Annotated in this window: 109 protein-coding genes, 2 tRNA genes, 6 pseudogenes and 1 riboswitch (1 of these 118 running past the window's edge); of the genes and pseudogenes, 105 read left to right on the forward strand and 12 right to left on the reverse strand. The window is 51.9% G+C overall.

Annotation, left to right across the window (positions count from 1 at the left end; all coding sequences use genetic code 11):
• Positions 1 to 102: 102 nt before the first annotated feature.
• From H8711_RS05065 to mobQ (H8711_RS05115), 11 genes and pseudogenes are all read left to right on the forward strand, one after another.
• Positions 103 to 525 (forward strand): annotated as a pseudogene (locus H8711_RS05065) (phage antirepressor KilAC domain-containing protein); the annotation flags it as partial.
• A gap of 23 nt (positions 526 to 548) precedes the next feature.
• A complete protein-coding gene (locus tag H8711_RS05070; protein WP_008723307.1) occupies positions 549 to 860 on the forward strand; it encodes a DUF5720 family protein in 312 nt (103 codons plus the stop codon).
• A gap of 100 nt (positions 861 to 960) precedes the next feature.
• On the forward strand, positions 961 to 1,461 hold the full coding sequence (locus H8711_RS05075; RefSeq protein WP_117515807.1) for a PcfB family protein: 501 nt from the start codon (positions 961 to 963) through the stop codon (positions 1,459 to 1,461).
• A pseudogene (locus H8711_RS14335) lies at positions 1,458 to 2,258 on the forward strand (recombinase family protein); the annotation flags it as partial. The gene H8711_RS05075 and the pseudogene H8711_RS14335, both read left to right, overlap by 4 nt.
• A gap of 18 nt (positions 2,259 to 2,276) precedes the next feature.
• A complete protein-coding gene (locus tag H8711_RS05085) occupies positions 2,277 to 3,665 on the forward strand; it encodes a recombinase family protein (RefSeq protein WP_430413568.1) in 1,389 nt (462 codons plus the stop codon).
• Positions 3,666 to 3,744: 79 nt separating this feature from the next.
• Positions 3,745 to 3,960 carry a transposon-encoded TnpW family protein gene (locus H8711_RS05090; RefSeq protein ID WP_249282461.1) on the forward strand — a complete coding sequence of 72 codons (216 nt, stop codon included), beginning with the start codon at positions 3,745 to 3,747 and terminating at the stop codon, positions 3,958 to 3,960.
• A 135-nt stretch (positions 3,961 to 4,095) separates the two neighbouring features.
• Positions 4,096 to 4,398 (forward strand): hypothetical protein, encoded by a 303-nt coding sequence (locus H8711_RS05095; protein ID WP_249282462.1) that lies wholly within the window; start codon positions 4,096 to 4,098, stop codon positions 4,396 to 4,398.
• Between the two features lie 84 nt (positions 4,399 to 4,482).
• Positions 4,483 to 5,043: an RNA polymerase sigma factor gene (locus H8711_RS05100; protein WP_249282463.1), complete on the forward strand. Its 561-nt coding sequence runs from the start codon at positions 4,483 to 4,485 to the stop codon at positions 5,041 to 5,043.
• Entirely contained in the window at positions 5,040 to 5,888 is an 849-nt protein-coding gene (locus H8711_RS05105) for a hypothetical protein (protein WP_007887193.1), read from the forward strand. The genes H8711_RS05100 and H8711_RS05105 overlap by 4 nt, the downstream gene beginning before the upstream one ends.
• Positions 5,889 to 6,040: 152 nt before the next feature.
• On the forward strand, positions 6,041 to 6,334 hold the full coding sequence (locus H8711_RS05110) for a DUF3847 domain-containing protein (protein ID WP_117492712.1): 294 nt from the start codon (positions 6,041 to 6,043) through the stop codon (positions 6,332 to 6,334).
• Positions 6,335 to 6,567: 233 nt separating this feature from the next.
• Positions 6,568 to 8,082 (forward strand): MobQ family relaxase, encoded by a 1,515-nt coding sequence (mobQ, locus tag H8711_RS05115; protein ID WP_430413566.1) that lies wholly within the window; start codon positions 6,568 to 6,570, stop codon positions 8,080 to 8,082.
• Positions 8,083 to 8,159: 77 nt separating this feature from the next.
• On the opposite strand, the gene H8711_RS05120 is transcribed toward mobQ (H8711_RS05115), so the two are convergent.
• On the reverse strand, positions 8,160 to 8,579 hold the full coding sequence (locus H8711_RS05120) for a nuclear transport factor 2 family protein (protein WP_099571277.1): 420 nt from the start codon (positions 8,577 to 8,579) through the stop codon (positions 8,160 to 8,162).
• A gap of 89 nt (positions 8,580 to 8,668) precedes the next feature.
• On the opposite strand from H8711_RS05120, the gene H8711_RS05125 reads away from it, so the two are divergent.
• The 4 genes and pseudogenes from H8711_RS05125 (at position 8,669) to H8711_RS05140 (ending at position 13,783) form a co-directional block, all read left to right on the forward strand.
• Positions 8,669 to 10,546, forward strand: a complete 1,878-nt coding sequence (locus H8711_RS05125; RefSeq protein ID WP_249282464.1) for an AAA family ATPase — start codon at positions 8,669 to 8,671, stop codon at positions 10,544 to 10,546.
• Between the two features lie 156 nt (positions 10,547 to 10,702).
• Positions 10,703 to 11,431 (forward strand): annotated as a pseudogene (locus H8711_RS05130) (type IV secretory system conjugative DNA transfer family protein); the annotation flags it as partial.
• A 91-nt stretch (positions 11,432 to 11,522) separates the two neighbouring features.
• On the forward strand, positions 11,523 to 13,403 hold the full coding sequence (locus H8711_RS05135) for a DUF4368 domain-containing protein (RefSeq protein WP_003509377.1): 1,881 nt from the start codon (positions 11,523 to 11,525) through the stop codon (positions 13,401 to 13,403).
• 26 nt (positions 13,404 to 13,429) lie between these two features.
• Positions 13,430 to 13,783 carry a TnpV protein gene (locus H8711_RS05140; protein WP_003509375.1) on the forward strand — a complete coding sequence of 118 codons (354 nt, stop codon included), beginning with the start codon at positions 13,430 to 13,432 and terminating at the stop codon, positions 13,781 to 13,783.
• 72 nt (positions 13,784 to 13,855) lie between these two features.
• On the opposite strand, the gene H8711_RS05145 is transcribed toward H8711_RS05140, so the two are convergent.
• Positions 13,856 to 15,580 (reverse strand): ABC transporter ATP-binding protein, encoded by a 1,725-nt coding sequence (locus H8711_RS05145; protein ID WP_003500071.1) that lies wholly within the window; start codon positions 15,578 to 15,580, stop codon positions 13,856 to 13,858.
• Positions 15,573 to 17,342, reverse strand: a complete 1,770-nt coding sequence (locus tag H8711_RS05150; protein ID WP_249282465.1) for an ABC transporter ATP-binding protein — start codon at positions 17,340 to 17,342, stop codon at positions 15,573 to 15,575. The genes H8711_RS05145 and H8711_RS05150 overlap by 8 nt, the downstream gene beginning before the upstream one ends.
• A gap of 126 nt (positions 17,343 to 17,468) precedes the next feature.
• On the opposite strand from H8711_RS05150, the gene H8711_RS05155 reads away from it, so the two are divergent.
• From H8711_RS05155 to mobQ (H8711_RS05200), 10 genes are all read left to right on the forward strand, one after another.
• Entirely contained in the window at positions 17,469 to 18,086 is a 618-nt protein-coding gene (locus tag H8711_RS05155; RefSeq protein ID WP_154467955.1) for a TetR/AcrR family transcriptional regulator, read from the forward strand.
• 136 nt (positions 18,087 to 18,222) lie between these two features.
• On the forward strand, positions 18,223 to 18,810 hold the full coding sequence (locus H8711_RS05160; RefSeq protein ID WP_003500067.1) for an MptD family putative ECF transporter S component: 588 nt from the start codon (positions 18,223 to 18,225) through the stop codon (positions 18,808 to 18,810).
• Positions 18,811 to 18,854: 44 nt separating this feature from the next.
• Positions 18,855 to 19,541 (forward strand): energy-coupling factor transporter transmembrane component T, encoded by a 687-nt coding sequence (locus H8711_RS05165; protein ID WP_249282466.1) that lies wholly within the window; start codon positions 18,855 to 18,857, stop codon positions 19,539 to 19,541.
• 12 nt (positions 19,542 to 19,553) lie between these two features.
• Positions 19,554 to 21,056 (forward strand): ABC transporter ATP-binding protein, encoded by a 1,503-nt coding sequence (locus H8711_RS05170; protein WP_009296686.1) that lies wholly within the window; start codon positions 19,554 to 19,556, stop codon positions 21,054 to 21,056.
• Positions 21,046 to 21,429 carry a metal-dependent transcriptional regulator gene (locus tag H8711_RS05175; protein WP_003509367.1) on the forward strand — a complete coding sequence of 128 codons (384 nt, stop codon included), beginning with the start codon at positions 21,046 to 21,048 and terminating at the stop codon, positions 21,427 to 21,429. Before H8711_RS05170 ends, H8711_RS05175 begins: the two co-directional genes overlap by 11 nt.
• A gap of 476 nt (positions 21,430 to 21,905) precedes the next feature.
• A complete protein-coding gene (locus H8711_RS05180; protein WP_154467954.1) occupies positions 21,906 to 22,319 on the forward strand; it encodes an RNA polymerase sigma factor in 414 nt (137 codons plus the stop codon).
• A gap of 103 nt (positions 22,320 to 22,422) precedes the next feature.
• Positions 22,423 to 22,875, forward strand: coding sequence for an RNA polymerase subunit sigma-24 (locus tag H8711_RS05185; RefSeq protein WP_249282467.1), 453 nt, complete (start codon positions 22,423 to 22,425; stop codon positions 22,873 to 22,875).
• Positions 22,876 to 22,885: 10 nt separating this feature from the next.
• Positions 22,886 to 23,347: an RNA polymerase sigma factor gene (locus H8711_RS05190; RefSeq protein ID WP_009296689.1), complete on the forward strand. Its 462-nt coding sequence runs from the start codon at positions 22,886 to 22,888 to the stop codon at positions 23,345 to 23,347.
• Between the two features lie 28 nt (positions 23,348 to 23,375).
• Entirely contained in the window at positions 23,376 to 23,666 is a 291-nt protein-coding gene (locus H8711_RS05195; protein ID WP_003509359.1) for a DUF3847 domain-containing protein, read from the forward strand.
• Between the two features lie 187 nt (positions 23,667 to 23,853).
• Entirely contained in the window at positions 23,854 to 25,299 is a 1,446-nt protein-coding gene (gene mobQ / locus H8711_RS05200; RefSeq protein WP_003509358.1) for a MobQ family relaxase, read from the forward strand.
• Positions 25,300 to 25,405: 106 nt separating this feature from the next.
• Here mobQ (H8711_RS05200) and H8711_RS05205 read toward each other — a convergent pair whose 3' ends face one another.
• Positions 25,406 to 25,696: a type II toxin-antitoxin system YafQ family toxin gene (locus H8711_RS05205; RefSeq protein WP_003509355.1), complete on the reverse strand. Its 291-nt coding sequence runs from the start codon at positions 25,694 to 25,696 to the stop codon at positions 25,406 to 25,408.
• Positions 25,693 to 25,971, reverse strand: a complete 279-nt coding sequence (locus H8711_RS05210) for a type II toxin-antitoxin system RelB/DinJ family antitoxin (RefSeq protein ID WP_003509354.1) — start codon at positions 25,969 to 25,971, stop codon at positions 25,693 to 25,695. The genes H8711_RS05205 and H8711_RS05210 overlap by 4 nt, the downstream gene beginning before the upstream one ends.
• Positions 25,972 to 26,077: 106 nt before the next feature.
• Here H8711_RS05210 and H8711_RS05215 point away from each other — a divergent pair, with 106 nt between their 5' ends.
• The 34 genes and pseudogenes from H8711_RS05215 (at position 26,078) to H8711_RS05380 (ending at position 55,924) form a co-directional block, all read left to right on the forward strand.
• Positions 26,078 to 26,254 carry a hypothetical protein gene (locus tag H8711_RS05215; protein ID WP_009296691.1) on the forward strand — a complete coding sequence of 59 codons (177 nt, stop codon included), beginning with the start codon at positions 26,078 to 26,080 and terminating at the stop codon, positions 26,252 to 26,254.
• Positions 26,235 to 26,633, forward strand: a complete 399-nt coding sequence (locus tag H8711_RS05220; protein WP_009296692.1) for a cysteine-rich VLP domain-containing protein — start codon at positions 26,235 to 26,237, stop codon at positions 26,631 to 26,633. The genes H8711_RS05215 and H8711_RS05220 overlap by 20 nt, the downstream gene beginning before the upstream one ends.
• 114 nt (positions 26,634 to 26,747) lie before the next feature.
• The gene (locus H8711_RS05225) at positions 26,748 to 27,500 is read left to right on the forward strand and encodes a phage replisome organizer N-terminal domain-containing protein (protein WP_055654269.1); all 753 of its coding nucleotides are present in this window, start codon (positions 26,748 to 26,750) and stop codon (positions 27,498 to 27,500) included.
• Positions 27,497 to 28,360 carry an ATP-binding protein gene (locus H8711_RS05230; RefSeq protein ID WP_003509350.1) on the forward strand — a complete coding sequence of 288 codons (864 nt, stop codon included), beginning with the start codon at positions 27,497 to 27,499 and terminating at the stop codon, positions 28,358 to 28,360. Before H8711_RS05225 ends, H8711_RS05230 begins: the two co-directional genes overlap by 4 nt.
• A 43-nt stretch (positions 28,361 to 28,403) precedes the next feature.
• Positions 28,404 to 28,595, forward strand: a complete 192-nt coding sequence (locus H8711_RS05235; protein ID WP_044911006.1) for a transposon-encoded TnpW family protein — start codon at positions 28,404 to 28,406, stop codon at positions 28,593 to 28,595.
• Between the two features lie 78 nt (positions 28,596 to 28,673).
• Complete coding sequence (locus H8711_RS05240) at positions 28,674 to 29,039, forward strand: hypothetical protein (protein WP_003509348.1); 366 nt, start codon at positions 28,674 to 28,676, stop codon at positions 29,037 to 29,039.
• Positions 29,040 to 29,125: 86 nt separating this feature from the next.
• Positions 29,126 to 29,950 (forward strand): annotated as a pseudogene (locus tag H8711_RS05245) (VirD4-like conjugal transfer protein, CD1115 family); the annotation flags it as partial.
• Between the two features lie 219 nt (positions 29,951 to 30,169).
• A pseudogene (locus H8711_RS05250) lies at positions 30,170 to 30,298 on the forward strand (Maff2 family protein); the annotation flags it as partial.
• An 847-nt stretch (positions 30,299 to 31,145) separates the two neighbouring features.
• Entirely contained in the window at positions 31,146 to 33,065 is a 1,920-nt protein-coding gene (tet(32), locus tag H8711_RS05255; protein ID WP_002602099.1) for a tetracycline resistance ribosomal protection protein Tet(32), read from the forward strand.
• Positions 33,066 to 33,146: 81 nt separating this feature from the next.
• A complete protein-coding gene (locus tag H8711_RS05260; RefSeq protein WP_002602098.1) occupies positions 33,147 to 33,491 on the forward strand; it encodes a helix-turn-helix domain-containing protein in 345 nt (114 codons plus the stop codon).
• A 323-nt stretch (positions 33,492 to 33,814) separates the two neighbouring features.
• Complete coding sequence (locus H8711_RS05265; protein ID WP_002602097.1) at positions 33,815 to 34,582, forward strand: class I SAM-dependent methyltransferase; 768 nt, start codon at positions 33,815 to 33,817, stop codon at positions 34,580 to 34,582.
• A 204-nt stretch (positions 34,583 to 34,786) separates the two neighbouring features.
• Positions 34,787 to 35,233, forward strand: coding sequence for an RNA polymerase sigma factor (locus H8711_RS05270; protein ID WP_002602096.1), 447 nt, complete (start codon positions 34,787 to 34,789; stop codon positions 35,231 to 35,233).
• The gene (locus H8711_RS05275) at positions 35,223 to 35,426 is read left to right on the forward strand and encodes a helix-turn-helix domain-containing protein (protein WP_002602095.1); all 204 of its coding nucleotides are present in this window, start codon (positions 35,223 to 35,225) and stop codon (positions 35,424 to 35,426) included. Before H8711_RS05270 ends, H8711_RS05275 begins: the two co-directional genes overlap by 11 nt.
• 533 nt (positions 35,427 to 35,959) lie before the next feature.
• The gene (locus tag H8711_RS05280; RefSeq protein WP_002602094.1) at positions 35,960 to 36,358 is read left to right on the forward strand and encodes a plasmid mobilization protein; all 399 of its coding nucleotides are present in this window, start codon (positions 35,960 to 35,962) and stop codon (positions 36,356 to 36,358) included.
• The gene (locus tag H8711_RS05285; RefSeq protein WP_002602093.1) at positions 36,330 to 37,952 is read left to right on the forward strand and encodes a relaxase/mobilization nuclease domain-containing protein; all 1,623 of its coding nucleotides are present in this window, start codon (positions 36,330 to 36,332) and stop codon (positions 37,950 to 37,952) included. Before H8711_RS05280 ends, H8711_RS05285 begins: the two co-directional genes overlap by 29 nt.
• 186 nt (positions 37,953 to 38,138) lie before the next feature.
• Positions 38,139 to 38,330, forward strand: a complete 192-nt coding sequence (locus H8711_RS05290; RefSeq protein WP_006058351.1) for a hypothetical protein — start codon at positions 38,139 to 38,141, stop codon at positions 38,328 to 38,330.
• Positions 38,320 to 39,078, forward strand: a complete 759-nt coding sequence (locus H8711_RS05295) for a phage replisome organizer N-terminal domain-containing protein (RefSeq protein WP_002605636.1) — start codon at positions 38,320 to 38,322, stop codon at positions 39,076 to 39,078. Before H8711_RS05290 ends, H8711_RS05295 begins: the two co-directional genes overlap by 11 nt.
• The gene (locus tag H8711_RS05300) at positions 39,075 to 39,932 is read left to right on the forward strand and encodes an ATP-binding protein (protein ID WP_002605635.1); all 858 of its coding nucleotides are present in this window, start codon (positions 39,075 to 39,077) and stop codon (positions 39,930 to 39,932) included. Before H8711_RS05295 ends, H8711_RS05300 begins: the two co-directional genes overlap by 4 nt.
• Positions 39,929 to 40,111 (forward strand): transposon-encoded TnpW family protein, encoded by a 183-nt coding sequence (locus H8711_RS05305; RefSeq protein WP_002605634.1) that lies wholly within the window; start codon positions 39,929 to 39,931, stop codon positions 40,109 to 40,111. The genes H8711_RS05300 and H8711_RS05305 overlap by 4 nt, the downstream gene beginning before the upstream one ends.
• Positions 40,112 to 40,211: 100 nt before the next feature.
• Positions 40,212 to 41,822 carry a recombinase family protein gene (locus tag H8711_RS05310; RefSeq protein WP_002605633.1) on the forward strand — a complete coding sequence of 537 codons (1,611 nt, stop codon included), beginning with the start codon at positions 40,212 to 40,214 and terminating at the stop codon, positions 41,820 to 41,822.
• Between the two features lie 87 nt (positions 41,823 to 41,909).
• A pseudogene (locus H8711_RS14195) lies at positions 41,910 to 42,008 on the forward strand (Maff2 family mobile element protein); the annotation flags it as partial.
• Positions 42,009 to 42,077: 69 nt separating this feature from the next.
• On the forward strand, positions 42,078 to 42,947 hold the full coding sequence (locus H8711_RS05320; RefSeq protein ID WP_024724981.1) for a VirB6/TrbL-like conjugal transfer protein, CD1112 family: 870 nt from the start codon (positions 42,078 to 42,080) through the stop codon (positions 42,945 to 42,947).
• Between the two features lie 13 nt (positions 42,948 to 42,960).
• The gene (locus H8711_RS05325) at positions 42,961 to 43,506 is read left to right on the forward strand and encodes an MT-A70 family methyltransferase (RefSeq protein WP_002589060.1); all 546 of its coding nucleotides are present in this window, start codon (positions 42,961 to 42,963) and stop codon (positions 43,504 to 43,506) included.
• 14 nt (positions 43,507 to 43,520) lie between these two features.
• Positions 43,521 to 43,976, forward strand: coding sequence for a PrgI family protein (locus H8711_RS05330; RefSeq protein ID WP_117515823.1), 456 nt, complete (start codon positions 43,521 to 43,523; stop codon positions 43,974 to 43,976).
• The gene (locus H8711_RS05335; RefSeq protein ID WP_117515824.1) at positions 43,933 to 46,332 is read left to right on the forward strand and encodes a VirB4-like conjugal transfer ATPase, CD1110 family; all 2,400 of its coding nucleotides are present in this window, start codon (positions 43,933 to 43,935) and stop codon (positions 46,330 to 46,332) included. Before H8711_RS05330 ends, H8711_RS05335 begins: the two co-directional genes overlap by 44 nt.
• A gap of 2 nt (positions 46,333 to 46,334) precedes the next feature.
• Positions 46,335 to 46,709 carry a DUF3851 family protein gene (locus H8711_RS05340; protein WP_002569211.1) on the forward strand — a complete coding sequence of 125 codons (375 nt, stop codon included), beginning with the start codon at positions 46,335 to 46,337 and terminating at the stop codon, positions 46,707 to 46,709.
• Positions 46,702 to 48,411 (forward strand): CHAP domain-containing protein, encoded by a 1,710-nt coding sequence (locus H8711_RS05345; RefSeq protein ID WP_117470827.1) that lies wholly within the window; start codon positions 46,702 to 46,704, stop codon positions 48,409 to 48,411. The genes H8711_RS05340 and H8711_RS05345 overlap by 8 nt, the downstream gene beginning before the upstream one ends.
• 29 nt (positions 48,412 to 48,440) lie before the next feature.
• Positions 48,441 to 48,692, forward strand: coding sequence for a DUF4315 family protein (locus H8711_RS05350; RefSeq protein WP_249282468.1), 252 nt, complete (start codon positions 48,441 to 48,443; stop codon positions 48,690 to 48,692).
• The gene (locus H8711_RS05355; RefSeq protein WP_002589132.1) at positions 48,682 to 49,434 is read left to right on the forward strand and encodes a DUF4366 domain-containing protein; all 753 of its coding nucleotides are present in this window, start codon (positions 48,682 to 48,684) and stop codon (positions 49,432 to 49,434) included. Before H8711_RS05350 ends, H8711_RS05355 begins: the two co-directional genes overlap by 11 nt.
• 147 nt (positions 49,435 to 49,581) lie before the next feature.
• Entirely contained in the window at positions 49,582 to 50,280 is a 699-nt protein-coding gene (locus H8711_RS05360; protein ID WP_008723343.1) for a hypothetical protein, read from the forward strand.
• Positions 50,267 to 52,375, forward strand: coding sequence for a type IA DNA topoisomerase (locus tag H8711_RS05365; protein ID WP_249282469.1), 2,109 nt, complete (start codon positions 50,267 to 50,269; stop codon positions 52,373 to 52,375). Before H8711_RS05360 ends, H8711_RS05365 begins: the two co-directional genes overlap by 14 nt.
• On the forward strand, positions 52,372 to 52,650 hold the full coding sequence (locus tag H8711_RS05370; protein ID WP_006059586.1) for a hypothetical protein: 279 nt from the start codon (positions 52,372 to 52,374) through the stop codon (positions 52,648 to 52,650). Before H8711_RS05365 ends, H8711_RS05370 begins: the two co-directional genes overlap by 4 nt.
• Before the next feature lie 6 nt (positions 52,651 to 52,656).
• Entirely contained in the window at positions 52,657 to 55,707 is a 3,051-nt protein-coding gene (locus H8711_RS05375; RefSeq protein ID WP_249282470.1) for an LPD28 domain-containing protein, read from the forward strand.
• Position 55,708: 1 nt separating this feature from the next.
• Positions 55,709 to 55,924, forward strand: a complete 216-nt coding sequence (locus tag H8711_RS05380) for a transposon-transfer assisting family protein (RefSeq protein ID WP_249282471.1) — start codon at positions 55,709 to 55,711, stop codon at positions 55,922 to 55,924.
• A gap of 96 nt (positions 55,925 to 56,020) precedes the next feature.
• Here the strand turns inward: H8711_RS05380 and H8711_RS05385 are convergent, their stop codons facing one another.
• Entirely contained in the window at positions 56,021 to 56,788 is a 768-nt protein-coding gene (locus H8711_RS05385; protein ID WP_249282472.1) for a hypothetical protein, read from the reverse strand.
• Between H8711_RS05385 and H8711_RS05390 the strand changes: the two genes are divergently transcribed.
• The 9 genes from H8711_RS05390 (at position 56,775) to H8711_RS05430 (ending at position 69,760) form a co-directional block, all read left to right on the forward strand.
• Positions 56,775 to 57,131 carry a TnpV protein gene (locus H8711_RS05390; protein ID WP_118583099.1) on the forward strand — a complete coding sequence of 119 codons (357 nt, stop codon included), beginning with the start codon at positions 56,775 to 56,777 and terminating at the stop codon, positions 57,129 to 57,131. The genes H8711_RS05385 and H8711_RS05390 overlap by 14 nt on opposite strands.
• An 830-nt stretch (positions 57,132 to 57,961) precedes the next feature.
• Entirely contained in the window at positions 57,962 to 64,786 is a 6,825-nt protein-coding gene (locus H8711_RS05395; protein ID WP_430413570.1) for an SNF2-related protein, read from the forward strand.
• A gap of 1 nt (position 64,787) precedes the next feature.
• On the forward strand, positions 64,788 to 65,606 hold the full coding sequence (locus tag H8711_RS05400) for a DUF3848 domain-containing protein (RefSeq protein ID WP_002595839.1): 819 nt from the start codon (positions 64,788 to 64,790) through the stop codon (positions 65,604 to 65,606).
• A complete protein-coding gene (locus H8711_RS05405; RefSeq protein ID WP_430413571.1) occupies positions 65,603 to 65,947 on the forward strand; it encodes a plasmid mobilization protein in 345 nt (114 codons plus the stop codon). The genes H8711_RS05400 and H8711_RS05405 overlap by 4 nt, the downstream gene beginning before the upstream one ends.
• A gap of 155 nt (positions 65,948 to 66,102) precedes the next feature.
• On the forward strand, positions 66,103 to 66,402 hold the full coding sequence (locus tag H8711_RS05410; RefSeq protein WP_002588980.1) for a CD1845 family protein: 300 nt from the start codon (positions 66,103 to 66,105) through the stop codon (positions 66,400 to 66,402).
• A 123-nt stretch (positions 66,403 to 66,525) separates the two neighbouring features.
• Positions 66,526 to 67,119 carry a type IV toxin-antitoxin system AbiEi family antitoxin domain-containing protein gene (locus H8711_RS05415; RefSeq protein ID WP_425516120.1) on the forward strand — a complete coding sequence of 198 codons (594 nt, stop codon included), beginning with the start codon at positions 66,526 to 66,528 and terminating at the stop codon, positions 67,117 to 67,119.
• Positions 67,116 to 67,970 carry a nucleotidyl transferase AbiEii/AbiGii toxin family protein gene (locus H8711_RS05420; protein WP_002595844.1) on the forward strand — a complete coding sequence of 285 codons (855 nt, stop codon included), beginning with the start codon at positions 67,116 to 67,118 and terminating at the stop codon, positions 67,968 to 67,970. Before H8711_RS05415 ends, H8711_RS05420 begins: the two co-directional genes overlap by 4 nt.
• Entirely contained in the window at positions 67,967 to 68,293 is a 327-nt protein-coding gene (locus H8711_RS05425) for a hypothetical protein (protein WP_006059593.1), read from the forward strand. The genes H8711_RS05420 and H8711_RS05425 overlap by 4 nt, the downstream gene beginning before the upstream one ends.
• A gap of 54 nt (positions 68,294 to 68,347) precedes the next feature.
• Positions 68,348 to 69,760: a relaxase/mobilization nuclease domain-containing protein gene (locus H8711_RS05430; RefSeq protein WP_249282474.1), complete on the forward strand. Its 1,413-nt coding sequence runs from the start codon at positions 68,348 to 68,350 to the stop codon at positions 69,758 to 69,760.
• A gap of 189 nt (positions 69,761 to 69,949) precedes the next feature.
• On the opposite strand, the gene H8711_RS05435 is transcribed toward H8711_RS05430, so the two are convergent.
• A complete protein-coding gene (locus H8711_RS05435; RefSeq protein WP_430413567.1) occupies positions 69,950 to 70,291 on the reverse strand; it encodes a helix-turn-helix domain-containing protein in 342 nt (113 codons plus the stop codon).
• A gap of 130 nt (positions 70,292 to 70,421) precedes the next feature.
• Between H8711_RS05435 and H8711_RS05440 the strand changes: the two genes are divergently transcribed.
• The 25 genes from H8711_RS05440 to H8711_RS05560 all read left to right on the forward strand — a co-directional run bounded on the left by H8711_RS05440 (position 70,422) and on the right by H8711_RS05560 (position 94,595).
• The gene (locus tag H8711_RS05440; RefSeq protein ID WP_117472352.1) at positions 70,422 to 70,964 is read left to right on the forward strand and encodes an SLOG family protein; all 543 of its coding nucleotides are present in this window, start codon (positions 70,422 to 70,424) and stop codon (positions 70,962 to 70,964) included.
• A 112-nt stretch (positions 70,965 to 71,076) separates the two neighbouring features.
• On the forward strand, positions 71,077 to 71,268 hold the full coding sequence (locus tag H8711_RS05445) for a hypothetical protein (protein WP_117472354.1): 192 nt from the start codon (positions 71,077 to 71,079) through the stop codon (positions 71,266 to 71,268).
• On the forward strand, positions 71,265 to 72,704 hold the full coding sequence (locus H8711_RS05450; RefSeq protein ID WP_242984369.1) for a DUF6138 family protein: 1,440 nt from the start codon (positions 71,265 to 71,267) through the stop codon (positions 72,702 to 72,704). The genes H8711_RS05445 and H8711_RS05450 overlap by 4 nt, the downstream gene beginning before the upstream one ends.
• 18 nt (positions 72,705 to 72,722) lie before the next feature.
• The gene (locus tag H8711_RS05455) at positions 72,723 to 73,814 is read left to right on the forward strand and encodes an ankyrin repeat domain-containing protein (RefSeq protein ID WP_249282475.1); all 1,092 of its coding nucleotides are present in this window, start codon (positions 72,723 to 72,725) and stop codon (positions 73,812 to 73,814) included.
• A 13-nt stretch (positions 73,815 to 73,827) separates the two neighbouring features.
• The gene (locus H8711_RS05460) at positions 73,828 to 74,583 is read left to right on the forward strand and encodes a hypothetical protein (RefSeq protein WP_117472356.1); all 756 of its coding nucleotides are present in this window, start codon (positions 73,828 to 73,830) and stop codon (positions 74,581 to 74,583) included.
• 24 nt (positions 74,584 to 74,607) lie between these two features.
• On the forward strand, positions 74,608 to 75,282 hold the full coding sequence (locus H8711_RS05465) for a hypothetical protein (protein ID WP_242984370.1): 675 nt from the start codon (positions 74,608 to 74,610) through the stop codon (positions 75,280 to 75,282).
• Between the two features lie 23 nt (positions 75,283 to 75,305).
• Positions 75,306 to 77,738: a DUF6892 domain-containing protein gene (locus H8711_RS05470; RefSeq protein ID WP_117472358.1), complete on the forward strand. Its 2,433-nt coding sequence runs from the start codon at positions 75,306 to 75,308 to the stop codon at positions 77,736 to 77,738.
• A gap of 9 nt (positions 77,739 to 77,747) precedes the next feature.
• The gene (locus H8711_RS05475) at positions 77,748 to 78,125 is read left to right on the forward strand and encodes a hypothetical protein (protein ID WP_249282476.1); all 378 of its coding nucleotides are present in this window, start codon (positions 77,748 to 77,750) and stop codon (positions 78,123 to 78,125) included.
• A gap of 46 nt (positions 78,126 to 78,171) precedes the next feature.
• Positions 78,172 to 78,873: a hypothetical protein gene (locus tag H8711_RS05480; RefSeq protein ID WP_117472363.1), complete on the forward strand. Its 702-nt coding sequence runs from the start codon at positions 78,172 to 78,174 to the stop codon at positions 78,871 to 78,873.
• A 14-nt stretch (positions 78,874 to 78,887) separates the two neighbouring features.
• Complete coding sequence (locus H8711_RS05485; RefSeq protein WP_227898881.1) at positions 78,888 to 79,163, forward strand: hypothetical protein; 276 nt, start codon at positions 78,888 to 78,890, stop codon at positions 79,161 to 79,163.
• A gap of 13 nt (positions 79,164 to 79,176) precedes the next feature.
• Positions 79,177 to 80,181 carry a hypothetical protein gene (locus H8711_RS05490; protein ID WP_117472365.1) on the forward strand — a complete coding sequence of 335 codons (1,005 nt, stop codon included), beginning with the start codon at positions 79,177 to 79,179 and terminating at the stop codon, positions 80,179 to 80,181.
• Positions 80,182 to 80,192: 11 nt separating this feature from the next.
• Positions 80,193 to 81,152: an NTF2 fold immunity protein gene (locus tag H8711_RS05495; protein WP_097777485.1), complete on the forward strand. Its 960-nt coding sequence runs from the start codon at positions 80,193 to 80,195 to the stop codon at positions 81,150 to 81,152.
• A gap of 14 nt (positions 81,153 to 81,166) precedes the next feature.
• Positions 81,167 to 81,736: a hypothetical protein gene (locus tag H8711_RS05500; protein ID WP_097777486.1), complete on the forward strand. Its 570-nt coding sequence runs from the start codon at positions 81,167 to 81,169 to the stop codon at positions 81,734 to 81,736.
• Between the two features lie 41 nt (positions 81,737 to 81,777).
• Positions 81,778 to 86,208, forward strand: a complete 4,431-nt coding sequence (locus tag H8711_RS05505; protein ID WP_249282477.1) for a suppressor of fused domain protein — start codon at positions 81,778 to 81,780, stop codon at positions 86,206 to 86,208.
• Between the two features lie 13 nt (positions 86,209 to 86,221).
• Positions 86,222 to 86,929 (forward strand): hypothetical protein, encoded by a 708-nt coding sequence (locus tag H8711_RS05510; protein ID WP_118515342.1) that lies wholly within the window; start codon positions 86,222 to 86,224, stop codon positions 86,927 to 86,929.
• A gap of 2 nt (positions 86,930 to 86,931) precedes the next feature.
• Positions 86,932 to 87,810: a DUF4261 domain-containing protein gene (locus tag H8711_RS05515; RefSeq protein ID WP_249282478.1), complete on the forward strand. Its 879-nt coding sequence runs from the start codon at positions 86,932 to 86,934 to the stop codon at positions 87,808 to 87,810.
• A 169-nt stretch (positions 87,811 to 87,979) separates the two neighbouring features.
• Positions 87,980 to 88,942 carry a helix-turn-helix transcriptional regulator gene (locus H8711_RS05520; RefSeq protein ID WP_006773000.1) on the forward strand — a complete coding sequence of 321 codons (963 nt, stop codon included), beginning with the start codon at positions 87,980 to 87,982 and terminating at the stop codon, positions 88,940 to 88,942.
• 131 nt (positions 88,943 to 89,073) lie between these two features.
• Positions 89,074 to 89,442 (forward strand): helix-turn-helix domain-containing protein, encoded by a 369-nt coding sequence (locus tag H8711_RS05525; protein WP_002569119.1) that lies wholly within the window; start codon positions 89,074 to 89,076, stop codon positions 89,440 to 89,442.
• 68 nt (positions 89,443 to 89,510) lie between these two features.
• Positions 89,511 to 90,068 carry an ImmA/IrrE family metallo-endopeptidase gene (locus H8711_RS05530; RefSeq protein ID WP_006059621.1) on the forward strand — a complete coding sequence of 186 codons (558 nt, stop codon included), beginning with the start codon at positions 89,511 to 89,513 and terminating at the stop codon, positions 90,066 to 90,068.
• 104 nt (positions 90,069 to 90,172) lie between these two features.
• Positions 90,173 to 90,709, forward strand: coding sequence for a hypothetical protein (locus tag H8711_RS05535; RefSeq protein WP_002592913.1), 537 nt, complete (start codon positions 90,173 to 90,175; stop codon positions 90,707 to 90,709).
• A 300-nt stretch (positions 90,710 to 91,009) separates the two neighbouring features.
• Positions 91,010 to 91,558: a sigma-70 family RNA polymerase sigma factor gene (locus H8711_RS05540; RefSeq protein WP_006059623.1), complete on the forward strand. Its 549-nt coding sequence runs from the start codon at positions 91,010 to 91,012 to the stop codon at positions 91,556 to 91,558.
• Positions 91,559 to 92,045: 487 nt separating this feature from the next.
• Complete coding sequence (locus tag H8711_RS05545) at positions 92,046 to 92,426, forward strand: type II toxin-antitoxin system PemK/MazF family toxin (protein ID WP_002569115.1); 381 nt, start codon at positions 92,046 to 92,048, stop codon at positions 92,424 to 92,426.
• A 30-nt stretch (positions 92,427 to 92,456) separates the two neighbouring features.
• Positions 92,457 to 92,684: a helix-turn-helix domain-containing protein gene (locus H8711_RS05550; protein ID WP_002569114.1), complete on the forward strand. Its 228-nt coding sequence runs from the start codon at positions 92,457 to 92,459 to the stop codon at positions 92,682 to 92,684.
• Positions 92,685 to 92,788: 104 nt separating this feature from the next.
• Positions 92,789 to 93,226, forward strand: coding sequence for a helix-turn-helix domain-containing protein (locus H8711_RS05555; protein ID WP_002569113.1), 438 nt, complete (start codon positions 92,789 to 92,791; stop codon positions 93,224 to 93,226).
• Positions 93,204 to 94,595 (forward strand): tyrosine-type recombinase/integrase, encoded by a 1,392-nt coding sequence (locus H8711_RS05560; protein WP_007862346.1) that lies wholly within the window; start codon positions 93,204 to 93,206, stop codon positions 94,593 to 94,595. Before H8711_RS05555 ends, H8711_RS05560 begins: the two co-directional genes overlap by 23 nt.
• 348 nt (positions 94,596 to 94,943) lie before the next feature.
• Here H8711_RS05560 and H8711_RS05565 read toward each other — a convergent pair.
• A tRNA-Arg gene (locus H8711_RS05565) sits at positions 94,944 to 95,020 on the reverse strand.
• Between the two features lie 307 nt (positions 95,021 to 95,327).
• Between H8711_RS05565 and H8711_RS05570 the strand changes: the two genes are divergently transcribed.
• From H8711_RS05570 to lexA, 3 genes are all read left to right on the forward strand, one after another.
• Positions 95,328 to 95,756 (forward strand): bis(5'-nucleosyl)-tetraphosphatase, encoded by a 429-nt coding sequence (locus H8711_RS05570; RefSeq protein ID WP_249282479.1) that lies wholly within the window; start codon positions 95,328 to 95,330, stop codon positions 95,754 to 95,756.
• 76 nt (positions 95,757 to 95,832) lie between these two features.
• Positions 95,833 to 97,209, forward strand: a complete 1,377-nt coding sequence (locus H8711_RS05575) for a TrkH family potassium uptake protein (protein WP_249282480.1) — start codon at positions 95,833 to 95,835, stop codon at positions 97,207 to 97,209.
• Positions 97,210 to 97,571: 362 nt separating this feature from the next.
• Positions 97,572 to 98,153 carry a transcriptional repressor LexA gene (gene lexA / locus H8711_RS05580; protein ID WP_249282481.1) on the forward strand — a complete coding sequence of 194 codons (582 nt, stop codon included), beginning with the start codon at positions 97,572 to 97,574 and terminating at the stop codon, positions 98,151 to 98,153.
• 60 nt (positions 98,154 to 98,213) lie between these two features.
• Here the strand turns inward: lexA and H8711_RS05585 are convergent, their stop codons facing one another.
• On the reverse strand, positions 98,214 to 98,954 hold the full coding sequence (locus tag H8711_RS05585; protein WP_249282482.1) for a hypothetical protein: 741 nt from the start codon (positions 98,952 to 98,954) through the stop codon (positions 98,214 to 98,216).
• A gap of 207 nt (positions 98,955 to 99,161) precedes the next feature.
• On the opposite strand from H8711_RS05585, the gene typA reads away from it, so the two are divergent.
• From typA to H8711_RS05605, 4 genes are all read left to right on the forward strand, one after another.
• Positions 99,162 to 100,982, forward strand: a complete 1,821-nt coding sequence (gene typA, locus H8711_RS05590; RefSeq protein ID WP_249282483.1) for a translational GTPase TypA — start codon at positions 99,162 to 99,164, stop codon at positions 100,980 to 100,982.
• Positions 100,983 to 101,060: 78 nt separating this feature from the next.
• A complete protein-coding gene (locus tag H8711_RS05595; RefSeq protein WP_249282484.1) occupies positions 101,061 to 101,522 on the forward strand; it encodes a hypothetical protein in 462 nt (153 codons plus the stop codon).
• 399 nt (positions 101,523 to 101,921) lie between these two features.
• Complete coding sequence (locus H8711_RS05600; RefSeq protein ID WP_249282485.1) at positions 101,922 to 102,638, forward strand: LytTR family transcriptional regulator DNA-binding domain-containing protein; 717 nt, start codon at positions 101,922 to 101,924, stop codon at positions 102,636 to 102,638.
• A gap of 23 nt (positions 102,639 to 102,661) precedes the next feature.
• A complete protein-coding gene (locus H8711_RS05605) occupies positions 102,662 to 103,534 on the forward strand; it encodes a sensor histidine kinase (RefSeq protein ID WP_249282486.1) in 873 nt (290 codons plus the stop codon).
• Positions 103,535 to 103,602: 68 nt separating this feature from the next.
• On the opposite strand, the gene H8711_RS05610 is transcribed toward H8711_RS05605, so the two are convergent.
• A complete protein-coding gene (locus H8711_RS05610) occupies positions 103,603 to 104,826 on the reverse strand; it encodes a cation:proton antiporter domain-containing protein (protein ID WP_249282487.1) in 1,224 nt (407 codons plus the stop codon).
• 49 nt (positions 104,827 to 104,875) lie between these two features.
• Positions 104,876 to 104,947, reverse strand: a riboswitch (Fluoride riboswitch).
• Between the two features lie 194 nt (positions 104,948 to 105,141).
• A tRNA-Ala gene (locus H8711_RS05615) sits at positions 105,142 to 105,217 on the reverse strand.
• Positions 105,218 to 105,471: 254 nt separating this feature from the next.
• Between H8711_RS05615 and H8711_RS05620 the strand changes: the two genes are divergently transcribed.
• The 5 genes from H8711_RS05620 to H8711_RS05640 all read left to right on the forward strand — a co-directional run bounded on the left by H8711_RS05620 (position 105,472) and on the right by H8711_RS05640 (position 111,424).
• Positions 105,472 to 106,662, forward strand: a complete 1,191-nt coding sequence (locus H8711_RS05620) for a CapA family protein (protein ID WP_249282488.1) — start codon at positions 105,472 to 105,474, stop codon at positions 106,660 to 106,662.
• A 13-nt stretch (positions 106,663 to 106,675) separates the two neighbouring features.
• On the forward strand, positions 106,676 to 108,076 hold the full coding sequence (locus tag H8711_RS05625; RefSeq protein ID WP_249282489.1) for a PIG-L deacetylase family protein: 1,401 nt from the start codon (positions 106,676 to 106,678) through the stop codon (positions 108,074 to 108,076).
• 126 nt (positions 108,077 to 108,202) lie between these two features.
• Positions 108,203 to 109,288, forward strand: coding sequence for a bifunctional glycosyltransferase family 2/GtrA family protein (locus H8711_RS05630; RefSeq protein ID WP_249282490.1), 1,086 nt, complete (start codon positions 108,203 to 108,205; stop codon positions 109,286 to 109,288).
• Positions 109,285 to 110,340 (forward strand): phosphodiester glycosidase family protein, encoded by a 1,056-nt coding sequence (locus H8711_RS05635; RefSeq protein WP_249282491.1) that lies wholly within the window; start codon positions 109,285 to 109,287, stop codon positions 110,338 to 110,340. Before H8711_RS05630 ends, H8711_RS05635 begins: the two co-directional genes overlap by 4 nt.
• A 4-nt stretch (positions 110,341 to 110,344) precedes the next feature.
• On the forward strand, positions 110,345 to 111,424 hold the full coding sequence (locus H8711_RS05640; protein WP_249282492.1) for a hypothetical protein: 1,080 nt from the start codon (positions 110,345 to 110,347) through the stop codon (positions 111,422 to 111,424).
• Between the two features lie 87 nt (positions 111,425 to 111,511).
• Here H8711_RS05640 and H8711_RS05645 read toward each other — a convergent pair whose 3' ends face one another.
• Positions 111,512 to 115,343 carry the 3' portion of a beta-L-arabinofuranosidase domain-containing protein gene (locus tag H8711_RS05645; protein ID WP_249282493.1) on the reverse strand. The gene runs 2,657 nt beyond the window's last position, so only the last 3,832 of its 6,489 coding nucleotides appear in the window; the start codon falls outside the window, past its right edge; the stop codon is at positions 111,512 to 111,514.

The following is a 115,343-nucleotide window of genomic DNA, read 5'->3' on the forward strand; positions in this document are numbered from 1 at the left end:
CTCCTTTCTCCGCCATGATACAAAAATACCGCCCGTAGTCTCGTTTGGGCGGTACTTTGTGTAAGATTGGCAGTCCATTATTAAGTTTTTTATTATGTTCCCTTTGTACACCGTTGCAAGTTGTGGGAGATAGCCACTTCTCCGGAAGCTCTGATAAAGCTCTGCTCCGAGCTGCTTGCTGAGCGGGAAGAAAATGCGTCGCTACGAGAGGAAAATGCCCTGCTGGAGAGTAAGGCAGCCTTTTATGATTTGTTCATCGACCTCAATCACAGTACCAACCTCCGCACCACCGCCAAAGAGTTGCTTGTCCCGGAGCGTCGGTTTGTCCGTTTCCTTCTGGAAAAGCGTTTTGTGTACCGCACCGCATCCGGTAATGTACTGCCCTATGCAAAGCCAGCCAATGAAGGACTGTTTTGTGTCAAAGACTACTGCAATCACGGGCATATCGGCTCCTATACGCTGATAACCCCGCAAGGCAAACTCTACTTTGCTCAGCTGAGAGACATGATTTTGATGGTTGTATGAGAGTGGGAAAGGAAGTGAGTTTTATGCCAGAAGGCAAAACAATCGGTCAGCTGATGGAAGAAATGCGCCAGAAAGCTGGAGCGCAGAACTATCACGGCCATGACTACATGGATCTCCAGCGATTTGCTGAGAACACCCGGCACATGATTATTTTTGATGTGCTGACGCATGACTCCCCGGTGGGCTGGAAAGGTGAACGAACCCGCCTGTTTTTGTCAGATAAGGGCTATGAAAAAGCTCTGGACAGTCAGGCAAAGGGACAGATCAAGATTCTCAGTCATGCAAAGGTCAGAAATGGAGATTTGCTCTATGACCGTTCTGAGCAAATTCGTTGAGGGCGGTTCGATGAAGAAATACCTTCTCCGGCGGCTGGTGGTCCCGCCTTAGAAATAAATGCACCACCCCTGCACATTTTGTGGAAAGGAGGCGATGAAAATGCAGGAAGAAGTGGAAAACAGGACTTTAACGCTGGTTGTCAGCGGAACAAAGTTCACCGGCAGGCTGCTCAAAGCCGCCATCAGCAAGTACCTTGCCCACCGCAAGGAAAAGAAGCTGCAAAAGCAGAGAAGCCGTGACGCGCCTGTGAAGCCCCAGGGCAAGCAGACGGTGAAACAGCTGATTGGTCAAAACCAAGGGGTTTCCAACATCGAGATCACCGACCCCTCCATCAAGGAGTTTGAGAAGATCGCCCGGAAATACGGCGTGGACTATGCGGTGAAGAAGGACCGCAGCAGCTCCCCACCCAAGTACCTGATCTTTTTCAAGGGTCGGGACGCGGATGCCCTGACCGCTGCTTTTACCGAGTACACCGGGAAAAAGGTCAGAAAGGCGGAGAAATCCGAGCGCCCGTCCGTGCTGGCAAAGCTGAGCCAGTTCAAAGAACTGGTAAAACACGTCGTCGTGGACCGGAACAAGCGGAAGGAGCTGGAACGATGAAAAAGCAGCTGAACATCAAAAAGCTCATTTTGCTGAATCTGCCGTATATCCTGATGGGGCTTTTCTCCACCAACTTCGGTGAAGCGTGGCGGATGGCCGTGGGTGCGGACGCTTCGGCAAAAATGCTCTCGTTCTTCTCCACGCTGCCGGTGGCGCTGGCCAGCTGGTGGCCCAGCCTGCACCCGCTGGACCTGCTGGTGGGCCTGTGCTGCTGCGGCGGCCTGCGGCTGGCTGTGTACCTGAAAAGCAAGAACGCCAAGAAGTACAGGCACGGCATGGAATACGGTTCCGCCCGGTGGAGTGCATAATCTTAACTGTAAACAACGACTTTATGGACGCAGGAGGATATGCACATGAGCAATTACAATAAAATCACAGCCCTTTACTCCCGCCTTTCCGTAGGCGACGAGGACAGGGACGGTGGCGAGAGCAACAGCATACAGAACCAAAAAATCTTTTTGGAAAACTACGCCAAAGGGCAGCACCTAACCAATATCCGGCACTACATTGACGACGACGAAAGCGGCAGGTTTTTTGACCGTTCTGCTTACTCCCGCATGATTGAAGATGTGGAAAGCGGAAAAATCGGTGTGTGTATTATGAAAGACCTTACCCGCTGGGGGCGCGACTATCTCCAAGTCGGAAACGCTATGGAGATTTTCAGACGGAACAATGTGCGCTTTATCGCAGTCAACAACGGCATAGACAGCGAAAACCCCGACACATTAGAGTTTGCCCCCTTTATCAATATCATGTCGGAGTGGTACGCAAAGGACATCAGCAAAAAAGTGAAAACGGGCATTAAGACCAAAGGCATGAGTGGAAAACCGATTGCCACCGAAGCCCCTTATGGCTATATCAAAGCCCCGGACAACAAGGATTTTTGGATAATCGACGAGGAAGCCGCCGAGGTTGTACGCCTTATTTTCCGTCTGTTTTTGGATGGGAAAAACCGAAACCAAATCGCCGTATATCTGACGCAGGAGCAAATCCCAACCCCCACTTTCTACATGAAAGACCGAGGACGGGGAACTTGTAAAAATAAGACGCTCAACGAGGATAACCGTTACAAGTGGAACAAAGCCACCTTGACCCATATCCTCACGCGGCAGGAGTATTGCGGCGATGTAGTCAATTTCAAGACTACAAAGCATTTCCGGGATAAGCGAAACCACTATGTAGACAGAAGCCAGTGGCACATCACAGAAAATGTACATGAGCCGATTATTGACCGCACCGACTTTGAAAATGTGCAGCGGATTTTGGAAAACGCACCTGTCAAACGCCCCAACGGGGACGGAGAAATCCACCCTCTGTCCGGCTTGCTTTTCTGTAAAGACTGCGGCGCAAAAATGCACATTCGCATAGATTACAGGAACGGCAGCAAGCGTCATGTTGCCTATTGCAGCGAGTACCACAAGGGAAAAGCCAAAAATCCCAAGTGCAGCTCCCCACACATCATGGACGCGGATCTGCTTATGCAGACCGTCGCAGATGTGCTGAAAAAAATTGCGGAATACTCTATCAGCAACCGGGCAGAGTTTGAAGCCTTAGTGAAAAAGAGCCTTGCCATGCAGCAGACTGACAAGACAAAGAAACAGCAAAAGCGTATCCCGCAAATCACGACGCGCCTTGAACAGATTGACAAGGTACTGAATAAACTTTATGAGGACAACGCGCTGGGAACTATCCCGCAAGACCGCTATGAGCAGATGTCGCAGAAGTATTCAGAAGAATACTACACACTGAAAGCAGAACTTGAACAACTTAGGGAGCAGTTATCCGCTTTTGAGAACGCGGGAGGACGGGCACAGAAGTTTGTAAAGCTGATAGACCGTTACGCTGATTTTACCGACCTTACCCCGACTATCCTCAACGAGTTTATCAGCCGGATTGAAGTGCATGAGCGCGACAAGAAAAGGGCAAAACAGGCTATTCAGCATATCGGGATATACTTTAACCATATCGGCAGATTTGAAAATGAACTGACACAGCTTGCAGAGCCGACAGAGCAGGAAATCCGGCAAATGCGGGAGGAAATCGAAGAAGCAAGAAAGGAAAAGAGCCGCGCCTACCACCGTAACTATTCAAGAGAATACCGGGCGAGAAATCTTGAAAAGCAACGGGAGTATGACCGTATCAAAGCGCGGGAATATCGGGCGAAGAAAAAGGCGCAGGCTGCCGCCGCACTGTCCGCACCATAAAACAGAATAGCAACATCATAGAGGGATTTTCCGAACTACGGGAAGTCCCTTTTTTACGCCCGGAGAAAGGAGTAATCTATTGACAGAAAAGAAAGAAACACCCACCCCGCTGACTAAGCCGGACGGAGTTATCACGACACAGAGGAACGGGCAGACCATTGTTGCGGAGCTGTTTTTCAATCCCAACGGCACAGAAACATTCTCCGACAAGCTGCTGAAAACGATACTTGCTGACAGTTTGCGCTTTTCTGCGTCTGACGGTCAAGAGCCGGAAAAAACAGAAATCTTGCGATAACAGCCGCCCCGACGATACATTTCCCCGTTTGGGCGGTTTTTATCGTCAAAAACGCCGTTTTCCACAAGTCAAGAGCCGAGGAAAACACCCGAAAAATGCCCCTATTGCGTAACAGGGGCGCAGAAAGGAGCTTGCATGAGAACAGGGCTTACCAAACAGGAAAAGACCACTGATATATGGTTTGACGAGAAAGACCCCCTTATCCATATCCGCACCCACAACACCGACCTCAAAAGGCGGCTTGCCGCTTATGCCGAGCAGTACCCCGACGAGTGCTGCAAGACCGACACAGACCCCGACACAGGCTGCATGGAGTTTGATATTGCAAAGGGGCGTTTCTCTTTCCGTCTGACCGCCCCATACAGCGAGGAACGCCGGAGAGCCGCCAGCGAAGCGGCGAAAGCTAACGCAAGCAATCTCACGCGAAGTGTGGTATAATTTTTTTGAAAAAGTTTGAGATTTGATGTAGTATTCGCCGCTAAAACCGTAGTATATAGGTGAAGCCGGAAAGGAGGCGGTGTGATGATAGACGATGAAAAAATCATAGAAATGTTTTTCGAGCGTTCAGAGCAGGGCATACGGGAACTGGACATAAAATACGGAAAAGTTTGCCACAATCTTTCCTACCATATCGTAGGCAGCAGACAAGACGCGGAGGAATGTGTAAACGACGCTTATTTAGGCGCATGGAACGCCATTCCCCCGGCACGACCTAACCCGCTGCTATCTTATCTTGTTAAAATCGTTCGGAACATTTCACTCAAAATCTATTGGAGAAAGGAAGCAGCCAAACGGAGCAGCCATTACACGATTGCTTTGGAAGAAATTGAAGCCTGTATAGCAGCCCCGAATACAGTAGAAGCAGAAATCGAAGCCAAAGAGTTAGCCCGTATCATTGAAGCATTTTTAGACACGCTGACTACCGAAAACCGCGTTATTTTCATGCGCCGCTATTGGTTTTCCGACAGCTATAAGGACATAGCCGAGTTTATGGGGCTTTCAGAAAAAAACATTTCTGTCCGGCTGACCCGTATCCGCGAGAAGATGAAGCAATATTTGATTGAAAGAGAGGTATTCGTATGAATGCAAAGAAGTTTTCCGACGCTATGAGCGAGCTTGACACAAAATATGTCGATGAAGCTCTCAACTACAAGAAGAAAGCCAAAAAGCCCATTTGGGTAAAGTGGGGGGCTATTGCAGCTTGCTTGTGCTTGATGATACCATTGACCGCATTTGCCGTTGATATAATTCAATATAATGCAGCGGTTGATTATCTCAATTCTCTCGGCATTGCTGTTGAAGATTTGAGCGACTATTCTCATAAAGAAATAAAAGAAGCTGCAAAAACGATTGACGCAGGAGAAAGTAACCCGTTGACTGAAGAAATCCTTAGTCTAATACCAGAAAACAAGGAACCGCTCGATACACCGACGCAGGTAACATCTGAGCAAATAAAAGAACTAACACCGACCATGACAAGAGAAGATGTTCTTTCTCTTTTAGGTGACACACAAGATGTTGGCTCAGGCATTTATATATATCTTTACGAAGTAGACCAACAATACCTGCTGCGTATTCCTTTTGCAAGCGATGAAGCACAATTAGGTGTAACAGGAGAAGATTTGCTAAAAGCATTGGTTCCCATTTCTGGAGATATTGCTCCTATGGTCTATGTAAATGATACGCTTTATCAAATCGTTGACTCTCAACCCAACTTCGCAGATGAAAAAAGTTCTTTCAATTTGTTAGGAAAAATCGAAAACACAGTTAGTTCTTCGGAAGAACCAAAAGAAAATTTCCAAGCAAATGATGATATTGTAGGGGCTGCGGTTTATCAGTACGGCGATAACATTGTCGTTGAGTTTGAGGGAAAATACTGGTTATATGAACACTATCATAACACAGACTTTGACGGAAACTCAGACTGATATGCCCCACGCCCAAACAAGCCATACTTCTGATGAAAAAGTATCCGAACAAAACCTTCTTGCAAAGTAAATAAGTTTTCTATTTTACAAGGGCAGCCGAGAAAATCGACTGTCCTTTTTCTATGCTTATGAGCAGAAAGGAGCGACCAACCATGACAAAGCCAAGAGAGAAAACCCGCGAGGAGTTGCAAGCCGAGATTGAGGACGGAAAGAAGAAAATCCGGCAGTTTGAGAACCGAGAAAAGATGTTGCGTCAGAAGCTATCCAAAGAGGAACGCAGAACGCGCAGCCACCGCCTTATTGTCCGGGGCGCGGTCTTTGAAAGCATTGTGCCGGAAGCAAAGAACATGACCGACGAGGAAGCCACAGCACTTCTCCGGCTTGCCTTGACGAGTGAACCAGCGCGGGAATATCTGAAAAAACGAGCAGAGGGAGCGAAAAGCTGAAAATCCCTTAGGAACTAAGGGCGCACTTATACACCCTTACGGGCGTGTGCGCTCTGCCGAGGGCTTGTCTCCGCACAGGGAGATTTCCCCGCGCTCCGATATGGCGGCTTTGCCGCAACAAGGGGCTGCACCCCTTGCGCCGCTTTGCGGCTATCCCTGCACACCCACAAAAACAGTACACCCGCCGTTGGCGTCTGTACCATTTTTGCGGGTTTTATTATCCTATCCGGGAGGTGATACCCATAGCCATTTACCATTGGAACATCGGCATTGTGAGCCGAGGAAAAGGCAAATCAGCCGTTGCCGCAGCCGCCTACCGAAGCGGCGAAAAGCTGACAAACGAATGGGACGGAATGACCCATGACTACACCCGCAAAGGCGGCGTTGTCCATACAGAGATCATGCTGCCGCCCCACGCGCCACCCTCTTTCTCTGACCGTTCAACCTTGTGGAACAGCGTGGAGCTTTACGAGAAAGCCGGGAACGCCCAGCTTGCAAGAGAGATTGACGCAGCGCTCCCCATAGAATTATCCAGAGAGGAACAGATCCGGCTTGTCCGGGAATACTGTTCCTCTCAATTTGTTTCCAGAGGAATGTGTGTGGATTTTGCCATTCACGACACCGACAAGGGCAATCCCCATTGTCATATTATGCTTACCATGCGCCCCCTTGACGGGCGCGGCGCGTGGGCGGCAAAGTCCAAAAAGGAATATGACCTTGATGAAAACGGTGAGCGTATCCGCTTGCCAAGTGGCAGATATAAGACGCACAAGGTTGACCTCACGGGCTGGAACAGCCAAGAGAATGCGCTTGTTTGGCGCAAGGCATGGGCTGATATTTCAAACGACTATCTTGAGCGTGCCGGAAGCCCGGAGCGTATCGACCACCGCAGTAACGCCGAGCGCGGCATTGAGGAACTCCCCACCGTCCACATGGGCGTGGCGGCTTGCCAGATGGAGAAGAAAGGTATCGCCACCGAGAAAGGCGAACTGAACCGAAATATCCAAAAGGCAAACCGCCTTATCCGGGAAATCCGGGCGCAGATTGGGAAGCTCAAAGAGTGGATTGCCGACCTGTTCAAAGCGCGGGAAACCGCCCCGAAGCAGCCGCCGCAATCTCCCAACCTTGCAAATCTGTTGATGAAGTATTTGAGCGTTCAGAGAGAAAAGAGCCGGAAGTATTCGCAGAGTTGGCAGCACCAACACGCAGCCGACGAACTGAAAACCATAGCGGCAGCGGTCAACTATCTCTCCGAGCATGGTATCTCTAATCTTGATGAGCTGGACGCTTCTCTTTCCTCTGTCAGTGATAAAGCCTATTCAATCCGGGAGGGAATGAAAACCGCCGAGGAACGCATGAAGAAGCTACAAAAGCTAATTGAATACGGGAAGAACTACACAGAGTACAAGCCCATTCACGATGAACTGAAAAAGCTGCAAAACGGCTGGACAAACAAGCGCGACAAGTACGAGGAAGCCCACCACGCCGAGCTGACCCTATGGAACGCGGCAAGCCGCTATCTCCATGCAAATCTGCCGAAAGGAACAAAGACCTTGCCTATTGCGGAATGGGAACAGGAATATGCTGACCTCAAAACACAGAGGGACAGCGATTATACCAAACTGAAAGATACCCGCACCGAGGTTGCCGAGCTTCAAAAAATCCGCAGGTGCGTGGATATTGCACTCCGCGCCGACCAACCGGAACAGACGCAGAGCCGCACCAAGCGGCAGGAACAGGAGCGATAAAGAAAAGGACGGGCAAGCTGTTTTACTTGTCCGTCCTAAATGTTTTCCGATAAAATGGACGCTATTGATTCCTAATATTAAAACCAACTTGCTCTTTCGTCCCTAAATTCGGGCAGGTCACTATGCTCATAAGGATTATAATTATTCAAATTGCAACCAAACTCTTTCAATGATTTTATTTTATTATCCTTTGTCCATTCAACCAGGGAAATTCCATCAAATTCCTCTATGCTCCCATTGTTCATTTCATTTTTGAAATACCACTCCACAATCGTCTGATTTCCTTTGTGGAAAAATTGTTTGATTTCCCAAGCAACGACTTTGCCACGAGTATTCCATTCCTGAAACCAGTGTTTTACGATTTGACGGTTATTATATTTTGGACTCCAACTTTCAGTATAAATTACATCTTCTGCAAAAATATTATCAATACCTAAATCCTGTTTTGTAAGCCACATTTCAAACCATAAGTGAATAATTCTTTCTCTTTCATTCACAATCCAGCACCTCACTAACTTCCGATTTTTCGGTTTCATTCTACATCAAAACTATGAACAATTCAACCACAGAAAGAGAGGTATCAGCCATGTATTACACCCAAGAACAGATAGACCACGCCAACCAAGCCGACCTTGTTTCTTTCCTGCAATCACAGGGCGAGCAGCTTACCCGCGCCGGGAATGAATACCGCTGGAAGCGGCACGACAGCTTGACCGTCCGGGGAAACAAATGGTATCGCCACAGCCAGAGCAAAGGCGGCGGCCCCGTTGATTTTGTCATGGAGTTTTTCGGCAAGAGCTTTACCGAAGCCGTTGAACTGCTGACAGGAGAAAAAGGCGCAGCACCGCCGCCGGACAGACCAAGCCCCGCGCCCATTTCTGACTTCCGACTACCGCCCCGCAGCACCGACAACAACATAGCGAGGAACTACCTCACAGCAGCCCGCCGCATTGATGAAGATGTGTCGGGCTTTTTTCTTTCCAATGGCGACATTTACGAGGAAGCCGCCCACCATAACGCCGTATTCGTCGGCAGAGATGAAAGCGGCATACCGCGATACGCCCACCAGCGCGGTACAGCCGGGAGCTTCCGGCTTGATGTGAAAGGCAGCGACAAAGCCTTTAACTTCTGCTACCGGGGCGAGGGCGAAAGATTGTTTGTCTTTGAAGCCCCCATTGACCTGTTATCGTTTCTCTGCCTGTTCAAAAAGGATTGGCAGAAGCAAAGCTACCTGTCATTGGGCGGCGTGGGAGAAAAAGCCCTCTTACGCTTTCTCTCTGACCGTCCGAACATCAAGACCGTTTTTCTCTGCCTTGACAGCGACGAAGCCGGAAACGATGCTTGCAGCCGCCTTGTGAAGCTCATGCCGGAGGGCTGCGCCGTCCACCGGCTTATCCCTCTTTTCAAGGATTGGAACGAGGTGTTGCAGCACCGGGCGGAAATCACAGACGGAAAGTTTTTGCGGGAAGCAGTCTACGGCTTGAAAGAGCCAACCCAGGAAGAAACCGTTGAGATTATCCGCATGAGCGAGGTTGACACACAGACCGTTGAATGGCTATGGGAGCCGTATATCCCTTTTGGGAAAGTAACCATAGTACAGGGCAACCCCGGCGAGGGCAAGACCACTTTTGCCCTACGCCTTGCCGCCGCCTGCACCACCGGGGGAACGCTGCCGGGAATGAAGCCCCTGCCGCCATTCCAAGTGATTTATCAGACCGCCGAGGACGGGCTGGGCGATACCGTCAAGCCGCGCTTGATAGAAGCCGCCGCAGACCTTGACCGGGTGCTTGTGATAGATGAAGCCAAACGGGAACTTACCCTCTCCGATGAGCGCATAGAAAAGGCAATCACGCAGAACGGGGCGCGTCTGATTATCCTTGACCCCATACAGGCGTATATGGGCGACAAAGCCGACATGAACAAGGCAAACGAGGTCCGCCCCATTTTTCGCCGCCTTGCCGAAGTTGCGGAGCGTACCGGGTGCGCCGTTATCCTTATCGGACATCTCAACAAAGCTGCCGGAGGACAGAGCGCATACAGGGGCTTAGGTTCTATCGACTTTAGAGCCGCAGCAAGGAGCGTCCTTTTAATCGGGCGCGTGAAGCGTGAGCCGAATGTGCGCGTTATCATTCACGACAAATCTTCCCTTGCGCCGGAGGGAAAGCCCGTTGCCTTTTGCCTTGACCCGGAAACAGGCTTTGAGTGGATAGGCGAATATGATATAACTGCCGACGAGCTGCTGTCCGGCGCGGGCGGCAACAACGCCACAAAAACCGAACAGGCTGAAAAGCTGATACTTGACCTACTGGCAGACGGAAAAGAGCTTGCCAGCGAGGACATAGAGAAAGCCGCAGCCGACGCGGGGATTTCTGCCCGTACTGTCCGGGCGGCAAAGAAAAACCTTGACGGGCGCATTACCTCAAAGCGCATTGGCGCGGCATGGTATCACGCTCTTAAAAAGTGAAACGGCAAAATCCAAGTGGCAAAACCCAGATACCTTGCCACTTTGCCACTTCGCCACTTCAACCTCAAAACCACCGCCCCATGTATGACCGCATGGGGCTTTATCGTGGAAAAAAGAGCCTATGTTGCGTCAATAACTCAAAAAAGCACTTGACAAAACGCTTCATGGGGAACCCATGAGGACATTACACCCTACATCGACCCGGTATTCCAGAACAATGTGATTCTGACGAAAACGGAGAGCCTGACAATGAACAGCCGCCCCAAGGACCCAAAGACCGCCAGAAACAAAAATGTGCTGGTGATTGGCGGCTCCGGTTCCGGTAAGACCCGCTTCTGGCTCAAACCGAATCTGATGCAGATGCACAGTTCCTATGTGGTCACAGACCCGAAGGGAACCATTTTGGTGGAGTGCGGAAAAATGCTCCAAAGGGGCGCACCCAAGCTGGGGAAAGACGGAAAGCCTATGAAGGATAAGCACGGCAAGGTCATTTATGAGCCGTACCGAATCAAGGTCCTAAATACCATTAACTTCAAGAAGTCCATGCACTATAACCCTTTCGCCTATATCCATAGCGAAAAGGACATCTTGAAGCTGGTAACAACGCTGATCGCCAATACCAAAGGCGAAGGCAAGGCCGGAGACGATTTCTGGGTAAAAGCAGAAACCTTGTTGTACTGCGCGCTTATTGGCTATATCCATTATGAGGCTCCGGTGGAGGAACAAAACTTCTCCACCCTCATTGAGTTCATCAACGCCATGGAAGTCCGTGAGGATGACGAGGAGTTCAAAAACCCCGTAGACCTGATGTTTGATGCACTGGAAGCCGAGAAGCCAAACCACTTTGCGGTGCGCCAGTATAAGAAATATAAGCTGGCCGCCGGAGATGTATGCTCTAAGTGACTTCTTAATCATGGTTTTTGTCATGGTTAGTGAAGCAGTCACTTAGAGCATTTTCATTTCAGGAGGTACAGCCATGAGAAACGAGAAAATCACCCCACTGTATGAGCGTTTGAGCCGCGATGATGAGTTACAGGGCGAGAGCAACTCCATAAGCCATCAAAAGCAGATGTTAGAGGATTTTGCCCGCCGGAATGGGCTGCCCAACCCTACGCACTTTACCGATGATGGTATCTCAGGCACCCGGTTTGACCGCCCCGGATTTTTGGCGATGATGGAGGAAGTGGAGGCAGGGCGTGTAGAGGCAATCGTCATCAAGGACATGAGCCGGTTAGGGCGTGACTATCTGAAAGTCGGCCAGGTCATGGAGATTTTGCGGCAGCGCGGCGTCCGGTTAATTGCCATCAATGACGGTGTGGACAGTCTGAAAGGCGATGATGATTTTACCCCGTTCCGCAACATTATGAACGAGTTTTACGCCCGCGACACCAGCCGGAAAATCCGCTCTGTGTTTAAGTCCAAAGGCATGAGCGGCAAGCACCTGACCGGCACCGTTATCTACGGCTATCTGTGGGACGAAAAGCGGGAACACTGGCTTGTGGATGAAGAAGCCGCCGCTGTGGTACGCCATATTTTCGCGCTTGCGATGGAGGGCTACGGCCCCTATCAGATCGCAACCAAGTTGTCAGAAGAAAAAATTGAAATGCCAGCCGTTCACCTTGCCCGCTATGGCGAGGGAGTGAACAAGAATAAGGCCTTTGCGGATATTTATCGTTGGAGTGCCTCTACCGTTGTTGAAATCCTGAAAAAACAGGAGTATTTAGGCCATACGGTCAATTTCAAAACCCGCAAGCACTTTAAGGACAAGAAAAGTCACTATGTTGACGAAAGCGAATGGACGATTTTTGAGAACACCCATGAGGTCATTATCGACCAGGAAACCTTTGACAATGTGCAGCGTATCCGGGGAAACGCCAGACGCTACCCGGACGGCTTTGGGGAGGCCCATCCCCTGACCGGCCTGATGTACTGCGCCGATTGCGGCGGCAAGATGTATGTTCACCGCACATACAACGGCAAGCGCGTCCCGCAGTACACTTGCGGCCAGTATGGGAAGTATCCTATCGGCTCCCTTTGCCCTACACAGCACCGTATCAAGGCCGAAGCTGTTCTGACCCTGATTGCCGATATGCTCCGGGCCATCGCGGAGTATTCCAGGAATGACCGGGCCGAGTTTATCCGCACCGTCCAGGAAACGCAGGTAGCCCAGCAGACCGCCGACATATCCAAGAAGCGGAAACGGCTGGCCGCCGCCCAAAAGCGGGCCGGGGAACTGGAAAAGCTGATTTGCAAAATCTATGAGGACAACGCCCTGGGTAAGCTGCCGGACGCCCGGTATGAGGCCCTGGACGCACAGTACGCCAAAGAGCAGGACGCCCTCAATGCGGAAATCGTGGAATTGGAAAAGGCCGTTACCGGCTATGAGCAGAGCCGGAAATCTGCGGAGAAGTTTATTGCCCTGATTGACAAGTACGAGAACTTCGACACGCTGACAAACACCATGCTCAACGAGTTTGTAGAGAAAATCCTTGTCCATGAACGCGCCCGTAAAGGCAGCCAGGATACCACACAGGAGGTTGAAATCTACTTCAACTTTGTGGGCCGCTATATCCCTCCTGCCTTGCAGCCGGTTCCCCTGACCCCGGAGGAACAGGAAGAACTGCGGAAGAAGGAGGAACGCAAGGACAGGCTTCACCAGAACTACTTGCGCCGCAAGGCTAATGGCAAGCAGAAGGAATGGGAAGAACGCTACAACGCCAAGCGCAAGGCGAAAATGGAGGCAGCAAAGGCCGCGATCCGGGCCGAGGATATGGAGAAGGGCATTTTTACCACCGTCAGCCAGTTACCCAGGCAGGAGCCGCGCAAGGCCACCTTACCGGCCAGCGCCGCAGTTTAACCATCACAGTGCAAAGGAGGACAAACATGAACGAATTGACTTACACCCGCTGCGGGGATTACTACATCCCCGACCTGGAGTTGTCCGAGCAGCCGGAGGCCCCCATCGGCAAGTATGGCCGTATGCGGCAACGCTACCTGAAGGAACACCGGCCCGGCCTTTACAGCAGCTTGATTTTGAGCGAAAAGCTGTACCCGCACCTGTTGGAGATTGACCGGGCGGCGCGGGAGCGGATGGACGCCATGCTGCCCCGGATGATGGAGGCGGCGGGCGTCACCGAGGAACTGAAAGCCCGTGACCCCATGCGCTGGGTGGGGCTGATGAACACGCTGAAAGCGCAGGCGGAGGAAATCGTTTTTCAGGAATTGATCTACGGGTAAGTATAGTATAAAAGAGGCCGGAATTTGCCGCCACAGGGCGATAAATCCCGGCCTTTATATCATGCTATGTAATTAAAGCTGCCATCCAGCGGATGCGAGTTTGAGGTTTAGGAAATTTCTATAAATTCCCTCTTGTGAAATCAAAGACTGGTGAGTTCCCTGTTGAGCAATTCTACCCTGATCTATTACAATGATTTGATCTGCGTTTTCCACTGTACTCAAACGATGGGCAATCGAAATTAAGGTTTTATTTTTCGTCAGTTCTGAAATCGCAGATAAAAGTGCCTGCTCATTTTCCGGATCAACGCTGGAAGTGGCCTCATCCAAAATAATAATAGGTGCATCTTTAAGAATCGCTCTGGCAATAGAAATTCGTTGCTTCTCTCCGCCGGAAAGTGTAGAGCCTCCCTCGCCGATGATTGTATTGTACCCATCTGGCAACGCTGAAATAAAATCATGGCAGCAAGCACGTTTTGCGGCAGCTTCTACTTCCTCGTGGGTAGCATCAGGCTTTCCAAATTTGATGTTGTTTTCAATAGAATCGTGGAAAAGATATACATTCTGAAAGACCATGCTGATATGCTCCAAAATACTATCCGCAGTATAGTTTTTTACATCCTTTCCGCCAATTCGTACAGCGCCATCCTGCACATCCCAAAACCGGGCAATTAAATTACACAAAGTTGTTTTTCCACTTCCAGATGGGCCAACAATAGCACAGGTAGTATGTTCTGGAATGTTCAGAGAGATGTCATGGATGACCTGCCGCTTGTCATAGCCAAATGATACATGATCCAGTGTTATATCGTAGTGGGAAGTTTCTAATTTGTCTGTGCTGGTGTCCATTTGAGGTATATTGGTGACTTCTTCTAACCGATCCAGTTCTGTGTTGATTTTCTTGCTCAAAAAGGCGCTGTTTCCCATTGTTTCTAAGTCAGAGTACACAGTAAATGCGCAAAACAGGAAAGTCAAGCAGTAGGGCAAACTTATTTTTCCAGCCATAAAAAGCAAACCCGCCGCAGCAATCAGTACACAGCTCATGAGCTTATAGACCAGAATATAAAAACGGAGAACCCCGGCCGTAGCCTTTTCCTGCCCATAATCTGCATCCCACTTTTTTTGAAATGCGCTGCGTACTTCTCGTTGTCCTTCCTCACCTTTGGAGAAAGACCGTAGAACAGAAATCCCTCGGATATATTCCATTGTTTTGCTCACCAGGTTTTCCTGTGCTTCTTGATAAATAGGAGCATATTGCGCGGCTCTACTGCGGACCCAACGAAGAACAAGTAAACCTAATAATAGTCCAATCAAACTTAAAATGGCAATGATAGGGTTGAAAAAGAACATCATAATTGACATGAGAGCTGCCATAGCAACACCGCTTGTCATCTGCTCGATTGCAAGCATGGAGTAACCCTCTAAATCAGCAATCGTCGTAGTAAGTATTGTCTGAATAGTTCCTAAATTTTGCTCTGAAAAGTAGCCCATAGGAGCCTGTTTCAATTTTTCTCCTATTTCCAGACGATAATCACGGAAAATATCATATCCCGTTCCACTCATGGTACGGTCATACATCCATTGGAAGAAAAAGCGTCCGATAACACTTCCTAATACAACACCAAAGGCTTGTAGAATAATAGTAGGTGTAAGATTTTCTAAATGTAATAAAATCCAAAAAACACCGAACATCATAAAACCATTGAAAAAGGATTTGAGAATATTAAATGTGATGCCAACGATGATTTTCTGTCGGCTTCTACCCGCAATCTTAAAAATCCGGCGTATCATTTCAAGCATGGTTTTCCACTCCTCCTTTCAAGTCTGCTTCTTCTATGGTTCCGGCATAATCTTGCCACATCTTTTGATAGATGGGGCATTCCCGGAGAAGTTCTTCTTGTGTCCCACGGCCTGCAATATTTCCGTTTGCCACAACCAGAATTTGATCGGCATTGCGAATCGTATTCAAACGGTGCGCTACAACAATCAATGTCTTTCCGACCACTAATTTGCTGATTGCCTGTTGAATTAGCGCCTCATTTTCTGGATCAGCATAGGCAGTGGCCTCGTCTAAAATGACTACGGATGACGGTTTTAGCATGGCCCTCGCAATCGTAATACGTTGGCGCTCCCCGCCAGAAAGTCGGTCTCCGGCATCACCGGCCAGTGTGTCATATCCCTGCTCTAACTGCATAATAAAGTCATGACAGTTAGCAGCTTTTGCGGCATCTTCTACTTCTTCATCTGTTGCTGCCGGATTACCCATGCGGATATTTTCCCGAATGGATTTGTCGAATAGGAAATTGTCTTGTGCCACATAACTGATTTCACCCATCAACTGCTCAAAAGGGATTTGACGAATATCCTGGCCGCCGAAACGCACAGAGCCAGAAGTCACATCCCAAAAACCAGCCATCAGTTTTGCAATCGTGGATTTACCAGAACCGGAAGGCCCAACAATAGCCGTCATAGTGCCGGGTCTGGTTTGAAAAGAAATACCGTGGAGAACTTCGGTTTCTTTATAGCCGAAATGTACGTCCTCAAATTGGTAAGTACGTTCTCCCAAAGATACAGGTTCAGAGGGTCGGACAAGTTCCGGGGTTTTTAGGAAAGCGGTTACTTGCTCCAAATTACCTTTTATCATGCTGACTTGCTCCATCGCCTCGGACACTTTCATCAATGGAGCAACGAACCCCAGCGGAACTACTAAAGATATTAAAAATACGGGAAGTGAAAGCGTTCCTTCCATGTAAAGCCATGCGCCTACTGGCAATGTACCCAAAAGAGTAGAAGGCAGGACGGCTCGTGCCGCTGCATTCCAAAACCAGCATTGACTCCACCACTCCATTGTAGAATCGTGAAAATAGTTGACAGACTTTGAGTATTTTCCATAAGAGGATGCAGAACGGTTAAACGCTTTAATGACTTGAATGCCGCTGACATATTCTACTAAGGAGCTGTTCATATCATTGGCAGAGCGCATATAGTTTTCCATTCGAGGGCCATAACCGCGCATCATAGCAGCGAAAAAGAGAATACCCAGTGGAATTGTGATTAGGGATGCAAGCCCCATGCGCCAGTCCAGAATGAAAATCAGGAGAATACTGCACAACGGCGCTGCAATATTCGATGGCAGCTCTGGCATAAAATGAGCCATAGAATCCTCTAACTTTGCAACATTATCTACAATTAGGTTTTTGAAAGTTCCCGTAGGCGTTTCCAGCATAACGCCCATTGGGACTTTTGCCATCCGATCTGTAATTGCTTCACGGATATTTTTCAAAATTGTGAAGGAAATTTTGTGGGACATGAGAGAAGATCGCCATGTGAGAAGCATTTTTATAAGCTGACATATGGCGGCTATTCCACTAAAGAACAAAACACGCTGTATGGTGGCTGTACCGCGGTAGAGTTCATCCGCCAACAGCGCCACCATTAGGAATGGTACGATACCAAACATTTCCCCTAACACAGCAAGAAGAATGGAAATACGCATTTTGCTGTTTCTCTCGCCCACAAAAGCAAAGAGTTGGCGGATTGCACCCGGTTCTTTATTTGGCATAAGAAAGCCTCCTTTCGAGCAACTGAAAATACAAGGAGGGTATTGCATTTTCGATGGCATCGTGATATAATCTGAATTACGGTGTAATATTACAGTGTAATTCAAGTATAGGATGGAGGGATGGAAATGTCAAGGGATTTTCAGCAGACCCATGAAAATCTTTTGGCCTGTGCAAAAAAGCATTTTCTGGAAAATGGTTTTGAACGTGCCAGTATCCGTGAAATCTGTAAGGCCGCCCATGTGACAAACGGGGCATTTTACAATCATTTCGAGGACAAAGAGGCTTTGTTCGGCGCACTTGTCGAACCAGTGGTTCAGGCGGTATCTGAGATGTATTCCGATTCTGTCATCAAGCATTTTGAATTAGCTCGGACGGATGAATTAAAGCAACTCTGGAAACTGTCGGAGGACACGATCCGCCAGATTATCGAATACATTTATGAACATTTTGATGTATTCAAACTGCTGCTGATGCAGTCTGCGGGGACAAAATATGCTTCTTTTCTGGATGATGTGGTGCGTTCCGATATTCGGGAGACACAAAAGCTAATTGCGGAACTGAAGGAACGCGGAGTTCCCGTACATGATTTGGAGGATGACGAGTGGCATATGCTTGTTCATTCTTACTATTCATCTATCGCAGAAATTGTCTTGCACAATTATCCGAAAGATGCCGCGATAAAATATGCTCATACATTGGCCGCTTTTTTCAGTTCCGGGTGGCAAACTGTTTTGGGGATTTGATCCCCAAAATTTTTGATTGGCAGTTAGCGTAATCTAACTAACTGTGATAAAGGAAGGTGGTTTAATCTCTCATATTTAAAATGATTCTTGCTTCTTAATGTATCAATCGAAATTATATTGAAAGGACTTTTTGAAAATGGAAAACACAAATAAACTTACAGGCAAAGATCTTATCAATGTTGGTATTTATTCTGCAATGACTCTCGTCATTTTCTTTGTCGTTGGACTATTAACTGCGTTACCAGTAGTATATCCATTCCTTTTTGTGATTTGGCCGATTGTATGCGGTATCCCTATGATGCTGTATTACACAAAAATCAAGAAATTTGGAATGCTTACCATTACCGGCATCATTGGCGGTATCTTCTTCTATTTAATCGGCTATGGCTGGATCGGCCTGCTCGGCTGGGTGCTCGGCGGCATTCTAAGCGATGTTGTGCTCAAAATCGGCGGCTATCAGAAATTCAAAGTCACTGTTCTGAGCTATGCCTGCTTTTGCCTCGGTATCATGGGTTGCCCCGCCAATCTCTGGTTTGCCGGTGAAGCGTATTGGGAAAACATCCACACCTCCATGGGTGATCAGTACGCAAACACCTTGCAATCCCTGATGCCCTCCTGGATGATGTATTTGGGTTTTGCGCTGCTGTTTGTGGGCGGTATTCTGGGCGCGCTTCTGGGCCATAAAATGCTGAAAAAACACTTTGAGAGAGCGGGCATTGTGTAATGGAGCAGCTTCAAGCGGTTGTTGAAAACAGAACAGGCTTTTGCTTGGACCCACGAACCAAGCTGTTGCTGATGGCCGTTGTCGCTACCGCAGAATTTCTATATAGCCACACCGCCTTTATGATCGCGGTGGCGATGATTCCCTTTGTCCTGTTGCTGACTAACCGGCAGTATAAGACGGCAACGGTGTTCTTCTGCCTGTTCGCAGCGGGGCTGTTTGTGCAGGCTATCCAGAACTCCGTCCAGTTTCCCATGATCGTCAATATGCTGGTAGTCCTGTTGGTGGGACTGGTTCTGCGGCTGTTTCCGGCTTTTGTGATGGGAGCCTATATTATCAAGTCCACCACGGCCAGCGAGTGCATTACCGCACTTGGCCGGATGCACATTGGGCGGCAGATCACCATTCCGCTCTCCGTCCTGTTTCGTTTTATCCCTACCATGCAGGAGGAGTCGGCGGCCATCAAGGATGCCATGCGGATGCGGGAGGTCCAGTTCGGGACAAAGAAGTTCTGGCAAAATCCCGCCGCCCTGATTGAATACCGTTTTATTCCCCTGATGATCTCGGTGGTCAAAATCGGGGATGATCTCTCTGCGGCAGCCTTGACCCGCGGCCTGGATACCCCGGTCCGGCGCACCAATATCACAAAGGTCGGGTTTACCGGCTGGGATCTGCTGGCGGTGCTGATTGCCGGAACTGCACTGCTCTCTACATACTTTTTCAGCCCGTGGTAAGGAGGTGATACTGTGATTGAATTGAAAGATGTTTCCTTTACCTATGAGAGTGGGGAAACCGAGAACAACCTAAGCCATATCAATCTGGCAATTCAGGACGGTGAAACTATCCTGCTCTGTGGAGAGTCTGGCTGTGGCAAGACAACACTAACCCGGCTGATCAACGGTTTGATCCCACATTACTACGGTGGGAAACTGACCGGGCAAGTCCTCTTAGATGGGAAAGAGCTAAAAGACTATCCCCTTTATCAAATCGGACAGCGGGTGGGGTCTGTATTCCAAAACCCAAGAACACAATTCTACAATGTAGATACCACCAGTGAGATTGTTTTTGGGTGTGAAAACATGGCCCTGCCAGTCCCGGAGATGCGGAAGCGTCTGGAGGAGACTGCCCACAGCCTCAAGCTGGAAAAACTGCTGAACCGGAGCTTGTTTGCCCTATCCGGCGGGGAAAAACAGAAAATCGCCTGCGCCTCTGCCGACGCAATCCACCCGGACATCTTTGTACTGGACGAGCCATCCTCCAACCTGGATATTTCCACCATTGAAGATTTAATTGGCGTAATCCGGCACTGGCGGTCCGAGAAAAAGACTGTGATCGTCGCGGAACACCGGCTTTATTATCTCGTTCCCTACGCAGATCGGATTATCTACATGAAACATGGAGAGATCAGTAAGGAATTTACAAGGCAGCAATTTCAATTACTGTCTCCCGAAACTTTACAGGGAATGGGGCTACGCGCCCTTGATCCATTCAACCTTCCACCGGAGGCCAAACCAAAAGCGAAACCGCCGACTTTACATATCAAGGAATTTCGGTTTTCTTATGATAAACACGGCCCTCTTATTGTGGACATTCCTGATTTGACGCTACCACAAGGAGAAATCATTGGAATTATTGGGAATAACGGCGCGGGAAAATCCACATTTGCTCGTTGCCTGTGTGGATTGGACAAACGGGCTTTGGGTGAGTTAGAACTTAATGGACATTCTTATCGTGCAAAGCAGCGGTGCCACATATCTTACATGGTTATGCAAGATGTAAACCACCAACTGTTTACCGAGGATGTGTTGGATGAATTGCTTCTTAGTATGGACGGTGAGGACGAAAAAGAAAATACAGAATGGGCAAACCAGATTTTATCCAGCCTTGATTTAGCAGCCAAAATCAAACTGCATCCCATGTCTTTATCTGGCGGGGAAAAGCAACGGGTAGCGATTGGAAGTGCTATCGCCTCAAACAAGGAAATCCTTGTTTTTGACGAACCGACCAGTGGCTTAGACTATTTCCATATGGTAGAGGTGTCTGATAATTTGAACCGCTTAAAAGACATGGGAAAAAGCCTATTCCTGATTACCCATGATCCTGAATTGATTTATAAGTGTTGTACTTATCTTCTGTTTATTCAAGAGAATAAGGTGCTATGGCATCGGCCAATGGATGATGAAGCAATCAAACTCTTACGGGCATTTTTCTCACATGAAAAAGGAGCAAATATAATCAATGCGTCTTAGCAAAACGCTTCATGCGTCCGGGGAGGACTACCTGGAAATCATCCTTGTTCTCCAAAAGAAACTCGGTATGGTACGCTCCGTAGATGTGGCCCGGCACATGGAGGTGTCAAAGCCCAGCGTGTGCCATGCAGTGGCTACCTTGCGGGATGGCGGCTTTCTCACAATGGACGAAGATCACTTTCTCCATTTGACCGATGTGGGCCGCGAGGTGGCTGAAAGAATCTATGAACGCCACTGTTTCTTTACCGAGCAGCTTATCGCCGCAGGCGTTGACCCCAAAACTGCGGAGGCCGACGCCTGCCGGATTGAACACATTATCAGCGATGAGAGTTTTGACCGGCTGAAAGAGTCAGCCGCACAAAAGCAAGAATAAACCGAATAAGCCAAGCGATCCTGCCCCGCAAGACGGGGAAAGAAAAAAACCGTTGCAGGGCAGGCAGCTTCGTGCGCCCATAATGGATTTTCAAGGACTGCGGCGGTTTTGAGTAACATCAAGGCCGCCGTTTCTTATGCCCTCGACAAAGGAGTGACGACTACACGCTGACACGGCGGCTTTAGGAGGGAACCGCCATGAAGCACATTGACCGCCGACAAATTCAGACGATATTTCACTACCGTCAAAAAAAGCCCAGTCAACGAACAGGCCCCGTCTGGTAGCCGGTGCGAAAATTGTCATTCTGTAAGTGAATATTGGAGTTTTTGCGCTCGAATAGCTTTCTGCTGTCCGGGCGTTTTTTCATACCTGTGGGGCCGTAACATCAGGCCAGCATGGCCCGAACCCTGGCCCCAGTGCCGTTCTCCGCCGCCCCATTCAGATTTACCAAAAAAATCTGAATGGAGGAAAGGCAGATGGAAGTTACCATCAATAATAACGGACAAGCTGTGGCCGTGGAGGTTACGCTGGAAGTCTATGAATTTCTTGACCGGGCCGATCACAAAACGGAGAACCTGTTCCATGAACAGCGGCGGCATTGGGATGGCCGGGAGTTTGACGAGTACATCATTACCACCGAGGGTGTAGGAGCCTACGGCGAAACGCCGGAAGAATACCTTTGCCGCATGGAAACGCTGCATGAGCTGATGGCTGTTCTGGACACCTGTACCGAGGCCCAGCGCCGCCGGTTCCTGCTCTATGCGCTTGACGGACTGAGCCTTGCGGAGATCGGTGTACTGTGCAGCTGCTCCAAAGTGGCTGTGTATCAAAGTGTGGAGGCGGTCAGAAAAAAATTTATAAATTTCTTTGAGAACAGGCTTAACGAATGACCTGTTTTCTGGCTACCAAGTGAAAGGGATCATTTCCCTTATCTCAGCGAGGGGCGGACAGCGGACGAGCTGTCCGCCTCTCCGATTTTCAGGAGGTAAGCCTATGAAAACAATCAATCTGCGGTGGATGTATCCCCACTACCGGCATGACGAGTTTGTGGATGTTACGGACGAGGTATGGGCAGCGATGTATCAGGCCAAGCGGGAGATGGAGAACTATGAGCGTCGGAAAGTCTACCACCGCGCCTACTACTCTCTGGACGCATACAGCTGGCTGGAAAATTACGCACTGGAACACAGCAAATCGCCGGAAGATATTTTGCTGGAACGAGAAGAAATGACCACCCGCCTATACCTGATTGCAGTTCTGCCGGTGGCTCTGGCTCATGCCACTCCGACACAGGCCCGCCGTGTTCACGCCTATTACATTGCTGGTATCAAGCAGCCGGAAATCTCTCGGATAGAGGGCGTCCACAGCAGCAAGGTTAGCGTTGCCATCCGCCGGGGTCTGCGGAATATGCGCCGCTGCTATGATGGCCTTTTCCAAACAGAGTGAGGGCATGCCTATGCAGACCATCAATCTCAAACAATATTATCCATTTTGCAAAGAGGACATTTTTGTGGAGGTGTCCGATGAGATCGTCGAAGCGTTTCTTCTGGACAAGAGAGCCGAGGCCGCCAGAGATCGCAAGATGTTCCGGTATAAGGCGTTTTATTCCCTCGATTGTAACGATGGAATCGAAAATGCCGCCATCGGCTGGGCGCAGCCATCGCCGGAGGACTACCTGATAGAAAAAGAAGAATTAGCCGAATACGAAGAACTGATACGGCGATTGTATGAAGCCATTTCCTCCCTGCCGCCTATGCAGGCTCGCCGTGTTCACGCCCGCTATATGCTGGGTATGAAAGTGAAAGATATTGCCGCAATGGAGGGTATCACGCCATCACAGGCGGGAAAATCCATCCATGCCGCACTGCGGAGACTGCGCCGGTACTTTGCTCGACAGAAATGGACGGTCAATCTATGAGCGTTTCCAAAGAAAAGAGGTGCATGACATGAACGAAAAAAATACAGCCCACCCCCAAAAAGAAGAACGGGAGAAAGTCCTGAAGGAGATTCGGCAGCTTGAAAACCGAAAGAAGATTTTGGAGAACAAGCAGCGGAACGAAGAACGCAGGGTTCGTACCCGCCGCCTGATTGAGCGTGGAGCCGTTTTGGAGGGGATTTTCCCGTTGGCTCCCGACCTTTCCGGCGCGGAGGTCAAAACATTTCTGATTGCCCTGTCCCATCTTCCGGGGGCTGCGGAATTGACTGCAAACCTGCCAAAATCCGGGGACACGCCATAAGTCCCTTGTTTACAAGGGCGCACTTATACACCGTTGCCGGTGTCGTGCGCCCTGCCGGGGGCTGTTGCGTACTTCGTCCGCGATGGGGCGCTACACTCCCCAAACCCCTTGTGCGCCCCGCGCAGCCAGACACCCGCTTCGCGTTTGTTCGGCTCCACGGAGCCTGAAATATCCCCGCCGAAAGGAGGTGCCACCCATAGATTTTTGCCATATTCCCGTCAGTATCATCAAGCGCAGCGAGGGCCGTTCCGCTGTTGCCGCAGCCGCCTACCGAAGCGGAACAAAACTGACGAATGAATGGGACGGCCTGACCCATGATTACACCCGGAAGGGCGGCGTTGTCCATGCGGAAATCATGCTGCCCGCACACGCCCCGCCAGAGTTTGCAGACCGCTCCACCCTCTGGAACAGTGTGGAGCAGATCGAGAAAGCCAGGGACAGCCAGCTTGCCCGCGAGATCGAGGCGGCTTTGCCCCGCGAACTGTCCAGGGAACAGCAGCTTGCCCTTGTCCGGGCCTATGTGAAGGACAACTTTGTGGACAAGGGGATGTGCGCTGATTTTGCCATCCATGACAAGGGAACCGGCAACCCCCATGTCCATATCATGCTGACCGTCCGGCCCTTAAAAGAAAACGGCGCATGGGGCGCGAAGTGCCGCAAGGCATACGACCTGGACGAAAACGGCCAGCGCATCCCGGACGAGAGAGGCGGCTGGAAGAACCACCGGGAGGACACCACCGACTGGAACGACAAAGGGAATGTGGAGATTTGGCGAGCAGCATGGGCGGCTTATACCAACCGGGCATTGGAGGCAGCCGGTCAGCCTGCCCTGGTAGACCACCGCAGCTACAAGCGACAGGGCATTGATAAAATCCCCTCTGTCCACCTGGGGCCAGCGGCCAGCCAGATGGAGAAGCGCGGTATCCGCACCGACAAGGGAGAAGTAAACCGACAGATCGCCGCCGACAACAAGCTGCTCAAGGAAATCAAGGCCCGCATTACCCGCCTTTACAACTGGTCTAAGGCAGAAGCCGAAAAGCCGGAGGGCCAGCAGCCCAGCATGATTGACTTGTGGGAGGCCCAGCAGCAGCTCAAGCAGCCTGACACCCGCACCGGCAAAATCCGAGCTTTGCAGGAGAGCGCCGCCCTGTTCAGCTTTTTGCAGGCAAACGGCATCCAGTCCATGCAGCAGCTCCATGAAAAAATAGCAGATATGAACACCCGCTACTATGACCTGCGGGGAAAAATCGTTAAGGCCGAGCGCCGGATCGCTGTCCTCACCGAGCGCGGGGAGATGTGGGCGCAGTACAACAAGTACAAGACTGTCCATAAGCAGTTTGCCAAGGTGAAGCCGGAGAAGCGGGAACTGTTCGAGCAGCGCCACAGCCGAGAACTGATCCTCTATGACGCGGCGGCCCGGTATCTGAAAGAACTGAAAGCCAGCGGCGAGGAAATCACCCCGAAGGAATGGCGGCGTGAGATCGACCTGTTGACCGCCCAGAAACAGGTGGACAGCATCGACATGAAAGCTATGCGGGAGGAGCTAAAAGCTGTGGAACGGCTCCGCAAGGCCGCCGACCAACTGGCCCGGCAGGAACGGGACAAGCCCCGCGACCGGGGGCCGGAGCGGTAAAGGGTACGGCGCTTTGCCGACCCCTTTCAGGTGCGTCGCGTTTCACGACACCCTTTTGCACACAGAAAAACCGCCGTACAGGTTTCCCCATACGGCGGCAGATGGTTTATTTGCCGAACAAGTCGCTGTGCGACCCGGTGCGGGCAAGCGTCAGCACCAGCACATCATCCTCGATACGGTAAATGAGCAGCCAGTCCGGGAGAATGTGACATTCCCGATGGCCCACCCAATCGCCGGACAAATCGTGATCGCGGTTTTTATCCGGCAGCGGTTCGCCCATCGACAGCAGCGCCACGACCTGTTCCAGCAATTCGATTTTCAGGCCGCGCTTGATTGCCCGCTTGTAGTCCTTTTTGAAAGCGGTCGTGTACTTGACGGTGTACTTTGTTTTCCTCATTTTTTCAGGTCGGCAAACAACTCGTCAAGGTCATTGTATCCCTTTACAGACGGGTCTTTTGCAATCCTTTCCGCTTCCAGCATGGCAGCAATCGTTTCCTTGTTGGGCTGTTCCAGCTTCACCTCAAAGGGAATGCCGCCCTCACGAAGCGACTGGCGCACGAAGATGTTGAACGCCGTGGATAAATTCATGCCGAGTTCCGCAAACAGGGCGTCGGCCTGTGCCTTCAAATCCGCGTCCATGCGGATGCTGATGTTTGTGGTATTTCCAGCCATATCATCAACCCCTTTCTGCTGGTACTTTTAGTATATGCCATTTGCACGAAGAAAACAATACTTTGCACGAATATTTAACAGTAAATTCATTGAAGGAGGTCACTGTATGAAGCAAATTATTTTGCCCGTCACTATCCACCTGAATATCCGCCTGCCCCTTGCCCTCTTGCAGCCGGAATCGGCAGACGCGCCCACCGGCCCGGAGCCGGAGGCCCATGCCTGCCAGGGCTGCGGCAACTGCGGCGGGTGTGGGAAGTGCCAGCATGAAAAAAAGCAAGCCTGAACCCGTCCCCGTCATGGACTACCGCCAGTACCGCAGAGCGCGGCGGCTGGTACATGAGTGCTGCAACTATGACGGCGGCCACTGTATCGCGCTGGATGATGGGGAGGAATGTGTCTGCGTCCAGTCCATTTCCTACTCCCTGTTGTGCCGGTGGTTCCGGGCGGCGGTGCTGCCGCTGGACAGAGAACTGGAAACGGCCCTGTTCCACCGCCTGGACGCCAAACGGTGCGCCGTCTGCGGGGCGCTGTTCACCCCCGGCTCCAACCGGGCCAAATACTGCCCGGAATGTGCCGGACGCATGAAGCGTATCAAGGCCGCCCAGCGCAAGCGGAAACAAAGGGCGAAATGTCACGCTTTAGGGGCTGAAAACCCCTTGTAAATCAAGGCTTTTTTCGAGGGTGTCGCTGGGGGCCTGATAGATTTATCCTCTGGCCCCCAAAACGGCCCTCTAAAGGCATACAGACCCCTGAAATAAACCCCAAGGAGGAAGCCTATGTCAGACAATCGAAAATATTACTACCTCAAGCTGAAAGAAAACTTCTACAACAGCGAAACGATGGTTATTTTGGAGAGTATGCAGGATGGCCTGCTGTACTCCAATCTGCTGCTGAAAATGTACCTCATGTCACTCAAAAGCGGCGGTATCCTCATGCTCAATGACCATCTGCCCCACACGCCCCAGACCATCGCCACCTTTACCCGCCATCAGGTGGGGACGGTGGAACGGGCCTTGAAGGTGTTCCTTGAATTTGGCCTTGTGGAGATTTTGACCGATGGGGCCTACTACATGGCCGACATCCAACTGCTGATCGGCCAATCCTCTACCGAGGGGGAACGGAAAAAGAAAGAGCGTATGCGATTGAAGCGTCAAAAACTGCTCCCATCCGGCGGGGCGGACATTTGTCCACCATATAGCCAGGGGGACATTTGTCCACCAGAGATTAGAGATAAGAGATTAGATATTAGAGATAAGAGTATAGAGAATAGAGAGAGTGAGAGCGCCCGCGCCTATGGCCGTTACCAGAATGTTTTCCTGACGGACGAGGAACTGGCAGACTTGCAGGCCAGCTTTCCCACCGTATGGGGCCAGTACATCGAAAAGCTGTCCGAGTACATGGCTTCTACCGGCAAGCGGTATCAGAGCCATGCCGCCACCATCCGGCGCTGGGCCGGTGAGGACGCGAAGAAAGCAGCCCCGCCCATCCGCAACCGTTATTACAGCGTAAAGGAGGATGAAACCGTATGATGGAGATTACCGCAGAAATCCGGGCGCTGATCGACAAGGCAGCCGCCGGTATGGAACTGGCCGGGGACGAGTACATAGACCCGGCAGACGGCCTCATTCACTGTAAAAAGTGCGGCGGCCAGAGGCAGACCGTTGTGCCATGCTTTGGGAAACCCGGCTACTTCATGCCCCGCTGTATCTGCCAGTGTCAGCGGGAGGCCGAGGAACAGCGCAAGGCCGCCGAGGAACGGCAGCGCCGCATGGAGCGCATCAATCGCCGGAAGGCCCAGGGCCTGCAAGACCGCTATCTGTACGACTACACCTTTGCCAACGACAACGGCCAAAATCCTCTGATGGACAAGGCCCGCGCCTACGTGGAAAACTGGAAGGAGGCATACAGGAACAACACCGGCCTGCTTCTGTTTGGGGATGTGGGAACTGGCAAGTCCTTTTTCGCCGGTTGTATCGCCAACGCCCTGCTTGACCGGGATGTGCCGGTGCTGATGACGAACTTTCCCACCATCCTGAACCGTCTGACGGGAATGTTTTCCGAGGACAGGGCCGACTTTATCGCCAGCTTTGACGAGTACGACCTGCTTATCATTGACGATTTGGGTGTGGAGCGCAGTACCGAGTATGCGATGGAGCAGATGTTTTTCGTCATTGACAGCCGCTACCGCAGCCGCAGGCCCATGATCATCACCACCAACCTGAAGCTGGCCGAACTCAAAAACCCGCCTGACCTGGCCCACGCTCGTATCTATGACCGTATCCTGGAACGGTGCGCCCCGATCCTCTTTGCCGGGAAAAACTTCCGGGAGGAAAACGCCGGGGCCACCAAGCAGGCGGCGAAAGACATTGTAAACCGTAAGCATGAGTAATTTTGTGCCGGACGGCACAGCCCCGCCCGGAGAAAGGAGCGCCATGAGCGAAGAAACCCGTACCATGCAGACCGCAGACACCACCACTACCAGAGCGCCGGAGGACGCCCCCGCGCTGGTAAAGAAAATCGGCAAGACCACCTACAAGGTGCGCGTCCATTTCAGCCAGACCAGCACTGAAACCATGAGCGACAAAATCAAGCGTATGCTCAAAAACGAGATACAGCAGATGTGACCGGCTGATAAAGCCAGCCGCCTTGTGTTAAACTGATGATGGTACACGCCAAAACTTTTAGCCAAGGAGGACATGAAAATGCTGTACGAAGAAACGGAAAAGAAAGAGATTGAGAGGGTTTACGCGGTGTTTGCCGACTACATCCGGGAAAGCCCCTATCTGGAATGGCTCTGGTCTGATAAGCTGGGCTATCTGCTGCTGAAAATCAGCACAAAAAAGCGGTATGTCGAGGAAGAAATACTCGTTGACACCGCCGACCAGCTTGCCGAAGTGCTGTTTTCCGAGGTGTCGATGGATGTGTTGCAGATGACCGGCAACGATCACACTGAACAGACCGCCGACCCTCTGGAACTGGCCGAGATAAAGCGGCGCTGGAACCCCTTCCTTGAACGGCTGCCGGAATACCAGACCGTTTGCGAAAAAATCCTTGCCGGGGAAAAGTAACCCCACCCGCCTGAGTGTCAGGAGCATGAAAGTGCTTCTGGCACTTTTTTGTGGCTTTTTTGTGAATTTGATTAAAAAGTCCTTGACAACTCGTTTCGGGAAAAACAGCCAAGTCGATTTTGATTTCCTGCGGCGCTCGCCTTGCCGTGTTCGACATTGCAGAGTTGCGTGAGGTCACGGCTTATGATGAGCTGGAGCTGGATACTCTGGGAGACAGGAAAACTGCCCTGTTCCTCATCATGAGTGACACTGATGACAGCTTTAATTTCCTTATATCCATGTGTTATACCCAGCTGTTTAACCTGCTCTGCGAAAAGGCCGACGATGTGTACGACGGCAGACTGCCGGTTCATGTGCGCTGTCTGATCGACGAGTGCGCCAACATTGGCCAGATACCCAAGTTGGAAAAGCTGGTGGCCACCATCCGAAGCCGTGAGATCTCCGCCTGTCTGGTGTTGCAGGCGCAGAGTCAGCTCAAGGCGATTTATAAGGATAACGCAGATACCATTATCGGAAACATGGATACTTCCATCTTTCTGGGCGGTAAGGAGCCGACCACTCTCAAGGAGCTGGCCGCCGTGCTGGGTAAGGAAACCATCGACACCTACAACACCGGAGAGAGCCGTGGGAGGGAAACATCCCATTCACTCAACTATCAAAAATTGGGGAAAGAGCTGATGAGCCAGGATGAGCTTGCTGTTATGGATGGCGGCAAGTGTATCCTCCAGCTGCGCGGTGTGCGTCCTTTCCTTTCGGATAAGTACGACATCACCAAGCACCCCAATTTCAAGTACACTGCCGACGCGGATGACAAGAACGCTTTTGATATTGAAGCATTCTTGTCCGCAAGGCTGAAACTCAAGCCCAATGAGGTCTGCGATGTATATGAAGTAGACACAAAGGGCGCTTAATTTCGTTCCGCTTTAGAAGGGAGTGATCTTATCTATTCGCCGCATCTGCCCTCTATGGGCCATTGGCGTACAAAGCGGACAATCGCGAGAAAAAATAATGAAAAAGGAGGACAGCCGGAATCATGCCCCCGGAAACCGGGCGGCAGATTGTTCCGGCTTTTGTATGCCTATGAAACATGACAAACCTATTTTTTAATCAGATTCCGGCTAACAAACTATATGGCATTTTTTGAACAGGCAATCACCGTTCTTCAGACCCTCGTTATCGCGCTCGGTGCCGGTCTCGGTATCTGGGGCGTTATCAACCTGCTGGAAGGTTACGGCAACGACAACCCCGGCGCCAATGCTCATGTACGGTAAGGAAGCAAGCAACCGAAAACAAGAGATAGACCGCCAGCACTACACTATTCCGAACCAAAGACCAAAAGATAAGCATTGTGGGAAAATCTAAACTTTTGGATTTTCCTACAATGCCGACTACGGCGGAATCCTTCCCACTCCTTATATCTTTATTTCCGTATACATTGAATTTGTATTTAGTAAATGCTATAATGTCCCTATTCAAATTATAAATGTGTTGAATTAGTTACATGTACATATTTTTTGTGCCGCATAAATACCCTGTTGAGGTTGTCGTTCTTTGTCCAGATGTGGAAACAATAAAAGGAAGGGAACGATACAGGGAGAAAACAGGCTATTCCGGCTTTACGGTTGAAACCTTATACGATACATTTATGCAGACAACACCACGGATCGGCTTTTGGCTGGACAATTCCAACCAAACACCACAGCAGACAGCAGAAACCATTCTGAACGCCAGAAAGTCGGTATGATTGTTACATATAAGGGGAAGAAAAATTTCTTTTAGGTACTTTCTTTCCTAAAACTAATGTGATATAATAGCATCATTCCAAAAAAGGAGTAAAAAATATGCGGCAAGGTATTCTTAAATAAAACTATAATCAAATAGTGGGAACAAAGGATTATGATAGTCCCTTTTGTGGGGGCTTGGTTTTTTGTACCCAATTTAAGAATACTTTTGCCTTATCAATTTTGACATATCCGAAAAACAGCAATCACAAACAGGTGTATGCTGTATATGTGTATGTCCGCAAATTATAATCCCCAGTGGTAAAAGTATTTTACTGCTGGGGATTTTTATGCCCTTTTGGGGCTGTAAAAGGAGGACAATCACATGAAAATAATCAATATTGGAATTCTCGCCCATGTAGACGCAGGAAAAACAACATTGACGGAAAGCCTGCTGTACACCAGTGGAGCGATTGCGGAACAAGGAAACGTGGATAAAGGAACTACAAGAACAGACACTATGATTTTGGAACGGCAGCGCGGAATTACCATTCAGACAGCGGTTACTTCTTTTTGCTGGAATGATTATAAAATCAATATCGTGGACACTCCCGGTCATATGGATTTTTTAACCGAAGCATACCGCTCTTTATCTGTCCTTGACGGAGCTGTTTTAGTCATTTCGGCAAAAGACGGCGTACAGGCACAAACCCGTATATTATTCCATGCGCTTCAGAAAATGGACATTCCGACAATTATCTTTATAAATAAGATAGACCAAAATGGGATCGACCTGCGGCGTGTTTACCAAAGCATTAAAGATAAACTTACCAGTGATATGATTGTCATGCAGGAGGTTTCCCTGTCGCCAAAGATAACCATGACCGATATTTCTGATTTGGACAAATGGGATATGATTATTTCCGGAAGCGATGAACTATTAGAACGATATGTTGCAGAGGATTCTTTGGATATACAGGAATTACAATATGAAAAGTGCAAAAGAACCAGATGCTGCTCTTTGTTTCCTGTTTATCATGGGAGTGCAAAAGACAATTTAGGAACAGAAAAACTGATTGAAGCGATTACAGAAACTTTCATTACAGAAACAGACGATATTCAGTCTGAATTATGTGGATATGTTTTTAAGGTTGAGTATACAGAGCGGAAAAAACGGCTTTCTTATTTACGCCTGTATCATGGGACGCTCCATTTACGGGATACCCTGCTGCTGTCAAAAAAGGAAAAAATAAAGATTACAGAAATGTGTATTCCGTCAAATGGTGAAATCGTCCCGGTTGACCATGCCTGTCCGGGAGAAATTGTTATTTTAGCTGATGATACTTTGAAACTGAACGACATTCTGGGAAATGAAAAACTCCTGCCTCACAAAACACGGATTGATAATCCCATGCCATTACTTCGGACAACGGTAGAGCCGCAAAAGCCGGAGCAAAGGGAAGCCCTGTTAAATGCCCTCACAGAGATTGCTGATACAGACCCTCTTTTGCATTTTGACATTGATACTGTTACACATGAGATTATATTATCTTTTTTGGGAAAAGTACAGTTAGAAGTTATTTGTTCGCTATTAGAAGAAAAATATCATGTGGGCGTGGCTATGAAAGAGCCTTCGGTTATTTATCTGGAAAGACCGCAAAAAAAAGCGAGCTACACGATTCATATTGAAGTGCCGCCGAATCCGTTTTGGGCATCTATTGGTTTGACTGTAACACCGCTTCCTGTTGGAAGCGGAACACAATATAAAAGCGAGGTATCTCTCGGCTATTTAAACCAAAGTTTTCAAAATGCCGTCATGGAGGGTGTGCGTTATGGAATGGAGCAGGGCTTATATGGCTGGGGAGTGACAGACTGCCAAATTTGTTTTGATTATGGAGTTTATTACAGCCCGGTCAGCACCCCCGCTGATTTTCGTTTTCTTGCGCCTGTCGTGTTGGAGCAGGCATTGAAAAAAGCAGGAACACAACTGTTGGAACCATACCTTTCCTTTACCCTTTTTGCACCGCAGGAATATCTTTCACGGGCTTATAATGACGCACCAAAGTATTGCGCAATCATTGAATCAACCAGACTTGAAAAAGATGAAGTTATTTTTAAGGGGGAAATCCCTGCCCGTTGTATTGGTGAATATAGAAATGATTTGAATTTTTATACAAATGGAAGAAGTGTCTGCATTACAGAATTAAAAGGGTATCAGGAAACTTCCGGCGAGCCTGTGTTTCAGCCACGCCGCCCGAACAGCCGTTTAGACAAGATCCGGCATATGTTTCAGAAGATAATGTAACATCTTGCGCAATGCAAACGTTCATTGCTGGCTATTGCGAAATATCATTGATAAAATCAGCATCAGAGAGGAGGAACCATTTTGAACCAGAAACAGACGGATATTACAACAGGAAAGCAAATACGTCATCTGCGAACACAATCGGGAATGACACAGGAAGAACTGGCTGGGAAATTGAATGTTACCCGGCAGGCGCTATCGAATTGGGAGAGAGATGTTAATGAACCCGATTTAAATACGTTGAAAAAAATTTGTTTTCTTTTTGGAGTCCACATGGACGATTTTGCGAAGGAGGTAATAACAAAAATGGAAACATGTGAAAAAAAGAGAAACGACAATTTAATAAGTATGATATGGCAATTGGACTTTTTTATGGTGTCGGGATATTTCTTGGCATTGGTATTTTCTTTGTTGGCGGTTTTATGACAATGTCGGGTGCAGGGTGGGGAGCATCACTATTTGGCGGTGGCTGTTTTTCTCTTGTATTTGGCTTGATATGCCATGCAGTTATTACATTGAGAAGAAATGACAAATGATGACATATCCTGCTTTCTAGTCTTTTCGGTCATATCGCGTAAAAAAGCCGCTGCTTTTGGCTTTCCAATAGCGGCGGCAAAGGGAAATATCCTTTGAATACCTTACAGAAGAAAAGTTTTGCAGCATTATAAAAATAAAAGCCTATACCATTTTGGAAAGAAAAGATACATAATAGTCAAGACGGCAACAATCAGAAGTTATGGAGGGTAACAATGGAATATAGTAAGGAAGATTTAATGGAAGCAAAAAGGCAAATTTTGGGAGTGGGAGAGAACATGGGAACAGAGGAAAGCAAAAAGATCTGGGAGAAAAACGCACAATTTTGGGATGATGCAATGGGTGACGAATCCAATGAATTTCACAGAGAGGTAGTACGTCCCAAAGTAACGGAACTTCTCTCTCCTGATCCTTCGGATTACATTTTGGATATTGCGTGCGGCAATGGAAATTATTCTTCGTATCTTGCACAGAGAGGCGCTTCGGTCGTCGCTTTTGATTACAGCAAAAAAATGATAGAATTGGCTAAAAGACGGCGATCACAATATGCAAAACAAATTGAGTTTTGCGTAGCGGATGCGACCAATAGAGAAAGCTTATTAGGATTAAAAAGAAATCGAGCCTTTACGAAAGCAGTTTCTAATATGGCAATTATGGATATTACGGATATTGAACCGCTTTTTATGGCTGTTTATGAACTATTGGAGGAAAACGGGATTTTTGTCTTTGCAACGCAGCACCCTTGTTTTATCACATTGACTGAAAAATATATGACACCGCACAGTTACTATGATATAGCGATCGAAGGGCAGCCGGAGGAGCAGATTTATTATCATCGTTCCATACAAGATATTTTTAACCTTTGTTTCAGAGCTGGATTTGTCATTGATGGATTTTATGAAGAATGTTTCAAAAACAATAAAGAAATTCCTATGGTAATGATAGTAAGGCTTAAAAAGGTAAAACGTGATAGCTTAAAATAAATTCAAGTTTGCCGGATAAATAGCAAACCCGGCCGAGCCAGTCAACGGTCAAGATGAACGGGCTTCGCCCGCCGTTGACAGCCCCGCCCGGTTTTGCAGTTAGGCAGTCAAGGAGCGACAGCCTAAAGTGCTGCCGCCCCTTACTATCATAAAAAGCAACTACTAACCAGCCACAGCCCTTTTGGGAGGAAAGGGGGATTTTCCATGACCTGTACAGAAGAATATCGGGAACATATCGAGTACACTTTCCATGCCTTTTGCAAAGTCGTTATCCGAAATGCAACGATCAACGCAGCGAGGACACGGAGCAGGAAGCACAAAAGAGAAATATCCCTTGAATACCTCACAGACGAAAAGCACTACCCTTTAGGCACGACAGATGAATATTTCCAAGCCCCGGAGCCGGACGAGGAATACATACTTACCCTTTGCGGCGATACGGTCATTTTCAGCAGCGGTTTACTTGCGGAAGCCCTGTCACGGCTGGACGAACGGGAGCGGGAAATGATTTACCTGTCCTTTTTCAAGCGTATTCCACAGCACGAAATTGGCAGACAGTACGGGCGCAGCCGCAGCACAGCGGGCTACCATATCCGAAAAGCCCTACGGCAGCTCCAAGCGGAAATGGAGGGAATGGCATATGAGAAATAATAGGCTTCTCCCCTATGAAACAATCGTCCAAGCCGCCAGCGGGGAGCCGGAAGCGGTGGGAACTGTATTGCAGTATTACCGCCGCCGCATACAATGTGCCGCCCGTGTGAATGGACGGGTAGACCAAGATACAGAGGACTACATCACCCAGACGCTTCTCACAGCTATTTTCAAGTTCCGCTTTGGGAGATAGCCCTACCGCCTACAACTGAATAACCGCCGCTTCGCCGGCAACCAGAAAGCAGTAAATCTATTCAACAGATTTGCTGCTTTTTTTCGTTCCTGTTTGGCATTTTTGAAAATCCCCAGTATGAAAAAACAAAAGGGAAAATAGCCGCCGCAGTTGGCAAAATCCCTTACTTATCCGTAGAGGGTATCAAAGAAAAAAATACTGCCATTGTCCGCCTATTCCGGCTTGCGTGGTGTTGTAGGGAATAGAGGGGAAATTCTAAAAATCTCCGTCCATTTTGCTTTGCGTGGTGTTGTAGGTAGTGAAAGGAAAATTTTCAAGATAAGCCGGAATAGCGGGTAGCAAAGCCCTTTTGAAACGTTTTGTTAGCGGAAAGGACGGGAGCCGGGGAACGCCGGAGTTTTTCAGAGCAAGATTCTACCGAGGTGCCAAAATTCGCTCTCCGCTTATTTTTGCCCCTGCGGGAATCTTGTTGGGGAGTGCCTTCCCCAAACCCTGCTATGCGCCCTGTCGGGCGAGAAAGGAGGTCACAGACCATGCGAAAGAAATACAATACGCCCCACCGCCGTCATGTGGTAAAGACCCGCATGACCGATGAAGAATACGCCGACTTCACCGGGCGGCTGGCGGCTTATGAAATCAGCCAGTCCGAGTTTATCCGGCAAGCCATACGGAAAGCGACCATACGCCCCATTGTCACCGTTTCCCCGGTCAATGACGGGCTGCTTGCCGCCCTCTCCAAGCTCACGGCAGAGTACGGGAAAATCGGCGGCAACTTAAACCAGATTGCCCGGAGCCTGAACGAATACGGAAGCCCCTACCGGGGGCTGGAAAAGGAAGTGCGGGGAGCCGCCGCCGACCTTGCCGCCTTGAAGTTTGAAGTCTTGCAGAAAGTAGGTGAAGCCGTTGGCGATACTCAAACATATCAGCTCTAAAAATGCCAACTACGGGGACGCTGAAAAATACCTCACATTCGAGCATGACGAGTTTACCATGAAGCCCACCCTTGACGCAGACGGGCGGCTCATACCGAGGGTAGACTACCGCATATCCTCTCTGAATTGTGGCGGGGAGGATTTTGCCGTTGCCTGTATGCGCTCCAATCTCCGCTACGGCAAGAACCAGAAACGGGAGGACGTAAAGAGCCACCACTACATCATCAGCTTTGACCCACGGGACGGCCCGGACAACGGCTTGACCGTTGATCGGGCGCAGGAGCTGGGCGAGAAGTTCTGCGCCGAGCATTTCCCCGGACACCAGGCCCTTGTCTGCACCCACCCGGACGGACACAGCCACACCGAAAATATCCATGTGCATATCGTCATTAACAGTCTGCGGATTGCGGAGGTTCCCATGCTGCCCCACATGGACAGGCCAGCGGACAGGAAAGCAGGCTGCAAGCACCGCTGTACGGACGCAGCTATGAACTATCTGAAAGCCGAAGTCATGGAGATGTGCCACAGCGAGGGGCTTTACCAGATAGACCTTTTGAACGGCAGCAAAGAACGCATTACCGAGCGTGAGTATTGGGCGCAGAAGAAAGGACAGGCTGCCCTTGACAGAGCCAACGCCCCTATTGCTGCGGACGGTATCGCGCCCCGGCAGACCAAGTTTGAAACGGATAAGGCGAAGCTGCGCCGGACTATCCGGGAAGCCCTTGCCGCTGCTTCCGGCTTTGATGAGTTTGCCGCCCTGCTTCTCCGGCATGGTGTGACCGTCAAGGAGAGCCGGGGGCGGCTAAGTTACCTCACGCCGGACAGGACGAAGCCAATTACCGCCCGGAAGCTGGGGGACGATTTTGACCGGGCTGCTGTCCTCTCCGTTTTGGAGCAGAACGCCGCCAGAGCCGCCGAAAAACCCGCAGCCATAGCGGAATACCCCGGCAGTATCAAAGACCGCTTACGGACGAAAAAAGAAGCGAAAAACGCCCCGAACAATGACGCTGTACAGCGCATGGTAGACATAGCCGCCAAGCGAGCCGAGGGGAAAGGACGGGGCTATGAGAAGTGGGCGACCATGCACAACCTCAAACAGATGTCGGCTACCCTCATGCTCTACCAGCAGTATGGCTTTTCTTCCCCGGACGAGCTGGACGCTGCCATTTCCGCAGCCAACACCGCCACGCAGGAGAGCCTTGCCGGACTGAAAGGGCTGGAAGCCGCTATCCGGGAGAAAAAGGAATTGCAGCGCAACCTTTTGGGCTATATCGGCACGAAGCCCGCCCGTGACGGTCTGAAAGCGCAGAAATCGGAGAAAGCCCGGAGAGCCTACCGGGAACAGCACGAAAGCGATTTTATCATAGCGGACACAGCCGCCCGTTATTTCCGGGAGCATGGAATAACCAAGCTGCCAGCCAGCAAAGCCCTGCAAAGGGAGATTGAGCAGCTTACCGTCCAGAAGAACGCCGGATATAACGACTACCGGGAGAAACGCCAGCGGGCGCAGGAGCTTCAGACAGTCAGACGCAATATCGACCAGATTTTAAGGGGCGCACCGAGCCAGCAGAAAAAGCGTGAACAGGAGCGTTAAAGACCGCCCCGAAATGATACCGAAACCCTACAAAAATACAGGTATGATATGAACCCTTACCGCAATACTCCCCGACTTCCAAACGGGGCTTACAGGGCAGAAAAAGCCCGAAAATGATACCGAGAACATACAGAAAATGCCCCCTATCCCGCTACACCGATAGGAACGGCAGAAAGGAGCTTACCATTGCCGAGAATGAGCAAGAAGCGGCGGCTGGAATGGTCTTTCTTCCTCAACCACCGCAACCGTATCACTTACAACGACCTATGCCGGGGCTGCACCCGTGACTGCAAACAGAGCTTCCGGGCGGTTATCATACTATGCCCTCGCTATTATTCCAAACGCTGGAAAAAGGAGGACGCAGCCTATGGCAGATAACCGCAAATATTACTACCTCAAGCTGAAAGAGAGCTATTTTGACGATGATGCAATCGTTCTGCTGGAAAGTATGCAGGACGGCGTTATCTATTCCAACATTCTCTTGAAGCTGTACTTGAAATCGCTGAAAAACGGCGGGAAATTGCAGCTTGACGAGAATATCCCCTACACCGCCCAGATGATTGCGACCATTACCCGCCAGCAGGTAGGTACCGTAGAGAGAGCTTTGAAAATCTTTATGAAGCTGGGGCTTGTGGAGCCTTTGCCAAGCGGCGCACTCTACATGAGCAACATTGAGCTTTTAATCGGCCAGTCCTCTACCGAGGGGGAGCGCAAGCGCAGGGCGCGGCTGGCTTTGCAGGAACAAAAAGCCCTGCCGCAGACAGGGGCGGACAAATGTCCACCATATCGAGCGGACATTTGTCCACCAGAGATAGAGATAGAGAAAGAGATAGATATAGAAATAGAAAAAGAGAGAGAGTTAGAAACGGGACACCCCGCCCCCGCCGCCTATGGCAGATACCACAATGTCATTCTTTCCGATACGGAGCTTGACGGGCTGAAAACAGAGCTTCCCGGCAAGTGGGAGTATTACATTGACCGCCTATCCTGCCATATCGCTTCCAGCGGGAGGAAATACAAGAGCCATGCAGCCACGATTTTCAAGTGGGCGCAGGAGGACGCAGCCAAGAAAGCCCCGAAAAAGGGCATACCCGATTATACCTGTAAGGAGGGCGAGAGCTTATGACGAATGGATTTGATGAAATGATTTTGAATATGACCGACACCACGCCGGAGCCGGAGGACTACACCGGCGAGGACGGGCTTTTATACTGCGGGAAGTGCCACAAGCCCAAAGAGGGCTATTTCCCCAAAGAAACCGCCGCATGGCTGGGGCGTGACCGCCACCCGGCAGAATGTGACTGCCAGCGGGCAGAGCGTGAGGAACGGGAAGCCGCAGAGAAACAGCGCAGTCACCTTGAAACTGTCGAGCGGTTGAAGCGGCGGGGCTTTACAGACCCGGCTATGCAGGGCTGGACGTTTGAGAACGACAACGGCAAGTGCCCGCAAATGGAACACGCCCATTTCTATGTGGAGAACTGGGAAACCATGAAAGAGCGCAACATTGGCTATCTGCTATGGGGCGGCGTTGGCACAGGCAAGAGCTATTTTGCGGGCTGTATCGCAAATGCCCTTATGGAGCGTGAAATCCCCGTGTGCATGACAAACTTTGCATTGATATTGGGTGACCTTGCCGCCAGCTTTGAGGGCAGGAATGAATATATCTCCCGACTTTGCAGCTTCCCGCTGCTTATCCTTGACGATTTTGGAATGGAACGGGGAACGGAATACGGCTTAGAGCAGGTCTACAACGTGATTGACAGCCGTTACCGCAGCGGCAGGCCGCTGATCGTCACGACTAATCTCACGCTGGAGGACTTGCAGCACCCGGAGGACACCGCCCACGCCCGCATTTATGACCGTCTGATTGAAATGTGTTCTCCTGTCCGCTTTACCGGGAGCAACTTCCGAAAAGCCACGGCGCAGGAGAAAATGGGACAACTGAAAAAGCTGATGAACAGAAAGGAGAGCCGCCTATGACCAACACCCCAAAGAATGACCGCAGCACCCGCCGCCCGGATTGCGTGACGGAAATCCGCATAGGTAATTCTGTCCTTGTCGTTTCCGGCTATTTCAAGCAGGACACCACCGCCACCGCCGCCGATAAAATGCTGAAAGTGCTGGAAGCGGAAGCTGCTACACAAAAATCGGCAATTTGACGGGACGTAAAGAAGCAGAAAGGACTGTACAGCCAGCCCCGGCGTGTGGTATGATAGTCATACGGAATAGTGGGGCTGGCTGTCGGAAATGGAGGACACTATGTTAAGACAGACCACCCGAAACCTTATTACCGCCCTTTATCCGAGATTATCCCACGAGGACGAGCTGCAAGGTGAGAGCAATTCTATTTCAAACCAGAAGCGTATTCTCGAAACCTATGCGAAGCAGAACGGCTTTTCCAATCTGCAATGGTACACAGATGACGGTTATTCTGGGGCGAACTTCCAAAGACCCGGTTTTCAAGCCATGCTTGCGGACATTGAAGCCGGAAAAGTCGGCACCGTTATCGTCAAGGATATGTCACGGTTAGGGCGAAACTATCTGCAAGTGGGAATGTATACGGAAATGATTTTCCCACAGAAAGGCGTCCGCTTTATCGCTATCAATGACGGAGTGGACAGCGCACAGGGCGACAATGATTTTGCCCCTCTGCGGAACATTTTTAACGAATGGCTGGTGAGAGATACGAGCAAGAAAATCAAAGCAGTAAAACGGTCTAAGGGTATGAGCGGGAAGCCCGTCACGAGCAAACCCGTATACGGCTACTTTATGGACGAGGACGAAAATTTTATCATTGACGGGGAAGCCGCCCCTGTTGTGCGGCAGATTTACAGCTTGTGCCTTGCCGGGAACGGGCCGACCAAGATAGCCCGTATGCTCACAGAGCAGGAGATCCCCACGCCGGGAACGCTGGAATACCGTCGGACGGGAAGCACCCGCCGCTACCACCCCGGCTATGAGTGCAAGTGGGCGACCAATACCGTGGTACATATCCTTGAAAACAGGGAGTACACGGGCTGTCTGGTAAACTTCAAGACGGAGAAGCCGTCCTACAAGACCAAGCACAGCGTAGAGAACCCCATTGAGAAACAGGCGATTTTCGAGAACCACCATGAGCCTATCATTGACACCCAGATGTGGGAGCGTGTGCAGGAGTTACGCAAGCAGCGCAAACGCCCGAACCGCTATGATGAAGTGGGCTTATTCTCCGGCATACTCTTTTGTGCCGACTGCGGCAGCGTCCTTTACCAGCAGCGTTACCAGAACGCCACCCGCAAGCAGGATTGTTATATCTGCGGGAGCTACAAGAAGCGTACCCGTGACTGTACGGCGCACTTTATCCGCACCGACCTGTTGACCGCCGGAGTGACCGACAATCTGCGGAAAGTCACCAGCTATGCAGCGAAGCACGAAGCCCGGTTTATGAAGCTGCTGATCGAGCAGAACGAGGACGGGGGCAAGCGCAGGAACGCCGCAAGGAAAAAGGAGCTGGAAGCCGCCGAGAAGCGTATCAGCGAGTTATCCGCTATCTTCAAGCGGCTGTATGAGGACAGCGTGACCGGGCGCATTTCAGACGAGCGTTTCACGGAGCTGTCGGCAGACTATGAAGCCGAGCAGAAAGAACTGAAAGAGAGAGCCGCCGCTATCCGGGCAGAGCTTTCCAAAGCGCAGGAAGCCACGGTAAACGCAGAAAAGTTTATGAATGTTGTCCGCAAGTACACCAGCTTTGAAGAACTTACCCCTACCCTTTTGCGTGAGTTTGTGGAGAAAATCGTTGTGCATGAGTGCAGCTATGACGAGAACGGCACACGCAGACAGGACATTGATATTTATTACTCTTTCGTTGGCAAGGTAGACCTGCCCGAATGACCGCCCGACCTATCCGGCGCAATGCGCAAACGCCGGATAGGAACGGCAAAATTTTTTACACTTCTACTACTTCTTTATCACACATCAGCAAAGAGCCAGGGCATGAAGCAGCTCATGGCCGGTGCTGGTGTAGCCGTGGTAGGCATGGTCCTTGTACCTCTGCTCTCCGGGCTTTTCTCTGTCTAAGCGTCTCCGTATGAAATCCTTGCCGCTCCCGCAGTTTTGCGGGGGCGGCGGAAAGGAGGTTGACACCGTATGGATTTCTTACTTGAAGCCCTGACAAATTGGCTGAAAGAAATGCTGGTGGGCGGCATTATGAGCAACCTTTCGGGGATGTTTGACAGTGTAAACCAGCAGGTCGCGGATATATCCGTACAGGTAGGCCAGACCCCACAGGGATGGAATGGCAGTATTTTCAGCATGATTGAGAATCTGTCCAACTCCATCATGGTGCCGATTGCAGGCGTGATCCTGGCTATCGTGATGACCGTAGACCTGATCCAGATGATCGCAGACAAGAACAACCTGCATGATGTGGACACCTGGATGATTTTCAAGTGGGTGTTCAAATCAGCCGCTGCCATCCTCATTGTCACAAATACATGGAATATCGTGATGGGCGTCTTTGATATGGCGCAGAGCGTAGTGGCGCAGGCGGCAGGGGTTATCAATTCGGATGCGTCCATTGACATTTCCTCAGTTATGACCGATCTGGAACCGAGGCTGATGGAAATGGATCTGGGACCGCTGTTCGGACTGTGGTTCCAATCCCTCTTTATTGGCATTACTATGTGGGCGTTATATATCTGTATCTTTATCGTTATTTATGGCCGTATGATCGAAATCTACCTTGTGACTTCGGTGGCTCCCGTTCCAATGGCTGCAATGATGGGTAAAGAATGGGGCGGTATGGGACAGAATTACCTCCGATCCCTGCTGGCGCTGGGCTTTCAGGCGTTTCTCATTATCGTCTGCGTGGCAATTTATGCTGTGCTGGTGCAGAACATCGCTCTGGAAGATGACATCATCATGGCAATCTGGAGCTGCGTGGGCTACACCGTACTGCTGTGCTTTACGCTGTTCAAAACCGGCAGTCTCGCAAAATCAGTCTTTCAGGCGCACTAAAGGAGGGTTCTGTATGAAAAAATATCAAATCATTTACGCAGACCCGCCATGGAACTACAAAGTATATTCCAAGAAAGGATTGGGACGCAGTGCAGAAAGTCACTATCCGACCATGAGTATCGAGGATATTTGTGCGCTGCCAGTAGGCAACTTGGCGGATAAAGACTGTGCCTTGTTTTTATGGGTCACGATTCCATGTTTACTGGAAGGTCTCTCAGTTCTGAAGGCATGGGGATTTACCTATAAAACCGTCGGCTTTGTTTGGGTAAAGCAAAATCGAAAGGCAGATAGCTTGTTCTGGGGAATGGGATATTGGACGCGCTCCAATGTGGAACTTTGTATCCTCGCAACGAAAGGACATCCCAAGCGTATAAACGCAGCTGTTCATCAGGTCATTGTCTCTCACATTGAAGAACATTCAAAAAAACCGCAGGAAGCCAGAGAACGCATTGTCTCATTGATGGGTGATCTCCCGCGCATAGAACTGTTTGCTCGTCAATCCACACCCGGTTGGGATGTGTGGGGAAATGAAGTGGACAGCTCTATTTCATTCCCATAAAGGAGGTGGATAATATGGCTTATGTACCCGTACCCAAAGATTTAACCAAAGTCGAAACCAAGGTCATGTTCAATCTGACACGAAGGCAGCTGGTCTGCTTTACCGCCGGGGCGCTTGTAGGTGTACCGCTGTTCTTGTGGCTCCGTGAGCCTGCGGGAAACAGCATGGCTGCCATGTGTATGATGCTGGTCATGATGCCCTTCTTCCTGCTGGCAATGTATGAAAAGCATGGACAGCCCCTGGAAAAGATCGTGGGCAACATCCTCAAAGTAGCTGTGATCCGTCCCAAGCAGCGTCCCTACCAGACCAATAACTTTTATGCCGTATTAAAGCGGCAGGAAATGCTCGATAAGGAGGTGTATGACATTGTTCACCGCAATGAAAAGCTGGCTGCGCCGTCTGCTGGGAAAACCGGAAGAAAAGACCGTGCATCCGGTAAAGACAAAGAAAAAGCTGTCCCGCGCCGATAAGAAGCAGATCGAAGCGGCCATTGCCCGCGCCAACCGCACGGACAAAAAAGGAAAATCGGCACAGGACAGTATCCCCTATGAACGAATGTGGCCGGACGGGATCTGCCGCGTATCGGACAGCCACTACACAAAGACCATTCAGTTTCAGGACATCAACTATCAGCTCTCCCAAAATGAAGATAAGACCGCGATCTTTGAGGGCTGGTGTGATTTCCTCAATTATTTCGACAGCTCGATTCACTTCCAGCTGTCTTTTTTGAACCTTGCGGCATCGGAGGAGACCTTTGCCAACTCCATTTCCATTCCGCCCCAGGGGGATGCCTTTGACAGTATCCGTGAGGAATATACCACGATGCTGCAAAATCAGCTGGTCAGAGGCAACAACGGTCTCATCAAGACCAAATACCTGACCTTTGGTATCAACGCTGACAGCATCAAAGCCGCCAAGCCCCGTCTGGAGCGTATTGAGACCGATATACTCAATAACTTCAAGCGTCTTGGTGTAGCCGCCAGAACATTGGACGGTAAGGAAAGGCTTTCCCAGCTTCATGCGGTATTCCACATGGATGAACAGCTCCCGTTTCAGTTTGAATGGGACTGGCTGGCTCCTTCCGGCCTGTCCACGAAAGATTTTATTGCACCAAGCTCCTTTGAGTTCCGCACCGGCAAGCAGTTCCGTATGGGCAAGAAATACGGGGCTGTTTCTTTTTTGCAGATTTTAGCCCCAGAGCTGAATGACCGTCTGCTGGCTGATTTTCTGGATATGGAAAGCTCGCTCATTGTGAGTATGCACATTCAGTCGGTGGATCAGGTGAAAGCCATCAAAACGGTAAAGCGTAAGATTACCGATCTGGACCGCAGTAAGATTGAGGAACAGAAAAAAGCAGTCCGCGCCGGATATGACATGGACATCATTCCTTCTGACCTTGCCACCTACGGCAGCGAAGCGAAAAAGCTGTTGCAGGATTTGCAGAGCCGAAACGAGAGAATGTTCCTGGTCTCCTTTTTGGTGCTGAACACAGCGGACACCCCCCGTCAGCTTGGCAACAACATCTTTCAGGCAGGCTCTATTGCCCAGAAGTATAACTGCCAGCTGACCAGACTGGACTTCCAGCAGGAAGAAGGGCTGATGAGCTGTCTGCCCCTGGGACTCAATCAGATCGAGATTCAGCGAGGGCTGACCACCAGTTCTACGGCTATCTTTGTACCATTCACCACACAGGAATTATTCCAGAACGGCAAGGAAGCGCTGTACTACGGCATCAATGCCCTGTCCAACAACCTCATCATGGTGGATAGAAAGCTGCTGAAAAACCCCAACGGCTTGATTTTGGGTACGCCGGGTTCCGGTAAGTCTTTCAGCGCCAAGCGTGAGATTGCCAACTGCTTTTTGCTTACCAATGATGATGTCATCATCTGTGACCCGGAAGCGGAGTACGCACCTCTGGTGGAGCGTCTGCATGGGCAGGTCATCAAGATCTCGCCTACCTCAACCAACTACATCAATCCGATGGATCTGAACCTGGACTATTCGGATGATGAAAGCCCGCTGTCCCTCAAGTCTGACTTTATCCTCAGCTTGTGTGAGCTGATCGTGGGCGGTAAGGACGGATTGCAGCCGGTGCAGAAAACCATCATCGACCGTTGTGTGCGTCTGGTCTATCAGACCTACCTCAATGACCCGCGCCCGGAGAATATGCCCATACTGGAGGACCTATATAACCTGCTCCGTTCACAGGAGGAAAAGGAAGCCCAGTATATCGCCACGGCCCTTGAAATCTATGTAACCGGCTCCCTCAATGTGTTCAATCACCAGAGCAATGTGGACATCAATAACCGCATTGTCTGCTATGACATTAAGGAGCTGGGCAAGCAACTCAAGAAAATCGGTATGTTGGTGGTCCAGGATCAGGTGTGGAACCGCGTTACCATTAACCGCGCTGCCCACAAGTCCACCCGTTATTACATCGACGAGATGCACCTGCTTTTGAAGGAGGAGCAGACCGCCGCTTATACGGTGGAAATCTGGAAGCGATTCCGCAAATGGGGCGGTATTCCGACAGGTATCACCCAGAATGTCAAAGACCTTTTGAGCAGCCGCGAGGTGGAGAACATCTTTGAAAACTCCGACTTCGTGTATATGCTCAACCAGGCAGGCGGAGACCGTCAGATTCTCGCCAAGCAGCTGGGCATTTCCACGCACCAGCTTAGCTATGTGACCCACTCCGGTGAGGGCGAGGGCCTGCTGTTCTATGGCTCCACCATCCTGCCCTTCGTTGACCACTTCCCGAAGAATACTGAGCTTTACCGCATTATGACCACCAAACCCCAGGAACTGAAAAAGGAGGATGAATAACTATGAAACAGAATATTTGCGAACTTGATACCATGATTTTTTTCCGTGAGGCATTGGAGGCTCACGAATTCATGTTGCTTCCGGTAATGGCCTCCGCTGTTGTTGAGTGTCGTACCGCTGACAAAGAACTCAAAACCTTGAATGAGGATGGCGAAATTGGTCTTGCCCGTCTCTTTTCGATTTGGGCGAATATGATGTGTGCCCCTGGTGCAGCAACCATTGTAGGGTGCAGACCTATCACAATGCTCTCTGAGATTCTGGCGCAAGTCCATGCGTATCTCACCGTGCATCCGCTATATGATCCGGAAGGTTTGGCCCTCTATGTGGAGCTGCACCACATGATGGATGCTATCCTAATGGGTGATTGGTTTGAATAAAGAGCCGCGCCTGCGCTTTACTGATGAGGAACGGGCTGACCCTGCACTGGAAAAGCCGATCCGCAAAACGGAGAAAGCTACGGCCAGAGCAGATAAGGCGCAGGCCAATATTCCAAAGAAAAAAGTCAGACAGACGGTCATTGACCCGGACACCGGGAAAAAGACCTCGAAGCTGACCTTTGAGGACAAGAAAAAACCACCTTCCAAACTTTCCCAAGGGGTTAAGGAAGCTCCCGTCCATCTGGTCGCGGGCAAGTTTCACAAAGAGATCCGGGAAACAGAACAGGACAATGTGGGCGTGGAAAGCGCCCACAAGTCCGAGGAGGCGGTGGAGACCAGCGCTTATCTGGTGCGGGAGGGCTATCGCAGCCACAAGCTGAAGCCGTACCGCAAAGCAGCCCAGGCCGAGCAGAAGCTGGAAAAGGCAAATGTAAATGCCCTGTACCAGAAGTCCCTACGGGAAAATCCTCAGTTTACCAGCAACCCTCTCTCCCGCTGGCAGCAAAAACAGAGTATCAAAAAGCAGTATGCCGTCGCCAAGCGCACCGGTCAGACTGCCGGAAATACCGCCCAGGCTGCGTCCAAAACCGGAAAAGCCGCAAGGACGGTAAAAGAAAAGGCACAGCAGGCAGGGGCATTCGTCATGCGCCACAAGAAGGGCTTCCTGATGGCAGGGGTTTTTTTCCTCATCGCCTGTATGCTGATGAATACCATGTCCTCCTGCTCTATGATGGCACAGAGTATTGGTTCTGTAATTTCCGGCACTACCTATCCATCGGATGACCCGGAAATGCTGGCGGTGGAGGCAGATTATGCAGACAGAGAAGCTCGGTTGCAGGAGAAAATCGACAACATCGAAAGCAGCCACCCAGGGTATGACGAGTATCGCTATAACCTGGATATGATTGGCCATGACCCCCATGAGCTGGCGGCAGTTCTCTCTGCTGTCTTGCAAGGCTATACACGCCACAGCGCACAGGCAGAGCTGGATCGTGTGTTTGATGCACAGTATCAGCTTACGCTGAGAGAAGAAATTCAGATTCGCACTTACACTGACGAAGATGGTGATGAGCATGAATATGAATATCGTATTCTCCATGTAACTTTAACAAGCCGTTCCATTGCCTCTCTTGCGCCAGAACTACTGACTCCGGAGCAGATGGAGATGTACCAGGTCTACCGACAGACTATGGGCAATAAGCCGCTGTTATTTGGTGGCGGTTCTCCCGATACAGGTGTTTCTGAAGATTTGACTGGTGTTGAATTTATCAATGGCACCCGCCCCGGCAATCCGCAGCTGGTGGAACTGGCGAAAAGTCAGGTGGGCAATGTGGGAGGACAACCTTATTGGAGCTGGTACGGCTTTGACTCCCGTGTGGAATGGTGTGCCTGCTTTGTATCATGGTGCTATGGTCAATCCGGTCGAACGGAACCACGCTTTGCTGGTTGTCAGTCTCAGGGTGTTCCGTGGTTCCAGTCTCATGGACAGTGGGGCGCACGAGGATATGAAAACATCGCCCCCGGTGATGCCATTTTCTTCGATTGGGATCTGGATGGTTCCGCAGACCATGTGGGAATTGTTGTCGGCACCGATGGCAGCCGTGTTTATACCGTGGAGGGAAATTCCGGCGATGCCTGCAAGATCAAAAGTTATGACCTGAATTATCAGAGTATCAAGGGCTACGGCCTGATGAACTGGTAACAGAGATTTTTTAGAAGGAGTGATAGACGATGGCAAAGAACAAAATTGAACGCATTGACCAGGAGATTGCTAAGGTCCGCGAGAAGATCGCAGAGTATCAGGAAAAGCTCAAGGCGCTGGAGGTACAGAAAACCGAGGCAGAAAATCTGGAGATCGTCCAGATGGTGCGCGCACTGCGTATGACCCCGGCTCAGCTGAGCGCCATGCTGTCCGGAGGCACAGTTCCCGGCAGTTTTGCTGATGACAACAACAAACAGGAGGAAAACAGCTATGAGGAATAAACGATTGCTCCGAACACTTTCCGCCCTTTGCCTGACGCTGGTGCTGGCATCGGGCTTTACCGTTCCCGCTTTTGCCCAGGGCGCAGCGCCGCCCCCGGCAGAGGATACCACCAATGACAGCAATGTGGTGGTGGAAGAAACGGAAAAAGCACCTCCGCTGACCCCGGAGGGCAACGCCGCTCTGGTGGATGATTTCGGGGGCAATAAACAGCTCATTACCGTTACCACCAAGGCGGGCAACTATTTTTATATCCTGATCGACAGGGCCAACGAGGATAAAAAGACTGCTGTTCACTTTCTGAACCAGGTGGATGAAGCGGACCTGATGGCGCTGATGGAAGATGGAAAACCCAAAGAGGAGCCGCCTGCTGTGTGCAGCTGCACGAAGAAATGTGAAGCAGGGGCAGTTAATACGGCCTGTCCGGTCTGTGTAACTGATAAGAGTAAATGTACGGGAAAAGCACCGGAACCTCCGGCAGAAACACCGGAGCCGGAAAAAGAGAAGCCTGCCGGACTGAACCCGGCTGCGCTGATCCTTCTGCTGGCTCTGCTGGGCGGCGGTGGCGTATTTGCCTACTTGAAGCTCGTTAAGAATAAGCCTAAGACCAAGGGCAATGACAGTCTGGACGATTATGATTATGGTGAGGAAGATTCCGAGGAATGGGAAACCGAAGATGAGGAAGTCCTTGAGGATGGTTTTGAGGGTTCTGACCCTAATGAGGAACGCGATAGAGCAGATTGAACCATTTGAGCGTAGCGTATTTCAAATCATTGCGGGATAAGGGACAGAGGACAGGGAGAAATTACTGTCCTCTGCTGCTCTACTCACTCTCTTACTGTAAATCCACACCCAAAATCAGCACATGGTCAAAGAAAGGAGGACCTCACAATGAACACATGGAACTGGTTATTACACTTTCTGATTATTTTTGATCTGGTCGCCTTCGGAATTTACTTTGGAGGAGACATTCTTTTCACTGCTATCAGCAAAGTTCAAAAAAAATCAAAGAAGGACGATGACTTGGATCTTTATGATTTTGAAATTGAGACCGCACCCCAAAAGCGCTCTTTATGTGTGGACTCAATCCGAATGCTTTATTCTGGTGAGATAGATGAATTTGTGGAAAAGGAACTGTTGCCTGATGCAGCGGAGACCATGAACGCTTTATCTGAAGCTGAAAAAACAGCAGTTAGCCTGTTACTAAAAGCTTATATCGGTTTTTTGAGCGAAGAAGCAACGGTAGATGAACAAAGTTTTCCCATGGTTAAGGAACTGTTGTCTTATACACAGGGCAGCAAAGAAGATGGTGAAAAAGATGCCATAGATTGTCTGATGGAAGATACGGTCAGCAGAACCCACAGACATCGAGAATATTACAACAATTATCAACGCTATCAACTGATGCAGGTGGATAAAGAGCGTGTGATTATGGCCTGCAATATCATAATCAATGATTTGATTGGCAGGTTGTACCGATATGATTATCGCTTTGGCTATGACATTACACTTGCCTCAGAACACAGCATTGCAAAAAAACTGTCTGATAATTGGCAGAATGAATGGGAGGCTGAAGATGATGAGATATAAACTGGTAATCGCTGAAAAACCATCGGTTGCACAAAGTCTGGCTGCGGTAATCGGTGCAACTGCTCGTAAGGATGGGTATCTGGAGGGTAACGGCTGGCGTGTCAGCTGGTGCGTGGGCCATCTGGCTGGTCTTGCGGATGCAGACAGTTATGATCCCAAGTATGCCAAGTGGCGATATGATGACCTGCCTATCCTGCCGGAGCATTGGCAGATGGTGGTGGGAAAGGATAAGAAAAAGCAGTTTGATATTCTCAAAAAGCTGATGAATGCCCCGGATGTGACGGAAGTGGTAAATGCCTGCGATGCCGGACGCGAGGGTGAGCTGATCTTCCGCAGCGTCTATGAGCTGGCAGACTGTCAAAAGCCTATGAAAAGGCTCTGGATTTCTTCGATGGAGGACTTTGCCATAAGGGAGGGCTTTGCAAACCTGCGCCCCGGTGCGGATTATGACGGACTTCGGGATGCTGCCCTCTGCCGTGCCAAGGCCGACTGGCTGGTGGGGATCAATGCCACAAGGCTTTTTTCCGTGCTGTACCACCGCACCCTCAACATCGGGCGCGTGATGTCCCCTACGCTGGCACTCATTGTCCAGCGAGAAGCTGAGATCGACACCTTTAAGCCGGTTCCCTTTTATACCGTGGCACTGGAGCTACCCGGTCTTACCGTATCCGGGGAGCGCATGGCGGATAAGGCCGCTGCCGAGCAGCTGAAAGAAGTCTGCCAGGGTGCAGCCGTCACGATCAAAAAGGTGGAGTGCAAGGAAAAGTCCGAAAAGCCGCCCGCCCTCTATGACCTGACTACTCTGCAAAGAGATGCCAACCGCTTGCTTGGATTTACAGCCCAGCAGACCCTGGACTATCTGCAAAGCCTGTATGAAAAGAAGCTCTGCACCTATCCCCGTACTGACAGCCGCTATCTGACCGGTGATATGGCAGACAGCCTGCCGGTGCTGGTCAATCTGGTTGCCAATGCTATGCCGTTTCGCAAAGGGATCGCCATTACCTGTGATCCGCAGCCAGTCATCAACGATAAGAAAGTAACCGACCACCACGCAGTAATCCCTACCAGAAATCTCAAGGATGCAGACCTTTCTGCCCTTCCTGCGGGAGAAAAAGCGGTGCTGGAGCTGGTGGCCCTGCGTCTGCTGTGTGCCGTAGCCCAGCCCCATATCTATTCGGAAACCGTTGTGATTGCCGACTGTGCCGGTGGGGAGTTTACCGCCAAAGGAAAAACAGTGAAGCACCCCGGATGGAAAGCACTGGAGGACGCTTACCGTGCCAAAATGAAGGATGCGGAGCCAAAAAAAGAGGGCGCAGAGAAAGCCCTGCCGGAGCTGACCGAAGGACAGACCCTTTCGGTTTCTGCGGCAATCGTCAAAGAAGGCAAAAGCAGTCCGCCCCAGCACTTTACGGAGGACACCCTATTGTCCGCGATGGAGACTGCCGGAAAAGAAGATATGCCGGAGGATGCCGAACGAAAAGGTCTGGGGACACCGGCCACCCGTGCCGGTATTTTGGAAAAGCTGGTATCTGCCGGTTTTCTGGAACGAAAAAAGAGCAGGAAAACGGTGCAGCTTCTCCCTTCCCACGATGCAGTTTCCCTTATCACCGTTCTGCCGGAACAGCTGCAATCGCCGCTTTTGACTGCCGAGTGGGAGTACCGCCTGGGCGAGATCGAGCGCGGGCAGCTTGCCCCGGAGGAGTTTTTGGACGGGATCAGCACCATGTTGGGAGACCTGGTGGGGACTTATCAGGTCATCAAGGGAACCGAGTACCTGTTCTCCCCGCCCCGTGAGGTGGTAGGCAAATGCCCCCGCTGCGGCGGTGAAGTTGCAGAACTGCAAAAAGGCTTCTTCTGTCAGAATGATTCTTGCAAATTTGCAATCTGGAAAAATAACAAATGGTGGGCTGCCAAGAAAAAACAGCCGACCAAGGCTGTGGTGTCTGCACTGCTGAAAGATGGCCGTGTCCGTGTAACGGGCCTATATTCGGAGAAAACCGGCAAGACCTACGATGCCACTGTGGTTTTGGAGGACGATGGACAGTACGCCAACTTCAAGCTGGAATTTGACCAGCGGAAAGGAGGCAGCCGATGAAGCTCTCTTTAGCGGAACGGGAAACCATTCTCCTCTATAACCAGGCAGAACCAATGGCTGAGGTCTACACCCACGATCCCCGTTTGATGGAGAAGCTGGAACTGCTGGCAAAAAAGCACCCCGACCAGATCACCCGAAAGGACGCCCATAACTTTACCGTCCCCAAGCGGTGTGTATCAGTCAGGGAGCCATACAGCGCCGAGCGTCGCAAAGCTGCCAGTGAGCGTGCGAAAGCTGCCGGATACCAGCCCCCTGTGAGAAAGTCCAGCAGTTAAAGGCACATGGCAGAGAATGTATTTGAAGCAGTCAAGCAGTCGGTCAGCACCAGAGAAGCGGCAGCGTTTTATGGGATCGAGGTCAAACGAAATGGTATGGCCTGCTGTCCCTTTCACGATGATAAGAACCCCAGCATGAAGGTAGATCAGCGGTTCCACTGCTTTGGCTGCGGTGCAGATGGGGATGTGATCGACTTTACCGCAAAGCTCTTTGACCTCTCCCCAAAAGAAGCGGCGGAGAAACTGGCACAGGACTTTGGCCTGATCTATGACAGTCAGGCCCCTCCCCGCAGGAGGTATGTCCGGCAGAAAACCGAGGCACAAAAGTTTCGGGAGGACCGGCAGCAGTGTTATCGCGTACTGTCCGATTACTACTATCTGCTGAAAAAATGGGAGGCCGACCATTCTCCCCGGACACCGGAGGAGAAACCGCACCCCCGCTTTGTGGAAGCAATCCATAAGAAAATCTATGTGGAGTACCTGCTGGATCTTTTTCTTTATGAAAGTGAAGAAGAACAAAAGGCATGGATTGCAGAACACACAGCAGAAATCACACACTTGGAAAGGAGATTGAAAATCATGGCTGAGAACAAACCCACCAACCGAGAGCGGCTAAGGGAAATCACAGACGGCATCGAGCAGGGCATCAAGGAACTGTTTGAGAGTGAAAAGTATATGCGCTATCTGTCCGTTATGTCCCGCTTCCACCGCTATTCGGTAAACAACACCATGCTCATCTATATGCAGAAGCCGGACGCCACTTTGGTAGCCGGATACAATAAGTGGAAAGACCAGTTTGAGCGTCATGTTAAAAAGGGAGAACATGGCATTACCATCATCGCCCCCACACCGTACAAGAAGAAAATCGAGGAGCAGAAACTGGACCCGGATACCAAGGCTCCGATTTTGGATAAAGACGGAAAGATCATCACAGAGGAAAAAGAAATCGAGATCCCCATGTTTCGCCCGGTCAAGGTCTTTGATGTGAGCCAGACCGATGGGAAACCTTTGCCGGAGCTTGCCTCCTCCCTTTCCGGCAATGTGCCCAATTATGAGGCATTCATGGAGGCCCTGCGCCGCAGTGCGCCGATGCCGATCACTTTTGAAGCAATGGCCGCCGATACGGACGGCTATTTTTCTGCCGATCATCAGAAAATCGCCATTCGTCAGGGCATGAGCGAGGTGCAGACGGTTTCGGCCACGGTTCACGAGATTGCCCACAGCAAGCTCCACAATCAGAAAAAGATTCAGATTGCCAATGACGAGCAATATCAGGAGATCGAGCTGTTTGATAAACCCGGTCTGTTCTCCAATGGGCGGATTGTCCGTGATAATCTGCCGGAGGGCGTTTATTGCTATGACCTGCGCGGTTCTGACTACGACCCCGGAGAGCCGGTCTGTGTAGAAGAACGAGTAGTTGTAAACCATGCAGGTTCCGTTCTGCTGATAGAGCCGCTGGAGCTGGCGGAAGATGGACGCCTGATGCTGACCGAGGAAGAAGGGCTGAATTTTGTTGGCGGCTTTTCTACTCTCGCCCAGTTTTTGCAGGAACAGAAGAAAGACCGTCACACGGAAGAAGTAGAGGCTGAAAGCATCTCCTATGCAGTCTGCAAATATTTTGGCATTGAAACCGGAGAAAACAGCTTCGGCTATATTGCCAGCTGGAGTCAGGGCAAGGAACTGAAAGAGCTGAGAGCCAGTTTGGAGACCATCAATAAGACCTCCGGCACTTTGATCTCTGACATTGAGCGCCACTATAAGGAAATATGCAAAGAGCGTGGAATTGACCCCAATGCAAAAAAAGAGCCGGAAATGGCGGTTCTTGATGCGGAGGCAAACCAGCAGGAGGCTTTGTTTCTAATTGACGATGCCACCTATCTTCATATTCAGCCCTGTGACAGCGGCTGGGACTACACCCTTTACGATGCCGCGTCCATGAAAGAGCTGGATGGCGGTCAGCTGGATATGTCGGAGCTTTCCTGTATGAAGGCAGTTCTCCAGATTTGTGATGATAACGATCTGGACAGCACTTCGCTCAGACGCGCTCCCTTGTTTATGGTTGAGACCTTGCAGGAAGCGGCCTATCAGCAAATGCAGGCAGAGACCAGTCAGATGACTGCTTCTTCCCAGCTGACGAAAGCGCAGGAGCAGGCACTGGATGAATACCCCATGCCGGATGAGCAGGTATCCACACCGGATATGCAGGAATATGGCTACTCCTATGATGGGATGCTCCCTGTTACCAGAGAACGGGCGCTGGAACTGGATGCCGCCGGTTTGACCGTCTATGTGCTGCATGAGGACAATACGGAGAGCATGGTGTTTGACCCGCAGGAAATCATGGATCATGGCGGTCTTTTCGGTGTGGACCGCGAGGAATGGGAGAAAAGCCCTCAGTTCCATGAAAAGGTCATGGAGCGTCAGGAACATCAGCAGGAACGCGAACAGGCATTTCTCTCCCAGAACAGAAACTGTTTTGCCATCTATCAGGTAAGTCGTGACGATCCGCAGAATGTGCGCTTTATGAATCTGGATTGGTTAAAGTCCCATGACATTTCCATAGACCGCAGCAATTATGACCTCATTTACACAGCTCCTCTGAGGGAGTCTGGCACTGTGCCGGAGCAGCTGGAAAAACTCTATCAGCAATTCAATCTGGAAAAGCCCGTGGACTTTCACAGTCCCTCCATGAGCGTCAGCGACATCGTTGCGATCAGACAGGACGGTAAGGTATCCTGTCATTACTGTGACAGCGTTGGTTTTACCCAGATCCCCGGATTCCTGCCAGAAAACCCGCTGAAAAATGCGGAAATGGCCCTGGAGGACGATTACGGCATGATCGACGGTATCATCAACAATGGCGCAAAAGAGCCTACGGTGGCAGAGCTGGAACAGCAGGCCCGCAGCGGTCAGCCCATTTCCCTGATGGAGTTGGCAGCCGCCACCCATCGGGAGGAACGGGAAAAGAAAAAGTCCGTCATGGAGCAGCTGAAAAGCCAGCCCAAGACAGAACACAAAAAGACAGCACCCAAAAAGAGTGCGGAAAGGGAGATTTGATATGGGAAACTTTACTTTTGAGGAAATGAACCTGATGTGCATTTACAATACCGGCAGCCGCACCGGGCTGATTGACAGTCTGCGTGAGATGCGCGGCGAGCTTTCGCCGGAGGAAACAGAGCTGAGAGAGTTGACCGACAGCACCCTTACGAAGCTCTGTGCGATGACCGATGAGAAGTTTGCCGAACTGGAGCTGTACCCGGATTTTGACCAGTAAACAACATAACCGCAGGGATGGGGTGGCGATCTGCCACCCCACCTTTTTACCCCAAAACTGAAAGGAGGACAGAACACTATGCCAACCAAAGCTGAACTATATGCACAGATGGCGGACAAAGTGGCAACACAGCTCACGGGGAGCTGGCAGGAATGGGCAGGGTTTCTCACTACTGCTTCCCGCCTTTACAAGTACCCGTTCCATGAGCAGCTGATGATCTATGCCCAGCGACCGGACGCCACCGCCTGTGCGGAGTACGATTTGTGGAATGAAAAGATGGGCCGTTATGTAAGGCGCGGTTCCAAGGGAATCGCTCTGGTGGATGATTCCGGGGACAGACCTCGCCTGCGTTATGTCTTTGACATTTCCGACACCGGAACCCGTGAACATTCCCGCACTCCCTGGCTGTGGCAGTTGGAGGAGCGCTATCTGGATTCCGTGCAGGCCATGCTGGAGCGCACCTATGATGTTTCCGGTGAGGATCTTGCCGGACAGCTCGCGGAGGTAGCCGGAAAACTGGCCGAGGAATACTGGACGGAGCATCAGCAGGACTTCTTCTATATCGTTGACGGTTCCTTTTTGGAGGAATATGATGAGTATAACATCGGAGTGCAGTTCAAGGCAGCCGCCACCGTCAGCATCACTTACGCTTTGATGTCCCGCTGTGGACTGGAGCCGGAACGCTACTTCGACCACGAAGATTTCATGGCGATCTTTGATTTCAACACCCCGTCCACCATCGGGGCGCTGGGAACAGCGGTCAGTCAGATCAACCAGCAGGTGCTGCGGCAGATCGGCGTCACCGTCCGAAATGCAGAGCGCGAAGCCAACCAAGAAAGGAGCAAACAAGATGAACAATCCCATGACCTATATCCAGAACGGAGACTATCTGATTCCCGACCTGAAGCTGAGCCAGCAGCCGGAGAAATCCCTGGGCAAGTACGGCAGGATGAGGAAAACCTATCTGAAGGAACACCGTCCCATCCTCTACAACCAGATGCTGCTGAGCGAGAAGCTGTACCCGCACCTTCTGGAGATCGACGAGACCGCCCAGAGCAGACTGGAGCAGATGATGCCCCAGCTGGCGAAGGAAGCGGGAGCCACCGAGGAACTGAAAGCCAGCGATCCCATGAAGTGGGTGGGGCTGATGAACACCTGCAAAGCTCAGGCCGAGGAAATCCTGATGGCGGAGCTTATCAACAGCTGACCCTAAACCTGTTCCTCTCCGAAGCGGAACAGATCCAATCCATAGATGAAGCAGAGAATGTAGCGCATACATCCTCTGCTTTTTCTTTTGCCCAAAATGACATCGACCATGTGCTGCGTTTGGGCGGCAATACAGACCGTCAAAGGGAGCGTGTGGTTGCAGCCTTTGAAAAGCAGAAAACCACCGCTGAGATTGCCGAGATACTGAAAACGCTGTACCACGGCGGCAATGGTCTTGGCAGTGTGAGCGCATGGTATGCCGAGGATGGTATCCATCTTTCACATGGGAAGTCTGTCCGTTATGACAGGTCTGCCCAGGTCATTTCCTGGGAGAGCGCCGCAGAGCGTATCGGGGAGCTTTTGGAGAGCGGCCAGTTTGCCTCCAATGTGGAGCTTGCAGAAGTGGCAGGCTATGAACGCTCCCTCCTTGCAGAAAAACTCTGGTATCTGTATCACGATCTTAGTGAGGGTGCCAGAGAAGCCGGATATTTGTCCTGCCTGTCAGAGATCAAAGGCAATGGTTTCCCGGAGGAGACTCGCCGCCTGACGGAGCAGCTGAGTGACCCGGCTTTCCGCCAGACCCTCAAGGAAGAATATGCCGCCTTCTGGACTGCCTATCAGCAGGACCGTGACCTGTTGCGCTTTCACTACCACAGACCAAAGGAAATCTGGGAGAACCTGAAGGACCTTGACCTGCCCCGCAGGACTTTTTCTTCGGATCTTTCTCAAGTGCCAACCGTTCAGCACTTCATTACCGAGGATGAGATCGACGCCGCTATGACCGGCGGCAGCAGTTTCGCCGGAGGAAAAGGCCGTATCTATGCGTTCTTCATGGCAAACCATACGGATAAGGAGAAAGTGAGATTCCTCAAAGACGAGTATGGCATTGGCGGACGCTCTCATGCCCTGTCCGGCGCAACACACAGCGGCGAAGATCACGATGGGAAAGGACTGCACTATAAAAAGCAGGACTGCCCGGATGTTCACTTGAACTGGGAAAAGGTTGCCAAGCGCATTACCTCACTTGTCCAGAAAGACCGCTATCTTACCGAACAGGAACAGGCACAGTATGACAAGATCCAGTCTGAACAGGAACTGGCCGAAGAAGATGCCATTCAAGCCCAGCAGCCGGAGATGGAGAAAGGAACACCAAAGCCTACCCTTGGGGAGCAGTTTGAGCAGTATAAGCCTGTGGTGACTGCCGCCATTTACGAGGATACCGCATATCGCAATGCCTGCGGTCATTCCGACCGTGAAAATGCTGTCATCGAGGGCAATGCCGCTGTGCGCCGTGCGATTCTTGGCTCTAAGGATATGGAGCTGATCCGCCTTTATTCGGATGTGCCGGAGTTCCGCCAGCGCCTGCACCGGGAAGTGATCGACGAAACCTATCCAAAGCTCCATGAGCTTCTGCGCCCTCTTTCTCAGGAAGATATTGATACTGCCCTTTGTGCATGGAACGGCAATATTGAGAGTAAACACGCTGTCGTCCGCTATATGAAAGATCATGCAAGAGAGAAAGATACCGCTGCATGGCTGGCTCAGGAATACGGCGGCAGCAACAGCCTGTTCGTTGTCCGTGCCGGAAGCCCGGAGGAAACGCAGCTGCCCTGGCCGAAGGTACAGCGCCGAATCGCCCAGCTCATTCAGGAGGACCGGTTCTATACCGAAGAAGAACAGGACCGTTTTGACAATATCGACCCTATCGCCATCCGGGAAGCCCTGGAGGAAAGAGGGATCGTCAACGGACAGGTGGCAGACCCGGAAAAACTGGACAATGACCCGTTTATCCAACAGGTGATGTCGGATGCCGAGCAGATCGCAGCTGCCGAGACAGAACAGACTTCCGAGGTTTCCATTTCCGATGAGGAATATGATGCAGTTCGCAGCCCAACTCCGCAAAGAACCTCCTATGACCCTGCCGCTCCGGTCTATGCCGTGGGCGATACCGTGTATATCGAGGATGACGCCTATCAGATCACTGAGCTGCGGGAGGACACCGTACAGCTTCTGCCCACCGGGATGGTATATCCCATCTACCGGACAGAGCGCAAAGAACAGTTCGAGCAGCTGCTTCGGGCAGACCGCCGCAATGCTTACTATACCGAATTTCTTCCTACTGACCCGGACAAGGCAGATCAGGACTTGCGGGATGTATTGGTCCATGGACTCATGGATGAAGCGGATAAACAGCAGCTTTCCACGCTGCTGCAATCCGGCAGGAGCAACAGCGAGATCGCCTACTGGTTGAGCAGAGCCTATTCCGGTGAGATCGAGACACTGAATCTGGAGACCGGCGATATTGCCGATTACCGTACCACGGCACAGGGCATGGAGCTGGAAGTCATGGATGCAGAGGAAAAGCGTCTGGCTATGCTGTATTTCCGCTGGGATGAGGTTGCGCCTTTGTTGCGCGGGATGTATACCCGTCAGCTGGATGGCTTTGGACAAGAACAGCCCCAACCGTCTGCCGAACCCCCAGCCTTTCATTCCGAGACCGTGGCCGTCTATCCGGGCGATAAGAACCATCTGCCTTATGATGTGGTGGTGGAACGGCTGCATATCGAGGAGCCAGAGCCGCCAGCCCCTGCAACAGAGCCGGAGAAAACCTTTGAGGAAGTGCTGGATGAACACCCGGTTTCCATTCAGGTCAACGGCCAGTGGCAGACCTTCCCCAATGCCAAAGCTGCCGAGGAAGCCTCCTATGAGGAATACAAGGCTAACCTGCGCCGCAATGCACAGAACTTCCGTATCACTGATGAGCATTTGGGTGAAGGCGGTCCAAAAGCCAAGTTCCAGGCAAATATCAATGCCATTCGTTTGCTGAAAGAGCTGGAAGTTGCCGGACAGCAGGCAAGCCCCGAACAACAGGAGATTCTTTCCCGTTATGTGGGCTGGGGCGGTCTTTCAGATGCCTTTGACCCGGAGAAACCGGCATGGGCTTCCGAGTATACCCAGCTGAAAGAGCTGCTGACCCCGGAGGAATATGCCGCCGCCAGAAGCTCTACCCTCAACGCCCATTACACCAGCCCTACGGTCATTCAGGCCATCTATGAAGCGGTGGGGCGCATGGGCTTTGAGACCGGAAATATTTTGGAGCCATCTATGGGTGTGGGCAATTTCTTCGGTATGCTGCCGGAGGAAATGCGAAACAGTCGTTTGTACGGTGTGGAGCTTGACCCGGTTTCCGGGCGTATCGCAAAGCAGCTCTATCCCAAGGCGGACATCACAGTAGGCGGCTTTGAGACCACTGACAGGCGGGACTTCTTTGACCTTGCCATCGGCAATGTGCCTTTTGGTCAGTATCAGGTCAATGACAAAGCCTACAACAAGCTGAATTTCAACATTCATAATTACTTTTTCGCCAAAGCACTGGATCAGGTGCGTCCCGGCGGTGTGGTAGCTTTTGTGACCTCCCGCTATACCATGGATGCCAAGGATTCCACCGTGCGCCGCTATCTTGCCCAGCGTGCCGAGCTGCTGGGAGCGATCCGTCTGCCTAATGACGCGTTCAAAAAGAATGCCGGTGCCGAGGTTGTATCGGACATTATCTTTCTCCAAAAGCGGGACCGTCCGCTGGACATCGTGCCGGAATGGACCCAGACCGGACAGACAGAGGATGGGTTTGCCATCAACCGGTATTTTATCGACCATCCGGAAATGGTGCTGGGCAGACAGGAGCCGGTAAGCACTGCTCATGGTATGGACTACACCGTGAACCCTATCGAGGGACTGGAGCTTTCCGACCAGCTGCATGATGCGGTGAAGTATATTCATGGCACTTATCAGGAGGCAGAGCTGCCGGAGCTGGGCGAAGGCGAAGCCATTGACACCTCCATTCCTGCCGACCCCAATGTGAAGAACTATTCCTATGCCATTGTAGACGGGCAGGTGTACTACCGGGAAAACAGTCGTATGGTGCGCCCTGACCTCAACGCCACCGCCGAAGCCCGCGTGAAAGGTCTTGTGGGACTGCGTGATTGTGTGCAGGAGCTGATCGACCTTCAGATGGATGCAGCGGTTCCAGACAGCACCATTCGGGAGAAGCAGGCGGAACTGAACCGGCTCTATGATAGCTTTTCTGCCAGATACGGTCTCATCAACGACCGTGCAAATCGGCTGGCCTATGCAGATGATTCTTCCTATTACCTGCTCTGTGCGCTGGAAGTTATCGACGAGGACGGAAAGCTGGAGCGCAAGGCGGATATGTTCACCAAACGGACCATCAAGCCCCATCAGGCAGTGGTTACTGTGGATACGGCAAGCGAAGCACTGGCGGTGTCCATCTCGGAAAAGGCCTGCGTAGATATGAGCTATATGAGTCGGCTTACCGGAAAAACAAAAGAAGAACTGGCCGGAGAGCTGCAAGGCGTGATCTTCCGTGTACCGGGACAGTTGGAGAAAGACGGCACACCCCATTTTGTGACTGCTGATGAATACCTTTCCGGCAATGTACGCCGCAAACTGCGTCAGGCGCAGCGGGCGGCGCAGCAGGACCCTTCTTTTGCAGTCAATGTGGAAGCTCTTACCGCCGCCCAGCCCAAAGACCTGGACGCGTCGGAGATCGAGGTGCGCCTTGGTGCCACCTGGATCGACAAGGAATATATCCAGCAGTTTATGTATGAGACCTTCAACACCCCGTTTTATCTCCAGCGCAGTATCGAGGTCAACTATTCGTCCTTTACCGCTGAATGGCAGATCAAGGGGAAATCTTCCGTATCCTACAACGATGTGGCAGCCTACACCACCTACGGAACCAGCCGTGCCAATGCCTACAAGATTTTGGAGGACAGCCTGAACCTGCGAGATGTCCGTATCTATGACACCATAGAGGACGCAGACGGAAAAGAGCGCCGCGTGCTGAACGCCAAGGAGACCACCCTGGCTGCACAAAAACAGCAGGCTATCCGGGAAGCCTTTAAGGACTGGATCTGGAGAGACCCGGAGCGCCGCCAGACTTTGGTGCGCCAGTACAACGAAGAAATGAACTCTACCCGTCCCCGCGAGTATGATGGCAGCCATATCACTTTTGGCGGCATGAACCCGGCCATTACCCTGCGGGAACACCAGAAAAGCGCTATCGCCCATGTGCTGTATGGAGGAAATACCCTGTTGGCACATGAAGTAGGCGCAGGCAAAACATTTGAGATGGTGGCTGCTTCGATGGAAGCCAAACGCCTGGGCTTGTGCCAGAAATCTCTCTTTGTGGTTCCCAACCACCTGACCGAGCAGTGGGCGTCGGAGTTTCTGCGCCTCTATCCCTCCGCCAACATCTTAGTTACCACCAAAAAGGACTTTGAGACCCATAACCGCAAGAAGTTCTGCGCCCGTATCGCGACCGGTGACTACGACGCCATCATCATGGGACACAGCCAGTTTGAGCGTATCCCCATCAGCCGGGAGCGTCAGGAACGGCTTCTCTATGAGCAGATCGACGAGATCACCGAGGGGATCGCAGAGGTGCAGACCAGCGGCGGCGAGCGTTTTACCGTCAAGCAGCTGGAGCGTACCAGAAAGTCTCTGGAAGCCAGACTGGAAAAGCTGCAAGCCGAGGGGCGAAAAGATGATGTGGTAACTTTTGAGCAGCTGGGTGTGGACCGGCTGTTTGTGGACGAGGCCCACAACTACAAGAACCTGTTTTTATACACAAAAATGCGGAATGTGGCTGGTCTTTCCACATCGGACGCGCAGAAATCCTCCGATATGTTTGCCAAGTGCCGCTATATGGATGAGATCACCGGAAACCGTGGCGTGATCTTTGCCACCGGCACACCGGTCAGCAACTCTATGACCGAGCTTTACACCATGCAGCGTTATCTTCAATATGAACGCCTGCAAGAACTGAACATGACCCACTTCGACTGCTGGGCTTCCCGATTTGGGGAGACCGTTACCGCATTGGAGCTGGCACCGGAAGGCACCGGCTACCGGGCAAGAACGAGATTCAGCAAGTTCTTTAACCTGCCGGAGCTGATGAACCTGTTCAAAGAAGTGGCCGACATTAAGACTGCCGACCAGCTGAATCTACCTACCCCGGAAGTGGAATACCACAACATCGTGGCGCAGCCTACCGAACATCAGCAGGAAATGGTCAAGGCCCTTTCGGAGCGCGCATCGCTGGTACACAGCGGAACCGTTGACCCGTCCCAGGACAATATGCTCAAGATTACCTCGGATGGCCGCAAGCTGGGGCTTGACCAGAGGATCGTCAACCAGATGCTGCCGGATGAACCCGGCACAAAGGTCAATCAGTGTGTGGACAACATCATGCAGATCTGGCGGGACGGCGAAGCGGACAAGCTGACCCAGCTGGTGTTCTGCGACATTTCTACACCACAGGCAAAAGCTCCTGCAAGCAAGGCGGCGAAAACGCTGGATAATCCACTGCTTCACGCACTGGAAAGCACTGTGCCTTTGCCGGAGCAGGAACCGGCCTTTACGGTATATGACGATATTCGTCAGAAACTCATTGCTCAGGGGATGCCTGCCGACCAGATCGCTTTTATCCATGAAGCAAACACCGAAGTGCGGAAAAAGGAGCTGTTTTCTAAAGTCCGTACCGGTCAGGTGCGTGTGCTTATGGGCAGCACCGCCAAGATGGGCGCAGGCACCAATGTGCAGGACCGTCTGGTGGCACTTCATGATCTGGACTGTCCGTGGAGGCCGGGAGACCTTGCCCAGCGCAAGGGCCGTATCGAGCGCCAGGGCAACCAGAATCCCCTTGTCCATGTGTACCGCTATGTGACCGAGGGAACCTTTGACGCATACCTCTGGCAGACGGTGGAGAACAAGCAGAAATTCATCAGCCAGATCATGACTTCTAAATCGCCGGTGCGCTCCTGCGATGATGTGGACGAAACGGCGCTTTCCTTTGCCGAGATCAAGGCTCTGTGCGCCGGAGACCCCCGTATCAAAGAGCGTATGGATCTGGATGTGGAGGTATCCCGCCTGAAGCTGATGAAAGCCGACCACCAGAGTAAGCAGTACCGCTTGGAGGATCAGTTGCTCAAATATTTCCCGGAGGAGATTGAAAAGCACAAGGGCTTTATCAAAGGCTTTGAATCTGACCTGGAGGTTTTGGCAGCTCACCCGCACCCGGAGGACGGTTTTGCTGGTATGGAAATCTGCGGCGATCTGCTGACCGATAAGGAGAACGCCGGCGCAGCCCTTTTGGATGCCTGCAAGGAGGTCAAAACCTCCGATCCGGTGCAGATCGGCAGCTACCGGGGCTATGCCATGTCTGTGGAATTTTCCGCTTGGAAACAGGAATATACGCTCCTGCTGAAAGGACAGATGACCCACCGGGCAACCCTTGGTACAGACCCTCGCGGAAATCTTACCCGTATCGACAATGCCCTCGCCCAGATGCCCCAGCGTCTGGAGGCGGCAAAGGCCCAGCTGGATAACCTCTATCAGCAGCAGGCTGCCGCAAAGGAGGAAGTTGGAAAGCCATTCCTTTATGAAGAAGAACTGAGAAGCAAAAACGCCCGTCTGGTGGAGCTGGATACCCTGCTCAACATCGACGGAAAGGGACCGGCACACGATGAAGCTGTCGTTGCCAAAAGCACACGGCCTTCGGTATTGGATCATCTGAAACGCCCGGTGCCACCCCGCAGTACTGACAAGAAACCAAAACAACATGAGGAGGTGCGATAACATGAATACCAACGATCTGAATACAGCTCTTTATGAAAAGATGGCCGCTGAGCAGGACAAATACAGGGACTGGCTGAAAAGCCAGCCCCCGGAAGAAATCCTGCACCACACTTATGAGTACACCATCCGTGAGGACATCGTGATGGCGATGGAGGAACTGGAGCTGACCGACGCCCAGGCTCAGGCGCTTTTGGAATCTCCTTCGCCGCTGGAAGATGTGTACCGTTATTTTGAAAAGCTGGAGACCGGCTATATGGATGTGATCCGGGACAGTATTGAGAACCGTGCCGACGATGTGTGCAGAGCTAAAGAGGAACTGCGAACAACACCGGTCTATCCACACTCTGCCGCCTATGCGAGAGAACATAGGGAACTGGAGCAGTACCGAGCTTCCAACAATGTAAATCTCCAATGCAAGGAGTCCATTGAAGCGGCGGTGCGGGAATACTTCGACGGAATGTATCTCAGTCACGATGCGGCAAAGGGTGTGATCGAGACCTATGGCATGGAGCGTGTGGCTTTGGTTCTGGCCAACACCGTCCAGCTTCAGGACTGGGATGGGCGCTACTCCCGACGCAATAAGGAATGGGCTAAGACCATTCCCAACGAGAACCCCGAAACCGTCCGTTGTGGTTATGTCCTGAACAGCCACCCTGCTGTGCTGGATGGCTTTATTGATCTGGTGCGAGAAGAACAGCAGCGTAGCCGTACTCAGGGAGAAAAACTGCAACCGTCCCGCCCCTCAGTACGGGATAAGCTCAAACAGGAGCTGCCTGCCCATAAGCCTGCCGCCCCGAAGAAACGGGAGCCGGAGCGATAACTATGGCAAAGCGTAAGCGGGATATGCAATTAAACTTTAGAGTTTCAGCGGAGGAGCTTGCTGTGATTGAGCAAAAAATGTCTCAGTTTGGAACCTCCAACCGTGAAGCCTATCTAAGAAAAATGGCGCTGGATGGGTATGTAGTCAAGCTGGAGCTGCCGGAGCTGAAGGAGCTTGTTTCCCTGATGCGCCGAAGCAGCAACAACTTAAACCAGCTGACCCGTAAAGTGCATGAGACTGGGCGGGTTTATGATGCTGACTTGGAGGATATATCCCAGCGGCAGGAACAGTTATGGGAGGGCGTAGAGGAAATCATTACCCAGCTTTCCAAACTCTTATAACAGGGATAGATACTCCATTTGCGGAGGGAGGAACGGCATTACTTCGCTGCTCCTCTCTCCGCTTTTTCTTTTTATCGGTATCCTTGTCTTTTGCCTGCCCATGCCGGATAATATGATTAGAAAAGATACCAAGAACGCTGCAAGGAGGAAATGACATGAAGATTTTGAAAGGGCTTTTGATGATTATAACTGCACCGGTCATTTTGGTTCTGACACTTTTTGTCTGGCTCTGCACGGGGCTGATCTACATATCCGGTCTGGTGCTCGGCCTGTTCAGTACCGTGATTGCTCTGCTTGGTGTGGCTGTGCTGCTTACCTATTCCCCGCAGAATGGTGTGATTCTGCTGGTCATGGCATTTTTGATTAGCCCGATGGGGCTGCCACTGGCTGCAATCTGGCTGATGGGTAAGGTGCAGAGTTTGAAATTTGCAATTCAGGAGTTGGTTTATGGATAAAAATACGCAAAACCATAAAATGCCAGACACCGTCTGTTAAATTTGGGAAAAGGAATTTTATATCCATGACTTTACTTTTGAACTAATATTGAATATAATATTAGTACGAAAGGAAGTGACATGATGGGACAATTTGAACAGCTGGATCAGATGCTAACAGCACAAGAAGGAATGCTGCGAACATCACAGGTCGTATCCTCTGGAATTTCAAAGCCGGTATTTTATGATTATGTGCGTTCACGAGATTTGGATAGAGTTGCACATGGGATTTATCTGTCCAAAGATTCCTGGGTGGATGCCATGTATCTGCTTCATTTGCGATTTGAACAAGCAGTATTTTCACATGAAACAGCTTTATTTTTTCACGATCTGACAGACCGTGAACCAATAGAATATACAGTTACGGTCAAAACTGGATGCAATCCAAGCAAAATGAAAGCAGAAGGCATTCAAGTTTTTACGATTAAAGCAGACTTACATGATGTAGGACTTACAACAGCGAAAACTCCGTTCGGGCATACTGTGCCGGTTTATGATATGGAGCGAACGATCTGTGATTTGCTCAGAAGCCGTAGCAGAATTGAAATTCAGACCTTTCAGGGAGCACTGAAAGCGTATGCCCGTAGAAAAGATAAGAACCTGCGAGCTTTAATGCAATATGCTGGGATGTTCAAGGTGGAAAAAATTTTACGACAGTATTTGGAGGTACTTTTATGATAAAAACAGCAAGGCAGCTTAAAGATTTAATACGAAACCTTTCCAGAGAAAAATCCGCAGATGCTCAGATTTTAATGAGGAACTACATGATGGAGCGTTTTTTGGAGCGTATTTCTCTTTCTGAGTATCGTGATAAGTTTATCTTGAAGGGTGGTATGTTGGTAGCGGCTATGGTTGGATTGGATGCCCGCTCTACGATGGATTTGGATGCAACCATAAAAGGAGCTAATGTTAATGTGGAGGATATTGAGAATCTAATTTCATCAATCGTAACTGTTCCGATTGATGATGGTGTTAAATTTCAGCTGAAAAGTATTTCGGAGATTATGGATGAAGCAGAGTATCCGGGGATTCGTGTCAGCATGAGTACAACATTCGATGGTGTAGTGACCCCTTTGAAAATTGATATTTCTACGGGAGATGCAATCACTCCAAGAGAGGTTCGGTATTCATTCAAACTTATGCTGGAAGATCGCTCCATTGATATTTGGGCTTATAATTTAGAAACTGTGCTGGCAGAAAAACTGGAAACCATTATTACCAGAACCACAACCAATACCCGCATGAGAGATTTCTACGATATTTACATTTTAGAACAGCTGCATGGAACCACGCTGAACCCGAAAATTTTACATGATGCGCTTCTGGCAACTGCTCATAAACGGGGATCGGAGAAGTATCTTAACCAGGCTGAAGAAGTTTTTGACGAAGTGGAAAATGATTCGGTTATGCAAAAACTTTGGGAGGCATACCGTAAAAAGTTTTCTTATGCTTCTGATTTGGAATGGGATGTGATTATGAAAGCAATTCGCAGGTTATATGTTCTTTGCGAGAAGGGCATCAGCTTATGAAAAAGCATGGACACTATTGTAAAGTTTGTGGTGAATACAAAGCCAACGAAAAATTTTCAGGCAAAGGTCATGCATCCCACATTTGTAAATCCTGTGCTTCGCTACCAGCAGAAACGCAGGCTGAACTGATGACACTGAATCGTCTTTTGAATCTTCCATGGAGGCTATCGAAAGAGCAGTTGTCCTGGCTGAAAAATCGACTAAAGGATAGGCGGCCTGATGTCCGTGCATTGGCGCAAGAGCAATATGAAATGAGATTTCCACCAAGACACTTAGAAGATGATGAGTTCAATTTTTTCGATGAAGAAAGTTTTATAGAATAGTGAAAGCGGTCTGCTATGGCAGGCCGTTTTCTTTTCGGGAAGGAGGTCTGACCTATGGCAACTACAAGAATCATGCCGCTTCATGTTGGCAAGGGTCGCACAGAAAGTCGGGCAATCAGTGACATCATCGACTATGTAGCAAATCCACAGAAAACAGATAACGGCAAGCTCATTACCGGCTATGCGTGTGACAGCCGGACTGCGGATGCGGAGTTCCTTCTGGCAAAGCGGCAGTACATTGCCGCTACCGGACGAGTGCGTGGCGCGGATGATGTGATTGCCTATCATGTGCGCCAGTCCTTCCGCCCCGGCGAGATTACCTCAGAAGAAGCAAACCGGCTGGGTGTAGAATTTGCAAAGCGTTTTACTAAAGGCAATCATGCCTTTGTAGTCTGCACTCACATAGACAAGTCGCACATTCATAATCACATTATCTGGTCATCGGTCAGCTTAGAATATGACCGGAAGTTCCGCAATTTTTGGGGTAGCACCAAGGCGGTTCGTCGGCTGAGTGACACCATCTGTATTGAGAATGGACTGTCCATTGTAGAGAATCCGAAACCTCACGGAAAGAGCTATAACAAATGGCTGGGCGATCAGGCAAAGCCTTCTCACCGAGAGCTGCTTCGTGTGGCGATTGACAATGCATTATCACAAAGTCCTGCTAATTTTGAGGAGCTGCTAAAGCTGCTGCAAGAGTCCGGCTGTGAGGTATCAAAGCGCGGAAAATCGTATCGTTTGAAACTCCCCGGCTGGGAGAAAGCCGCCCGAATGGACAGCCTGGGCGAAGGATATGGATTAGATGATTTGCAGGCGGTTCTCTCCGGGAAGAAAACGCATACCCCACGAAAGAAAATAGTTACACAGGCAGAGACGCAGAAGGTCAATCTGCTGGTGGACATTCAGGCAAAATTGCAGGCAGGAAAAGGTGCTGGCTATGCGCGATGGGCTAAAGTTTTCAATCTGAAGCAAATGGCGCAGACCATGAACTACCTATCAGAGCATAACCTGCTGGAGTATGCGGTTTTGGAAGAAAAGGCTGCGGCCGCCACGGCACATCACAATGAGCTTTCGGCGCAAATTAAGGAGGCTGAAAAGCGTATGGCAGAGATCGCTGTTTTGCGTACTCACATCGTAAATTATGCCAAGACCCGTGAGGTCTATGTGGACTACCGCAAGGCCGGCTACTCTAAGAAATTCCGGGAGGAACATGAGGAAGAAATTCTGCTCCACCAGGCTGCTAAGAATGCCTTTGATGAGATGGGCGTCAAGAAGCTGCCCAAGGTCAAAGAGTTGCAGACGGAGTACGCGAAATTGCTGGAAGAAAAGAAAAAGACCTATGCCGAGTACCGGCGTTCCCGTGAAGAAATGCGGGAGCTTTTAACGGCAAAGGCTAATGTAGACCGAGTGCTGAAAATGGAGGTAGAACAGGATGTTGAAAAAGAAAAAGACCACGGCCAGCGGTAAGCTGGTCCTGGTCAAAAGCGTTCGCAGAACGCGCAGCCACAGAATGAAATTCTGTGTTCAAAGGGGCTTGGGGGCGCTGCCCTCAACAAGCAGCTTGTGGCGAAATGGATAGCCACAAGCATTGCTTGCCACAATATGCTACGCATAAAATAAAAAAACTAACGACGGGACGCTTACTGCCTCCTATCGTTAGCTTTCTGTGTTTAAGCGACTTATAAAACCAATCAGCATAATCAGATCGTCATCTGACATCTTTCTCATTCCGTCCAAAGCCTTCTTGATAAGCTGAGGGTTATTCTCCTGTGCATCAAAAAATTGAAGCGGCGTGATTTCAAAATACTCACAGATGTTGAGAAACTGCTTCATAGACGGCATAGAACGCCCGGAAGAAATCGCCTGAATATAGCTTCTGTTCTGCCCTAACTCCATGCTCATCTGATATTCTGAAACGCCTTTTTTCAATCGTAATTCTGTGATTCGATTGCGGATAAATTCTTCGTCCATACGCTCACCTCTCTGCTCTTTTAGCATAGCAGAAAGCAATTCTTGATACTTCGTATGTATTGTGTTATAATTTTGTAATATAACCTTTATACGCATTATTATTTGCGTTATTTTTGCTTTATATGCGTAATCACGGCAGTTATCAAGGGTGATTTATATGAATCAGTATGCCTGCGCCATTACCGGCCACCGACCAACAAGATTTTGCTTTGGATATAATGAGGAAGATCCCCTATGCCAAAAACTAAAAGAATGTCTCCTGGAGCAGTTTCGGATACTCCATGACGAGAAATTTGTCTGTACTTTTTTTGTCGGCGGTGCTCTTGGTGTGGATATGTGGGCTGGAGAACAGCTGCTGACATTGAGAGCACAAACGGGATACGAGGATATTAAAATTATCGTTGTAGTTCCCTTCATCGGCTATGACTCTAAATGGCCGGATCAGAGTAAACATAGATTGAAAAAGCTGATCCAAAACGCAAACGATTCTATTGTTATTTCACATTCTGCGGATGTTTCCAGTTATAAAAAAAGAAATTATTATATGGTCGATCATGCAGAGTACCTTATCGGTGTGTTTGATAATCAGAAAAAGCTGCGCTCCGGCACAGCACAGACAGTCAATTATGCCTTACGGAATGGAAAAGCAATCACTCTGATCCATCCAGATACTATGGAAATAACAACCCCTACGACTTAACAAATTCACAAAAATTTTTCATTGGCATTTCCAACAAAATATTTTCATTGAAGGAGTGCTGTGATATAATATAATAAAATATAAAACTATGCTCAGAACAAATGGTGCCGCTATGAACAAATATATTGAACAGCAATTTGCTGCTTTAAGATACGAAAAAAATATTTTGGTTGTTGAAGAAACTACATCTGCTGGTGGATGCGGCTCCTTCAACGCGGCTTCTTCATGTCCTGCGTCAGCCTGTCTTTATGACAGTGCGGCGTGGGGCATTTTTTATTGTTCGGAAAGAGGTGGCCTGATATGAATTTACCAAAACGAAATAGTGCGGACGGGCGCTGTTACTGGATGAAGCCAGAGGTGCAGGAAGAACTGCAACCGCTCTTTGACCAGTGCATCCAGGATGCCATTGACGGGAAAATCACGCGGCTTGATGATTCCCACTGGCCGCCGGTAGTGGTCAGCAGTCAAGGTGCACCCTTTGAGGTATGGCAACTGCTTAGGGCATGGACCGAAATACAGCGGGCCGAGACCCTGGATGCGGAAAAGGCCATCGCCTTCAGCGAAAACCTGCGCCGCCAGAGCCGCTGGGGTGAAATTGACCACCATCTACTTGATATGCTGAAACGGGAACTACAAGAGAAGTATTTTGTTGCAACAGGCGATGAAGATGATCGCTTCTGGGATCGGGAGTATTCCCTGAAACCAGGTATTCGTGCAGAGCAGGTCCCGGAGCCACTGCTGCGCTTTGCCTGCTATGTGGCGGTGAGCTATAAGGTATATGGTATGGACTTTCAGTATCTGGACACCAATTACCTCTTTGGATTGGTGGAGAAAGTCCGTCCCGATATGGTAAAAAAACTCCGGGACCATGGAACCGGCAGGTTGCCCCTAAACCTGCAAAAGCGGAAAACAGATCACTTCACCGCATCGGCCAACGATGCCTTTGCTGTGATCCGTATTACTGCCAGGGACAACACAGAGGAATGCTGCCACGAAGTGCTGGACTACCTGTGTGAGATTCTGGAGCAGGAGGACTTTCCCCGCAGCTATGCGGTGGAGTTCAAAGGGCCGGAAAAGAGCTATCTTCCCATCACAGGACTGCCCAAAAAGGGAGTAAACCAGCTCTTTGCCTGTGCCGTGCAGTACCCTGGCCTCCACCCCCTGATGGAACGGTACGCCCGGCTTGCCATGCGGCAATATGAGCAGTACACCAATCTCAGCGATGAGCAGTGCGCGCTCCCCGGAAGTTTTGCCGTGTTCGCCCTGGGAATGCTGGGGCAAGAATGGTGGCAACTGGTATGGGATTATCTCGATCTCTGCGATGATGAGCACTCCCACTTACAGGAAAAATTCCTCCGGGAGTATGTGAAACAGTTCAGATTTACCGCTGATACCGTCCCTGTATTTGTCCGTGGGGTGCTGTCCATGCAGAACATGAAGTATTCCAAGGACTATGCCGCGTGGATGGCAAACGCAGAAAGCCTGGACGCTCTGCTGGAGGCAAAAATCCATCTGTCCGAGATCGTTCCAAGCGGTTTTTCCTCCGACGAGGATGACGATGATGACGAGGACGAGGAACCCGACGAGGAAACAGAAGCCAGCCCGGAGGAAGTACTGCAATACGCATGGGAAACGGTCTGCTATGTGATCTGGGGCAAAGCCAGCGCCAAGGGTGGTCAGAAAGTGGTGGAAGCAGCTCCGGAGGAGCTGAGAGAACAATATCAGAAAATTTTTCAATAGACTATAAGGAGGACCCGGATGAGTGAAGTAAGCTATTCAAATGTACCTCCCATGATGGCTGCCATCAAAAGTGGTGACATAGAGGTGATTCGTTCCCTGCTTCACGCAGGGCATTCTCCCAATGAGCCACAATGCTATCAGGTAATGATTGGAGATTGGCCGCGGGATGACGAAGCCTCTCCGCTGGAATTGGCTGTACTGGAAAATCGGATGGACATGGTACAGCTCCTGATCGAATGCGGAGCAGATTTGACCCATAACCCGGAAGAATTGCTTTGTGGTTCCCTGCGCAGTCAAGACCTGACCCTGTTTTCCTTTTTGGTAGATGTGGGAGTCAGAATCCCCGCAACACAAAGGGATATATGCAGGCTGTTTCTCCACTTGATGGATCGGGATGAGCCTAATGTACTCCCCATTTTGAAAAGGATGGGCATGGATTTGAAACAATACGGCGGTGAAGCCCTGCGCAGTATGGCGAGCCATGGAAATCAGCTGCTGGTGGAGTATCTGATTCAAAACGGGGCGGACATCAACTATCACAAGCCAGATATGGTGTTTCCCTACGCTTCGACTCCTGTCACTGAAGCTGCACGGCACAACGATTTTTCTATGGTGCGCTGGCTTGTGGAACAGGGTGCAGACATCACCATCCCGGATAAATACGGTGACCGGCCCTACACCGTGGCAGTACAGAACAAAAATCAGGAAATGGCCGCCTACTTAAAAGCTCTGGAGCCGGAGGAATGGCATAACAAACAGGAAAAGGCGCGTCAACTCATGCCTTACAAGCTGCCTGCCAAGCTGGTGGAATACTTAAAGACCGGCCCCTTGCGTCTGGAATTTCCAGAGCGGGAACTGGTGAAATGGGCGGAACTGTCCCCCTACATGGATGTACAGGAGATGACCTGGAAACGGAAAAAGTTGCTCTCCCTTATGGCGAAAATGGACAATTACAGCGACTATTTGCTGCTGTGGAGTCCCAGAGATAAGAAACTCTGGTATCTGGACATTGAGCATAAGGAGTTTCATCCGTTAGCCAAATGGGAGGAATTTATTGCTGATCCCGGAAAATATCTTAATGGAATGATTGAGGGCGAGTTTGAGGAATAAGGAGAGAAGCAAAATGGAACAGGCATACTGCACCGCAGTTTTCTGGCGTGGCGGAGAAAAGATTGATCTGAATGGACTAAAACCAGATGCGGTACGGTGTCTGTCTGTGACGGGAGAGCGGAAGGTGAATCTGTCCCTCCTGCGGGATTATCCCAATCTGGAGGAACTGACCCTAATGGAAAAGTGTGAGGGTGTAGAAGTTCTCTCCGGGCTAAAGCAGCTTCATACACTGTCCCTATGGCTGTCGGCCCCTGTTTCCTGGGACAATGTTTCTCTCCCCGGCCTGCGTGTTCTCCACCTGCGTGGGGAAAAGAATGGCGACATCACCCCACTTCTCACCAGCATTACCTATCTCCATTTGGAGGAAATGCGGAAAACGGAAGATATTGCCCCTTTCCTGACTCCAGCGACCCGGCTTCAGAAACTCTATCTCCAGGCACTTCCAGCTGTACAGGAACTACCGGCTCTGGATGGGCTTCCTTCCCTTTATGCCCTGAAACTCTATGAACTGCATAAACTCAGCGATTTGTCCGCCCTATCTCTCAGCCATTTGCGCTACTTTGCCGCCTCTCTGATTGCGGATAAACTCTCCGCTCAGGCGCTGGCAGATGCTGTGATGGCGATTCCCGATTTGGAGGCAGCCGCACTCCAGCTGGTAGACCGCTCCGAGCGGCGCTATGGCGGTGTCCAAAAAGCCTTTGCCGCCGCTGGCAAGTCCCCGCTGCTACGGGAGGAAATAAGTGCTTTGAGTACATGGCTGTCGCTGTAACACAACGGAAAGGAGGCGACCAGATTGTGTGAGAATGCGAAAATTCTTTGTCCTTACTGTTTGACGAGAGAAATTGATCCGGCACAGGCGATATGCTCTGTTTGTTATTCAAAAGAGGATAAATTGGAACGAGGCAGTTGGGATGATCTGCGGAAGCGCAAGAATACCGATGAAATCCAGATGTTTACCATAGCCAAGAAAGTAGATGAAGCGTTCCAGGTACCAGAAAATAAAGCCTATGCCTGTAGAGAGAAACACGAAATGATTCAGGCCGAGGCTTTGGAGCGGGAAATGGAGGATTTTCACCGGCGGCGCATTCTCTGTATGGCGGAGATATTTTCCAAGATTGATTGCAGCAGCCTCTTTCCCAGCTACATAGAATTGGATACCTATTTCAAGAATGTGCAGGATTATGCCCATCAGCACATTGCCACAGAACAGCTCAGAGAGGTTCAGGAGTATCTGCGGTCACAGATTCCATGGAAATCCCTATCCAGTCAGCGGATGGATCTGGGGGCAGAACTTCTCAACTTTTGGTGCGGAGAAGATGAGTTGGATTGGGGCTATTCTCAATATTTTGAGATTGCAGCAGGTAATCTCAAACCGTTTCTTGCAATGACCTTATTCACAAAGATTCTGTGTAAGCATTTTCCAGATGTAATGTCTGCGCCAGTCAAGCGGCTGAGCAGCAAACTTTGAGTCACTAAAAAGGGGGTACTTTCATGCCAGACTGGGCACAAATCATATCCGATGCGCTGGACATTCTGAAATTTGACGGAGCCGTACAGGACACTCTGGCGGAACTGCGAGAAAAATGGGGCGCGCAGGTCCCGGCGCTGCTGGATGAACGCTTTGATGCCGTTGGCGTTCAGTATATGAAGCTATCCCATGAAAAAGGGGCGGCGGCATTGGGGCAGGAGCTGTCTGCCTTCGGCTGGGCGCTGTATAACCTGGATGATGAGGACGAGTATCTGTTTGCCTTGATCCCAGAGGAAGAACGCAGCGAATGGGAACGCTACTGCAAAAAGCAGGGGCAATATTGTCACCTGATGAAACAGCAAGGACGAAAATGGGGCGACCATGCCAAGGAGCAGGACCCTGGAAAGCTAATGCCCTGCGAGGAATACATACTTCAGGATGAGTACGATTATTTCTTCAATTCTCTGGCGGGTGATTTTGCGGCGGGAGAATGGAAAAACCAAAACGCAGAGGAGTGGAAAAACGGCTGTGTGGCCGATCTGCGCCACCGTCCGCCGCAAGTAATCCGCTCCCACAGCTTGCCGCACCTTGGATGCCTTACCTATTCCCCGGAACATGAACTATATGCTGCATCGAGGGCCGCTGGCAGCGGGACGATTGGCCGGGCATTACTGAGCAAGAATCCGGCTACCCTCAACTGGTTCGAGCCGTCCCCCATTGGATATGACGGTCCGCCCCGGACCCTGTGCTGGGCTGACCATTCCCTCTGGGTGGGCGATCCCACCAACGCCACACGGATTGAACTCACCGACCGGGGCACCTGTCAGGATGTGAAAAACTGGACTCTGCCGGAAGATGGATGGAGCACCAAATACCATTGTGGCATCGTGACAGACGGGTTGGGCCGGGTCTACTTTTCCAACGAGTGGTACAAGGGGCAGATTTACCGCTGGGAAAACGGCAAGGTAACAAAACACACCTTCTCTCTGGATGGATACGACCATCTCTCCGAGGCCGTTCCCGTTCCCGGCACAGGCCGCATTACCATGATCCATGCAGTCAGTGGCAAGGGGCGGATGGAAGAATGCCTGCTGGAACTGGACATGGACACCGGGCGGTGCCGAATTGCCCCCCTGCCTGGAATGGGCGAGTGGCTGAAACTTCGCTGGTTTACCGGGGACTGGCTGCTGGTGCAGGGAAACGGCGAGATCCTCTCCGATGACTTTGCCCAGCTCATCAATAGGAACACCCGTGAAGTGCTGCGTATCCGTCCGGGAATGTTCGGCGGGGAGAACATGCAGCACATTGGAATACTCACCGATGGCACGGTGGTCATCGTCACCCGGCGGGATAGGGTTGGGCCGGTATTTCGTTATCCCATCGACTTCTGGGGCTTCCTGCGGACGGCAAACAAGCCCAAAAAGCTGGAATGGCGAGAGTACAAAGAAGTGTACCCGAATTTGCCCATCTTCCTACCGCCCAAGGCCACAGAGCAAAAAATCATTCTCAAAAAAGACAGCCTGACCATCCTGGGGGCGGTATTTACGCCGCCGTTTACCCTGTCGCAGCTGGCGGAAAAATTGGGGCCTGCCCGCATTGTCCTGCAAAATGGAACACGGAAAAGCCCCATTACAGGCCGAGAGAGTCCCTATACCCAGGCACTTGCTTTGTGGGACGAGCTTGGACTCCAGGGCTGGTTAGATGAAGATGAGCAGACCATCAAAACCCTTGGTGTCCGGGTAGCGGCACAGGGAGAGTATGCGGTTCGGCAGACATTTGACGGAACGGTTTGGATCGGGTCCAAGGACTACCGGGAGGCCAGTTGGAAGGATTTCGCCGGATTTGCCCATACCCTCAAATTAGGCGGCTTTACCGTTTATACCCGCTTGCCGGGTCCTGTTTCAGAGGAGCAGTCAGCGCAGAAAGCAAAGCTGGAGGCCCTCTCCGCCATGGTGCAGATCAGCTGGAAAGAGCCAGAGCAAAAGGCAGCGAAAGCGCAGAAATACAAGTTATCCAAGCCGACTGAACCAGTGCTCACCTTTACCAGCTTCAACTTCAAGCTGGCGGTCATGGAAGTCCTGATGTACGAGAAAGGCTTACTGGCTCCTAAACTGGATGCCCATGAGTTTGCCAGAGAGTATAGCCGACGCAAGATCGACATTGACGCGGAAGGGTATGAACCCATCCCAGAGATTCGGAAGTGGCTGGAGAAATACCCTGTCCCGGAGCGGTTGGCCCCGGAGGTCACAGAAATCGAGATGGATGGCGGCAGCGAGATTTATACCCAGCTCTGTCCGTTCTGGGATGGCGAGGATGGAGCCTTTGATCTTAATACCATTACGGAGGCGGAACTGCGCCAGTTCCCCAATCTCAAACATATTACCCTCATGTCCTCCAAGCCGGAACAGGTGCTGCCCGTTCTGGAACGGTGCGGTATCAAGGTAGACTTGCTGTGAGGTGAAAGTATGGAATTATTTGCAAAAAGAATGACTTGGGAGCTGGACAATGATGAAGGACTGTCCTGCCTGTTCTTTGAACTGGAGGATGGTTACTTTACACTCTCCCGCAAGACCGGCGCGGAAGCACTCCGCTTGGAAATGAATGATCCAGCCAATTGTCAATTGATTGACCCGGACTGTTTTGAATATGCCCTTGATAATACCAGGTTTCGTCTAAATATCGTGCGGAACAACCGAAAGGTTCTGCGGTATCTGGAAGAACACCACATCAACACGGAGTTGTATGGAGAAATTGTCCTTCACTACACTCCTCTCAGCAAGCCACAGCTTGAAACATTATCTGCCGTGACTCTCAGGCTGTTTTTCGGTGAACTGCTTTTTTAGGCGAAAACAGAAGTGTCGTTGGCAGAAATCATGCGAGGGGATAACTATGGTTAAAATTCATCGTATTTGGTTCAATACGGAGAGAATGGACAGAGAGGATCACTACAAAATCACATTATTCAGTCGCCCTCGTGTATCTATTCATGTGGATGAGTACATTTGGAGTTTCATCGAAGAAAACATTGTGAAGCCACACAAGCTTATGCGTAGTGAGAAGCATGAGTATCTGTTAGACATTGCGTTTGGCCAGTTTGACCCAGCAAAACACCGATATTATCCGCTTTCCCCGTACAATGGGCCGCTTCGGGAAGGTGTCGAGATGGACAGCGCCAACAGAAGCTATTTCCGCGAGGACTTTGCAGGCGGCAAAGATCGGACTACCTGGTTCTCTCCCAATAAAATATGGACAAACTGCGGTGACAAGGTTCTGAATGTGGACATCAAAGCTGCCAATGTGAGCGAGAATATTACCCCCAGAGAATACGCAGATTTGCTTTTCGATGGAATTGGAGCGGCCTTGGTGTTCAATTTCAAAAGGCTCAAGCGCGAGGAGTTTGATGGGCTGAAGCCCAAGATTGATTGGAGCATCGTAGAAAGCTTCCCCTTTCCCGCACCCTTTGAGGAACAGCGGTACATTGGGGATGAAGGCGAAATTCATGTGTATTCTTGGGATGGCCGAAAGGAAACGACCCTTGTTGGTCCCTATTCCGTGCGGAAGTTGTACCTGGAGCATTTCGGAGAATCGTGAGGAGGAATTTTGCCGTGCAAGTCTGGTCAAAGATAGATTTTGACACTGGAAAGGTCATTTTTCTGGATGCCACGCGAAAAGAAGATATGCTGCAAGTGGAATATCCGAACTGCTTTCTGCTGGATATGGGCTGGTATCAGGACAGATACATCATTTCTGTCATTCATAACTTCGATTGGGCGAATCCAGTCCAGCAGTATGAAACGACAGAAACAAATCAGCTTCCCAAGCTGTTGACGGAGGCGGTTCGCCTTGTGGAAAAGGAATCACAGTCTGCCGGAGCAAATTGAAAGAGGTCTTGTTATGAACGAGAATTTATTTCGCCCACAATTTGATACATTAAAACTGTCAGATAAGCTCTGGCTGATGCAGACGCTGGCGACTCGTTATAATTTGACATTCAAAGAACTATACGCCTTTTCCCGCTGGGGACAAAGCTGCACCACCGGCCTGTTTGAAAAAGATGGCCGGGAGTTTGTCTTTATCCCAGGTGATACCGTGATTCTTGGCTGGGAGAGCTTTGTCCAAGGGATGGACAAGGCCAACCAAGAGGAACTGGCGGATATTTTTGCGGAAATCGAATATGAGGGCTCTGTGGAGGAATTTCTCCGGCAGGGCATGACCCCAGTACGCCAGGTGACCATCGGCCCCATGTTCGTAGGCAGAAAACTGGAGGAGATCGGCTGGGAAAGCGTACCTATGAACGACCCTCGCATCACCGCCCACCCTGAGTGGCTGGAGAACTTGCAGAGGTGGGCGGGTCAGAACAGCCAGAGTTTTGAGATACATGAAACTGTTCGCTTTGAACGCAATGGCGATGACTGGCGAGCGTGGCTGTGCCATCCAATGACCTACCCAGAGTTTCAGCTGTCCCTGTTGTGGGAGCTGGCAGCCAGCCTTCCCACGCCGGATGAGTGGGCCTATCTGTGCGGAGGCGGATGCCGCACCCTGTTCCCCTGGGGAGATGGACTGGATTACTCCATGCATCTGCACCACTTTGAAAGCGAGGAAGATCAGGGCAAGCCATACGACATGGAGCAGGCTAACTTATTTGGCCTGTCTATTGCCTACGACCCCTATAAGCGAGAGTTGGTAGACGGGAAAACATTGACCACCTGCGGCGGTGACGGTGGCTGCAATGTCTGCGGTGGCATGGGTCCTTTGCTTGGATATTTACCCTGTTCCCCTCACTGTAAACCGGAGGTTCGGGAAGATAACAAGATTCACAATAACTATGACTTTTTCCGTCCTGTTATCCGGGTGCAGACATCCGGGTGGAGAATGGTAATAGATAGAGCGCAAGAGTAAGGAGGTAAACTATGGAATGGCCAAAACGGACACGAACAGCGGATTGGGAAAACGGTGTCCTAACTTTAGATGGAGAAAAGAAATTTGATATTCCGAAGCTGACCGCAGAGATCATGGAGCGGTTGGCCGGTTACACCCTGGTGGGCTTCCATGTGAAAGGGTATCCGGTGACGGATGAACTGCTGGCCCCCTTTGCCGGGCATAAAAGCATGGTCAACTTCGGCGTGGAAAACGGCACCCTCACCGACGCCTGTTTCCCCGTTTTTTCCGCCATGCCCAAGCTGCGCATCCTGCTGCTGACCGGGAACGCCGGGATCGACGGCAGCGGCCTGTCCGCCCTGCAAGGCTGTAAGCTGGACCTGCTGACCCTTGACCACACTGGGCTGGATGATGCCGGTCTGCTCCAGGCAGCCTCCATCCCCAAGCTCTCTCATATCTGGATCGACCACACTGCTGTTACTTATGATGGACTGCTGGCTGTCGCCGGCAACAACTACATCAAGCCAGTGGCCCATGTGCAATTTACCAAGGAGCAGATGGAACACTTCTCCCAGCTCCAGCGGGAAAAGGCCAAAAAGCCCGTCCAGCTGGATGAGCAGGCAGCGTCGGAATGCCGCAGTGTGTTGTCCGCTTTCTTTGCCGAAATGACAGAATGGGAGCAGTACATGGAGCAGGTTGGGTTTGAAGATGCCGAGGCTGTGCCCCGCCTGCTGGCGATCTGGGAGAAGTATGTGAGCGAAAAGCCCCGTCTGGGCTATCGGCCTCTGGCCCTCTCATACAGCGCCCAGGGCACCTACAACGGGGAAGAATTCCTTGACGCGGAGCAGATCACCAAGAACAAGCTCTACATCTACACCAGAGAGAAAAATACCAGCTTTGACCGCCGCTTTCTCATGAAGCGCGTGGGCGAGGGTTGGATGATTGACGCGGTGCAGGAGCGGCTGAACGGCTGGCAGCGGACAGGATTGTAAGGGAGGCATAATGGATGATATATAGGTTTACGGAAGTATTAAACGATCTTGTTAATTATTTTCTCCTTGGTGACATTTTGTTGCTGGAGGACTGGAAGCAGGCAAATCATCTTTCAGATGATTTAGCGATGGAGTTTACCACAAACGAAAGCGGCGACAGGGTATTTGACGAAGGAATTGTAATCCCAATGGCCGGTATTGAAAACTATCCCTATACCATATTGTTCAATCTCTCTGGTGATAGACCGGAGCTGTGCAAAGAAAGAAACCGATTGCAGCTTAGAAAAAGTGGCTATTCCCTCAAAGTAGATCATAATATGCTGATGCTTTTTACATGGCCAATATTGGAACAGTTTACGCCTGAAAAGGTGAAAGATCTGATTTCTTACTATAGAGTGCATAAGAAGCCGATGATTGAGCTTGCAAATGGCTGGTATCATATCGAGATTTTGGGTGGAGAAACCTTGCAGGATGGGGACTATGAACCTACATTTGAGTTTGTGATACAACCAGCCACAAATGAAGAAGTCACCATAAATGCAGATATGAATTTTAGCTTTGAAATTACAAGCTCTGCTTATTAGTGAAACCTATCCCTACCGAAGATGGAAAAGGAGATTATGATATGGATTTATTGAAACAATGCCAGCAATGGTTTGAACAGGATGAAGCGCAGAAGGTAATCGACACCCTGGAAGCGATTCCTGCCGAGGATCGCACCCCGGAACTGGACAGTGAGCTGGCCAAGGCATATATTGCCGTTGCACATATAGGAGAACGGGAGCCTTTTGAAAAGGCGCTGGAACTTTTGGCTCCCCATGAGGAGCATTTTGCCGAAGATCACTGCTGGAATTATCGGATCGCTTCCGCTTATTATTTTCTGGATGAGGAAGGTCCCGCCCTGCGTTACTTTGAAAAGGCCCTGAAAGCCCGCCCCGGAGACAAAGATACCCAGGAGTACATAGACGATTGCCGCCGTCGTTTGTCCCTGCCCCGCTTTGAAAAGAACTTCCGTGAAAGGACGCAGGAAGCATGGGCAGCCTTTTCTCAGATTGAGGTAGAACTGCGTCAAATCATAGAAACTGACGAAACGCACCAGCGCGGCGAAGAACTGGTTGAAAAATGCGGGAACGCGCTCAAAACGGCCCTGCGTGATACTTCTTTTGAGCTGGGCTTCAATGGCGAAAAGTATGAATTGATCCTCAGTCCAGAGGGCCTTCGCTCCCGCCTGTTCCCGTTGGTGTACTTCCAGAAGCAGGCCCCAGAATCGGTGCTTGAGCATTGGAATATCTGGGTAGGCCGCCAGCCCTGTGAGGGGTTCGAGCTGCGGGCTGGAGAGATCGAAGTTCGGGCTGATGATGTGCAGATGTGGGCAGAGGAAACAGAGGATCATCAGGTAAGTCTGGTCCTTTACTGTGAAAAGCTGACGCCGATCTTGAAAGAGGACACAGACAAGGTCTGGTGGGCACTCTCTATGCTGGTAGATCAAACCATCGGAGAAGTTTCCGCTATCGCCTTTGTTGCTGGGTTTGATGTTTATGCTCAGCCGAAAGACGAACCGGCCAAGCTGCTTTCTGAACTGCCGGAGTTGCTGCAAAGCATGGGACTTTCTCTCTGGCGGGATGGCAGCGACTACCTGGAAAACAGCTACCTTGCCTATGAACTGAAACCGGTGGAGGACCCAGAGGCTGACTGGCGGCTGGATGTCTATACTGGAAGCTGCCGCCTGCCGGTGCTCATCAACGACTACCTGACTGCCCGCAGTGATATGGTGGATGAGTACCACAAGGATGGCATTGCCGCTGGATTCCTCCTGTACCCGCTGTCCGGTTTTACCGGTGAGGAACGAGTGAAAGTCATTCTGGATTTCCGGGATAACCTGCGGGATGCCATCCTGCGGGATGCAGGAGAGGAAGCCGTGACCTTCCTGGGTGGGGCCACTGGTCTGTATTGTGGGTATCTGGATTTTATCGCCTGGGATCTGCCCGCTGTACTAACAGCAGCACAGGCATTCTTTGAGGGAAGCGACTTGCCCTATGCTCACTTCCACGCATTCCGGCGGGATGTGGGTGGTGTGCCACTGCTGGACGAGAAAGAACCGGAGCCTGATATTCATGAGGAAACTGGCTCCCTGCTCTCGGCGGAGGATATTGAAACACTGGAATCCTTTGATGAAGGAACCACCGGTTACTTTGAGAAAATGCTCGGCTGGCTGGAGGATTTTATCAAAAGTGGCGTAGAAGAAGGACGATTCAGCGAAAAACAGGCTCACCAGGATTTGCAGATTGCCCTCTGGTATGCCTTTGCCTGCCTTAATCTGGACGATTACATCCACTACTACCGCGCTGCGGAATGGATGAAGGATTCGGAGAAAAACGCCACGGGCTGCGCTACCTGGTACTACCGGTATTCTGTGGCGTTGATGTATTGCGGCAGGCTGGAAGAAGCACTGGAATATGCGGAGCGGGGCGCTCTGGAGGAGCCGGACTACCCCTGGATCTGGCTCCATCTGGGCAAGCTGCGGGCGCATTTTGGCGATAAATCCGGTGCGCTGGATGCCGTCAAGCAAGGATTAAAACTGGAACCGGGAGATTATGAGTTCCTGACCTTAAAAAAAGAGATCAAAGCCGGAGCCACCCTGGAACAGATGGAATATCATTGGATCAATCCCGATGCTGACCAAACGCTCCAGCGGGGACTGGACGGGAATGCGGATGATAAACAATGCGCCATAGCCTGCATTCGGGTGGACGAAGCAGGACTTGCCGAATTTTATGAGCTGTTCCACCCAGAGCGGTATAGCTATGAGAAAAACTCCCCCTGCTGTGAATTCCAATATCCAGTGCAGGAACATCTTGTGGAGCTGTCCTTCCGTATGAATGAAGCTGGACTCTCCAAGATGGGAACCGACTGGCTGCGGCAGCTCAAGGAACGGCTGGACAGCGGTGAATGGCTGACCCACACCCCTGAAGGAGAACCAGAGGGCATTCTAACAGGTGTGTTTGTGGACCAGACCCGCCGCATTGGTCTTGTCTATCAACAGCCGGGAGACGATCAGTATTTTCAGATTTTCCTGAACCCGGACGGTACGAAGGCGGATGCCTTCTGGTCCTCAAGAAAAAACAGTGAGCCAGAGGTTTATTCGGAGGATGAGATGTCTGCGATAGAGCAGCACATCAAAAACACCTTTGGTGAGTTTGAGAATGTGTTCCATGAGCTGGTTTCTCCTGACATCCATGTGGACATCTGCGTTGTTCCACCCTCTGATGAGCGGGACTATTACACACTGGTAACGATGGGCATGGGTGCTCATCGGATGAATGTGCCGGAGGAACTGGCGGAATACAAGCTGGAGCGAGCAGAGCTGGCCATCGCTCTGCCACCGGATTGGAAACTGGATGAGGAATCCCTGAAGGATGAGCGGTGGTACTGGCCTATTGGTCTCTTGAAAGTGTTGGCTCGCCTGCCCATTTCCAACGATACCTGGCTGGGCTTTGGCCACACAATGGACAAGCAATCGCCGTTTGCAGAGGACACGAAGCTCACCGCCGCTATTCTGACCGGTCCCCAGGGCGTGGAGGAAGGCGGCGAAGTCTGCACTTTGCCGAGCGGCGAGGAGGTCAACTTCTATCAGGTGATCCCGCTCTATCATAATGAGATGGAGTATAAGATGGAGCATGATGCGGACGCCCTGCTTGAAAAGATGGCAGGCATCAGTTTTGTGGTCAATCCCACCCGCCAGAATGCCATCACCAGAGGAACGCTTGCAGAGGAGGAGTTCACCGGCGATATGGACGATGCCGCATGGCACCTGGAATCCATTCAGGAAAAGGGCTTGCCGGTGAATGAGATCAATGCCTACAACCACATGGCAATCTATCTGCGCTGGTGCATAGAGCATGATCTGATGAGCGCGGAATTTATGGAGCGGTACTGGGAGCAGGTGCAGCCGTTTATGGCAGATCTGAGCCGCGCCGATCTGCGTGGCTTTATCCGGGACCAGCTGAAAGGACAGCTCTTTGGGGCGCTGTTCAACAAGGAGGGCGCAGCCTTTGCTGGATATTACTATGGCGAGGCGGATAGCCCGTACTTCCCCAGCGACATTGATAACTATGCTTTGGAGTATTTCGGTTCAGAGCAATATTATTCCGATAAGTTCCAGGATGAAGCCTATCTGTTCATCCCATTTGATGAAAACTATTATCAGGCTATGGCAAAAGTCATGGAAAAGCGGTTCGCCAACTGGCAGGGACAGAGTTTCGATGAGGCCACTCTGGAGCCTTCAGACCTTGCGGAAGCCATGATGGAATATCTGGACTGTGAATGTACCTATTTCCCCTCAATGACGGATGATGACCCCATCATGTCGGCATATAACTATGCCAAACGGGAAAGTGTCAAAGAGGGCCTTGTGCCGGTTCTGATTAAGGCGGATGACGAAATCCTGTGGGAATGCCTGATTATGAATTCTAACCCGGACAGCGATGGCGAGGACGACTTTGCTTTCGACCCGGACAAAGTTGCCGAATACCGGAAGAAAATGCTCTCCGCCCCTGTCGAGAACAGTAAGGCAGTCCTGGAGGAAATGATTGGGCAGCGCAAGGAAGAAGCCGAGGATGACGATATGGACTGGGATGAGGAGATCCTGGGCGAGATGGAGGGCGGATATGATAACCGTCGTTTTTCAAGCTACTGGAATTCCGATAATAATATGACCTATCCTCTCATTCTGGCTAAAATCCCCGTGAAGAATCCTTGGGAGATATTCGCCTACCTGCCCTTTGGTGGCTGGAATGAGTGTCCTGACACGCCGGAGTTAATGGCAGTTGCGAAATACTGGTTTGAACAGCATGGGGCGGTGCCTGCTGCCATGAGCCACGACGAGTTGGAGTTCCTGCTCCCGGCTCCTGTTTCCGAGAAAGAGGCCATAGATGTGGCGGTGGAGCTGTACGGCTTCTGCCCCGATGTGATTGACCAGGGGCCGGAGGACGCCACCGTGGGCGCTCTGGCCGATGTGCTGCGACAGTCCACTGTTTGGTACTTCTGGTGGGATTGAAAGGAGGATTTTTGTGGGATACGATGTGAGTTTTCACCCGATTTCACCAGAGGAAATGCGGGAATGGTATTTTACTCCCTTAACCTGGATACAGCAGGGACAGGAGGAAAAAGTGCTGGCCCTTGCCGCGCAGCATGGAATGGAGGATTTCTATACCGAAAAATATCTGAATACCTTGCGCGTTGGGGCTGAAACGGAATCTAACGAGCTGTTTGACAAAAGCCACGGCTTTTACATTGCGGTGGTCCAGGGATTTTTCCGCGATTACTATTACACCCGGGGAAGCGGCTTTTCCTTCCTGTTGGAGGAGAAGCCGGAATATGCCCGGTATTTCACGCCGTGGGCACAGGTGGCACCAACCGCCTTTCCCAATCCGGCAGAAAATCAGATCATCGAAAATTACTGCTCCGGTGTGTACCTGTCTCCAAAGCAGGTCGTGCAGCTTCTCCGGGATCTGGAGCAGATGCCAAAGGTGCTGGAGGATCTGGAGGGGCTTTGGCGCGATGGACAGTTTGCAGTGCTGAAAAAGGCCCTCACTGCCGCGGCGGAACTGGGTGTCGGCCTGCTGGAAGCTACCGAGGTGGTGGAACCAAACCCCATCTCCCCCAATGAGAGTACCAGCTATTCCAACCTGTACCACTGTGATCGAGATGGGGTGTATCTTTATATGGACACCGTCAGCAGACAGATCGAAGATGCTATCAGGAAAAGTGAGGAATAAGTATGAGCAATAAAGTGTTCCAGCAAAACCTGGATGACAAAAAAGGCTCCCAGCCCGGAGGCCCCTATCTCATTCAGATGCTGTTCAAAGAACCGGTAGAAATGCCGGATAAAGAAAAAATGACTGCCATAATGGAGAAGTACATCGGATCAACAGAGTGCTTCTGTTATGATAAGAAAATGGCCGGTTTTGCCGCACAGGAGCATATTGCAGAGTTCAAGGACGGAAAATGCCCGGTGCAGCTGATGGTGATGAAATGCGACAAGTTCAAGGGCAAAGGCTTTGATGCCTTCCTGATGAGCCAGATGTGGGACTGCCAGGAGGACCGGGAGCGGATCTTCCGGGAGTGCAAATATCAGGTGGTAGCCACCGATATGCTGGCTGCGACACTTCCGGCGTTGGAGCGTGCCAACCTGGATGCCGACTTTTTGAAGGCTCTTGCGGAGCTGTACCCCACCTGTGAGGCATTCTATTTCCAGAACTGCGGCAAGCTGTTTCTGGCAGAGGATGTACGCTCCCACCAGATTGAGGGTCCGGATCGGTTCATCCGCTTTGGGGTCAATGTCCGCTTCTTTAACATTGAGGGCACTGAGGATATGCTCATCGACACGGTGGGCATGAGTACCCTGTTTCTGCCCGACCTCCAGTACCACTTCCACGACATGGACCCAAACTGGGTGGTAAACCACGCCTATAATGTTGCGTCCTATATTCTGGAGCATGATAATCCCATTGGGGATGGTGAAACCATAGACGGCGTGGCGGATGGCCAGATGTGTCGGGAGATCCAGTGGAAGTGCCAGTATGAGGACGCCCTGATCCAGCCGCCCAGAGGGGTGCTGGACATCAACATGGGAAACTATGCTTCGGGAGGACGCTGAATGAATGGCGTTGTGCTCCTGGTAGGCGGACTTCTGCTTGTGGCGGTGATCAAGCTGATTATAGATCGAAATTGGATCGGCCTGCTTCTCTGTGCTGTCGCCCTGCTTCTGGTCTTTGGGGCTGGACACCATACAAAATAGGCCATTTTAAGAATCGAGGAGGTGAAGTATGCAGAATTCAACAAATATGCGGATACTGGAATTACTCCGGTTTCTCTATGAGCGGACCGATGAAAACCATCCCGCCACAGTATCTGACATCATTGCCCATCTGAATGGAAAAGGAATTCAGGCAGTGCGGCAGACTGTTTACGCAGATACCAATGCGCTGATCGATGCGGGGATTGATATTGTGGTGGTTAAGAGTACCCAAAACCAATATTTTATGGGAAACCGCCTGTTTGAGTATCCAGAACTGAAAATGCTGACAGACGCAGTAGCATCCTCGAAGATCATTTCTGCCAAGAAGTCTGAGGAACTGGTGCAGAAATTATGCCGTCTGACCAGTCTACATCAGGCAAAGCAGCTTCAAAAATTTGCTGCTTTATCCAGCCGTGTCAAACCGCATAATGAAAAGGTTTACTACATCATTGACAATATCCAAACAGCGATTGGAAACCATCAGCAAATTCGGTTCCAATACTATGAATATACTCAAGAAAAAAAGAAAATCTTAAAGCATGATGGATATTATTATGTCGTAAATCCTTATGCGCTTGAATGGAAAAATGACCATTACTATTTGATTGGATTTTCTCTGAAGCATCAGAAAATTGCTCACTTCCGTGTAGATCGGCTAACAAGTGTAGAAAATCTGGAAACTTACTTTATGCCGATAGAGGGATTTGATGTAGCCTCCTATACAAATAAAATGGTTGATATGTTTACATCGGAGTCATCGAAGGAAGTAACCCTTCTATGTGAAAACGAATTGATGAGAGTAATCATAGATCATTATGGAGAAGATGCTGCTGTTGATAGGTATGATGATACACACTTCACAGCCAAAATTGAAGTGAACCCCAGTGGAACTTTTTATGGCTGGATATTCAAATTCAAAGGGAAAATAAAAATTCTCTCTCCCAAAGAGTGCATTACGGAAATGCAGCAAATCGCTCAGGAATTTATATAGCGCAAAAGAGGTGTTATTGATTTTTAACACCTCTTTTCAAATGAAATTTTTATCCTTGAAGTGAACAGATGTTCGATATACAATATAAGCAAGATGTTCGCAGTTCGTCGAACAAATGAGAGGTGAATGCTGTGGGCAATATAACTTTTGGATCATTTATAGCCGAGAAACGCAAGGCGCACAAATTCAATTTACGCGATACAGCCAAGCATTTGAATATTGCTTACGGTTATCTGTGTGATATTGAGCAAAGCCGCCGTCCTGCACCCAATGGAGATTTTGTGGAACGCATCTCTGCCTTTCTGAATTTGGATAAATCAGAACATGAGTTGCTTTTGGATCTGGCTGCAAAATCACGCAATACAGTATCTGCTGATTTGCCAGACTATATCATGGAAAAAGATATTGTTCGGGCAGCCTTGCGTGTGGCAAAAGAAGTAGATGCTACCGATGAAGAATGGCAGACATTTATGAAAATGCTAAAGGAGCGTAAACGATAGGGGGGAGAGCTTTGTCAATTCCACAAATCCGTACAGAAGCAATCGAGGCAGTAGGGCGAAAAATCCTGATGGAATATGATCCCTCTCTGCTATCCGGGCAACCATGTCCTGTGCCAATCGAAACCATTATCGAGACAAAGTTTGATCTAATCCTGGAGTTTCATACACTAAGAAAAAACCCCAAGATATTAGGGGAAACAATTTTCGATGACGGTGCTGTTGTCTTATATGACCAGATACAGAGACAGTATCGAATGATTGCAGTAAGAGCCGGTACAATCTTAATTGATGAACGGCTTTGTGATCCGTCAAAATTAGGGCGGCTCCGTTTTACCTGTGCCCATGAGCTGGCTCATTGGGTACTACATAAGAAGTTGTACTCTGGTACTGGAGATGTTGCTGCTTATAACGGAAATGTTTCTTCCGACGAAAGTCATGGCATAATTGAGCGTCAGGCGGATACTCTGGCTTCTGCTCTGCTGATGCCTTTACCGCAGATCAAAAAATGTTTTTACCGGCTTAAAATAGGCCGGACAGATGAACAGCTCATTGCTGAAATGGCAAATATTTTTGAGGTTTCCAAGCAAGCAATGCAGATTCGTCTAAAATCCAGAAACCTGATATAACCAAATGGGGGAATAGAGAGAGGCACTGCCCTCTCTCACGCTCCTCTGCTATGCTATTTTGTACCTAATATGTTCGCAATATTGCGAACAAGGAGGGATGTTCTATGAGAAAAGAAAGCACAACAATCCAAAAATGTAACAGCAGGCTAACAGCTTTGGGGCTTAACAGCGACGCTGCGTTTCATAGAAGTAAGCTGATTCTAAAGATTTACCGTGATGTAGTCTGGGTTCTGAGTGAACGGGCAGAAGAATTACAAGAAACTGCTTGGATTATGGGAGAACAAGATATAGAGTCTGGCCTCTGCTATCTTGAAAATTTTGCACCAGATATTGAACTGCAAGCCTTTGAAGAAAAAGTTTGCTGCCTTGTTCAAAATCAAATGCTAGTCAATATTATTGACCGTGCACTCCTTCGTCTGAAACGGTATCCGGATCGAGGAGAACTTTACTATGAAATTTTGACTAAGCAATTTATCTATCGGTTCAACAGTACAGAGAAAGAATTGCTGGAAGAACTAAATATAGAGCGCAGTGTCTTTTATGACCGAAAACGAGAAGCCATCTATTTATTTTCTGTTTGCTTGTTTGGATATTCTATTCCAGAAGTCCTGGAGGAGCTGCCCCGACTAAATCCCGACTAAATCCCGACAAATCCCCGACCTAATCCCTACTCCCTTCCGACTTCCGACCTGCTATACTTGTTATAGTGGCAGGAATGCGCTAAATTGAATACTTTTCTACATAAGGCCCGGCATTAACCGGGCTTTTTTCATTCCTGCTGCAATATGGCGGCAGGAACATGGCTGGAGGTGAAAACACTTCCGGCCTTTTTCTTTGCCCGGTATTAGGAGGCCGGTATGCGCTGGGAGGCGTACATAGCACAATATCCATGACACCGTTCAAATTCGCTGACTACCAAGAATTTGAACGGAGGAAAGGATATGACGAGAGTATTCATTTGGAAAAATAACAGCCCACAGGAATGGGAGGAAATCAGTTTTTCAGCGTTCAGTAAGGCACGCCGCAATGGTTGCTTTACTGGGCGCTTTTTTGTTGAAACAGTCAAAATGTTCCGTGATGAAGATGACCGCATTATCATGGAATGTTCTCGCAAAGATTTTGAAAAATACCAACAGGAGGACCGCCACAGCCGCTATCTCCAGGAACATGAGAAAAGTCGCTCTATATTCCCGGCTTCTCATGTGGGAGATCGTGACGGCACAGAGGAAGGTTATCAGGATACAGATTTGTTTGTGGATGAATCTGTTGATACTGCGGAACAAGCTATTCAGAATTTACTTCTTGAGGATTTACACCAAGCTCTATTGAAACTGAGTCCAGCAGAACGAGATTTTATATTGTCCTATTATGAAATGAAAATACCAAATGCAACTTGTTTAGCCCAACGATATGGTATTACTCGGCAAGCCGCAGATAAGCGATTGAAAAAAATTGAAGAAAAAATAAAAAAGTTGGTTGCGATTTTCTAAAAAAGTGGCAGTAGCAAGTGAGAGGGAAATCCTTTCACTTGCACCTTGACAACCTCATATACGAATCATTAAGTTTGATCCTCTTTGGGCGTAATAGCCGCTACATCAGCGGTATATTTTCTGAGAGCTGCCACTCGCATAACAGGCCAACCCATTTTTGCTGTATAGATGAGTTTTCGGTTTATCAGAAATATATCAGGCTGGAATACATCGGATGGCATCCGGTCATGGCATAACAAGGAGGAAAGCTCTCTTACAGCCATAGTCCGAGCGTGATAATAACCGTCGCAGGCCATGGGTAAGACCAAACGAAGTGGAGGTGAAACTCCTGAGAAGCAGGCCAGCCACCTGCGGCTTAATGATTACCCAAATCCCTGGGGTGTCGTGGACAAGTAAGGGATAAAACAGGCGCTAAATTGAAGGAGACTCTGTAATTTGCAGAGCCTCCTTCTTACATAATCAAATCTCAAAACATAGGAGGATGAACATGAAAGAAGATTGGATTTATAAGCGTGGGGATTTATATTATGCCAATTTGAACCCTTATTTTGGATCAGAGCAAGGCGGCACCCGTCCTGTCCTGGTTCTTCAAAACAATGTGGGGAATTTTTTCTGCCCCACTTTGATCGTAGCTCCACTCACCAGTAAATGGATTAAGAAAAAGGAGCTGCCCACACACTATGCACTGGAGAGCGTTCCAGAGCTTGGACTGAAATCTGTTGTTCTGCTGGAGCAAATTAAAACGATTGATAAAAGGCGTGTTTTATCGTACATTGGGCGCGTATCTCGCGAAGAAATGAGAGCGATTGATGATGCTCTGCAAGTTAGTTTAGATATTCATATTCCGGAGGAAATGGAGGCTCCGTAAGGCCACTTACCGGATAAAGGAGGCGTTTTTATGTTTGAAGCAAGAATTGCGGAATTGAACCGCTTTAATGAACAAAATCCTGTCAGCTATGACAAAAGAACCTATACGGTCGATGAGATTCAGGACATTCTGGGTATCAGTCGTCCCACAGCATATAATCTGGTAAAACAGGGTGTATTCCACAGCGTCAGAGTCGGCGGTCATATCCGCATTTCCAAAAAGAGCTTTGATGACTGGCTGGATCACGCAGATGAATGATTTGTCAAGGATGCCGATCTCCAAATCGACATCCTTAACTTTTTTTCTGCTTTCTCTTACAATGAGGCCATAGCAAGAAAAACTTTATAGAGGAGGCAAAAGCCATGCAAAAACAAAGAGTAAAGACCAGTATGTCTGTACCAGAGATGGGCAAAATGCTTGGGCTTGGTAAAGTAGAATCCTACTGGTTGGTTAAAAAGAACTATTTCAAAACAATTCAAGTGGCCGGACGAATGAGAGTTATGCTGGATAGCTTTGAAGATTGGTATGCCGGCCAGTTCCACTATAAAAAAGTGGATGGTACACCGCCCGGAGAGAAATGGAGGCATACTACGATGTCAGTTCCGGAAATGGCGGATCTTTTGGGGCTGAAATCTGGCACAGCTTATGACCTTGTTAAAAGGGGCTATTTTGAGACGACCTTGATTGATCGAAGAATTCGTATCATTACCAGCAGTTTTGAAGCCTGGTATCAAAAGCAAACTCATTATGTGAAAATCTCAGAAAGGAGCAATGAAAATGGCATCTATCGTGAAGCGTAAAAGCAAATATTCTGTGGTGTATGATTACACAGATGAAAACGGAAAACGCAGACAGCGTTGGGAAACCTTCAGCACAAATGCAGAAGCAAAAAAACGAAAAAAGCAAATTGAGTATGAGCAGGACTCTGGAACCTTCTTTATTCCTACGGCAAAGACCCTGAACGATCTGCTCGATGAATATATGTCCATCTATGGTGTAAATACCTGGGCAATGTCAACATATGAAAGCCGCCGTGGTCTGGCGAGAAACTACATAACTCCTATTATCGGAGATATGTTACTATCCGACATCACTCCAAGGATGATGGATAAGTATTACCGTGATCTGCTCTCTGTGAAAACGGTAAGCGTCAACAACCGCAAACCCACAAGCGAATATCTGACCCCGCATACAGTAAGAGAAATTCACAAGCTACTTCGCAGTGCCTTTAATCAGGCGGTGCGTTGGGAACTAATCAGCCGTAACCCTGTCCTGAATGCGACACTTCCCAAAGAAGAACATAAAGAACGGGATATATGGACTGCCGAAACGCTGAGCAAGGCTATGGAAGTCTGTGATGATCCTATCCTCTCCCTTGCCTTAAATCTGGCGTTCTCCTGCTCTTTACGCATTGGTGAAATGCTGGGCCTTACCTGGGACTGCATTGATATTGCACCACAGAGCATAGAAAATGGTTCAGCTTATATATTCGTCAACAAAGAGCTGCAACGGGTTACACGAGGTGCATTGGACGATTTGAGCGACAAAGGTGTTATTAAGAAGTTTCCACCTTGCATAGCCAGTACCCATACTGCTCTGGTCCTGAAAGAGCCTAAAACCAAAACCAGTATTCGCCGCGTGTACCTGCCGAAAACAGTTGCCTATATGCTGGTAGAGAGAAAAAAAGAAATTGATGAGCTGATGGATCTGTTTGGAGATGAATACATCGACAATAACCTGGTCTTTTGCTCCAGCAATGGCCGTCCGATGGAAAGCCAGGTGATTAACCGTGCTTTCAATAAACTTATCAAAGAAAACGGACTGCCTCATGTTGTATTCCATTCTCTCCGTCACTCCAGTATCACCTACAAGCTGAAACTCAATGGTGGCGATATGAAATCCGTCCAGGGCGACTCTGGTCATGCTCAGGTAAAAATGGTTGCAGATGTCTACTCTCACATCATCGACGAGGATCGCTGCATAAACGCTCAGCGATTGGAGGAAGCATTTTACTCATCCAAGACTCCTGACCCTGTTGAAGATACAGAGCCTAAAACTGCGGATACTGCCGTCACTGAAAGTGATGAAAGTGATGCAGCGAAGATACTGGAACTGCTTAAAAATCCCGAAACTGCCGCACTGCTCAAGCAGCTGGCAAAAGCTTTATAAAGTCCCTCCCTCAGAAGAACGCCTCTCACTTTGTGAGAGGTTTTCTTCGTTTGAACCACTTTGCACAGTGACCAAACACTTTTTTTGTTAGCAAGGTTCTGAAAGCATTTTTGAGCGATGTTAGCAAATTCGCGATTTTGTTTGCAACTTCCTCTAATTTCTGCTAACAAATGTTTGCAAGTTCCTTTGGTAAAAATCGAACCTCTGACTTACCGCCTTTCTTAGCAAAAGGCCAAATCTCGTTAGCAAATGTTAGCAAACCAAGGTTTTTTGCAAAAAAGCCACAAAAGCCGCAGAAATAAGAAAAGCCGAAAACCCTGATAAATCAAAGGTTTTCGGCGTGTTTGCTGGCGTCCCTGGCGGGATTCGAACCCACGGCCTTTCGCTTAGGAGGCGAACGCTCTATCCTGCTGAGCTACAGAGACTTATATTAAATTGAGACTGGCAACGATCACTTTTCCCCGTAAGGCAGCTGGTAGAGCACAACCTTAGGAGGCGAACGCTCTATCCGACTGAGCTACGGAGACAAAATACTGTAACTTTTATCATATACGAAAGCGGGGTTGATGTCAATAAAACGGGCGGTAGAATTCTCAATTTTTCTGGGAAAGGGGTTTCCTTGTAAAGGAAAACGTGATATATTATCTTAATAGAGTATGATCGCCGTGATGTGCGCATTAGGGTGCGCTGAAGACGCGCGGCAAACGGAATTTTGACTTGGAGGATCACCGAATGAAACGTGAAAAGTCATGCGGTGCGCTTGTGTACCGCAAAAAGGACGATAAACAGCCCGAGCTGCTGCTCATCAAGCACCGGTTCGGCGGCCACTGGTCGTTCCCCAAGGGCCACGTGGAGGCCGGGGAAAACGAGGTGGAAACCGCACTGCGCGAGGTGGGCGAGGAAACCGGGCTGAGGATCGACCTGCTGGATGGATTCCGCGAGTGCGTGGAATACTACCCGAAGCCGAATGTGAAAAAACAAGTGGTCTATTTCCTGGGTTACGCGGCGGATGACCGCGTGCACAAGCAGGATGAGGAGGTCAGCGAGGTCAAGTGGCTCGCCCTGGATGACGCCCTGAACGCTGTCACCTTTAAAAACGACAAAAACTTGATCAGCCGGGCCAAGAGCTTCCTGATGAACGGGCAGAGCCAGGACCGGTGATGGAAAGAGGATCAAAGGGCGGGGGTTTGTCCCCGTCTCTTTTTGTCTCAATGACGATAAAGGAGTTGTGTTCGCTATGTCTCCGCATTTTCCCGAAAAAAAGCGATCGCTGCTGATAACATCCCCCGCCCGCGCCATCTGCCTGAGCTTTTTCGCGGTGATCGCCGCGGGCACCCTGCTGCTGATGCTGCCGGTTTCCTCGCAGGACGGGCGGTTCACCCCGCTGCTGGACGCGCTGTTCACCGCCACCAGCGCCACCTGCGTGACCGGCCTGGTGGTGTTCGACACCGCAACCAAGTGGTCGCTGTTCGGCCAGTTGGTCATCCTGGCGCTTATCCAGATCGGCGGGCTGGGCCTGGTCACCATCACCACCTTCTTCAACCTGGCGCTCGGCAAGCGGTTGGGCTTCCGGTCGATCCAGCGCGCGCAGGAGGCGATCAACGTGGACGGAGCCATGGACATCAACCGCATGATCCGCATCGTCGTCAAGGCGTCGCTGGCGGCGGAAGGGATCGGCGCGCTGCTGCTGCTGACCGTGTTTGTCCCCAAATATGGGCTGCACGGCGTGTTCATCTCGGTGTTTTTGGCGATTTCGGCGTTCTGCAACGCAGGCTTCGACATCCTGGGCTTTGAGTCGCAGTATATCTCGCTCACCAACTATGGCTCTAACCCGGTGGTGATGCTCACCATCACCGCGCTCATCATCGTGGGCGGCCTGGGCTTTGTGGTGTGGAACGACCTGCTGGAATACCGCAAAAACCGGCGGCTGATGCTGCAAAGCCGGGTGGTGCTGGTCATCACCGGCATTCTCATTGTGGCCGGCACGGCGATGTTTCTTCTCTGCGAGTGGAACAACCCCGCCACCTTGGGCTCCATGCCGCTGGGGGATAAGCTGTGGGCGTCCTACTTCCAGTCGGTCACCACCCGCACCGCCGGCTTTAACACCATCGATATCCCCAACCTCAACCCGATCACCAAGACGCTGTCGATGGTGCTCATGTTCATCGGCGCGGCGCCGGGCTCCACGGGCGGCGGCATCAAGGTCACCACCATCGCTGTGGTGGCGATGACGGTGATGTCGGTGATCCGCGGCGGCGACGACACCGTCGTGATGCGCCACAAGGTGCCAAAATCCACCGTCTACCGCTCGCTCACCATCCTGGTGCTGGGCGGCCTGCTCGTGATTGTGGCGGGCAGTGTGATGTATTTCACCATTCCGGAAAATTCCATCGAGACCGGCATCGACGCCATGTTCGAGGCTGTTTCGGCCTTCGCCACCGTGGGCATCTCCTCGGGTGTGACCGCCGTCGCCAACGTGCCGTCCAAGCTGATCCTGATTCTTACCATGTTCACCGGCCGCGTGGGGCCGATCTCCTTTGTGTTGTCTCTGGCTGCCAAGGGCACGGGCAACCGCAACCAGGTGATGCCCGACGGCCGCATCATGGTGGGCTGACAATAAAAAGAGCGCCCGCTGGCGCCCCCTGAGGCGGGGCGGCGGGCGCTTTTTGCGCGCAGAGCAAAATAAAAGGGTCCGCACAGAGAAGTGCGGACCCTTTTATTTTTGTTTGAGGTGTGTTTTCTTGAGGAGGGTAGAGCTTATACCCAGAAACGCTGCGGCTGCGTTTCTCTTGGGTATGGTTTTATTATAACCTTTTCCTAATTTTGTTTGTTACGCCGGTGTAAATAAAGGTTGAATAATCGTTGGAAAAAATTTAAACATTTGCAGAGGTATTTCGTGCAATTCTAAAAACATACGTTTGCGTTTTTTTGCCAAATATGTTATGATAAAAGCAGAAAAATAAGGGAGGCTTGACCATGCTGGATCAGCGGGCGCAGGAGGTACTCAAATATATTACGGCGCGGATTGGCGAGGGGGTTCCGCCCTCGGTGCGCGAAATCTGCGCCGATCTGGGGATCAAGTCCACCTCGACGGTGCATAAATATCTCAAGCAGCTCGAACAGGAGGGCTACATCGAGCGCGACCAGAACCTCAACCGGTCGATCAAGGTGCCCGGCGGACCCACCACCAAGGTGCCGCTGCTGGGTACCGTCACGGCCGGCCTGCCGATTTTGGCCGTGGAGCAGATCGAGGAGTATATCCCCTACCGCTCGGGTCGCGGCGGCGAAAAGGACCTGTTCGCGCTGCGCGTGCGGGGTGAAAGTATGCGCGACGCGGGCATCCTCGACGGGGACATCATCGTGTCGCGCAAGACCAGCTCGGCGCAAAACGGCGAGATCGTGGTGGCGCTTGTGGAGGATGAGGCCACCGTCAAGCGCTTTTTCAAGGAGGACGGCCACTTCCGCCTCCAGCCGGAGAACAGCGCGTTCCAGCCGATCATCGTGGATGAGGTGCGCATCCTGGGCCGGGTGGTGTCGGTCATCCGCTATTACGAATAAGGCTGCAGGGATACAGAGCGCCCGCATCCCCAGGGGGATGCGGGCGCTTCTCAGCATATTTCAGCCCTCGAGCGAGCCCTCGGGCGCGTCGGGCGGGAGCGCGGCCTTGTTCTGGATGTTGCCGAGGTCGAGGTCGGCTGGGCGCGCGACCGGCCGGTCCTCGTTGATATGGGAGTAGCGGAACAGGTAGGTGCCGACGTGGTCCCACGCGCCCCGATCGAAGTTGTAGTCGTAGTGCTTGATCTCGATGCGGCGGAACATCTTATCCTTATCCACATGGCCGATCAGGGCGTAATAGGTGTTGCGGTCGGTGCTCTGCACCACCGAATGCACCAGGTAGCCCTCTCCGTCGCGGTAGACCACATCCGAAAGGACCTGGTTGCCGGTAAAAAAGCGCTCGCGGATGCCGATGAAATCGCGCTGCTGCACCCGGTCGTATTTGGTGAACCGGTCGATGAACCACTCGTCGTCATACTTATAATAGTAGTTGGTTCCGTCATAATAATCGTAGGCAGGCCAATGCCAGAACACAAACGGATGCCGGTCGCGGTAGAGCAGCTCGCGCCCGCCGCTTTCGGTCTGGCGGAACTTGATCACCTCGGATTCTGAAGAGCAGAAATCAAACCAGGTGTGAAAGCTGTAGTGCACCTTTTGCAGCTCGCCCGAGGTCATGTTGTCGATAAAATCGCTGTACATCTCCAGGCCGTTCAGGCCCTCCACGGGTTCGCGATCCGCGTTTTGGCAGGACGAAAAGGCGGCCAAAATGCCGATCAGGAGCAGGATGGAAAGCAGTTGTTTCATGGGACCGGCCTCCTTTGAATGGGGATAGCACTATTTTACAACAATTTCGCACAAAAGTACACAAAAGCGGCAGAAATATCGCGTTTTTGTTTAGGCAAAACAAGATATTTTTCCGGATGACTGGCACTATGCCAAAAAAAGGACTATAATCATAGGCGGAATCGCTGAAAAGAGCGGGAAAAGTCTGATACAGAGGGGAAATCGAATTTGATCAGAGAAGATTTGCGCAATATTGCCATCATCGCCCATGTCGACCACGGCAAAACCACCCTGGTGGATGAGATGCTCAAGCAGGGCGGCGTGTTCCGCGACAACCAGGTGGTCGAGGACCGCGTGATGGACAACAACGACTTGGAGCGCGAGCGCGGCATCACCATCCTGGCCAAGAACACCGCCGCGCACTACAAGGATGTCAAAATCAACATCATCGACACGCCCGGGCACGCCGATTTCGGCGGCGAGGTGGAGCGCGTGCTCAAGATGGTCAACGGCGTGCTGCTGCTGGTGGATGCATTCGAGGGCCCCATGCCGCAGACCCGCTTTGTGCTGCAAAAGGCGCTGGAGCTGGGCCACAAGATCATCGTTGTGGTCAACAAGGTGGACAAGCCGGGCGCGCGCCCTGCCGAGGTGGCCGACGAGGTGCTGGAGCTGCTGCTCGAGCTGGACGCCAACGACGACCAGCTTGACAGCCCGATGGTCTACTGCTCGGGCCGCGCGGGAACCGCTTCGCTCGACCCGGAAAAGGAGGGAACCGACCTGGTGCCGCTGTTTGAGACCATCCTCTCGCACATCCCCGCGCCCCAGGGCGACCCGGAGAAGCCGCTGCAAATGCTGGTTTCCTCCATCGATTACAACGAGTACGTCGGCCGCATCGCGATCGGCCGCATCGAAAACGGCAGCCTGCGCCCCAACCAGGAGGTCACCATCTGCGACTACCACGAGGATAAGGCCCCCTATAAGAGCAAGATCGTCAACATCTACCAGATCGAGGGCCTCAAGCGTGTGGCGGCTGAGCAGGCCACCGTGGGCGACATCGTCTGCTTCTCGGGCGTGGAGAACATCACCATCGGCGACACCATCTGCCAGCTCGGCAACGTGGACCCGCTGCCGTTTGTGAAGATCTCCGAGCCCACCGTCGAGATGACCTTCTCGGTCAATGACAGCCCGTTCGCGGGGCGCGAGGGCAAGTTCGTCACCTCCCGCCAGCTGCGCGACCGCCTGTTCCGCGAGCTGCTCAAGGATGTATCCCTGCGGGTGAGCGAGACGGAGAACACCGACAGCTTCCGGGTGTGCGGCCGCGGCGAGATGCACCTGTCCATCCTGATTGAAACCATGCGCCGCGAGGGCTACGAGTTCCAGGTGAGCACCCCGCGCGTGCTGTATAAAGAGATCGACGGCAAGCTGTACGAGCCCACCGAGGAGCTGGTGATCGACGTGCCCGAGGAGTCGCTCGGCTCTGTGATGGAGAAGATGGGCGCGCGCAAGGGCGAGCTCACCCACATGCAGCAGGTGGGCAGCCGCTTCAAGGTGGAGTTCATCATCCCCTCGCGCGGCCTGTTCGGCTACCGCAGCGAGTTCCTCACCGACACCCGTGGCGAGGGCATCATGTCCGCTGTGTTCCACGATTACCAGCCGTTCAAGGGGGACATCCCCCGGCGGCAGACCGGCTCGCTCATCGCGTTCGAGACCGGCGAGGCGGTCACCTACGGCCTGTACAACGCGCAGGAGCGCGGCACCCTGTTCATCACCGCAGGCACCCCCGTGTACGAGGGCATGATCGTCGGCTCTAACCCCAAGGGGGACGACATGGCGGTCAACGTCTGCAAGACCAAGCATCTCACCAACACCCGCGCCTCGGGCAGCGACGACGCGCTGCGCCTGGTGCCGCCCCGCGTGCTCAGCCTCGAGGACAGCCTCGAGTTCATCGGGGATGACGAGCTGGTGGAGATCACCCCCAAGAACATCCGCCTGCGCAAGAAGATTCTGGATAACAACCAGCGCATGAAGGCGGTCAATAAAAAGAACTGACGGCAATCGCAGCGATACGGGGCCGGGCGGAGGATGCCGTCCGGCCCCTTTTTGTTATATGAAAGGGAGGGACAATGGATGAAACGCAAGGCCCTGGCCGCCTGCATGGCGGCTGCGCTGCTGTGCGCCGGCTGTGCGCCGAGGCGGATCACCGATGAAGACATCGTCGGCGCTGGGAATAGCTGGGTTGCGGTCGGTTCGGTGTACAGCAGCCACGACGGACTGCTGAAAGGAAGCATGCACAGCTTTTCCGGGGTGATCACCCTGTGGACCTACGACGCGCCGGAGGACGGCGAGGTGGAGGTCACCTACAAGCTGTCGGTGGAGAACGACAAGGCCATGCTGGTGTTCGTCACCGGGGAAGGGGAGCTCATCACCATCCTCGACAACGACGGCAGCTACCGTCAGAATTCCCCGGACACCGTGACGCTGCCCGTAACCCCGGGGAAAAATCGCATCCGGCTGGTGGGCAGTGGCCATGCAAAGCTCGAATATCTGCTCTCGGTGAATCAGGGCGAGGTTCACTACCCGAACAGTTAGAGAAAACGATAAAAGGACGAGGCCCCGGCCCGCGCTCAACGCGCGTGGCCGGGGCCTCGCTGCATGGGGGAGGCGATTGGGCTGTGTCTGCGGCGTGTGGGAACAGCACGGGCGCCGCAGAGAAGGCCGCCGCAGCCGTCCCCGCCAAAGGCACCCCCAGTGGCGGGGTGGGAGCTTTCGAGCCTTCCGTTGCCGGTGCGGCGGGTGATACCCCCCTCCACGCTGGGACGGAGGCCGCGTCTCCAAATTGGAGCTGCGGCGGATTTAGTATAACAATTCAGGGGCGAAAAGGGGTGAAATAAACAAAACTGACACAGTTATTGTCATTTTTAACAGTTAAGCCCCCCGGCAGGTGTGTTAAAATGAAAAAAGAACAGATTGAAAAAGGAGGCAGAACCCGTGTATCGAATCGCGATCTGTGACAACAATGAGCTGCATATCTCCCATTTGCAGCAGCTTGTCGAACGCAGTTTGAGCGGGCATGACTGTGTGATCACCTGCTTTTCGGACGGCAAACGCTTCCTGGATTGGCTAGAGATGAACGGCTGCACCTTTGATATCGTGCTCATGGATATCTCGATGGGTAAGGTGAGCGGGGTGGAACTGGCGCAGCGGCTGGGGGAACTCTCCCCGGCCTGCCAGATCATCTTTGTAACAGGGTATTTGAGCCTGACGCCCGAGGCGTATGAGGCCCCGCACCTCTGCCTTGTGGTGAAGGGGGAACTGGAGCGGAGGCTGCCCGCAGCGCTGCACCGCGCGCTGGAGAATCTGGAGCGCCAGGAAGAGGAGTTCCTGGCGCTGGAGCGCAAGGGGCAAAGCCTGGTGTTGCGGCAGAGCGCGATCCTCTACCTGGAACGGATGCAGCGGATCACCGAAATTGTCTGCGAGGACGGCGGACTGGCGTCCACCTACGAGCCACTCGAACAGATTCTGGAGCGGCTGGACCGGTGCTATTTCGTGCAGTGCCACAAGAGCTACGCGGTGAACCTGCGCAAGGTTTCGGTCTTCCGCAAAAATGGATTTGTCCTGCAAAACGGCAAGACGGTGCCGATCAGCCGCAAACATCTGGAGGCGGCGCGCGACGCGTTTACCGCGTTTATCGGTGCGCTGCGCTGAGATCCGCAAAGGAGTGGGTTCGCATGTCGTCTTATTTTGCGGCGGCATTTTGCCTGCAATGCGTGCTCAGTGCAGGCTGGCCCGGATGCCTCCGGGCGGTTTGGGGGACGCGGTTTCCGGGAGCCCTGATTTTTGCGGCGAGGTATCTGGCTTGCCTGCTCGGCGCCTTGGGCGTCTGCCTGCTGGCGATGGCGCCGGTGTTCCAGATGTTGCGGGAGCTGAAGGCGCAAAACGAACGACTTCAGGAGCTGCAGCGCCTTCAAGAGGAACACGGCCGGGCGATGGGGGAGCACCAGGAGGCGGTGCGCCGGATGCATCACGAGATCGCCAACCACATCGAGACCATCCAGGCGCTGATCGAGCTGGGCGGGAACGCCGAGGGCTATGCGGACCGGGTGCTGGAGGAGTACCGCGCGTTCCGCGCGGTGGAGTACTGCGGCCATCCGGTCGTCGACGCGGTGCTCTACAACAGGGCGCTCCGTGCACAGCAGCAGGACACCGAGCTGGAGCTGGCCCTCGAGCTCAGCGCCGAGCTGCCCTTTGAACCGGTTCATCTGATGAGCATATTCTCCAACCTGCTGGACAACGCGCTGGAGGCGTGCTCCGCCCTGCCGAGGGGCCGGTGGGTGCGCCTGCGCGCCGCGCTGGAAAAGGGCGGGCTGTCCCTAATTGTGGAAAATAGCTGCCCGGAGGGTGCGCCCTGCGGCGGGGAAGGGGAAACGACTAAGGCGGACCCCTTTTCCCACGGGATGGGGCTGCGCATCGTGCGGGAGACGGTGGCGGAGTACGGCGGCAGCCTGCTGTGCCGGCGGGAGGGCGGCGTGTTCCGCGCGGTGGCGTTCCTTCCCTTGGCAACCGCAGCCGGGGACGGAAAAGGCACGGATACGGCCACATGACAAAAAGCCTGTAAACGCTGGGTTACAGGCTTTTTATGGGAATGGGGCAAAATGACGGATAGCCCGTGTTACAGTGTTGATATCGGGGTGTTTTCGTCTCCTCCGACAAGAAGATATTGATAGCTCAAATCTATCCCCAATGCACCGACCGGGGCCGTAATCAAAATCGCCAAAACAGCTATGGATAAGACAATCTTACCGCACGATAACCCCATTGCAAGGGGAACAGAACCGATGGCCGCTTGAACAGTCGCTTTTGGCAAATATGCGATGACGCAGAAGAGCCTTTCCTTTTTATTGAGTTGTGTTCCCATCAGGCAGATGACAACGCCAATTGCGCGAAGGACAAGTGCAATCAGGATCATCACGACAGCCATAAATCCTGCATCCAATGTGTAGCGGATATCAACTGCCGCACCGACCAGCACAAACAGCATCACTTCTGCGGCAATCCAGAGCTTTCCCAACTTTTCAGAAAGCCTTTTCGATACAAAGGCGACGCTCTTGGCTTTCATAACACATGCCATGCTGACGACCGCCAGCAGGCCGGAGATGGATATGATGCTTTTCAGCCATGTTTCAATCGCCGTAAGCAGGAATGAAACGCCAAGGACAACAATGATTTTCATACTGTTTCTGATACCATGCTTGTGTGCATATGCTGTTTCAAAAAACAAACTGAGGAGATACCCTGTCATTGCCCCTAAGAGAATGCCAAGGACTATCGAGATTGGGATGTTGACAAAATCTATGATGCGCGCCCTTCCGCCCTGTGCCATATTGGTAAAGGTTGAAAACAGTACAATGACAAAAATATCGTCGCAGGAAGCCCCCGCCATAATCAGTTGCGGAATACTCTTGTTGGTTCCATATTTTAGTTCCATCAGCTGGACCATTCGCGGTACAACCACCGCGGGGGAAACCGCACCGAGTACGGCTCCCATAACGGCAGCCTCCATTCGTGTGATACCAAGAAGAGAAGGGGCGAACAGAAAGAAGCCCAATATCTCGCAGCTCGCCGGCACACATGACATCATCACAGCGGGACGTCCAATCTTTTTCAGGTCGGCAAGGTCGAGGGATAGGCCCGCTTTCAGCAAGATGATAATTAAAGCCATCTGCCGCAAATCAGCCGAGATGGATAAGATGGACGGATCAAGCAGATCGAGAGCATATGGGCCCAAAAGAATGCCGGTTATCAGCATACCGATCATTCGCGGCAGTTTTAACCGCTGACAGATCGCCGCGAAAATTAACCCCACGAGAAAGATAAGCGCAAATGAAGTCAACACAAGAATTTCCTCCCTTGAACGCAAAAAAGCTGATGCCCTCTGCGACAATAAAATCACAGAAGTCATCAGCTTAGTAAGCGGTTTAGGTTTCCCAAGGGAGAACTTCATTCCCACGTTATTTTAATACTACTTCTTATTCGTTTTGTCAATAGCCTTCGTCAGATTTTTTCGTGCGGAAGGCGGAGCCTTGCGCAAAAGCGCGCCCCGTTTCGACCCTTTCGGTGTTACCCGGCCAATGAACGGGGTTACACAATTTCGCCCCAGCAAATGATAAATCCGGCCCCTTTTCCAATTGGAAAAGGGGCCGGATCATCTTGGTGGAGACGAAGAGGATCGAACTCTCGACCTTACGGATGCGAACCGTACGCTCTCCCAGCTGAGCTACGCCCCCAAATATATCTCATTTCGACTTAGCTATTATAGCACACCCATTTTAAAATTGCAAGGGTCTTGGTTCAAAAAATTTGAGCGAAAATGGGCGCTGCCGCCGGAAAATATCCCGCTCTCCTTGACGATAATTGACGATCCCGGTAAAATAATATAAGATAAGTAGAATCAGGCGGTGTCCGGCGAAAGCCCGGGCAGCGCTGCGCGGGGACGTCCGCATGCAAAGCGGCGCCCGCTACCCAAGGAGTACCCATTGTGATGAAACGATTTTTTGCAGTCCTATGCGTCGCCCTGCTGATGGTTCTGTATCGGGGCGGCGCGGAACTCCCAGCCGGGCCGCCGCAGCCCTCCGAACCCAACGGGGAGCAGCCGGCGCCGGAACCCGAGATTGCCCCCGCGCCGCTCACCGCCACCCTGGCGGCCGTGGGGGACGACCTGATCCACGACGTGATCTACCAGCAGGCCGCGGCGCGCGCGCCGGATGGCGGCTACGATTTTTTGCCCGCCTATCAGCGGGTACAGAATGAGATCGCGTCGGCCGACCTCGCGGTCATCAACCAGGAAACCCCTCTCGCGGGCAGCCTGCCACCCTCGAGCTACCCGCAGTTCAATACGCCCCCCGCGCTGGCGCAGACCCTGTGCGAACTGGGCTTTGACGTGGCGAACCTCGCCAACAACCACATCCTCGACCAGGGGAAGGATGGGCTGGTCCAAACGGTCGAGCTGCTGCGCGGCGTCGACGGCATCACCCCCGCGGGGGTTTACCTAGACGATTGGGAGTACAGCCACCCGCCGGTGGTGGAGCGGGGCGGCATCCGTTTTGCCTTTTTGGGCTTCACCCAGCACACCAATGCGCCCCGCCTGACCGGCGCGGACGCGGGGACGATCGTCTATACCGACGAGGCCGACGCCATCCGGCGGCAGATCGCCACAGCGCACCGCCTGGCGGACGTGGTGGTGGTGTCGGTGCACTGGGGGGAGGAAAACTCCTCCGACCCCACACCCTATCAGCGGAGCATTGCGCAGATGCTGGCCGAGGCGGGCGCGGACCTGGTGTTCGGCTCCCATCCGCACCGGCTTCAGCCGGTCGAGTGGCTGAGCGGCCGGGAGGGGCGGCGCACGCTGGTGTTTTATTCCCTGGGCAACTTCATCTCCGCCCAGCTCGAGCCCGCCAACCTGGTGGGCGGCGTGGCGCATGTCACGGTGACCAAGGACCCTCAAACCGGCGAGGTCGCCCTGACCGACCCCTATATGACCTTTGTGGTAACCCATTACGGGGCGGGCTTCCGGCAGCTGGAGCTCTACCCGCTGGAGGAATATACCGACGAACTGGCGGCGCGGCACGGGGTGCCGCTTTCGCCGGGGGAGCGCTTTGACCGGGCGTGGATCGAGCGGCTGATCGCCGTTTCGATCGACAGCCGTTTTACTGGGATTTCAACTGACAGATAAGGGTGACGCATGATTGAAACGAATTCCCACTTTATGGATGGCCCTGCCGCTGCTGATCGTTTTGATGGGCGCGGTATGGGCCCGGGCGGAACAGCCCGCCGCCGATGTGACGGCCGGGTGCTCTGTGACCGCTTCGCAAAACCAGGCGAGCGTCTCGCTGCTGCTGGACGCCGACCGATCCACCCGCTACCGCGCCTCGGGGGCGGCTGAGCTCACCATCACCGCCCAGGGAACCGCGTTTCGGCGGGTTTACCTGATCTGGGACACCCCGCCGGGGGCCTACACGCTGGCCACAGGGGATGGGCAGACGGTGGACTGCGGCGCCGACGGCTTTTTGCATGAGCTGGTCGAGCTGCCCGAGGAGCAGCGGGAGATCACCCTGCACCTTTCGGAGGATGCGCTGGCGCTGTGCGACGTCTATCTGTTCACCGGCGGCGAGCTGCCCGGCTGGGTGCAGCGCTGGACGCCGCCCTACGATGAAGCGGATATGCTGGTGCTGCCCACCCACGCGGACGACGAGCACCTCTGGTTCGGCGGCACGCTGCCGCTCTATGCGGGGGAGCTCGGGCGGAAGGTGCAGGTGGCTTACCTCACCAACCATTGGGCCGAGCCCTACCGGCCGCACGAGCTGCTCGACGGCCTGTGGACGGTGGGGGTCACCGCCTACCCGGTGATCGGCGAATTCGACGATCACTACGCGGGCAGCCTCGAACAGGCCCAGCAGCTCTACCCCGAGGAGGATGTGGTCGCCTGGCAGGTGCGCCAGCTGCGCCGGTTCCGGCCGGGGGTGGTGATCGGTCACGATGTGGACGGGGAATACGGCCACGGCGTACATATTTACAATACCGATACCCTGCGGCAGGCGCTCGAGCTCTCGGCCGACCCGGAGTACGACCCGGAGAGCGCCGGGCGCTACGGCCTGTGGGATGTCCCCAAGACCTACCTGCACCTGTGGCCGGAGAACCCGGTGGTGATGGATTGGAGCCAGCCGCTGGAGCGGTTTGGGGGGCGCACGGCCCTGGAGATGGCCGAGGAGGGCTTCGCCTGCCACCAGTCCCAGGTGGATTACTTTGCGGTGGAGGACAGCGGCCCCTACGACTGCCGCAAGTTTGGCCTTTACCGCACCACGGTGGGGCTGGATGAGGAGGGTGGGGACTTCTTTGAGAACCTGCTTGCGGAGGAAATGTGGGGGGATCAGCCCGACCTCGAGGCGGAATCGGGCGTGGTCGCCGTGACCTCGCAGCCCGAGGCGGCCGCGCCGTCCGAGCATGACCCGGCGCAGACAAAGGGAGAGCCGCTGAGCGATTCCCTGCGCGAACGCGGCTTCCACGTGTGGGCGCTGATGATCCTGCTGGTGGCGGTTTTGGCGGCCCTGTTTGTGGGCGCCTACCGCTTTGGGCGTGGGCGCGACTGATGAAAAACAGGCGATGGAATAGGGCGCGCTCTATCGGGCTGCGCAGGCATAAGGCTGCGGGCCGCATCATTATCATGTAAGGCGCGCACCGACGGTTGCAGGCGGTGCGCGGGAAAGGAGCCGGCTTTGAAGGTAACTGCGATTGTGCCGTCGCTCAATCCGGATGAAAAGCTCTTGCAGGTTGTGGACGGGCTGGCCGGCGCCGGCTTTGAGCGGATCATCCTGGTGGACGACGGGAGCCGGGAGGAGACCCGGGGCTATTTTGAACGCGCGGCGGCCGCGCACCCGGGCTGCGTGGTGCTGCGCCACAACAAAAACCTGGGCAAGGGGCGCGCGCTCAAGACCGCGTTCAACTATTTTCTCAACCACCGCGGGGACGACCTGGGGGTGGTCACGGTGGACGGCGATAACCAACACTGCGCTGAAGATGTGGCGGCCTGCGCCGCCCTGCTGGAGCAGCGGCCGGACAGCCTGATTTTGGGCTGCCGTTCGTTTTCCGGGCCGGATGTGCCGGCGCGCAGCGCATGGGGCAACCGCATCTCGGTGTGGAGCTTCCGGCTGTTGTGCGGGGTGAAGGTGTCCGACACCCAAACCGGCCTGCGGGCGATTCCCTGGCGCTTTGCGCGCGACTTGCTCGACCTGCCCGGCGAGCGCTTCGAGTTTGAGACCAATATGCTGCTGGAGACCCGGCGGAGGGAAATCCCCATCGCCGAGGCGCCCATCCGGACCATCTACATCGAGCACAACGCCACCTCGCATTTCCACCCGCTGCGCGATTCGTTGAGCATCTACCGGCTGCTGTTGCGCTTCGCCTGGTCGGGAATCGCCAGCGCGGTGTGTGATTTTCTGCTGTTCCTGCTGCTTAACCGGCTGCTCTCCTCCCAGGGGGCGGCGGTGCGGCTGCTCGCGGCCACACTGGGCGCGCGTCTGGTCTCTTCGGCCGTCAACTTCCTGCTCAACCGGGCCTGCGTGTTCGGCCGCAGGGCGCCGGTGGGGCAAAGCCTGGTGCGGTATTATCTGCTGTGCGCGGTCCAGGCTGCCGCCAGCTACGGCGGCGTGCTGCTGGTCACGGCCATTCCGGGGTTTCCTACGGCGCTGGCCAAGCTGCTGGTGGACGGCGTGCTGTTTCTCATCAGCTTTCATATCCAGCGGGAATATGTCTTTGAACGGCGCGGGGAGAAAGCCCGCGACAGAAGGGGTGCCGAGGTTTGAGTGTCAGAAAGATCAGAGCCAAGTGGAAAAACCACAGATTTGTCCGCGCGCGCGACAAGCGGCAGGGGATCGAGCCGTATTCCTCCTGCCTGGTCCGGCGCGGCTTTGCGGTGCTGGGCATGGTCCTGGTCGCGCTGCTGCTCCTGTTGTTCGGCACGGTCACGGTGATCTGCACCGGGCCGTCCCCGACCGCGCGGGATGTGTTTGTCACCACCGTGATGGAGACGAGCGCGGCCAAGTTCCTCGCGCGGATGTATTACTCCGAGGAGGAGATCGAATCGATCCAGAAGAAAAACGCGGTGCGCGAAGCCGGGGAGGTCACCGAGGTGTCCCCCTCCTTCCAGTTTGAACAGGGTTCGGCCGACAAGGACGAGATCGAGTTGGTGGAGGTGTCCGGCGCAACCTTCAAGGGCCGCATGATGATCGTGCACGATCCGTCGCGGATCAAGGTGGCGGCAGCCCCGTCCTTTGGGCTCGATAAGGAGGGTCTGCGCATCGAGGAATTTGTGGAGAACACAGGCGCGGTGGCGGGCATCAACGGCGGCGGATTTGTGGATACGGGCGGCATGGGGCGCGGCGGCGAGCCGCTGGGCCTGGTCATCCAGGACTCCAAGCTGCTGCACGGCGGACTCAACGAGACCAGCACGGTCATCGGCTTCGATCAGGACGACCGCCTGATCGTGGGCAAGCTCACCGGGCAGCAGGCGCTGGACATGGGGCTTCGCGACGCGGTGGCGTTCGGGCCGGTGTTTATCGTCAACGGCAAGGCGGCCGAGATATCCGGTTCGGGCGGCGGACTCAACCCGCGCACGGTGATCGGCCAGCGGGCCGACGGTGCGGTGCTGCTTTTGGTGATCGACGGCAGGCAGCCCAGCAGCCTGGGCGCTTCTTATAAGGACTGCATCGAGGTGATGCTGGAGTTCGGCGCGATCAATGCCGGCAACCTGGACGGCGGCTCCTCGAGCATGATGATTTATCAGGGTGAGGTGGTCAATGTGTGCGCATCCCTTTACGGCTCGCGCCGGCTGCCCACCGCATTTGTGGTGATGTGAAACTATGACGGAACACGCGATAAAGCATAAAAATCAATATGCGTTCCTGTTCATCCTGGGCGGATGCTTTCTTGCGCTGCTCTGCGGGGTCACGGGCTTTCTGGTGTGGCTTTGGGGCAGCCTGGAGGATTACGAGCTGACCACCCCGCAGGCCGCCCTGCGCCGCTATGCCGCGTGCATGGCGGCGGGGGATGAGGACGCGATCTATGAAATGTCCGGCTTTGTCCCCGACGCTTTCAACGACAGGGAGGACTATTTCGCCTATTTAAAAAGCCGCTTCAGCGGCGACTGGTCGTCTGCGACCTTCTCCAAAACAGCCTCGGGCGAGGGGGACATCCCCTGTTACGAAGTCTATTTCGGCGACTGGTGCGCGGGCGCCCTGGAGCTGTACCCCGCGGCGGAAGGAAGCACACACGGCTACGCGTGGGAGGCGCGCGCGGTGCTTGAGTACAGCGACCCGTTTGAGATCGAAGCGCCTGCGGGCGCAGTGGTGCTGGTGAACGGCAAAAAGCTGTCCGAAGAGGCGCGCACGCAGGTGTCCATCCCGGTGGCGGCTTACGAGGGGGTGCAGCCCGAGGAGTTGATCCCGACGGTCACCCAATATCGGGTGGGCGGCCTGCTGCGGGAGGCGCAGATCAGCGCGATTTGGAACGGCGAGTCCTGCGCCGTGGAAAAGGAAAGCAGCGGGGACGGCGAACGTTACACCGTCCGGAGCTACTGTTCGGGGGAAAAGGAGCAGCAGGCCAGGGAATTGATCAGCGCGGCCGCGCACGCCTATGCCGCCTACATCACGCAGGACGCAGCCTTCGGCACGCTGCAACAGTATCTGTACACCGACACCGAATTCTACCGCGCGGTGCGCAACTTTTACAACGGCTACTATAACGCGCACGACTCCTATGAATTCCGCAACGAGCAGATCGGCGAGTTGATGGAATATTCCGAGGACGACTTCACCGGAACCATCTCGTTCGATTACGTCGTGAAGAGCGGCGCGCGGGTGAACGTCTACCCCTCCAGCTATCAGGTGTCCTTCCTGAAGATCGACGGACAATGGAAGCTCGTCAACCTGATTACACAATAAAACACAGATGAAATAAAAAGGGCCTGGGCTTTGCACAAGATGCAAAACCCAGGCTTTTTACTTCCCAGCGCAAGGGAGGATTGGTGATTAGTCGTTGTTTTCGCTGCGTTTGCGCAGGGCAATCACTGTGACCGCCGCACCGCCGACCAGCACAGCCGCGAGAACCGCCGCGATCACCCAGAGGGAACCGCTGTTCGTCTCGGTCTCAGCCGCCTGGGCAGCCGCTTCCGGAGCGATCACCGCGGGTGCCTCGGGCGCGGGAACTGCCGCGCTGTCGATGGTGGGCGCCACCGCCGCGCCGGCTTCGCCGATCTCGATCTCGCCGCCCGTCTCCGGGTTGCCCGTCTGGTCGCCGGCAGTCGGCGCCGTCGCCTTGCTGTTCGCCATCGCGATGATCTCATCGCTGGTGTAGTAGACCGCAGATGCGGTGTAACCGGTCAACTTGCCAGCGCCATTGATCGCGTAGTCCTTGCCGCCTACGGTGACCACCAGGGTGGCATCCTTGCCCTTGAGCGCATCGATCACCGTCGCAGGCATCATCGCTCCGCTCTCCAGCGTCGCATTGATCTTGTCGCCCTTGTCCGCCGCGTTGATCTTCTCGATCACACCATTCCAGTAGTCCATGTCGTTCACGCTGCTGGAAGAGCCTTTGGAAGGCTTGCTCGGCTTGGGATCAGGAACCGCCGGTTTGAGAGCTTCAAACGCCTGATCCACATCGGCTACAGCGTTCTTAACCGCTTCAATGGTCAGGACTTCGTTGTCCTGCATCGCCTTGAGAGCATCCATCTTATTCTCATAATTGTTCCAGCTTGCAGTGGTATAGTCCGCCTTGTCGAGGCCGGCCATGACCGCTTCAGCATCTTTCAGCGCTTTGTTCAGCAGAACCTTCGCCGCTTCGGTTTCTAACCGTGCAGCCAGAGCATCCGCTTCCTGCTGGGTAGCAGCCTGCTTGTCCAGCATCTCCTCAGCATCAGCGATGAGCTCCTTCAGAAGCGCAGAAGATTCATAGTTCGGGTCGTTGCCCAGTTCTACAGCTGCGTCGTAAATCTTTTGGAGCTTGGAGAAGTCGGTCTCGTCGATATCCACCAGATCGCCGATCGCAGCTTCCAGCTTGTCGTAAGCCGCGTTGACATGATCCTGGGTGGCCGCATCGTTACCAATGAGCCCCTTCGCCTCGGTCAGCGCTGCTTGCAGGTTCGCCCAGCTTTCGGCGGTGTAATCGACCTCGTTGTAGTCGTTCTCCGCCTCGGCGATCAGAGCTTCCAGCTCGGTCGTGTCGGGCTTCCCAGGCTCGGGGTCGCCGGTTGCGTTGATGAGCTTGGTGAACAGGTCTTCGACCGGCTTAGCGGTGCGCACGTCGAACTCCCAGACGCTTGCCCACACGCCGCCCGTGGTCTCATAGACGGTGAAGCGGATGTAGCGGCCTTTGGCTTCCTTCTCCACCAGGTGATAGACGCCATCCTGAGTCATGTTGAAGGTCTCGCGGACATATTCGGTCCAGTTTTCGCCGTCCTCAGAGACTTCGATGCCATAGTTCCAGCTGGTGGGCTTTTCAAACAGGATGTTCATGCCGGTGATATCCGCGACCTCGCCCATATCAAAGGTGAGCACGCGCGGTTTGTCGTGGTTGGGCGGGCAGTAACGGGTTTCGTCGTTGCCGTCGATCATGGCGAACGCGGAGCGTCCCGTATCGATGCTGGAGGTCGCGCCGCACAGTTTGTTCAGCGCAATGTTGGTGTTGGAGCCCTCCGCAAAAACGGCCACATCCTGCACCACAGTGTAGCCCATGCCGGACGACTGGGTGAATTTGAGCGCCACATAGCGCGCCTGCATGGAGCCGATATCCTCAAACTCCTGGATGTTGTTGAGGTTTCCGCTGTTGTCCGAGAATACAGTCCAGTTTTCGCCGTCGGTGGAGCCGTAGACGATGAATTTCCACGCCTGGGCGCCGTTGAAGGTGGTCTTGACCTTCGCCACTGGCTGAACCGATCCGAGATCGACCATCAGCACCTGCGGGTAATCGGGGGTGCCGATCGACCAGGAGGTGTTGGCGTCGCCGTCGAACGCGGCGGCTGCGCTGCTGCCTTGATTCTCCGAGCGGTCGGCCATCGCCAGCCAGCGCTTGGCCTCGCCGCCGCTTTCTTTCACTTCTTCGTCAACCCAGACGAAGGTGGAGGATCTGCCGCGGTTGGCGCGCACATAGAAGGGGATCGCCTTGAGCGTGCCGGTGCGCAGCTGGCCGTTGGAGTCGTAATACTGGCCGCCTTCGACGGTGATCGTCTGGATACCGCCCAGGAGGTCGGGTTCAAACTGGGTCTTCAGCACAGCGTCCACAGGAACGCCCAGGTTGCCGTCGCCCGCTTTGAAGTTCGGGATCATCATGTGGTCGGTGGACTCGAAGCAGTAGACCATCGGGCCGTAAGCCAGGGCCACCTTGCCGCGGTTGTAAACCACGTTTTCGTCGGAATACTCGCGGCGGGCTTCCATCGGGAATTCGACTTCCACAGTGGTCTCGCCGGAGACGGAGAGCACGGCGTAGCCGCTCTCGGTCGCGTAGGAGGCGTCGGCGCCGTTCGCCTTGATGGTAATCTTGCTGTGGTCGGCCCACTCGGGCAGACGCACGCGCAGGGTGGTGTCGCCGTTCACTTTGAGGGTGGTCTTGCCGCCCCAGGGCATCTCGGTGGTTTGCTCGATGCTGACGCCGTTTTCCAGCGTGGTCTTGCTGGAGATGAACTGGTTGACATAGACGTTGCTGTCGTTGTAAGCGTAGATATAGGTCGCAAGCTCAGAGTAGAGCTTCAGGAACATCGGCGGGCAGCAGGGGCAGCTATCCCAGCTCCAGCGCTCTTTGTCCTTGGCGCTCAGAGGCTGCTGATAGAAGAAGGTCTTGCCGTCCAGGCCGGTGCCGCCCAGCACGCCGTCGTAGATGTACTTCTCTACGATATCCGCATACTTGGATTCGCCGAAGGTGAGGCCGAGGTATTCGCTGGTGAAGCCCATCGCCACCTGGGCGCAGGTCTCGCAGTAGCCGTCGTTGGGCAGGTCGTAGTCGGGGCCGTAGGCCTCTTCGTTGCCGGTGGCGCCCACGCCGCCAGTGATGTACATCTGTTTGTTGACGATGTTGTTCCACAGGCGGTCGACGCTCATCAGGTAGGTGGGATCTTCAAATTCTCGTCCCGCCGCGGCGATGCCCAGGTAGAACAGGTTGGCGCGCACCGCGTGGCCGGCCGCGATCTTCTGGTCGAAGAAGCGGGCGTGGTCCTGGGTGTAGTCGCCGAAGTAGAAGAAGGGTTCCGCGCGGTTGACATAGTTGCCGCGGTTCTCAATCCAGAATTTCACCAGGTCGGCGTAGTCGGTTTCGTTGATCTCCAACGGGTAATCGGGGTTGTAGCTGCCCACAAGCTCTTTGAGCTCCGGGTTGTCGCGGTAGAGCTGATAGAGCTTCAGCACCATCTCCTCCGGGCCGCCGTGGTCGGGGATGAAGTTGATCTTCGGGGTGCCGTCCTCTTTGAGGCCGTAACCGTAGTTGTCCACGACATACTCCGCAAAGCGAGTCACCACAAACAGCAGCTTGGCGTTGCCGGTGGCCTCATAGTAGTGCACGGCTGCCTCGGCCATGCAGCCGAAGTTGTAAGCCTCGTGGAACCACCGGGGGTTGCCGGTCTCATCGAAGTATTTGCCGGGCTGCTGGATGTTGCCGTGGGTGCTCAACACACCGTTGGGGACGCGCAGCGAAGCGTCGTAGATGACGTCGATGTAGCGGTCGATCTTCGCTTCCAGCTCAGGGTCGCCGTCCGGGTTGGCGCGCATAAAGTCGGCCGCCGCGCGGATGGTTTCGTAGAGCAGGCCGTCGTTCCACGGGTTGTTGTGTACCTGGGTGTTGGAGGTGCCGGCGTTCTCAAAGTTCTTGATGGAGCCG

The sequence above is a fragment of the Ligaoa zhengdingensis genome, assembly GCF_014384885.1.
GTDB lineage: Bacteria > Bacillota > Clostridia > Oscillospirales > Ruminococcaceae > Ligaoa > Ligaoa zhengdingensis.

Coding starts and splice junctions, on each gene's coding strand:
- H8711_RS05295 (WP_002605636.1), top strand. CDS start 38,320: ATGGCAGATAACCGCAAATATTACTACCTCAAGCTGAAAGAGAGCTAT.
- H8711_RS05540 (WP_006059623.1), top strand. CDS start 91,010: ATGACGAGAGTATTCATTTGGAAAAATAACAGCCCACAGGAATGGGAG.
- H8711_RS05355 (WP_002589132.1), top strand. CDS start 48,682: ATGAGGAATAAACGATTGCTCCGAACACTTTCCGCCCTTTGCCTGACG.
- H8711_RS05425 (WP_006059593.1), top strand. CDS start 67,967: ATGAAAAAGCATGGACACTATTGTAAAGTTTGTGGTGAATACAAAGCC.
- H8711_RS05110 (WP_117492712.1), top strand. CDS start 6,041: ATGACAAAGCCAAGAGAGAAAACCCGCGAGGAGTTGCAAGCCGAGATT.
- H8711_RS05225 (WP_055654269.1), top strand. CDS start 26,748: ATGTCAGACAATCGAAAATATTACTACCTCAAGCTGAAAGAAAACTTC.
- H8711_RS05150 (WP_249282465.1), bottom strand. CDS start 17,342: ATGCCAAATAAAGAACCGGGTGCAATCCGCCAACTCTTTGCTTTTGTG.
- H8711_RS05570 (WP_249282479.1), top strand. CDS start 95,328: ATGAAACGTGAAAAGTCATGCGGTGCGCTTGTGTACCGCAAAAAGGAC.
- H8711_RS05400 (WP_002595839.1), top strand. CDS start 64,788: ATGAATACCAACGATCTGAATACAGCTCTTTATGAAAAGATGGCCGCT.
- H8711_RS05240 (WP_003509348.1), top strand. CDS start 28,674: ATGCTGTACGAAGAAACGGAAAAGAAAGAGATTGAGAGGGTTTACGCG.
- H8711_RS05195 (WP_003509359.1), top strand. CDS start 23,376: ATGAACGAAAAAAATACAGCCCACCCCCAAAAAGAAGAACGGGAGAAA.
- lexA (WP_249282481.1), top strand. CDS start 97,572: ATGCTGGATCAGCGGGCGCAGGAGGTACTCAAATATATTACGGCGCGG.
- H8711_RS05145 (WP_003500071.1), bottom strand. CDS start 15,580: ATGCTTGAAATGATACGCCGGATTTTTAAGATTGCGGGTAGAAGCCGA.
- H8711_RS05555 (WP_002569113.1), top strand. CDS start 92,789: ATGCAAAAACAAAGAGTAAAGACCAGTATGTCTGTACCAGAGATGGGC.
- H8711_RS05560 (WP_007862346.1), top strand. CDS start 93,204: ATGGCATCTATCGTGAAGCGTAAAAGCAAATATTCTGTGGTGTATGAT.
- H8711_RS05595 (WP_249282484.1), top strand. CDS start 101,061: ATGAAACGCAAGGCCCTGGCCGCCTGCATGGCGGCTGCGCTGCTGTGC.
- H8711_RS05105 (WP_007887193.1), top strand. CDS start 5,040: ATGAATGCAAAGAAGTTTTCCGACGCTATGAGCGAGCTTGACACAAAA.
- H8711_RS05430 (WP_249282474.1), top strand. CDS start 68,348: ATGGCAACTACAAGAATCATGCCGCTTCATGTTGGCAAGGGTCGCACA.
- H8711_RS05135 (WP_003509377.1), top strand. CDS start 11,523: ATGAGAAACGAGAAAATCACCCCACTGTATGAGCGTTTGAGCCGCGAT.
- H8711_RS05350 (WP_249282468.1), top strand. CDS start 48,441: ATGGCAAAGAACAAAATTGAACGCATTGACCAGGAGATTGCTAAGGTC.
- H8711_RS05575 (WP_249282480.1), top strand. CDS start 95,833: ATGTCTCCGCATTTTCCCGAAAAAAAGCGATCGCTGCTGATAACATCC.
- H8711_RS05220 (WP_009296692.1), top strand. CDS start 26,235: ATGAAAAAAAGCAAGCCTGAACCCGTCCCCGTCATGGACTACCGCCAG.
- H8711_RS05305 (WP_002605634.1), top strand. CDS start 39,929: ATGACCAACACCCCAAAGAATGACCGCAGCACCCGCCGCCCGGATTGC.
- H8711_RS05535 (WP_002592913.1), top strand. CDS start 90,173: ATGAGAAAAGAAAGCACAACAATCCAAAAATGTAACAGCAGGCTAACA.
- H8711_RS05280 (WP_002602094.1), top strand. CDS start 35,960: ATGCGAAAGAAATACAATACGCCCCACCGCCGTCATGTGGTAAAGACC.
- H8711_RS05270 (WP_002602096.1), top strand. CDS start 34,787: ATGACCTGTACAGAAGAATATCGGGAACATATCGAGTACACTTTCCAT.
- H8711_RS05605 (WP_249282486.1), top strand. CDS start 102,662: ATGTCGTCTTATTTTGCGGCGGCATTTTGCCTGCAATGCGTGCTCAGT.
- H8711_RS05235 (WP_044911006.1), top strand. CDS start 28,404: ATGAGCGAAGAAACCCGTACCATGCAGACCGCAGACACCACCACTACC.
- H8711_RS05475 (WP_249282476.1), top strand. CDS start 77,748: ATGGAATTATTTGCAAAAAGAATGACTTGGGAGCTGGACAATGATGAA.
- H8711_RS05495 (WP_097777485.1), top strand. CDS start 80,193: ATGGAATGGCCAAAACGGACACGAACAGCGGATTGGGAAAACGGTGTC.
- H8711_RS05155 (WP_154467955.1), top strand. CDS start 17,469: ATGTCAAGGGATTTTCAGCAGACCCATGAAAATCTTTTGGCCTGTGCA.
- H8711_RS05185 (WP_249282467.1), top strand. CDS start 22,423: ATGAAAACAATCAATCTGCGGTGGATGTATCCCCACTACCGGCATGAC.
- H8711_RS05140 (WP_003509375.1), top strand. CDS start 13,430: ATGAACGAATTGACTTACACCCGCTGCGGGGATTACTACATCCCCGAC.
- H8711_RS05395 (WP_430413570.1), top strand. CDS start 57,962: ATGGCAAACCATACGGATAAGGAGAAAGTGAGATTCCTCAAAGACGAG.
- H8711_RS05545 (WP_002569115.1), top strand. CDS start 92,046: ATGAAAGAAGATTGGATTTATAAGCGTGGGGATTTATATTATGCCAAT.
- H8711_RS05450 (WP_242984369.1), top strand. CDS start 71,265: ATGAATTTACCAAAACGAAATAGTGCGGACGGGCGCTGTTACTGGATG.
- H8711_RS05085 (WP_430413568.1), top strand. CDS start 2,277: ATGAGTGGAAAACCGATTGCCACCGAAGCCCCTTATGGCTATATCAAA.
- H8711_RS05440 (WP_117472352.1), top strand. CDS start 70,422: ATGAATCAGTATGCCTGCGCCATTACCGGCCACCGACCAACAAGATTT.
- H8711_RS05480 (WP_117472363.1), top strand. CDS start 78,172: ATGGTTAAAATTCATCGTATTTGGTTCAATACGGAGAGAATGGACAGA.
- H8711_RS05415 (WP_425516120.1), top strand. CDS start 66,526: ATGGGACAATTTGAACAGCTGGATCAGATGCTAACAGCACAAGAAGGA.
- H8711_RS05420 (WP_002595844.1), top strand. CDS start 67,116: ATGATAAAAACAGCAAGGCAGCTTAAAGATTTAATACGAAACCTTTCC.
- H8711_RS05460 (WP_117472356.1), top strand. CDS start 73,828: ATGGAACAGGCATACTGCACCGCAGTTTTCTGGCGTGGCGGAGAAAAG.
- H8711_RS05445 (WP_117472354.1), top strand. CDS start 71,077: ATGAACAAATATATTGAACAGCAATTTGCTGCTTTAAGATACGAAAAA.
- H8711_RS05075 (WP_117515807.1), top strand. CDS start 961: ATGCAGGAAGAAGTGGAAAACAGGACTTTAACGCTGGTTGTCAGCGGA.
- H8711_RS05265 (WP_002602097.1), top strand. CDS start 33,815: ATGGAATATAGTAAGGAAGATTTAATGGAAGCAAAAAGGCAAATTTTG.
- H8711_RS05620 (WP_249282488.1), top strand. CDS start 105,472: ATGAAACGATTTTTTGCAGTCCTATGCGTCGCCCTGCTGATGGTTCTG.
- H8711_RS05275 (WP_002602095.1), top strand. CDS start 35,223: ATGAGAAATAATAGGCTTCTCCCCTATGAAACAATCGTCCAAGCCGCC.
- H8711_RS05490 (WP_117472365.1), top strand. CDS start 79,177: ATGAACGAGAATTTATTTCGCCCACAATTTGATACATTAAAACTGTCA.
- H8711_RS05455 (WP_249282475.1), top strand. CDS start 72,723: ATGAGTGAAGTAAGCTATTCAAATGTACCTCCCATGATGGCTGCCATC.
- H8711_RS05640 (WP_249282492.1), top strand. CDS start 110,345: ATGACGGAACACGCGATAAAGCATAAAAATCAATATGCGTTCCTGTTC.
- H8711_RS05095 (WP_249282462.1), top strand. CDS start 4,096: ATGAGAACAGGGCTTACCAAACAGGAAAAGACCACTGATATATGGTTT.
- H8711_RS05215 (WP_009296691.1), top strand. CDS start 26,078: ATGAAGCAAATTATTTTGCCCGTCACTATCCACCTGAATATCCGCCTG.
- H8711_RS05175 (WP_003509367.1), top strand. CDS start 21,046: ATGCGTCTTAGCAAAACGCTTCATGCGTCCGGGGAGGACTACCTGGAA.
- H8711_RS05210 (WP_003509354.1), bottom strand. CDS start 25,971: ATGGCTGGAAATACCACAAACATCAGCATCCGCATGGACGCGGATTTG.
- H8711_RS05385 (WP_249282472.1), bottom strand. CDS start 56,788: ATGGGATTGTTCATCTTGTTTGCTCCTTTCTTGGTTGGCTTCGCGCTC.
- H8711_RS05365 (WP_249282469.1), top strand. CDS start 50,267: ATGATGAGATATAAACTGGTAATCGCTGAAAAACCATCGGTTGCACAA.
- H8711_RS05205 (WP_003509355.1), bottom strand. CDS start 25,696: ATGAGGAAAACAAAGTACACCGTCAAGTACACGACCGCTTTCAAAAAG.
- H8711_RS05310 (WP_002605633.1), top strand. CDS start 40,212: ATGTTAAGACAGACCACCCGAAACCTTATTACCGCCCTTTATCCGAGA.
- H8711_RS05340 (WP_002569211.1), top strand. CDS start 46,335: ATGAAACAGAATATTTGCGAACTTGATACCATGATTTTTTTCCGTGAG.
- H8711_RS05470 (WP_117472358.1), top strand. CDS start 75,306: ATGCCAGACTGGGCACAAATCATATCCGATGCGCTGGACATTCTGAAA.
- H8711_RS05520 (WP_006773000.1), top strand. CDS start 87,980: ATGCAGAATTCAACAAATATGCGGATACTGGAATTACTCCGGTTTCTC.
- H8711_RS05190 (WP_009296689.1), top strand. CDS start 22,886: ATGCAGACCATCAATCTCAAACAATATTATCCATTTTGCAAAGAGGAC.
- H8711_RS05320 (WP_024724981.1), top strand. CDS start 42,078: ATGGATTTCTTACTTGAAGCCCTGACAAATTGGCTGAAAGAAATGCTG.
- H8711_RS05230 (WP_003509350.1), top strand. CDS start 27,497: ATGATGGAGATTACCGCAGAAATCCGGGCGCTGATCGACAAGGCAGCC.
- H8711_RS05530 (WP_006059621.1), top strand. CDS start 89,511: ATGGAATATGATCCCTCTCTGCTATCCGGGCAACCATGTCCTGTGCCA.
- H8711_RS05500 (WP_097777486.1), top strand. CDS start 81,167: ATGATATATAGGTTTACGGAAGTATTAAACGATCTTGTTAATTATTTT.
- H8711_RS05550 (WP_002569114.1), top strand. CDS start 92,457: ATGTTTGAAGCAAGAATTGCGGAATTGAACCGCTTTAATGAACAAAAT.
- H8711_RS05370 (WP_006059586.1), top strand. CDS start 52,372: ATGAAGCTCTCTTTAGCGGAACGGGAAACCATTCTCCTCTATAACCAG.
- H8711_RS05375 (WP_249282470.1), top strand. CDS start 52,657: ATGGCAGAGAATGTATTTGAAGCAGTCAAGCAGTCGGTCAGCACCAGA.
- H8711_RS05505 (WP_249282477.1), top strand. CDS start 81,778: ATGGATTTATTGAAACAATGCCAGCAATGGTTTGAACAGGATGAAGCG.
- H8711_RS05100 (WP_249282463.1), top strand. CDS start 4,483: ATGATAGACGATGAAAAAATCATAGAAATGTTTTTCGAGCGTTCAGAG.
- H8711_RS05325 (WP_002589060.1), top strand. CDS start 42,961: ATGAAAAAATATCAAATCATTTACGCAGACCCGCCATGGAACTACAAA.
- H8711_RS05410 (WP_002588980.1), top strand. CDS start 66,103: ATGAAGATTTTGAAAGGGCTTTTGATGATTATAACTGCACCGGTCATT.
- H8711_RS05300 (WP_002605635.1), top strand. CDS start 39,075: ATGACGAATGGATTTGATGAAATGATTTTGAATATGACCGACACCACG.
- H8711_RS05515 (WP_249282478.1), top strand. CDS start 86,932: ATGAGCAATAAAGTGTTCCAGCAAAACCTGGATGACAAAAAAGGCTCC.
- H8711_RS05585 (WP_249282482.1), bottom strand. CDS start 98,954: ATGAAACAACTGCTTTCCATCCTGCTCCTGATCGGCATTTTGGCCGCC.
- H8711_RS05435 (WP_430413567.1), bottom strand. CDS start 70,291: ATGCTAAAAGAGCAGAGAGGTGAGCGTATGGACGAAGAATTTATCCGC.
- H8711_RS05330 (WP_117515823.1), top strand. CDS start 43,521: ATGGCTTATGTACCCGTACCCAAAGATTTAACCAAAGTCGAAACCAAG.
- H8711_RS05160 (WP_003500067.1), top strand. CDS start 18,223: ATGGAAAACACAAATAAACTTACAGGCAAAGATCTTATCAATGTTGGT.
- H8711_RS05390 (WP_118583099.1), top strand. CDS start 56,775: ATGAACAATCCCATGACCTATATCCAGAACGGAGACTATCTGATTCCC.
- H8711_RS05070 (WP_008723307.1), top strand. CDS start 549: ATGCCAGAAGGCAAAACAATCGGTCAGCTGATGGAAGAAATGCGCCAG.
- H8711_RS05125 (WP_249282464.1), top strand. CDS start 8,669: ATGTATTACACCCAAGAACAGATAGACCACGCCAACCAAGCCGACCTT.
- H8711_RS05180 (WP_154467954.1), top strand. CDS start 21,906: ATGGAAGTTACCATCAATAATAACGGACAAGCTGTGGCCGTGGAGGTT.
- H8711_RS05360 (WP_008723343.1), top strand. CDS start 49,582: ATGAACACATGGAACTGGTTATTACACTTTCTGATTATTTTTGATCTG.
- H8711_RS05380 (WP_249282471.1), top strand. CDS start 55,709: ATGGGAAACTTTACTTTTGAGGAAATGAACCTGATGTGCATTTACAAT.